Origin of the sequence: Nostoc sp. PA-18-2419 (genome assembly GCF_005869855.1) — a bacterium.
GTDB lineage: Bacteria > Cyanobacteriota > Cyanobacteriia > Cyanobacteriales > Nostocaceae > Nostoc.
Genome location: NZ_SZNH01000014.1, coordinates 57,672 through 162,248 on the forward strand (window position 1 = coordinate 57,672; position 104,577 = coordinate 162,248).

94 protein-coding genes and 2 pseudogenes are annotated in these 104,577 nt (G+C 40.3%); 58 read left to right on the forward strand and 38 right to left on the reverse strand.

Features of this window, described 5'->3' with window-relative positions; genetic code table 11:
* The first annotated feature begins 100 nt into the window (after positions 1 to 100).
* The 3 genes from FCR06_RS16160 (at position 101) to FCR06_RS16170 (ending at position 4,105) form a co-directional block, all read left to right on the forward strand.
* On the forward strand, positions 101 to 3,295 hold the full coding sequence (locus tag FCR06_RS16160; protein WP_138501405.1) for a phosphoenolpyruvate carboxylase: 3,195 nt from the start codon (positions 101 to 103) through the stop codon (positions 3,293 to 3,295).
* Positions 3,296 to 3,462: 167 nt separating this feature from the next.
* On the forward strand, positions 3,463 to 3,717 hold the full coding sequence (locus FCR06_RS16165; RefSeq protein WP_138501407.1) for a hypothetical protein: 255 nt from the start codon (positions 3,463 to 3,465) through the stop codon (positions 3,715 to 3,717).
* A gap of 82 nt (positions 3,718 to 3,799) precedes the next feature.
* Positions 3,800 to 4,105: a DUF4090 family protein gene (locus tag FCR06_RS16170; protein WP_138501410.1), complete on the forward strand. Its 306-nt coding sequence runs from the start codon at positions 3,800 to 3,802 to the stop codon at positions 4,103 to 4,105.
* 75 nt (positions 4,106 to 4,180) lie between these two features.
* On the opposite strand, the gene FCR06_RS16175 is transcribed toward FCR06_RS16170, so the two are convergent.
* The 4 genes from FCR06_RS16175 to FCR06_RS16190 form a co-directional block, all read right to left on the reverse strand.
* Positions 4,181 to 5,599, reverse strand: coding sequence for a DUF3370 domain-containing protein (locus FCR06_RS16175; protein ID WP_138501412.1), 1,419 nt, complete (start codon positions 5,597 to 5,599; stop codon positions 4,181 to 4,183).
* A 347-nt stretch (positions 5,600 to 5,946) separates the two neighbouring features.
* The gene (locus FCR06_RS16180) at positions 5,947 to 6,378 is read right to left on the reverse strand and encodes an NUDIX hydrolase (protein WP_138501414.1); all 432 of its coding nucleotides are present in this window, start codon (positions 6,376 to 6,378) and stop codon (positions 5,947 to 5,949) included.
* 9 nt (positions 6,379 to 6,387) lie between these two features.
* Positions 6,388 to 6,849, reverse strand: coding sequence for a DUF3531 family protein (locus FCR06_RS16185; RefSeq protein ID WP_138501416.1), 462 nt, complete (start codon positions 6,847 to 6,849; stop codon positions 6,388 to 6,390).
* A 148-nt stretch (positions 6,850 to 6,997) separates the two neighbouring features.
* A complete protein-coding gene (locus FCR06_RS16190; RefSeq protein WP_138501418.1) occupies positions 6,998 to 7,930 on the reverse strand; it encodes a Sll0314/Alr1548 family TPR repeat-containing protein in 933 nt (310 codons plus the stop codon).
* 443 nt (positions 7,931 to 8,373) lie between these two features.
* Here FCR06_RS16190 and FCR06_RS16195 point away from each other — a divergent pair, with 443 nt between their 5' ends.
* Together FCR06_RS16195 and rsmG are read left to right on the forward strand one after the other, a co-directional pair.
* The gene (locus tag FCR06_RS16195) at positions 8,374 to 9,048 is read left to right on the forward strand and encodes an ABC transporter ATP-binding protein (protein WP_138501420.1); all 675 of its coding nucleotides are present in this window, start codon (positions 8,374 to 8,376) and stop codon (positions 9,046 to 9,048) included.
* 123 nt (positions 9,049 to 9,171) lie between these two features.
* Positions 9,172 to 9,909 (forward strand): 16S rRNA (guanine(527)-N(7))-methyltransferase RsmG, encoded by a 738-nt coding sequence (rsmG, locus tag FCR06_RS16200; RefSeq protein ID WP_138501422.1) that lies wholly within the window; start codon positions 9,172 to 9,174, stop codon positions 9,907 to 9,909.
* Between the two features lie 69 nt (positions 9,910 to 9,978).
* Here rsmG and FCR06_RS16205 read toward each other — a convergent pair whose 3' ends face one another.
* Positions 9,979 to 10,764 carry a superoxide dismutase gene (locus FCR06_RS16205; RefSeq protein ID WP_138501424.1) on the reverse strand — a complete coding sequence of 262 codons (786 nt, stop codon included), beginning with the start codon at positions 10,762 to 10,764 and terminating at the stop codon, positions 9,979 to 9,981.
* Positions 10,765 to 11,105: 341 nt separating this feature from the next.
* Positions 11,106 to 12,527, reverse strand: a complete 1,422-nt coding sequence (locus FCR06_RS16210) for an NADP-dependent isocitrate dehydrogenase (protein WP_138501426.1) — start codon at positions 12,525 to 12,527, stop codon at positions 11,106 to 11,108.
* A 324-nt stretch (positions 12,528 to 12,851) separates the two neighbouring features.
* Here FCR06_RS16210 and FCR06_RS16215 point away from each other — a divergent pair, with 324 nt between their 5' ends.
* Both FCR06_RS16215 and FCR06_RS16220 read left to right on the forward strand, forming a co-directional pair.
* Positions 12,852 to 13,577 (forward strand): GUN4 domain-containing protein, encoded by a 726-nt coding sequence (locus FCR06_RS16215; RefSeq protein ID WP_138501428.1) that lies wholly within the window; start codon positions 12,852 to 12,854, stop codon positions 13,575 to 13,577.
* Between the two features lie 409 nt (positions 13,578 to 13,986).
* Entirely contained in the window at positions 13,987 to 14,943 is a 957-nt protein-coding gene (locus FCR06_RS16220) for a hypothetical protein (RefSeq protein WP_138501430.1), read from the forward strand.
* 139 nt (positions 14,944 to 15,082) lie between these two features.
* Here the strand turns inward: FCR06_RS16220 and FCR06_RS16225 are convergent, their stop codons facing one another.
* The 11 genes from FCR06_RS16225 to FCR06_RS16280 all read right to left on the reverse strand — a co-directional run bounded on the left by FCR06_RS16225 (position 15,083) and on the right by FCR06_RS16280 (position 28,921).
* Positions 15,083 to 15,730: a flagellar motor protein gene (locus FCR06_RS16225; RefSeq protein WP_138501432.1), complete on the reverse strand. Its 648-nt coding sequence runs from the start codon at positions 15,728 to 15,730 to the stop codon at positions 15,083 to 15,085.
* Between the two features lie 56 nt (positions 15,731 to 15,786).
* Positions 15,787 to 17,436: a hypothetical protein gene (locus FCR06_RS16230; protein ID WP_138501434.1), complete on the reverse strand. Its 1,650-nt coding sequence runs from the start codon at positions 17,434 to 17,436 to the stop codon at positions 15,787 to 15,789.
* 68 nt (positions 17,437 to 17,504) lie between these two features.
* The gene (locus tag FCR06_RS16235; protein WP_138501436.1) at positions 17,505 to 20,762 is read right to left on the reverse strand and encodes a tubulin-like doman-containing protein; all 3,258 of its coding nucleotides are present in this window, start codon (positions 20,760 to 20,762) and stop codon (positions 17,505 to 17,507) included.
* Between the two features lie 19 nt (positions 20,763 to 20,781).
* A complete protein-coding gene (locus FCR06_RS16240) occupies positions 20,782 to 21,921 on the reverse strand; it encodes a VWA domain-containing protein (protein ID WP_138501438.1) in 1,140 nt (379 codons plus the stop codon).
* A 1,111-nt stretch (positions 21,922 to 23,032) separates the two neighbouring features.
* Entirely contained in the window at positions 23,033 to 23,329 is a 297-nt protein-coding gene (minE, locus tag FCR06_RS16245) for a cell division topological specificity factor MinE (RefSeq protein WP_138501440.1), read from the reverse strand.
* A gap of 36 nt (positions 23,330 to 23,365) precedes the next feature.
* Positions 23,366 to 24,172, reverse strand: coding sequence for a septum site-determining protein MinD (gene minD, locus FCR06_RS16250; protein ID WP_138501442.1), 807 nt, complete (start codon positions 24,170 to 24,172; stop codon positions 23,366 to 23,368).
* A 260-nt stretch (positions 24,173 to 24,432) separates the two neighbouring features.
* A complete protein-coding gene (minC, locus tag FCR06_RS16255; RefSeq protein ID WP_138501444.1) occupies positions 24,433 to 25,482 on the reverse strand; it encodes a septum site-determining protein MinC in 1,050 nt (349 codons plus the stop codon).
* A 243-nt stretch (positions 25,483 to 25,725) separates the two neighbouring features.
* Entirely contained in the window at positions 25,726 to 27,075 is a 1,350-nt protein-coding gene (locus tag FCR06_RS16260) for a four-carbon acid sugar kinase family protein (RefSeq protein WP_138501446.1), read from the reverse strand.
* A gap of 55 nt (positions 27,076 to 27,130) precedes the next feature.
* Positions 27,131 to 27,793 (reverse strand): hypothetical protein, encoded by a 663-nt coding sequence (locus FCR06_RS16265; RefSeq protein WP_138501448.1) that lies wholly within the window; start codon positions 27,791 to 27,793, stop codon positions 27,131 to 27,133.
* Positions 27,794 to 27,833: 40 nt separating this feature from the next.
* Complete coding sequence (locus tag FCR06_RS16270) at positions 27,834 to 28,328, reverse strand: DUF29 domain-containing protein (protein ID WP_138501450.1); 495 nt, start codon at positions 28,326 to 28,328, stop codon at positions 27,834 to 27,836.
* Between the two features lie 215 nt (positions 28,329 to 28,543).
* Positions 28,544 to 28,921, reverse strand: a complete 378-nt coding sequence (locus FCR06_RS16280; RefSeq protein WP_223280167.1) for a DEAD/DEAH box helicase — start codon at positions 28,919 to 28,921, stop codon at positions 28,544 to 28,546.
* 408 nt (positions 28,922 to 29,329) lie between these two features.
* On the opposite strand from FCR06_RS16280, the gene FCR06_RS16285 reads away from it, so the two are divergent.
* Both FCR06_RS16285 and FCR06_RS16290 read left to right on the forward strand, forming a co-directional pair.
* Entirely contained in the window at positions 29,330 to 29,803 is a 474-nt protein-coding gene (locus FCR06_RS16285) for a hemerythrin domain-containing protein (RefSeq protein ID WP_138501452.1), read from the forward strand.
* Positions 29,804 to 29,994: 191 nt separating this feature from the next.
* The gene (locus FCR06_RS16290; RefSeq protein WP_138501454.1) at positions 29,995 to 31,110 is read left to right on the forward strand and encodes a Gfo/Idh/MocA family protein; all 1,116 of its coding nucleotides are present in this window, start codon (positions 29,995 to 29,997) and stop codon (positions 31,108 to 31,110) included.
* A 235-nt stretch (positions 31,111 to 31,345) separates the two neighbouring features.
* Here the strand turns inward: FCR06_RS16290 and FCR06_RS16295 are convergent, their stop codons facing one another.
* Positions 31,346 to 31,765, reverse strand: a complete 420-nt coding sequence (locus tag FCR06_RS16295) for a hypothetical protein (RefSeq protein ID WP_138501456.1) — start codon at positions 31,763 to 31,765, stop codon at positions 31,346 to 31,348.
* A 523-nt stretch (positions 31,766 to 32,288) separates the two neighbouring features.
* Positions 32,289 to 32,483 (reverse strand): hypothetical protein, encoded by a 195-nt coding sequence (locus FCR06_RS16300; protein WP_138501458.1) that lies wholly within the window; start codon positions 32,481 to 32,483, stop codon positions 32,289 to 32,291.
* Positions 32,484 to 32,594: 111 nt separating this feature from the next.
* On the opposite strand from FCR06_RS16300, the gene FCR06_RS16305 reads away from it, so the two are divergent.
* The 3 genes from FCR06_RS16305 to FCR06_RS16315 all read left to right on the forward strand — a co-directional run bounded on the left by FCR06_RS16305 (position 32,595) and on the right by FCR06_RS16315 (position 36,129).
* Positions 32,595 to 34,223 (forward strand): cyclic peptide export ABC transporter, encoded by a 1,629-nt coding sequence (locus tag FCR06_RS16305; protein ID WP_138501593.1) that lies wholly within the window; start codon positions 32,595 to 32,597, stop codon positions 34,221 to 34,223.
* Between the two features lie 146 nt (positions 34,224 to 34,369).
* Entirely contained in the window at positions 34,370 to 34,609 is a 240-nt protein-coding gene (locus FCR06_RS16310) for a DUF6737 family protein (protein ID WP_138501460.1), read from the forward strand.
* A 500-nt stretch (positions 34,610 to 35,109) separates the two neighbouring features.
* Entirely contained in the window at positions 35,110 to 36,129 is a 1,020-nt protein-coding gene (locus tag FCR06_RS16315; RefSeq protein WP_189523452.1) for a sensor domain-containing diguanylate cyclase, read from the forward strand.
* A gap of 24 nt (positions 36,130 to 36,153) precedes the next feature.
* Here FCR06_RS16315 and FCR06_RS16320 read toward each other — a convergent pair whose 3' ends face one another.
* From FCR06_RS16320 to FCR06_RS16325, 3 genes are all read right to left on the reverse strand, one after another.
* Positions 36,154 to 36,744, reverse strand: coding sequence for a thioredoxin family protein (locus FCR06_RS16320; protein ID WP_138501464.1), 591 nt, complete (start codon positions 36,742 to 36,744; stop codon positions 36,154 to 36,156).
* A 159-nt stretch (positions 36,745 to 36,903) separates the two neighbouring features.
* Positions 36,904 to 37,062: a hypothetical protein gene (locus FCR06_RS32700; protein WP_189523453.1), complete on the reverse strand. Its 159-nt coding sequence runs from the start codon at positions 37,060 to 37,062 to the stop codon at positions 36,904 to 36,906.
* Between the two features lie 77 nt (positions 37,063 to 37,139).
* Positions 37,140 to 37,709 carry a DUF3611 family protein gene (locus tag FCR06_RS16325; RefSeq protein WP_138501466.1) on the reverse strand — a complete coding sequence of 190 codons (570 nt, stop codon included), beginning with the start codon at positions 37,707 to 37,709 and terminating at the stop codon, positions 37,140 to 37,142.
* Between the two features lie 320 nt (positions 37,710 to 38,029).
* Here FCR06_RS16325 and FCR06_RS16330 point away from each other — a divergent pair, with 320 nt between their 5' ends.
* Together FCR06_RS16330 and FCR06_RS16335 are read left to right on the forward strand one after the other, a co-directional pair.
* Entirely contained in the window at positions 38,030 to 38,503 is a 474-nt protein-coding gene (locus FCR06_RS16330) for a TspO/MBR family protein (protein ID WP_138501468.1), read from the forward strand.
* Positions 38,504 to 38,592: 89 nt separating this feature from the next.
* Positions 38,593 to 39,066, forward strand: coding sequence for a TspO/MBR family protein (locus FCR06_RS16335; protein WP_138501470.1), 474 nt, complete (start codon positions 38,593 to 38,595; stop codon positions 39,064 to 39,066).
* Between the two features lie 75 nt (positions 39,067 to 39,141).
* Here the strand turns inward: FCR06_RS16335 and FCR06_RS16340 are convergent, their stop codons facing one another.
* The gene (locus FCR06_RS16340) at positions 39,142 to 39,849 is read right to left on the reverse strand and encodes a M15 family metallopeptidase (RefSeq protein ID WP_138501472.1); all 708 of its coding nucleotides are present in this window, start codon (positions 39,847 to 39,849) and stop codon (positions 39,142 to 39,144) included.
* Between the two features lie 107 nt (positions 39,850 to 39,956).
* Between FCR06_RS16340 and FCR06_RS16345 the strand changes: the two genes are divergently transcribed.
* The 5 genes from FCR06_RS16345 to FCR06_RS16365 all read left to right on the forward strand — a co-directional run bounded on the left by FCR06_RS16345 (position 39,957) and on the right by FCR06_RS16365 (position 45,361).
* A complete protein-coding gene (locus FCR06_RS16345; protein ID WP_138501474.1) occupies positions 39,957 to 41,459 on the forward strand; it encodes an aminotransferase class I/II-fold pyridoxal phosphate-dependent enzyme in 1,503 nt (500 codons plus the stop codon).
* Positions 41,460 to 41,758: 299 nt separating this feature from the next.
* Positions 41,759 to 42,745 (forward strand): choice-of-anchor A family protein, encoded by a 987-nt coding sequence (locus FCR06_RS16350; RefSeq protein ID WP_138501476.1) that lies wholly within the window; start codon positions 41,759 to 41,761, stop codon positions 42,743 to 42,745.
* A 134-nt stretch (positions 42,746 to 42,879) separates the two neighbouring features.
* A complete protein-coding gene (locus FCR06_RS16355) occupies positions 42,880 to 43,899 on the forward strand; it encodes an ATP-binding cassette domain-containing protein (protein ID WP_138501478.1) in 1,020 nt (339 codons plus the stop codon).
* A gap of 146 nt (positions 43,900 to 44,045) precedes the next feature.
* Positions 44,046 to 44,933, forward strand: a complete 888-nt coding sequence (locus tag FCR06_RS16360; RefSeq protein WP_138501479.1) for an ABC transporter permease — start codon at positions 44,046 to 44,048, stop codon at positions 44,931 to 44,933.
* 32 nt (positions 44,934 to 44,965) lie between these two features.
* Entirely contained in the window at positions 44,966 to 45,361 is a 396-nt protein-coding gene (locus FCR06_RS16365; RefSeq protein WP_138501481.1) for a hypothetical protein, read from the forward strand.
* A gap of 77 nt (positions 45,362 to 45,438) precedes the next feature.
* Here FCR06_RS16365 and FCR06_RS16370 read toward each other — a convergent pair whose 3' ends face one another.
* Positions 45,439 to 45,876 (reverse strand): peroxiredoxin, encoded by a 438-nt coding sequence (locus FCR06_RS16370; RefSeq protein WP_138501484.1) that lies wholly within the window; start codon positions 45,874 to 45,876, stop codon positions 45,439 to 45,441.
* A 192-nt stretch (positions 45,877 to 46,068) separates the two neighbouring features.
* Here FCR06_RS16370 and FCR06_RS16375 point away from each other — a divergent pair, with 192 nt between their 5' ends.
* The 3 genes from FCR06_RS16375 (at position 46,069) to FCR06_RS16385 (ending at position 48,461) form a co-directional block, all read left to right on the forward strand.
* The gene (locus tag FCR06_RS16375) at positions 46,069 to 46,473 is read left to right on the forward strand and encodes an Npun_F0494 family protein (protein WP_138501486.1); all 405 of its coding nucleotides are present in this window, start codon (positions 46,069 to 46,071) and stop codon (positions 46,471 to 46,473) included.
* Positions 46,474 to 46,664: 191 nt separating this feature from the next.
* Positions 46,665 to 48,143: a cobyric acid synthase CobQ gene (gene cobQ, locus FCR06_RS16380; RefSeq protein ID WP_138501488.1), complete on the forward strand. Its 1,479-nt coding sequence runs from the start codon at positions 46,665 to 46,667 to the stop codon at positions 48,141 to 48,143.
* 81 nt (positions 48,144 to 48,224) lie between these two features.
* Positions 48,225 to 48,461 carry a 2Fe-2S iron-sulfur cluster-binding protein gene (locus tag FCR06_RS16385; protein WP_138501490.1) on the forward strand — a complete coding sequence of 79 codons (237 nt, stop codon included), beginning with the start codon at positions 48,225 to 48,227 and terminating at the stop codon, positions 48,459 to 48,461.
* Positions 48,462 to 48,585: 124 nt separating this feature from the next.
* Here FCR06_RS16385 and FCR06_RS16390 read toward each other — a convergent pair whose 3' ends face one another.
* The gene (locus FCR06_RS16390; RefSeq protein WP_138501492.1) at positions 48,586 to 49,527 is read right to left on the reverse strand and encodes an alpha/beta hydrolase; all 942 of its coding nucleotides are present in this window, start codon (positions 49,525 to 49,527) and stop codon (positions 48,586 to 48,588) included.
* 139 nt (positions 49,528 to 49,666) lie between these two features.
* On the opposite strand from FCR06_RS16390, the gene FCR06_RS16395 reads away from it, so the two are divergent.
* The 3 genes from FCR06_RS16395 to FCR06_RS16405 all read left to right on the forward strand — a co-directional run bounded on the left by FCR06_RS16395 (position 49,667) and on the right by FCR06_RS16405 (position 53,985).
* A complete protein-coding gene (locus FCR06_RS16395; RefSeq protein ID WP_138501494.1) occupies positions 49,667 to 50,596 on the forward strand; it encodes a lysylphosphatidylglycerol synthase domain-containing protein in 930 nt (309 codons plus the stop codon).
* Positions 50,597 to 50,811: 215 nt separating this feature from the next.
* The gene (locus FCR06_RS16400) at positions 50,812 to 51,201 is read left to right on the forward strand and encodes a hypothetical protein (RefSeq protein ID WP_138501496.1); all 390 of its coding nucleotides are present in this window, start codon (positions 50,812 to 50,814) and stop codon (positions 51,199 to 51,201) included.
* Between the two features lie 75 nt (positions 51,202 to 51,276).
* A complete protein-coding gene (locus FCR06_RS16405; protein ID WP_138501498.1) occupies positions 51,277 to 53,985 on the forward strand; it encodes a tetratricopeptide repeat protein in 2,709 nt (902 codons plus the stop codon).
* Between the two features lie 490 nt (positions 53,986 to 54,475).
* On the opposite strand, the gene FCR06_RS32705 is transcribed toward FCR06_RS16405, so the two are convergent.
* Both FCR06_RS32705 and FCR06_RS16410 read right to left on the reverse strand, forming a co-directional pair.
* Entirely contained in the window at positions 54,476 to 54,625 is a 150-nt protein-coding gene (locus FCR06_RS32705) for a hypothetical protein (protein ID WP_223280163.1), read from the reverse strand.
* Positions 54,626 to 54,638: 13 nt separating this feature from the next.
* Positions 54,639 to 54,911, reverse strand: coding sequence for a type II toxin-antitoxin system HicB family antitoxin (locus tag FCR06_RS16410; RefSeq protein ID WP_189523454.1), 273 nt, complete (start codon positions 54,909 to 54,911; stop codon positions 54,639 to 54,641).
* A gap of 415 nt (positions 54,912 to 55,326) precedes the next feature.
* Here FCR06_RS16410 and FCR06_RS16415 point away from each other — a divergent pair, with 415 nt between their 5' ends.
* On the forward strand, positions 55,327 to 57,156 hold the full coding sequence (locus tag FCR06_RS16415; RefSeq protein ID WP_138501500.1) for an aspartate kinase: 1,830 nt from the start codon (positions 55,327 to 55,329) through the stop codon (positions 57,154 to 57,156).
* A gap of 506 nt (positions 57,157 to 57,662) precedes the next feature.
* Positions 57,663 to 59,729 carry a tetratricopeptide repeat protein gene (locus tag FCR06_RS16420; protein ID WP_138501502.1) on the forward strand — a complete coding sequence of 689 codons (2,067 nt, stop codon included), beginning with the start codon at positions 57,663 to 57,665 and terminating at the stop codon, positions 59,727 to 59,729.
* Between the two features lie 363 nt (positions 59,730 to 60,092).
* Here the strand turns inward: FCR06_RS16420 and acsF are convergent, their stop codons facing one another.
* The gene (acsF, locus tag FCR06_RS16425; protein ID WP_138501504.1) at positions 60,093 to 61,169 is read right to left on the reverse strand and encodes a magnesium-protoporphyrin IX monomethyl ester (oxidative) cyclase; all 1,077 of its coding nucleotides are present in this window, start codon (positions 61,167 to 61,169) and stop codon (positions 60,093 to 60,095) included.
* A gap of 585 nt (positions 61,170 to 61,754) precedes the next feature.
* Here acsF and FCR06_RS16430 point away from each other — a divergent pair.
* The 7 genes and pseudogenes from FCR06_RS16430 to FCR06_RS16460 all read left to right on the forward strand — a co-directional run bounded on the left by FCR06_RS16430 (position 61,755) and on the right by FCR06_RS16460 (position 69,866).
* Positions 61,755 to 62,471 carry a heme oxygenase (biliverdin-producing) gene (locus tag FCR06_RS16430; RefSeq protein WP_138501506.1) on the forward strand — a complete coding sequence of 239 codons (717 nt, stop codon included), beginning with the start codon at positions 61,755 to 61,757 and terminating at the stop codon, positions 62,469 to 62,471.
* Between the two features lie 87 nt (positions 62,472 to 62,558).
* Entirely contained in the window at positions 62,559 to 63,941 is a 1,383-nt protein-coding gene (gene hemN, locus FCR06_RS16435; protein ID WP_138501508.1) for an oxygen-independent coproporphyrinogen III oxidase, read from the forward strand.
* Positions 63,942 to 64,503: 562 nt separating this feature from the next.
* A pseudogene (locus FCR06_RS16440) lies at positions 64,504 to 64,707 on the forward strand (GlsB/YeaQ/YmgE family stress response membrane protein).
* A 192-nt stretch (positions 64,708 to 64,899) separates the two neighbouring features.
* Complete coding sequence (locus tag FCR06_RS16445; RefSeq protein ID WP_138501510.1) at positions 64,900 to 65,592, forward strand: manganese catalase family protein; 693 nt, start codon at positions 64,900 to 64,902, stop codon at positions 65,590 to 65,592.
* A 435-nt stretch (positions 65,593 to 66,027) separates the two neighbouring features.
* Positions 66,028 to 67,920, forward strand: a complete 1,893-nt coding sequence (locus FCR06_RS16450) for a lipoxygenase family protein (RefSeq protein WP_138501512.1) — start codon at positions 66,028 to 66,030, stop codon at positions 67,918 to 67,920.
* A gap of 18 nt (positions 67,921 to 67,938) precedes the next feature.
* On the forward strand, positions 67,939 to 69,288 hold the full coding sequence (locus tag FCR06_RS16455) for a cytochrome P450 (protein WP_138501513.1): 1,350 nt from the start codon (positions 67,939 to 67,941) through the stop codon (positions 69,286 to 69,288).
* Positions 69,285 to 69,866 (forward strand): hypothetical protein, encoded by a 582-nt coding sequence (locus FCR06_RS16460; protein WP_138501514.1) that lies wholly within the window; start codon positions 69,285 to 69,287, stop codon positions 69,864 to 69,866. Before FCR06_RS16455 ends, FCR06_RS16460 begins: the two co-directional genes overlap by 4 nt.
* 61 nt (positions 69,867 to 69,927) lie before the next feature.
* Here the strand turns inward: FCR06_RS16460 and psaK are convergent, their stop codons facing one another.
* On the reverse strand, positions 69,928 to 70,188 hold the full coding sequence (gene psaK, locus FCR06_RS16465) for a photosystem I reaction center subunit PsaK (protein ID WP_138501516.1): 261 nt from the start codon (positions 70,186 to 70,188) through the stop codon (positions 69,928 to 69,930).
* A 615-nt stretch (positions 70,189 to 70,803) separates the two neighbouring features.
* Between psaK and FCR06_RS16470 the strand changes: the two genes are divergently transcribed.
* From FCR06_RS16470 to FCR06_RS16520, 11 genes are all read left to right on the forward strand, one after another.
* The gene (locus tag FCR06_RS16470; protein ID WP_138501518.1) at positions 70,804 to 71,244 is read left to right on the forward strand and encodes a SufE family protein; all 441 of its coding nucleotides are present in this window, start codon (positions 70,804 to 70,806) and stop codon (positions 71,242 to 71,244) included.
* Between the two features lie 87 nt (positions 71,245 to 71,331).
* Positions 71,332 to 72,246: an alpha/beta fold hydrolase gene (locus tag FCR06_RS16475; RefSeq protein WP_138501519.1), complete on the forward strand. Its 915-nt coding sequence runs from the start codon at positions 71,332 to 71,334 to the stop codon at positions 72,244 to 72,246.
* Between the two features lie 248 nt (positions 72,247 to 72,494).
* Positions 72,495 to 73,466, forward strand: coding sequence for a CobW family GTP-binding protein (locus FCR06_RS16480; protein ID WP_138501521.1), 972 nt, complete (start codon positions 72,495 to 72,497; stop codon positions 73,464 to 73,466).
* A gap of 110 nt (positions 73,467 to 73,576) precedes the next feature.
* Positions 73,577 to 74,623: a WD40 repeat domain-containing protein gene (locus FCR06_RS16485; protein ID WP_138501522.1), complete on the forward strand. Its 1,047-nt coding sequence runs from the start codon at positions 73,577 to 73,579 to the stop codon at positions 74,621 to 74,623.
* A gap of 2 nt (positions 74,624 to 74,625) precedes the next feature.
* Positions 74,626 to 75,426, forward strand: a complete 801-nt coding sequence (locus FCR06_RS16490) for a DUF1838 family protein (protein WP_138501523.1) — start codon at positions 74,626 to 74,628, stop codon at positions 75,424 to 75,426.
* Positions 75,427 to 75,547: 121 nt separating this feature from the next.
* Complete coding sequence (locus tag FCR06_RS16495; protein WP_138501525.1) at positions 75,548 to 75,997, forward strand: AAA family ATPase; 450 nt, start codon at positions 75,548 to 75,550, stop codon at positions 75,995 to 75,997.
* The gene (locus FCR06_RS33585) at positions 75,987 to 76,382 is read left to right on the forward strand and encodes a tRNA(His) guanylyltransferase Thg1 family protein (protein WP_223280164.1); all 396 of its coding nucleotides are present in this window, start codon (positions 75,987 to 75,989) and stop codon (positions 76,380 to 76,382) included. Before FCR06_RS16495 ends, FCR06_RS33585 begins: the two co-directional genes overlap by 11 nt.
* Before the next feature lie 8 nt (positions 76,383 to 76,390).
* On the forward strand, positions 76,391 to 76,777 hold the full coding sequence (locus FCR06_RS33590) for a hypothetical protein (protein ID WP_223280165.1): 387 nt from the start codon (positions 76,391 to 76,393) through the stop codon (positions 76,775 to 76,777).
* Between the two features lie 283 nt (positions 76,778 to 77,060).
* Positions 77,061 to 77,300, forward strand: coding sequence for a hypothetical protein (locus FCR06_RS16505; RefSeq protein ID WP_138501527.1), 240 nt, complete (start codon positions 77,061 to 77,063; stop codon positions 77,298 to 77,300).
* Positions 77,301 to 77,426: 126 nt separating this feature from the next.
* Positions 77,427 to 78,335, forward strand: a complete 909-nt coding sequence (locus FCR06_RS16510) for a HEAT repeat domain-containing protein (protein ID WP_138501529.1) — start codon at positions 77,427 to 77,429, stop codon at positions 78,333 to 78,335.
* Positions 78,336 to 78,764: 429 nt separating this feature from the next.
* Positions 78,765 to 80,228: a serine hydrolase domain-containing protein gene (locus FCR06_RS16520; RefSeq protein ID WP_138501531.1), complete on the forward strand. Its 1,464-nt coding sequence runs from the start codon at positions 78,765 to 78,767 to the stop codon at positions 80,226 to 80,228.
* A gap of 233 nt (positions 80,229 to 80,461) precedes the next feature.
* On the opposite strand, the gene FCR06_RS16525 is transcribed toward FCR06_RS16520, so the two are convergent.
* From FCR06_RS16525 to FCR06_RS16540, 4 genes are all read right to left on the reverse strand, one after another.
* Positions 80,462 to 81,070, reverse strand: coding sequence for a HEAT repeat domain-containing protein (locus tag FCR06_RS16525; protein WP_138501533.1), 609 nt, complete (start codon positions 81,068 to 81,070; stop codon positions 80,462 to 80,464).
* A 187-nt stretch (positions 81,071 to 81,257) separates the two neighbouring features.
* On the reverse strand, positions 81,258 to 81,752 hold the full coding sequence (locus FCR06_RS16530) for a bleomycin hydrolase (protein WP_138501535.1): 495 nt from the start codon (positions 81,750 to 81,752) through the stop codon (positions 81,258 to 81,260).
* Between the two features lie 79 nt (positions 81,753 to 81,831).
* Entirely contained in the window at positions 81,832 to 82,389 is a 558-nt protein-coding gene (locus tag FCR06_RS16535) for a bleomycin hydrolase (RefSeq protein ID WP_138501537.1), read from the reverse strand.
* A 451-nt stretch (positions 82,390 to 82,840) separates the two neighbouring features.
* The gene (locus tag FCR06_RS16540) at positions 82,841 to 83,008 is read right to left on the reverse strand and encodes an NblA/ycf18 family protein (RefSeq protein WP_138501539.1); all 168 of its coding nucleotides are present in this window, start codon (positions 83,006 to 83,008) and stop codon (positions 82,841 to 82,843) included.
* 323 nt (positions 83,009 to 83,331) lie between these two features.
* Between FCR06_RS16540 and FCR06_RS16545 the strand changes: the two genes are divergently transcribed.
* From FCR06_RS16545 to FCR06_RS16555, 3 genes are all read left to right on the forward strand, one after another.
* Positions 83,332 to 83,925, forward strand: a complete 594-nt coding sequence (locus FCR06_RS16545) for a phycobiliprotein lyase (protein WP_189523456.1) — start codon at positions 83,332 to 83,334, stop codon at positions 83,923 to 83,925.
* Positions 83,926 to 84,480: a hypothetical protein gene (locus FCR06_RS16550; protein WP_138501544.1), complete on the forward strand. Its 555-nt coding sequence runs from the start codon at positions 83,926 to 83,928 to the stop codon at positions 84,478 to 84,480. It begins immediately after the preceding gene.
* A gap of 623 nt (positions 84,481 to 85,103) precedes the next feature.
* Positions 85,104 to 85,871, forward strand: coding sequence for a phycobilisome rod-core linker polypeptide (locus FCR06_RS16555; RefSeq protein WP_138501546.1), 768 nt, complete (start codon positions 85,104 to 85,106; stop codon positions 85,869 to 85,871).
* Positions 85,872 to 86,146: 275 nt separating this feature from the next.
* On the opposite strand, the gene FCR06_RS34280 is transcribed toward FCR06_RS16555, so the two are convergent.
* From FCR06_RS34280 to FCR06_RS16565, 3 genes are all read right to left on the reverse strand, one after another.
* Positions 86,147 to 86,275 (reverse strand): hypothetical protein, encoded by a 129-nt coding sequence (locus tag FCR06_RS34280; protein ID WP_262984678.1) that lies wholly within the window; start codon positions 86,273 to 86,275, stop codon positions 86,147 to 86,149.
* 100 nt (positions 86,276 to 86,375) lie between these two features.
* Entirely contained in the window at positions 86,376 to 87,317 is a 942-nt protein-coding gene (locus tag FCR06_RS16560; protein WP_138501548.1) for an RluA family pseudouridine synthase, read from the reverse strand.
* 96 nt (positions 87,318 to 87,413) lie between these two features.
* Complete coding sequence (locus FCR06_RS16565) at positions 87,414 to 87,977, reverse strand: Uma2 family endonuclease (protein ID WP_138501550.1); 564 nt, start codon at positions 87,975 to 87,977, stop codon at positions 87,414 to 87,416.
* Between the two features lie 172 nt (positions 87,978 to 88,149).
* Here FCR06_RS16565 and FCR06_RS16570 point away from each other — a divergent pair, with 172 nt between their 5' ends.
* The 3 genes from FCR06_RS16570 (at position 88,150) to FCR06_RS16580 (ending at position 91,630) form a co-directional block, all read left to right on the forward strand.
* On the forward strand, positions 88,150 to 88,413 hold the full coding sequence (locus FCR06_RS16570) for a glutaredoxin family protein (RefSeq protein WP_138501552.1): 264 nt from the start codon (positions 88,150 to 88,152) through the stop codon (positions 88,411 to 88,413).
* A 52-nt stretch (positions 88,414 to 88,465) separates the two neighbouring features.
* The gene (locus FCR06_RS16575; protein ID WP_138501554.1) at positions 88,466 to 89,959 is read left to right on the forward strand and encodes a UDP-N-acetylmuramoyl-L-alanyl-D-glutamate--2,6-diaminopimelate ligase; all 1,494 of its coding nucleotides are present in this window, start codon (positions 88,466 to 88,468) and stop codon (positions 89,957 to 89,959) included.
* Between the two features lie 210 nt (positions 89,960 to 90,169).
* Positions 90,170 to 91,630, forward strand: coding sequence for a DICT sensory domain-containing protein (locus FCR06_RS16580; RefSeq protein ID WP_138501556.1), 1,461 nt, complete (start codon positions 90,170 to 90,172; stop codon positions 91,628 to 91,630).
* Between the two features lie 375 nt (positions 91,631 to 92,005).
* Here the strand turns inward: FCR06_RS16580 and FCR06_RS16585 are convergent, their stop codons facing one another.
* Positions 92,006 to 93,472, reverse strand: coding sequence for a sensor histidine kinase (locus FCR06_RS16585; protein WP_138501558.1), 1,467 nt, complete (start codon positions 93,470 to 93,472; stop codon positions 92,006 to 92,008).
* 826 nt (positions 93,473 to 94,298) lie between these two features.
* On the opposite strand from FCR06_RS16585, the gene FCR06_RS16595 reads away from it, so the two are divergent.
* The 7 genes and pseudogenes from FCR06_RS16595 (at position 94,299) to FCR06_RS16625 (ending at position 104,206) form a co-directional block, all read left to right on the forward strand.
* Positions 94,299 to 94,676, forward strand: coding sequence for a hypothetical protein (locus FCR06_RS16595; protein ID WP_138501571.1), 378 nt, complete (start codon positions 94,299 to 94,301; stop codon positions 94,674 to 94,676).
* Between the two features lie 10 nt (positions 94,677 to 94,686).
* A complete protein-coding gene (locus FCR06_RS16600; protein WP_138501573.1) occupies positions 94,687 to 95,850 on the forward strand; it encodes a caspase domain-containing protein in 1,164 nt (387 codons plus the stop codon).
* A gap of 680 nt (positions 95,851 to 96,530) precedes the next feature.
* Positions 96,531 to 98,433: pseudogene (gene dnaK / locus FCR06_RS16605) on the forward strand (molecular chaperone DnaK).
* Positions 98,434 to 98,535: 102 nt separating this feature from the next.
* A complete protein-coding gene (locus FCR06_RS16610) occupies positions 98,536 to 99,357 on the forward strand; it encodes an SDR family oxidoreductase (RefSeq protein ID WP_138501575.1) in 822 nt (273 codons plus the stop codon).
* Positions 99,358 to 99,820: 463 nt separating this feature from the next.
* Positions 99,821 to 101,722, forward strand: a complete 1,902-nt coding sequence (dnaK, locus tag FCR06_RS16615; RefSeq protein ID WP_138501577.1) for a molecular chaperone DnaK — start codon at positions 99,821 to 99,823, stop codon at positions 101,720 to 101,722.
* 184 nt (positions 101,723 to 101,906) lie between these two features.
* Positions 101,907 to 102,539: an acetoacetate decarboxylase family protein gene (locus tag FCR06_RS16620; RefSeq protein ID WP_138501579.1), complete on the forward strand. Its 633-nt coding sequence runs from the start codon at positions 101,907 to 101,909 to the stop codon at positions 102,537 to 102,539.
* A 233-nt stretch (positions 102,540 to 102,772) separates the two neighbouring features.
* Positions 102,773 to 104,206, forward strand: coding sequence for a hypothetical protein (locus tag FCR06_RS16625; RefSeq protein WP_138501581.1), 1,434 nt, complete (start codon positions 102,773 to 102,775; stop codon positions 104,204 to 104,206).
* 103 nt (positions 104,207 to 104,309) lie between these two features.
* Here FCR06_RS16625 and FCR06_RS16630 read toward each other — a convergent pair.
* Positions 104,310 to 104,577 (reverse strand): IS1 family transposase (locus FCR06_RS16630; RefSeq protein WP_138501583.1); only part of this gene is annotated, 268 nt, incomplete at its 5' end.

Consider the following 104,577-nt stretch of genomic DNA (forward strand, 5'->3'; position numbering starts at 1 on the left):
AATATACATCGAACAATTATTTGCTCAGGAAGAACATCGTGAGCATTAAGTGCAAAACCTCCAAGTGTAAACAGTAATTGGCTTTACAATCATCGAGAATATGAGTTCCCTTTTATACTCTTCATCGCCAACTGCGAATATATACCCGGTGTCGGAATTATTTTTGCGTCATCGTCTACAGGTAGTAGAAGAATTGTGGGAGTCAGTTCTGAGGCAAGAATGCGGCCAAAACATGGTAGATTTGTTGCGGCAATTGCGGGATTTGTGTTCGCCGGAAGGACAAACAACAAATGACCAAGCTTCCTCAGCCGTTAAGTTGATCGAACAATTGAATATCAATGAAGCAATCCGGGCAGCTCGTGCTTTTGCTCTGTATTTTCAGTTGATTAACATCATAGAGCAGGAATACGAACAAAGACAGCAATTGAGTCGCTATGAAGCCCAAACAGAAGCAACAGACCCTCAAACGCCACCAAATGCTAATTATTCCTCGAATCAAAGAGAAGAGGACGCACCTGTAAGCAAGGGACTAGCAGCAGACTTGCTGGCAAAGAATTATGTCCAAAAAGCTCAAGTCCAACTAAAAGGCACTTTTGCAGCCTTATTTCCCTATTTATTCAAACTGAATGTTCCCCCCCAGCAAATTCAACGTTTAATTGCCCAGTTGGATGTCCGCTTAGTTTTCACAGCGCACCCAACAGAAATTGTGCGTCATACCATCCGCGATAAACAGCGCCAAGTAGTACAACTGTTGCAAAAACTCGATGGCTTAGAAAATAGCTCCATTAGCACAGGAGTGGGATATCCTTGGGAAGCAGCAGATGTCCGCGAACAATTACTCGAAGAAATTCGTTTATGGTGGCGCACAGACGAACTTCACCAGTTCAAACCCACGGTACTCGATGAAGTAGATTATGCTCTGCATTATTTCCAAGAAGTATTATTTGATGGTATTCCGCAACTCTATAAGCGATTCAAATACACGCTAGCGAATACTTTTCCTTGGTTAGAACCGCCGAGTAAGAATTTCTGCTCGTTTGGCTCTTGGGTGGGTTCAGATCGAGATGGTAACCCCTCAGTCACACCAGAAATTACCTGGAAGACAGCTTGCTATCAGCGCAAAATGGTGCTAGGAAGATATATCCAGTCAGTGAAACAACTGATTGAATTATTGAGCGTGTCGATGCACTGGAGTGATGTTTTGCCAGATTTACTGGAATCTCTGGAATTGGATCAGTCCCAGTTGAGTGAAGTATATGACGCCCTAGCGCTGCGTTATCGACAAGAACCATATCGGCTGAAACTGGCTTATGTCCTCAAACGATTAGAAAATACCCGCGATCGCAATTTAGCTTTATACAATCGGGAAACGCCAAAAAATCAAGACAGTCCCCTCTACCGTTCTGGAGCCGAGTTTTTAGCAGAATTGCGGTTAATTCAGCGCAACTTGACAGAAACAGGTTTAAACTGCCGAGCGCTAGAAGATTTGATTTGTCAAGTAGAAATTTTTGGCTTTAACTTGACACAGCTAGATATCCGCCAAGAATCATCGCGCCACTCGGATGCGCTCAATGAAATTTTAGAATACTTGCAAGTACTACCCCGACCTTACGACGAACTCTCAGAGCCAGAAAGAGTTACTTGGTTAACCCAAGAACTGCAAACCCGGCGGCCATTAATTCCAGCAGAATTGCCATTTTCGGAAAAAACCAATGATGTGATTGAAACCTTTCGGATCTTGCGATCGCTGCAACAAGAATTTGGCGTCAACATCTGCCAAACTTACATTATCAGCATGTGCCGCCAAGTCAGCGACGTACTGGAAGTGTTGCTCTTAGCCAAAGAAGCCAGACTTTTTGACCCCGCCATTGCTGTAGGAACTATTCAAGTTATCCCCCTATTTGAAACAGTAGAAGACTTGCAACGCTCCAGAAGCGTTATGCGAGAATTATTTGAACTTCCTTTATATCGCGCTTTGTTAGCTGGGGGCTACAACAGTGCTAAGCAACGAGTACCCAGTGCTGAGTCTACTTTGCAACACCAGTCTGCTGAAGTCAGAGAAAATACACATACAACTAGCTCCTCAACGCTAAACACTGGGCGAGAAGTCAAAGCGGCAGCTGAAGCTCTAGAGAATTTCTCCCAAGGGGAAAGACCAAAGGCAAACAGTGACTCAACACTCACTCCTAACCTCCAAGAAGTGATGCTAGGGTATTCTGACAGCAACAAAGACTCTGGTTTTTTAAGCAGCAATTGGGAAATTCATAAAGCCCAAAAATCGCTGCAACAAATAGCAGAAGGCTACGGCGTGAATTTGCGAATTTTCCACGGACGTGGTGGTTCTGTAGGCCGGGGAGGGGGCCCAGCTTACGAAGCGATTTTGGCTCAACCGGGTAACAGCATTAATGGACGGATTAAGATTACCGAACAAGGGGAAGTTTTAGCTTCCAAATACTCCTTGTTGGACTTAGCTTTGTACCACATGGAAACCATCACTACTGCTGTGATTCAAGCTAGTTTGCTGCGAACAGGGTTTGATGATATTGAACCCTGGAATGAGATTATGGAAGAACTAGCGGCGCGATCGCGTCAACATTATCGTGCCCTAATTTACGAGCAACCTGATTTTATCGACTTTTTCCATCAAGTAACCCCAATTGAAGAAATTAGCCAACTGCAAATTAGCTCTCGTCCAGCGCGGCGTCCCTCTGGCAAAAAAGACTTAAGCAGTCTACGAGCTATTCCTTGGGTATTCAGTTGGACACAAACCCGCTTCTTGCTGCCTTCTTGGTACGGCGTCGGCACCGCTTTACAGGAATTCTTGAACGCAGAACCAGAAGAACATTTAAAATTGCTGCGCTATTTTTACATCAAGTGGCCTTTCTTCAAAATGGTGATTTCTAAAGCAGAAATGACCTTGGCGAAAGTAGATATGCAAATGGCACAGCACTACGTTCAAGAATTGTCAAAACCAGAAGATCAAGAGCGCTTTGTTAAGGTTTTTGAGCAAATTGCTAGTGAGTTCTATCTAACTAGAGATTTAGTCTTAAAAATCACCAATCACAATCGGCTCTTAGATGGCGATCCGGTATTACAACGATCTGTACAGTTACGCAATGGCACAATTGTACCTTTGGGATTTATCCAAGTTTCGCTGCTCAAGCGCCTACGCCAGTCCTTAAATACTACTGCTACTTCTGGAGTAATTCACTCCCGTTATAGTAAAGGTGAATTACTGCGAGGGGCATTGTTAACTATTAATGGTATTGCTGCGGGGATGAGAAATACAGGTTGATTGGGAATGGGGCATTGGGGAACTCGGGGCCCCTACGAAGTGGGGATTAGGGGCAATGGGGAATAGGGAGATGAGGGAGCAAAAGAGTAGACTTATAAAGACTCTTGGGTGAGTATCAAAGACTCATCTCAAATGCCCCATGCCACATGCTCAATGACTAATGACTAATGACTAAAAACAGAATTTTAATTTGTACATTTTTAGCACTATCATCTGGGTTTTTTGGTGCTTATACCACTGGACAAATCACCGTTATGCTGCACAACCAGAAGTGTCAAAATCAATATTGGGGTTTAAAAGTAATATGCAATACTGGGGCGACGCTAGGAGGAATGTGGCAAGGTAGCACAACAGGACTATGGACAGGTACAGTTTTAGGGGCGTTTATTGGTGGTTTGGTGACGCGCGAAACTCAAAATTAAGTAATGGATAAATTTATTGTCAGCAGCGTTAATKTCAGCAAGGCTGGTAAAATCTACCCATAGCGAACAAGAGCAAATCATCATGACTACTGAAACTAACCCAGGGAATCAAACTACTACAGGTGCCGATGCTGTTGATGAAGCGATCGCCCAAGGAATTGATTTTGATGGTTCTCCGATTCCGCCTGCCAAATTAGAACTTTATCGCCAAGTTATGGGGCTAGAGGGCAATAGACAGCGCAGTGGTGTATCTAATACCATGCGATCGCGCATTGTCCGCATCGGTGCCAAACACATTGCCCAAGCTGAACTCGATCAGTTACTTGTAAATGCTGATTTCGCACCCTTGAAAGAAAAAGAAATTGCTTTTTATTACGCCGGCAAATAAGCAAAGTTAGAAATTAGGAGTTTATATCTCCCCCTGCTTCTGGTACTACGCTACTCGCCACTCCCCAGTGAATCCTCACTTTTCTAACGTTTTGACACTCAACACTTGGGGTGGTGTGGAATCTGGTGGATAAATTACATCTACCTGTACCATGCGCTTAGTCGAGGGCGAAAGTACAAGTTGGACTAATGGTTCTAATACCTGCCCAGTTCTGTGCCATAAATGTACGTAGCGCGTTTTTTGTTCACCTTGGTCATCAAAGTAACGTAGCCGCACTGTACCACGGAAGAAAGGAAAATCTAGGGATGGTTTACGGAAACGCAGACCAGTTTGGGATAATTTATCTTCCTTTAGAGGTGTTTCTAAGGTGACAGCTACTGTTTGATTTTGGGCAGTGTTATTGCTTAAGGATAAAGTAAGTTTATACTCTATACCATAGTTTCCGTGTGCTTCGTATGCTGTATCAGGATAACGTACCAGCATTTTGGCTGTTTGAATTTGTTCGGTACCCAATCGACCACTCCGCAGTGTGTCTAATGCATAAGAAATAGCTTTGCCACGTACAGGAATGGTCAGATTTGTTGCTGTAGGATTATCCAGTAGTTTTACTTGCCATTGGGAACCTTGAGATACACCAGCTACACGCCCATAAATCAGTCCGCCACTGGTAGCATTTGGAGGAGTTGGTGTTTTATCTCGCGGCCCAGCGAAGTTACCAGTATCTAATAAAGCTTGCCATTCTGCCAGAGTCGGTGGGCGGTCGCTACCATCAGAATTTTTTTTGGCAAACATTGCTAAACTTGCTGCATAAACTCGATCGCTACTACGCAACCGCATAAAGCTAGACCGACCATTAACTGGTTTTTCCAAATTCCGTACAGGAATGGGATGATTTAGCAACATCTGGCTTTGTCCTGGAGGAATTATTAGTTTGGCGGGAAAATCGGCTTGTCGAATGCCTCTGAGTACATCGCCAGCAGCGCGATCGCCCGGTCCTGAATAAGCCTTACCATCGTTATTTTCAACGTAAGGAGCTAGGGTAACAAAGGGCGCATCTTGCATTAAATAACTTGCCGCTTGCAATACATCTACTGTTACGGGTTTTTTCCCAGGGTTATGCACAATTACACCCAGGTATAGCGTTTGTAAATCCTTGGGAGTGTGGGTGTAGTGATGGGCGAATAAGTCAAAGCGTCCTTGGAAAGGGAAATTAAGATGCGCGGCGGGAACTTTTTTACCGTTTGGGGGAAAGGTAGAAAGTAAAATACCCTCAGTTTTAATCCATTCTGGGCTATTGCTGTTAAAGACAGGTATTGTATCTAACTTGCCTGGTAAAGCCAGAACTTTGCCTGGTTGGACGATTTCTTGGGGCGTTGGCTGAGGTGAAGTTTGAGCGATCGCGGAATCATCGTTACGATTTGTGCTTCTAAAGGTTTGAGTTACAGCTAATCCTAATAAAAGTATCAATATAGGTAATGGTAATTTAGTTAGCATAAATTTGATTTTAAAATTAGCTGTGATATTAAAGATAATCAGTTATTGCTACAAGTTCCTTCAAGAGGATTTCTGAAAGGCCTGGGCTTAATAGCATTTTTTTACCATTTTTTTAAATATCTGTAAACAGATATTTTGTTCAGTATTAATACTGCTATATATTATATATTTAAGACTTTATAAATACACGTAGAACATATTATTTATACTGTAAGCTAATGCACCAAAACCTTCCAGTCATGTATTACAGAACCCATAACACTAAGAATGATATTAATTACAGGAATCAATTAAATTTTGTATTCTAAATAGAGAAGTTTTTGATTGATAATACTATAATAAAATGTTTACAAATGCTCAAAAAATACTTCTGGAACTAATCTTAATTCTCCTGATTTAAACCGAGAAATATCTATCCACAGTGCCCTATGTTTATGTTTTTCTGACTCAAAAAAAACTAAACTTTCCAACTGATAAAACTTAGGTTCAGCAAAGTCACATTGATAAAGTTGAATAATCTCATGACCTTGCCTACCATTGAATATAAATAAACTTTCTATACAACCTAAATAGCGAATATTTGTTAACTCTGCCTGAATTTCCTCTTGAAACTCCCGTTGTAGCGCATCGTGGCTAGTTTCCCCAAAGTCAATGCCACCACCTAAAGCACGATAAAATGTTTCTTGCTTTACAGGATCGTAGCCTTCAGAAACAAAAATGCGTTCGCCATCTCGAATCAGTCCTAAGACTAACACTCGAATTTCGCCAGGTTTCTTCATTGTTGTAAATTAATTATCGTAATTATCGTAAATAGAGTGAGAACGACTTTCACTATCTTCAACAGGCCAATCTTCATTTTCACCGCCGATATATAAGTCTTCGATAGTGACATATTCCTCACCCAGTTGCGTGAGAGCGTTGATTAAAATATCCAGGGCGATCGCATCACTAGTTCCCAAGTCAAACCAACAACGCGCCCACTGTCCTTGATATTCAAATTCACCCATATTGTGCATCAAGGCTAGTAAGCTTTTGTCGTACCCTTGGGAATCATAATTCATATAGCTGAGTTCAAGTCCAGTTTCCTGTACCTGGAGATTTTCTGCATTAAATGCACCCAATTTACCCAGATAAAACCAGGAATCAAAAGCTTCTTCGATATACTGCTTTTCACGCTCAGAAGGAATTGTGCTGAATTTTAGCCAAATCCATACATCAAAAGGATTAAATTCACGGAATTGAATTTGCATTTTAGTCAAATATTTTAATTATTTTTACCGAAGATAAGCATATCAGAGTGGGGAGGTGTGGGACGGGCGGGAGGATGGAGAAGAAATCTTGCCCCCCTCTCTCCCCACACCTCCCACACTTCCTGCTTGCCCAATACCCAATGCCCAATTACCTTGAATTATTTAGGCTCAGAGTATTTTTACGCTCAGTCTCGATTTGTTTGACTAAATTACTTGGGAGTTGGGATTTTTTAGTCAATGCTTTGTCAAAGTTAGCGATCGCTTCCTGAATCAGCTGCTGACTTTTATCCTTTTCTCCTTGTCGTTTAAGAATTTGAGCTTTGAGATAATAAATTTCTGGATTTTCGCGTGCGCTTTTGATTGCTCGGTCAACATATTCTAGTGCTTGAGGATACCGTTTTAAATCTCTGTAGGCAAGAGCGATACCTCGATCCACGAGATATTCAGGAGCGGCATTTTCTTGTAAGCGTCCAATTGCTTGATCTGGATTGGCAAAAGGCAAATTAACCGCTAACAATAAATCCATATAACCCTTGATTAAATTCAGCTCTGGATCGTTAGCAGAAATCGCTTCAGCTTTGTCTAAATACTGATAAACTTGCCGCAGCCGACCGAAAGCCTCTGGCACCCCTTTGGCTGTACCCTGACGAATGAGAATTAGCGAGCCTTCAAAAAAATGACCAACAGCAGTATATAAATTTCCACGCAAAGGGTCGGTAGAAATCAACTTTTGGGCGCTTTCCAAAGTTTTCTGGGTGTAGGTGTCTAACTTAGCCCAATCCTTATTTCCGTATGCTAAAGATGCCTTCATAGCATAAGCTAGAGGTTCATTTGGCTCTTTGGTTAGCGCTTGAGTGAGGTAACGCTCTGCTGCTGGATAGTTACCTTGTTGGAAAATCGCTTCAAAAGCTGCTTGAGTTTGATCGCCAATTTGATGAGGTTCTTTAGTGCGAAAGGGATCGCCAGCTAGTGAAGGATTTATCAAAAGATGAAGTGCGATCGCAGTCCCAAAAGCCAGCTGAGCAACTAAGTTGAGCTTAGCAAACACGACTAATTGAGAACTAGAAAACCTTTTAGTCATTTTAACCCTCAGAATAATTGCGGTTGAAATAGTTGTATGTGTTACTTAAAATGCAAAAAATGGTTAATTTTAAATTGTGTCTGCTTTAGGCAAAATTTTCTACCAAGATTGACTTAGGTAATTTTTTCATGTTCCCAAGCATGTTGTAGCCATTAGACCTGTTGCAAGAGGGGGAAAAGGGTAAAGGTTAAAGGGGAAGGGGACAATACAGAACTTTTCCCCTTCTCCCCACTTCGTGGGGCCCCCACCTTCCCCTTTTTCCGACTTATGCAAGAAGTCTATTGATAAGGGTAAGTCTGCCACAATGGAGAAAAGGTGGATAATTCTTGCTGCTAGATTAAGGTGTTAACGCAAGTAATGTACTAGAAATTTTTTGCTGAATTTTCCAGTTGCTCTCGGTGTAGTTAATCAGTAATTTGCTGACTTTTTGGTAATCTTAACAAATGCTCTATCTCCGAAATCTAATTTATCACCCCACAGCGTGTCCAACAGCTATTCTTAAATCGATCAACTTAGAATTAGCACCCCAGCAGCTAGGTCTGATTATTGGCCCGAGTGGTTCTGGTAAAAGTACTTTACTAGAAATTTTATCCGGACTAGCCGAACCCACCTCTGGCGGACTCTTTTGGCGCGAACAAGAACTGATTCCTGAACAGCTACAACAATTGGCTGGATTGGTGTTTCAGTTTCCAGAGCGGCATTTTTGCGGTAGTTCGATTTTAGAAGAATTGCGTTTAGGACATCCTGAATTAGGCTCAGATCGAGTCAGACACGCCTTGAGTGAAGTGGGATTAGAGCATTTATCGCTCTCCACTGCCCCCCATGCTTTGAGTGGTGGTCAGCAGCGGCGTTTAGCTTTAGCAGTGCAATTAATTCGCCAGCCAAATCTACTGTTATTGGATGAACCGACAGCTGGGTTAGATTGGTCGATGCGGCGGCAGGTGATAAATTTATTAGCAAAACTCAAACAAGATTGGACACTGTTGGTAGTGACACATGATGCTGGAGATTTGTTAGCGATCGCAGACTGTTGTTGGACACTCAACCACGGTGAACTAAAATCAGTTGACTCAAAGACACTTGAAGTGAAAGTTAAAGAGCCTCTGCCAGCAGTATAAGTTGGGGAGTGGAGGAGGCACAGGGGCAGGGAGCAGGGGGCAGGGAAGAATATCTTCCCCTCTGCTCCCTTGCTTGTTCCAATGCCCTACGCTCAACGAGCAATAACTAATAATTAATAACTAATGATCAACTTATTGCCGGAAATGGCAGAAATTTGGCAGCAAACCGTTAATTGGCAACCAAGTGTCCAACAACAGGCGCAATTCCAGAGACTTTATGAATTAATCCTAGAAGGTAACCGTCAATTAAATTTAACTCGCATTACTGACCCCCAAGAGTTTTGGGAAAAACATCTTTGGGATTCATTGCGGGGAATTGCGCCCCACGGGCAATTTATTTCGTCTTTCCAAGAAGGTGCATCAGCGATCGATATTGGTACAGGTGCGGGTTTTCCAGGTATTCCACTGACAATTACTGCACCTAATTGCCCAATAACTTTGATGGATTCAACTCGTAAAAAAATTAATTTTATTGAAAAAGTCTTAACTGAACTTGCTTTAATAAATGCCAAAACTCTTGTTGGTAGGGCTGAAGAAATTGGTCAGCAAACCGAACACCGACAAGCTTATGATATTGCCTTAATCCGTGCTGTAGGGACAGCCTCCGTTTGTGCAGAATATACTCTACCACTGGTTAAACAGGGAGGTTTAGCAATAATTTATCGTGGTAATTGGACAGAGGATGAGACAACAGCTTTGGAAAATGCTGTTAAGCAATTGGGTGGCGTTATTGAATTAATCGAAAAATTCATCACTCCTATAACTAAGAGTATCCGCCATTGTATATATTTGCGTAAGGTAACGACTACACCAGTTCAGTTTCCCCGAACTACAGGTGTACCTGCTCAAAAGCCTCTTTGAAAAAGTGGTGCGCTAGACTTTGGCCTAACGCACTTTAGTTAAGATTTACTTTTTCTCGAGCGTTGCTATTTAAGCAAATTTAAATTTTTTCGCGTCTGCAAACCGCTTGTTAATCTCATCCCAGTTAACCACGTTCCACCAAGCCTCTAAATAATCGGCACGACGGTTTTGATAGTTAAGATAATATGCGTGTTCCCATACATCATTACCCAGGATGGGGTACTTGCCTTCGCTAAGGGGACTATCTTGATTAGCTGTAGACGCTACTTCCAGCTTGCCATCTTTGTTACGCACTAACCAAACCCAACCACTACCAAAACGACCAGCGCCAGCTTCGTTGAACTGTTTTTTGAAAGCCGCAAAACTACCAAAACTTTGATTAATAGCCGAAGCTATATCTCCTGTTGGTTCTCCACCACCTTTCGACTTCATAATTTTCCAGAACATCGAATGGTTCACATGACCACCACCGTTATTGCGTACTGTTTTGCGAATGTCTTCTGGTATTGTGTCAAGTTTTTGTAACAGTTCTTCAACACTTTTGCTTTTGAGTTCTGGGTGTTTTTCTAATGCCGTATTCAGATTTTTCACATAAGTTGCGTGATGTTTATCGTGATGAAATTGCATTGTTTTGGCATCAATGTGTGGTTCTAGGGCTTCGTAAGCGTAAGGTAAAGGTGGTAGTTGGATAGCCCCAGTAGTGTTTGATGTTGTGTTTGATGTTGTGTTTGGTGTTGTGTCGGGAGTTGGAACATTTCTCTGGACAGAATTTTCTGCTGATGCACAAGCATCCAAAGTCAAAGCACCCGCACCTGCTGCGAGTAAAAACAAGAAATAGCGTCGATTAACAGTCATATAAGTTTTTGCAGCGAATCTATGTCAATTAATTGGTCGTTCTCATTTTCTTAGATTCTGGTTGCAAAAAATTAGGGAATTGGGAGTAGGTAGAGACGCGACGCCAGTCGCTACAACGGGGGAACCCCTGCAAGGCGCTGGCTCATTAATCGCGTCTGTGAGAAGTAGGGAGATGCGGGAGTGTGGGGAGAGATGAGGAGATTGGGAAGTGTGGGGAGTGTGGGAGGAAAAAAAATTTATACTTCTGGCTTTTGGCCTCTTCCCTCTGGTCTCATACCTTCTTTTCCTCCCACACCTCCTTTTCTTCCCACACTTCCTGTTTGCCCCATACCCATTACTAATTAACCAAAATGTTGAATTATTGCTTCGGCAAATTCAGAACATTTTAATGGTTCAACTGGTGGTTCTAGCAACCGTGCTAAATCATAAGTGACTTGACTGTTGGCGATCGCATCTCCTAAACCTTTCTTGATTAGGTCTGCGGCTTCTTGCCAACCGAGATATTCCAGCATCATCACTCCAGACAAAATCACTGAACCCGGATTAATCTTATCTAACCCGGCGTGTTTGGGTGCTGTGCCGTGGGTAGCTTCAAATATGGCACTGCTATCGCCAATGTTGGCCCCTGGTCCCATTCCCAATCCACCAACGATTGCCGCAGCAGCATCAGATAAGTAATCACCGTTTAAGTTCATTGTCGCCAGAATCGAATACTCATCTGGTCTGGTTTGGATTTGTTGGAAAATACTGTCAGCAATCCGGTCATTCACCAAAACTTTCTCTTTCCATTTGCCATCACCGTGGGTTGCCCAAATTGAGTTAAGAACTGTTTCAACTTCCTTGACAATTTGCGCTTTTTTCTCTTCAGTGAGAGAGTCAAACCCCGGATCGATTTGCCGGGCATTTTCTTCTAAGGAAATATTGGGATTTTTTTCCTTGTTACTTAAAATCCAAGATTCCCGTTCAGTGACAGTTTCTTCGCGAAACTCGGTGGTTGCTAGTTCATAACCCCAATCGCGGAAAGCGCCTTCGGTGTATTTCATAATGTTGCCCTTATGCACCAAAGTGACTTGTTGCTTGTGTTTGGGCAATTGCAAGGCGTGTTTAATGGCGCGTCTAACTAAGCGCTGGGAACCGATTTTGCTGATGGGTTTAATACCGATGCCAGAATCGAGGGGAATTCGTTTTTTCCCGTGTTCTGAGGTGGCGGGAATAAGTTCCTCATTGAGAATTTTAATTAAGCGATCGCCGATTTCGCTACCTTGTCGCCACTCAATACCCAAATAAATATCTTCTGTATTCTCTCGATAAACAATTACATCCAGCTTTTCTGGATTTTTGTGAGGTGAGGGCGTACCTGCATAGTAGCGGCAAGGGCGCACGCAGGCATACAAGTCAAAAATTTGTCGGAGTGCCACATTTAAAGAACGAATCCCACCACCAACGGGGGTAGTTAAAGGCCCTTTAATAGCTACACCATATTCTTCAATTGCTGTGAGAGTGTCCTGAGGTAAATACTGATAAGTACCGTATAAATCACAAGCTTCATCTCCAGCGTAAACCTTAAACCAACTAATTTGACGCTGACCTTTGTATGCTTTGGCTACAGCAGCATCTAGCACCTTTTGGGTAGCAGGCCAGATATCTATACCCGTACCATCGCCCCGAATAAAAGGGATAATTGGATTGTCAGGTACAATCGGTTCACCATTTTTGAAGGTGATTTTTGATCCAGTTGTGGGGGGGGTAATCTTCTCGTACATACTTTAAACACTCCTAAGAAAGATAGGCCGTTGGAATTGGCGATTGGCGCACAGGGACAGAGGCATAGAAAAGAAAGACTTACTGCAACTTTCCCCAGTCTCTAGTCCCCAGTCTCTAGTCCCCAATCCCCAATCCCATGAAGCGCAGATGTTCCCCCTATTTTCCTTGTACATTAATTTGGCGATTAAGTGTGGGATTAGGTGAAGCGATCGCAATTTTGTACGATCAAAAATAGTAAACTACTTTTCGCTATCAGTGCTTCACTTTAAAGAATGCTTGATAGCTGACTGCTTTTTCACCCTTTTGCTAATACGAGTAATGGCATGACAGACCCAATGATTTTATCAGGCCCTGCTACTGACATCGACTCCCTCCGACAACCATTAATCGCTGGGTCTCTTCAAGTCCAACAACAAATCATCTCACAGTTAGCTCAATTGGGTAATGAGGGATTAGATGTGTTGATGGAATTTTTACACAAACGCCGTGACAACCCAGCAACTTGGGTTGATGGCAAAGCCTACCAAGTCCTCTACAAGTCTGATGCACCTCAAGCCAAAGAATTTCTGCTCTCGTGGTTTCCTGAGGGAATTGTACCTCTAAAATCAGAGTGCAGGATTAATTACAATCCTTTGCAACAGCTACTCGCCCTCCAAGATTTTCAAGCTGCTGATCGTATGACCATTGGAAAAATGTGTGAACTATCAGGGCCAACGGCTGTACAACGCAAATGGTTGTATTTTACTKAAGTAGAAAATTCCCCAGCTGTTGACTTACAAACTATTAACAATCTATGGTTAGTCCACTCTGAAGGCAAATTTGGCTTTTCAGTGCAACGAGAAATTTGGTTGAGTTTGGGCAAAAACTGGGAGAATTTCTGGCCGAAGATTGGCTGGAAACAAAGTAATAATTGGACTCGCTACCCCCATGAATTTACTTGGGATTTGAGCGCGCCTAGAGGTCACTTACCTCTGTCTAATCAACTGCGGGGAGTGCGGGTTTTTGCTTCTTTACTATCTCATCCTGCTTGGTCAAAGAATCCAGAATGATTTTGAGCCTACGTACAGATAAGATGACAATCAGTCCTAACAAGCAGGAATTCTACGTCATTATTGAACCAGATAAGATGGCTACTATGTTGGAAAAGTCCTTTACATAAGGGATTGACAAATAAAAAAATATCCTACTGTTCGCAGTCAACAGTCAGCAACTTCAAACGGAATAATTCATTTGTTTGAGTTCCCTAGACTGCTATTTTGTCTCTCCCTGACAGGGGTGTAGACATCCAAAAATATAATACATTTTGTTACAGAGCTAAATTAGACTAACTAATGGTGATAGAGTCTCCTTGCCAAACTCAAAAGGAGGCTTTATTTTGTGATTTTATTTGGCAACTCATGTTTTTACTCGTAAAATCGAAGACAAGGTAAAGGTCAGTAGAAAAGAGTCCCTAAATTAATGAATCCGTCAATAACTCAAGGTGCAAGAGCTATCACTCAATCCCAGATGATAGACCGAATAAACGATATCGCTTGGCAAGCTCATCAAGGTAGCGTTGCAGCGATTATTCAGCTTTTGAACGAAAAGCTGGCTAAATCAGGCGTTAGAACCAGAGCCATTTTTTCTGGTGGTGTCTTACAACTTTTATGTGAAGCGGCTAAGATTGAGCAACTCGAGCAATCTCCCCTAGTAGAACAAATCCACCAAATTCTGGAGTCGATTGCACCGCGTAATATCCGCCGAGTCAATATCAACAGTAGAATAGTTCGAGAACAGCAGTTACTTTGGTTAAAGGAAATATCTAGCGATCGCGAGAATCAATTGCTGTGGTCACAAGAAATTACATTAGTTCAACCTAATGTAATAAAGCAACTAATTAATGATTTATCACAAGCCCAAGCTGAACTAGGAAAACCAAGTTTTCCTAAAACTCCGGTTTCTCGTTCTTTAGTACTAGTTAACAAAGAAAAACACAAAAATAAACATCAAACAAAGATATTAGCAGTGGCTAGTCTCTGCTCATTGCTACTGCTTAGTTGGGTTGTATATGCCAAATTAGGTAATAAAATTCAAGACCTTATACAACTAGACACTTCTAAAGCTTTAAAAACAGAAAGTACTAAAGAAAGCAAAATCAAAACACCACTTATTACTCCTAACAATAGTCTTTCTAACTCATCTAATGACCCATTCGGAACAGCAGTGCGAATTGCTAACCAAGCTTCTGCATCTGGAAAAGTAGCCACAACTTCGACCCAGTGGTTAGAAATAGCTGCTAGATGGCAACAGGCTTCAGATTTAATGAGTACAGTGCAACCAAAGCACAGCCGTTATCAAGAAGCTAAGATTCGGACTCAACTATATAAAAAATATAGTGAAGCAGCACAAAAAGAAGCGTATAAGAGTAAAACTTAGGACGATTTTGTCTAAAATCCTAGCGTTGATAAATACTTTAGTTCAGAAAATAAGTAGAAATCAAGCAAATTATTGCCAAATTTAATTATTTATTTTATAGCAGTATTCTCAATATTAAATTTGGAATTATGACTCCTTTTCATTTTACTTCGCGCACTTCACCCAGGCGTGTAAAACGAATTTCAATGCGTCGCCGATTAGGTTCCGAGTGACGCTTTGGTTGGGGAACGGGAGCAAATTCGCCACTTGGTAATATTAATTGTGCTGCTGAATATGCACGAAATCTAATTCCTGGCATCTTATTTTGTTGTTGGATTTTTATTAATTCTTTTACGACTGCTAGAGAACGCATCAATCCTAAATCAGCGTTAGAACCAGGCTTAAGTGTACTAACTGAACCTTTTTGACTAGCTGCTACTTCTAAATTATTGTCTAAATTGCTATTGATAATGCCAATAGGTTGTTCATCAGTATGTCCGATAATTTCAACTGTATTAATATTGTAAGTCTTTGTGGTATTTTCGATATCAGGTACGAGTTTATTTCTGATATAATCCAGCATTGTTGGTGGAATTACTGCACTACCTGGATCGAATCGAGAATTCTCATCTTTAATAAGTAAAATTGGTGGCGTTCCTGGATTAGTTATTTGTGATATTGTATATTTGGTGCTAGCTAGTAACAATAATAGCAGTAATATCATGAAGGCATTAGACATTAGATCTGTAAAAGCAGGCCAAATATTTAAGTCTTCATTGTAGTCACTATGCCGCGATCGACGAACCATAATTTAATATTTTTATTTTAAATTTATTTTTATCAGTCATTAAATATAATCCGTATTTAAAATTTTTCTACTTGTTTTTCCATTCTCTGTCTCAGTTTGGAAATTTCATCTTTAATATAATTAACATCTTTATTAAATTGTTGAACATTACTAATTAACATTTCTATCCCTTGTTTATTTATTTCAGTTTGCTGAATAATTCCTTTAATAATCATAGCGCTAACATTTTTATATTCGCTATTAAAATTTTCGTTATTATTTTGAATAATGTCGAGAAAATCTGATTTAGACATATCAAACTTCACATTGAACTGATTAGCAAATTCCTCAAAACTGGTGATGAAAGTTTGAACTTGTTGGTTGTTAGAACCGATTCGCTGTGATAAATTTAAAATTAGGCGATCGCCTAAAGCTTCAATTGCCAAATTAGTTTGTTCTGGATAGTTTTTTACGAGTTCTAGCAACTGTGCAAAAGTCTCAGCTTTATTAGTAATTCCTTGTTCTAATTTCTCAAGTTTGTTAATTGCTCTGGAAAAACTATTAGCTCCCTGTTTGAGTTGAGGAATAATCTCACCAAGGGAGTTTTGATTATTTTTATGTAACTCTAAAACTTGATTTGAAGTTTGATTACTATTTTTAATATCTACAGCTAAAGTCGTTAATTCTTGACTACAACGCTGAACTTCTAATATTGCCGATTCAATAAATTTAGTTGTCTTGCCTAAACTTATAGCAGATTGTGAAAATCTTTCTTGCATCGTAGTCAAATCGGCTGTTGCTGCCGATAATTTTTGCGGAAATTGACTTTGAGCAAAAATTTCAGCAGACTGTTTAAATACATCAGATTTTTTATTCAATTCAGTGATAGCACGTTCAAATTCATCAGCAGCGCCAGATATAGTACCAGCAGCTTCATAAAATTTCTCATAAACTTGCTTAGCTAACTGAGTAGCTTCTTCATTTCCTTTAGCAATTTGTTTTGCTACACTTCCTATTGATTTCTCAACTGCATCTCGTACTGTATCACCAAATCGAGTTAAAAACTCATGCTGTTGGGATACCATTCTATTAACAATTTTATCGAGGCGAGTATCACCCTGTACTTGAGGATGATAAATGTTATCTAGATAATCTTCAAGAGAACTAATAAGTCTGTATTTTGCAAAACTAGTATTTTTTAACCAATTAAATAATGTTAATGTAGTACTAAAAAAAAGTCCCGTTAAGCTTGTAGTAAAAGCAATACTCATGCCTTCCAATGGTTTTTTTAATTCAGCAATTAAACTATTAACATTGGCACTATTAGTTTGATTGATTGTTTGACTGAGTGCTGATAAATTAATTGTAATACCTAAAAAAGTACCAAGTAAGCCAAAGGCTAGAAGTAAATTGGGTAGAATCCGACAAAAGTAATCTATTTGTTCGCAGGTAAATCCCCAAACTTTTTCTTGGCTATAAACTTGGTCTATTAATGCGGCTGTATTAACCTGGTCTAAGTTGCTACTAGCTTCTTTAAATCTTTGTTCTAATTTTTCTACTATTTTTGGTTGTTGTCCAGGTGAGACTCTATCAATTAATCTTCTTACCTTTTCTTCCAAAGTTATAAGATGTTGATAAAGAGCTAAACGATAAAAAATAGTAGCTATAGATGGTGCAACTACGAATAAAAGAGTAATAAAAATTAAGAAAGGAGGTATTGGTGGCATGAAAGTAATTTTTTAATGTATCAAAATATATATAAAATAGGTTGATAAATACCAACCTAAAAAATAAACTATAAAGGGTATTGAGTAAAAATTTTTTGTTTTTCGCGCTCAAATTCTTCTTTATTCATATATCCATTATCTAAGTCTTGTTTTAATTCCTCCAATGCTAAACGTCGTTTTGTTCGATTATTATTAGAATCTACTGGAGAATCAATTATGATTTCGCCAGTAATTGCTGGTTGATTTAGTGTATTATTGCTTGGTGCGAAGCTGCTATTTTGAAAAGTTTTAAATTGTTCATTCATCTTTCTACGGAAGCGATTAATAATTCCCTCTTTAGCTGTGGGATCGATACTTGGAGAAGTTCCAATTAATGCTGGTTTATAGGGAAAATTAGGATTATCTTCTGGTAATTCATCTACCTGTTGGACAAACTGTCTTAGTTTTGGTAGATATGTACTTTCCCAAACTTGAGGTTGTCTGGTAATCATAGCAATTTCATGATCTAAAAGCTGTCGTAAGGCTTCAGTCATATCTTGGTGGTTAGCAAGTTCCTCTAAAGCTTGATTCCACTCTAAACTTAAAGCAGCAGTATTATAACTATCGCGTAATTGGTCATAATATTGGAATTCTAACTGTTTACTCTCATGATTATTTTTTAATAATTCCAATGCTAGACAAGGATAAAAAATATCTTCCAATTCTTCCATCTTTTTAGCATCTGGTGGGATAATATCAGGAAAAGAAACGTTGTAGTCGTTATGTAGAAAAGAAGAAGTAGAATACTGTTCGCGTAGATAAGGGTTTCTCATTCTCTCTAAACCACTAATTAGTCTGAGAGGAAACCCAGCATACTCATTAACGATTAAAATTTCATCTTCAGCTTGCGTTGCTTTTAATACACTGGGTTCGACTCCGATATCTTGTGTAAGTAAAGCTTTAAACTGTCGTACTTCTGAATCATCTGTATCTTTAAAACCGACTAATTTACTACTTTTAGCAGGGTCTTCACGAAAATAGGGGTCGGTTAAATGCAAACGCAAGAGGGGTTCAGCTTCTTGCATCACTTGTGCTAAACGAGTTGAACGCACTGCTAAAGAGTAGTTTTGCATAAAGCGTTTAATTACAGAATTGACAATATTAATACTTCGAGAAGCAAATAATTTATCAACTTTGAGAGCAATTTCTTTTTGCAACTGGTTTAAACTTGTGCGTTCTTTGTCTATAAAACTTACTAGAGATTGTCCTCTACCAGTTTGTTCTGTAATTGTGGAACTAACTAACACAAACTGCCGACGTAAATCATCTACAGGTAAGATAGTTTGATAACAGCTATCAATATCCTCACTATCAAATATTGCTTCACCGCTCATTTCATCAAAATTCAATTGTCTCAAGTCTCTATCTTGCTTTTCGTAGAAACTTTGTAAATCTTCTAACAAGCTATTAAATGCAGCAACTTGAGTTGTTCTTTCTTGAACACGTTTTTGCAGGTGATTAACAATTTTTAGTGCCTCTTGAACAACTGTGACATCAAAGTTATGCTGAATAATTTTGCACGCTTCTTGTACTGATTTTTTGGCTTCATCTTGGAACTGGCTATTTTTAGTATTCAATAGAGGAATACCTGGTTTTTGTTCAATCTCCTCGATTATTTGTTCAGTATCTCGCCATTTTCTTTCTAAATCTTCTAAAATTTTCATTCCTCCATTATCAGTGATTTTTTCTTGTAGATTTAGTTGATAATTATGCAATTCATGTTGCAAAGCATCTAGCCAGTCACGACTACTTTTAATAGAGAAATTAGAATCTGTTGGTGTGAGTAACTGACCAAGATAATCATCAATATCAGTTTTTAGTTCTTTAGTAATATTTGGAGAAATTTGTAGTAGTCTTGTCAGCCAAATTCCCCTAGTACTTTCAGTTTCGCCAGGCTGAACTTTGCGAAATTGTTCTCTAAATTCTCTTGGCAATTGTCCACGAATATCATTGCGGTTCTCACGCTTTTGACATTCGGAAATTTGCCGTTCTAATTTATTTCTCCAAGCGCTGATAGTATTACGGAAACTCTTATTATTTTCTTGAACTGATTCTGCAAGTTTAGTAGTAAAGTTATCTTTATTTTCTGGGTCGTTGTGCCAATGATGTTGAATAAGAAATTGTTCAATTAGTTTTAGGGGATCTGGACTTTGACCTTTGCCGTTTAACCAAAATTTAATCAGTTCCAAACTAATACGGTTTAAAGCAATTTGTACAATAGTATCGCGGGGAAAATAAATAGCCGCTAATCCAAATGTTAAATAACGTTGACTATTAGGACGCGGGTGTTTATCCCACTGAATCATGTGTTGAAGAAAATTGTCTCTACTACCTTTAATTGCTGGTGCTAATTCACTAGAAAAATCGAGAGCAATTTTATGAGCAATGACATTACATAGCTTTCCTTGGACGAGAATTGAATATTCCCCTCCGGTTTGACTAGATACTAAATAGGTGTAGTCAAATGGTGGACGCTGCTCTTGAATAAAAGTTAAATTTGCAATATCATAAAAAGCTTCAAATTTTGTACCTGGTGTACTGTAATAATTTAATTCTTTGAGAGCAGCATAAGTATTGGCGCTCATACTAGGAGCATTGCCATATAATTCTGGGCTAATAATTAAATAGCTAAAAATTTTCGCACTTTGGTTGCCATAAAGATGCCTGAGACTATAAGCAATATCCAAAAACATGCCGCTACCAGTACCGCCACAAAGAGAACCGACAACAAAAATGCTCAGTCCAGGTTCGACTCTTAAACCCGTTTTTAGTAATGAAGAATCATGTCCTCTAGTCCGTCTTTCTGCGCTTTCAATTGCTGTTTTAATCTTTTGGTAATTGTGGAAAAAAGCTAGTCTACCTACAGGTCGAATACCTTTTGCACCTTCTTCAACTGCTTTAATATTTCGCAATAATTGTGGGGGAAACCATCTACCAATATGGTCATATGGTCCATGACGAGTATATTCTGAACGTCGCTCCAATCCTTGGATAAACATACTAACTTCGTTGGAGGACATTGTAGCACTGACTTTTTCTGCTTCTTTGAAGCTGAGGTCTACGCCGTGATAAGTACTTCCTGTACGAATACCAGTTACTTGGGTCGCGGCTTTATCTGTGTCAATGTGGATAAAACTTACAATTGGCAGGTTGCTTAAATCTCCATAGCGGTCAACTATTAATCGTCGAATTCTCATTAAAACATCGCGTCCAGTACCGCCTAAGCCGATACAAATTGTGCGGTTAATTCCCCGATATTGAAATTCATTTGTAGTTGCTTGACTCATAATATGCACTTAATAATTACTATTTTTTTAATTTAATAATGATTTCGTAGTCGCGCTTGCGATGTGGACAATTGAGACGGAATTTGGATTTATCAATGAGAGTACGTGAAGTAATTTCTCGCTCGTTGTAGTAAATCGATGCCAAATTAGTTGGTACCAAATACAGTTTCTCACCTTTGCGCTCCAAATAGGCTCTAACTTCTTCACCTGGACAGTCAATAGAATCTACACAAGTAGAATCGTATTCACCAATTGCAATTCTTTTATTGTTTGGCAAGCTGCATTTTTGGTCTTCTGGTTTGGCTGTGACTTCAAAATCAACTATTAATTCCCATTTTTTTTGTAGCCGATATACTTTTAATGCAGTTAAACATAAACCGATTAGTAATAAGATGGAAATTAATCCAGGCAACCATAACTTTTTAATTAAATAAGGTGTGACTAAACAAGTTTCTTGATTCCCTGGGGCTGGCGTACAAAATTCCTGAACTGTGGGAGCAATGTCTACTACTGTAAGTTTATATTCTTTATTATTCTGCGTTTTAATTGATAGCGATCGCTTGTTAATTGGCAAATCTTTAATCCAAGCTTGTCGCTGTTGACTTTCGGGAGAATCTACCTGGCGAAAATGACTACCAGCAGGCGTTTCTATCCAAATATTAGAGCTAATTCCTGGTTCCGTAAATAAGGGTGCATCACTAATCCAAACTACTGATTGTGGCTTAATATTTTGATTCGTTTGTAGGCGATTTTGATTAATCTGAGCAAGACCTTGATAAATAGTCAATTCGGCTTGCTGAATATCTGTACCATATAATTTCCGATCTGGTGAAGGTATTTTTGCTAAGATTTTGTCAATATTTTCTTGATTTTTACTACTAAAATATATGGCTGTGCCTAACGGATTCACATCCGATTTAACTTCATTTAAAACTATATCCTGAGCAAAAGGAACAACGTATACAGTATCTCCAGGTTTCAAACTATCTGTAATAATCTGACGTAAGCGGATGCGACCTTCATCATTCAATCCCACACTTTCTGTCAAATCAATGGCCAAGACAACATCTCGTCCGCCACCCAAAACGGCAACTAAATCTAAGCCGATTTTTTGTGTAGAAGTAACTGTTTGTCCAGGAGTAATTTTTGTTGTAGTCACAAATAATACAATTTAATTAAATAATGTATCAGACTTCTTGCATAGATACCTAGTAAATGTAATTTATAATTTCATCTCCACATGAAAATGGCAATGAGATAAACTCCATCCATATACTTATGGACTTGCAAATAATAGGCTTTGTCTTTTGCCTTACTCTGACAGACAGAGTTTAGTACATAGTGACTTTTGCTTGAAGTCTATTATCACATATTGTATACATTAGAACTGGTGACCGAAAATTTATAGTATTGTAAAAAATACTGTTAGGCACGCGGCAATAGTATCTTCTCGGATATCGGAACTGCACTTTCAACACGTATGCGTACCAATGCGATCGCTAATTCGAGACTTTGTAACTAAAAGTAAATTAACCTTCTTCAATTACTTTAGACACAGTAAGTTGAAAAACCAGAAAGTTTGCATGTGTTTTGGCTGATGAGGAGATGGGAGAAGAATTAAGTAGTTAAGCAACAATCCAACCAGGTGCAACTTTGATATTGAACAGCTTAAAAATAGAAATCCTCGGATTGGCATTAGAAAAATTAAACAAATGAACTCATTCATCATCTGAATTAGCCATTGAAAAACAAGTTGTCAATGCCGATTGTTAAATAATTGCGACGAAGGTTTAACTAAGCAATCATAAATTTATGATTGGAGCATTATGCCTAAATTATTCAGTCGATGATTCTAGCGACCAATTTGATTCGATTAAGAATGTTGACACAACAACAAGTCTTGAGTTAGCGAATCATCTTCAAGATTTTTGATTTATTCAGTCTATATAAGACACTCTCAACTATCTCCCACAAACGTTCGTCATAGCAGTCAGTGAAGGCAAAATCTACCCATCCTAACTGATTTGAAAATTGATTGAGGAGACTAATGAATAAACAATACAGCCGATTAAAGCGTAATGCTCAAAACTAAGGCGATCGCACTTTATTTGCTAAAATATAGCAATTCTAATTTTATTGGGGAAATTCTTGCTCAGACTTTGCCCAAGCTTTTAAAGTCTTTGGCTTCCCTCAAAATCTCAAATTTGAAGGGTTTATCATAATTGTGATTAATTTGACTAGTTTATAAAACTTCAACACTAGGATTAAGATTATAAAGGCTTATCACCTCTTTCCCATTCAGGTATGGCACCTTTAACCCTGCGGATGGGTAAATTAGCAATTAAAGCTGTAGTTCGTTGGTTGCTTTCTAAAGAGAACTCCAAGCCTTCTGTCTCAACTTCGACATAGCGACAGACGACATCTAGGATTTCTTGCCGCATTTTTTCCAACGTTTGAGGGTCAACATCAGCGCGATCGTGAGCAATCACCAATTGCAGGCGACGTTTCACTTGAGTTCGACTGCTATCAGCACCACGAGAAAAAAGTTTTTCTAGAAGTTCAATCATTACGAATAGGTCTGGGGCGGAGACTGGAAAATTAGGTTAAACAATCTTTGTCCACAACAACCTTCTAAGACGCGCGAAGATGCTGTCTTGGGACGAGTCGATATCAAGAAATTCGACACTTTCCCCTTCCAATCTACGAGCAATGTTCTCAAAGGCTGTGGCAGCTAAAGAGGGAGTTTCCCCTAATACCAAAGGTTCGCCGCGATTGGTAGATACAATAACACGCTCGTCGTCAGGGATTACCCCGATCAAGGGGATGGCGAGAAGTTCCTGAACATCTTGCACTGACATCATATCATTTGCCTGCACCATTGCGGGTCTGATACGGTTAATTATTAAATGAACACGCTTAATTCCTTGTGCTTCTAGTAACCCAACTACTCGGTCAGCATCACGAACTGAGGAAATTTCTGGTGTGCTGACAACTAGCGCTTCTTTGGCTGGGCCGATCGCATTTTTAAATCCATTTTCAATCCCCGCAGGGCTATCAATAATTACATATTGATACTTTTGCGCTAGTGCATTCACTAATAACTTCATCTGTTCTGGTGTGACTGCATCTTTGGAGCGATTTTGGGCTGCTGGCAAGAGTACAAGATTGGGTTGTCGCTTATCTTTGACTAAGGCTTGTTCTAAACGACACTCTCTGGCTAAGACTTCCACCGCAGTATAGACAATGCGGTTTTCCAGCCCTAGCAGCAAATCCAAATTTCTTAAACCAAAATCCGCATCAACCAAGGCAACTTGACGCCCTATTTTGGCTAAAGCCATGCCCAGATTTGCTGAAACTGTGGTTTTACCCACTCCTCCTTTACCGGAGGTAATCACAATAATGCGAGTCATGATAGAAATGCGGTCAATGAGGGTTCAGGAAATATAAAACAGTAAATTGCAGTATAAAGCTATGAAGTATCTTATCAAGTATGAAGAAATATCTGATTCTCTGTGACCAGAGTCAGGTATGAGTATTTTTTTATAGCGTTTTTTGGTTATCTACAATACACTTTGCTACGGCAAAGGTCTAGGGATTAGAGTAGTGTATTCTATCTACATGAAAATCGCTATACTTTATTCTGCATATCCTTCATCCTTTAAGTAAATATTCAGGGTTGCTGATTGTTCTTGCTCACTTGATTTCTAGAAAAATCAGTAGCCCTAGCGATGCGAATTCCTTGGGGCGTAATATGTGCCACCTCTGGATAAAACTGCATCGGTAATTTTTCTGGTGCCCTAGCTACAGCATCTGCGATCCGCAATTGGGTTGGTTCCATTTGCAAGGCCATAATCAGACACGAAACATTTCCTCCGGCCCCAGCATGAGCGATACCACGTAGACGACCCCAGATGATAATATCTCCATCTGCAACCACAATACCACCTGGATTCAAATCTCCCAAGAGAATTACTGTGCCAGGATGACGAATTTCTACTCCAGAGCGTACAGTCATTTCCAAATAAAGGGCATCTGCCTGGGGTATGGCAGTAGCTTTTGGCTCTGTATTCAGGGAAGTTACGGGTTGTAGTTGCTCTACTGAATAACCCGATGTGACAGCAGCGATCGCAGTTTGTCGGCGACTAGTCGAGACGGATATTAATCGCAGTTCAACTTCACTTAAAGCTTCGGCGAGTTCTTGGAGTTGTCTGGCATCTACTAGGCGGTCTTGTGCCATTAGATGCACGGGTGTATTCGATATGCGGAAGCGATCGCTAGCATTCAAACGCTGTCTGATTTGTTGCCAAATATTAGACCAACTGACTTCGGAGGCAGGTACTTGAGATTCTGAGGGTAAAATTAATAACAACTGTCCTCCCTGACTTTTCAGCTGAACTTGAATATTCTGATTTAGCCGATGTCCTGGTAATGGTGAGTCACTGCTATTTAAATCAGTCAGGATAGAATTTAGGGATGGCTCTACATCGGGTTCAGTAGGAATTGACTCTACATCAGGTTCAGCAGGAATTGACTCTACATCGACATTAGCATTTGATTTTAAATACAGCAGCACAGAATTTAACTCAGCATCCGGCAGGATAGAATCTGACTCTAGATCGGAAGTAGGATTGACCTCTACCTGAGCATGAATAGAGTTTGTTTCTGCATCAGGAAGTGCAGAATTTGACTTGAGATTGGTAAATGCGGAATCAGAAGTCATGCAATACTAGCCAAAAGACAAGGAACATTCTGAATAATTACTAATATTAGATCAGTTGCAAAATGTAACAACATGCTTATAAAACTTTGGATTTGATATTTTTGATTGTCTACTCCTAGTTGAAAGCAAGCTAGCAAGGGCGTCTGGTAGATAAAGTTCGATGAAATCAGCTTTTGGATGCTTTATCTGTCGCAATCATTCTTCTAATTACTATTAAACAAAAAAGCCTTAAGTAGTTCAAAATTATTGTGATCTTGACTCCGCACTTAAATCTGTTTTAGTCAACCGTTGATAAATTGTTCCCAAAGCATCAGCATCACCGACATTACCCGGAAACAGCACCACAGGCAAATCAGGAAACTGGGGATGGTCAGATGGCGTCAGTACCATTGAACAACCAGCTAAAATTTGACCGAGTAAGCGGGCTGAATTTAAAGCTAGTCCAGTACTCAAGACATCGTTTGAGGTAATGCCACCTTTACTAATTAAGAATCCGATATCAGATGGCAAACCGCCCACAATATCCATTAATAAGCCTGAAACTTTTGTCCCGAACTCCAATCTTGTCTTTACATCCTTAAAACTTAGTTCTTCACGACTGGTGTAAACCACTGGTGTTTTACCAGCTTCGTGTACCACCCGCGTACTTTCCTGAATTTCGCTTAAGAGTGCACCAGATTCATTAGTCTGCTCATCAAGTAATCGGGCTACATTAACTTCAATTCCTACAGTTCCCTCTATTTGCAATAGCGCCTCTAACTGCTGAGTAGTTTTTTTCACATGGGAACCAACAATCACCGCACCAGGTTTACCTTGACGCACATATTGTGCCATGTTTTCGGCGGCGATTGGTTGGGTAGGTAAAGCGGCTAAAGCCGTTAAAATACTCGCGGCACTGCGAAACAAAAAGCGTTTGCCTTGACTTGCTGCTGTTAATATGTCTTGTGCAAAGCGGTTAAGGTCGGCTTGAGTTTCAGCATCGACAACAGCACACTGATTATTAGTCAGTTTCAGCAAGCGTTCCAGACTACCAGCGCGAATATCAGCTAGAAGAAACCTTTCCACAGCTTCGGACTGAATTTCTCCTTGAGTCTTTTGTTGGACGTACTTGGGTAAGTAACTGTGATCGTAGCTGAAGACTGAATCACGAGCAAACTCGGTTTCATGGACTGGGGTAGATACACCATCGATTATCAAATAATGCACGCTTTCAAGGGTGATGCGTCCGCCCTCAAAAAATGCAGGTACGAGAAAATGAGCATCAAACGGGCCGAGTTCTTGAGCGATCGCATCTGTTTCAATGGGATAATGTCCCCGCAAAGTAGAATCAGAACGACTGACAATCAAAAAATCGTTAATTCCTTCAGCCTGCAAAGCAATTTTCAGATTTTGGCAAACTTCTGTGGTGACAGATGCAGCTGACTCTGGCGTTAGCGCCCTAGTATTAGTCAGCACAAAGAAAATTGGTGAATCATCTTGCAACCCACTGCGTAAAGTGTCCACATCCCAGTGCATTAGCAGCAAGCAACTGTGGACTGTTTGAGAACCTGTAGGATCGTCATCTAGGACAATTATTTTGGGTTTGTTGCTCATTTAAGTCAACCGGGCAATTGTTTTTTAGAAATTCATCAGCACAGGAAAACTCCACTTAGCCTTTGTGCAGTTTTCTGATTTCTGCTTGCACATCGATCGCAATCTGCAATGATTGATTTAAAAGTTGGGCGTATTCTCCTGCTTGACTACTTACTTGTAAGGCTTGGAGACGGGCTAAATTATTCACAAATAACTCTTGGTTATTCGCAAGCAAATTTTTATTATCTCGCAAAATTCGTTCCGTTTTCAGAGCGCGGACTAAATCTTCTCGAATCAGTTGCAGGGCGGCGGTGACTCGCTCTCGGTCATGGATACTGCTTTCTACGTTCCCTGATGCTGCTAACTGGTCATTGATATCTATGGCGCTAATCAGGTGATGATATTTATCAATTTCATCTAAAAGTATTGTCAGTCCTTCAGGAAAAGTCAACTGTCGCCAGAGGGTTCGCCCAACTAATATCGGAATTGGCACTAGAATTAGTAAAAGAATACCAAATTTTATCGAAGATCCAATTGTTGGCAGAATAATAAACGCATAAATAAAGCCAACAATGATTGGTGTTAGCGCTAAGGTCACCACCATTTCATTGAGCAAAAATCCTATTCGCTTGTTGCTATCTCGCAAAATAGAAGGTCGGAAAACGTCTTCTGGGTCGAACCCAGTCAAGCGTCTCAGTTCCCCCTTGCTAATTTCCAAACCTATTAAGTCCGGCTGCACGGCTGCATACTCCTATGGAAACCCAAGTTGCGTATTCATTTTAATCGGGTTTACCGTGATGATTGTGGTTATATTCAGGAAACCAGTTTTCATCTAAAATTTGTTCTAAAGAGCCAATGGGTATTAGAGGAAATATGTCAATAGTTAGTTGAGAGCGATCGCTTGCTTCTTTTCTCGCATCTTGATAACATTCATCAAATATTTCTAAAATGTCAGGTTTTAAGCTAGGATTATCTTTCAAAGCTTTTTTAATCTCTCTACGAAAAGTTCTAATTTCTCCTTTCCAATGTCCTTGATTACGTTCGCGTTCCTGATCCCAACACTTGAGTTTTAATAAATGTTCAAGAAGCTTAATTAATAAATTTTCAATTGTTCGCTTCTCCCTTCTACCCATAGTTTCTAATTCTTCTAACAAATTGTCTAAATCAACAGCAGAAAACTGTTTAGCGCGAAGTTGATTTATAGTTGTTCTCAACCACAGGTAATAATCTTGGTTATATAAAGTTTGAGATGTTGATTCTATTTGTTCCACCATAGATTTGTTAAGCTCCTATTATTTGTATTAGACACTGTGTGTTATGTATATCAATTGTGCTTCAGGTTTTGAATACTTCTTATGACACTATCATAATAAAGAAAGTTGAGTTGCTGGTTTATTGACAACATAAGCGACTGGTCTATTAATTTTTTTCACCTTACCTTCATTCACAGATCTTTTTAACCAATCCTGCATTTGAGATTGTCTAACATCTAAATAAAATGGGCTTCGTCAACAACAAATAAACCTATACGTTGAGATACTGGTAAAAGAATTTTTTCTCTAAATTCTTCATTACCTAGTCTTTCGGGAGAAATAAGCAGAATATCTACTTCTTTTGCTATTAACTGTCTTGCTACTAATTGCCATTCAACTGTATTAGTAGAATTAATTGTTTTAGCTTTTACCCCAATATGTTGGGCTGCTGCAATTTGGTTTCGCATCAAAGCTAGTAGTGGCGAAATTAAAAGAGTAAAACCAGCACCTCGATTTTGTAGCAAGCGAGTTGCTAAAAAATAAACTAGACTTTTTCCCCACCCTGTGCGTTGAACCACGAGTAAACGCGATCGCTCCTGGAGTAACTCTTCAATAGCTTCCCATTATCCGGGGCGAAAGTCAGCTGTGGAGTTATCGAGTGCTTGACGCAGATGCAATAATCCCTGGTTGTAGAGGTCAGTTGCCATATATACTAAGTATCTTGTTGTCATTTCTGTTGTCACATCAAAGACAATCAGTATTAGTTATATTCAGGACGCACACCACTTGTTTGTGAGCCTGCGCCAAATTTTCATGCTGCTAACGCTACATACATATCATCCCTCATGCTGAGGTTATGAATTTCAGTCACGCTGCAATACTATAAATATTCCTTAGGTTTAAACTAAAGCTTACTAAAAGAATGAGGTTTTAATTTCCAAAATTATTGAGAATATACGAGATATCATGCATTCAACTTCAAATTCTCAACCCTAGAAATCGATTATTACTGAGGGGACAAAATGGCTAAAACCAAAGCAACAGACATTCTCTCATTAATTGAAGCAGAGCATCGCCAAGTTGAGCAGCTTTTTGTGAAAGCTGAAAAAGCTAAGGGAAGCAAATTGTACGAATACTTCAGTCAAATCTATAAAATATTGAGTTTACATAGCAGAACTGAAGAATTAATCTTCTACCCAGCTTTAGAAGAATACGAAGAGACAGAACAATATGTAGAAGAAGCTGAAGAAGAACACGAAGAAATTTCATTCATTTTAGAAGAGATTAAGGTACTAAGACCTAATAACCCTGAATTTTCTGAAAAAATGAATGAATTAAAGGAAGTAGCTCAGTATCATTTAGAACAAGAAGAAGGTGAAATTTTTACTGCTGTCCGTGAATGTATGGATGAGCAAGAGCTAACTGAACTTGGTGAAGAATATCAAAAAGCTAAAGCTGAATTAAAACCAGAGGTTGAAGCTGCATTATCTTTTTAAGACAGCTACATTAAATAGCTCCAACATATCACAATTTTAAGCAAAAACTTCCTATTTTTGGAGCTTTAAACCTAACACATAACACCTTTTACGTTAACTTTAATTTCCAAGTTTTTGCGTGACTAACTAGTTCAAAATTGCATGTAAATAGTGCATTTAAAATACCAAGAGTTGACTAAGAGGTTATGAGCATGACTACTACAAATGGTAAGCAAAAAATTCGTTACGCCGTTGTTGGTTTAGGTTGGTTTGCCCAGGAAGCTGCATTACCTTCTTTTGCTGATAGTGAAAATTCAGAATTAGTTGCACTGGTTTCTGATGACCCCACTAAAAGAGAAGAATTGAGCAAAAAGTACGGTTTAAAGCGGACTTATTCGTATGATGAGTATGAAGAGTGTCTGACAAGTGGTGAGATTGACGCAGTTTATATTGCGTTACCCAATCACTTACATTGTGAATACACGGTACGGGCTGCTAATCAGGCAATTCACGTGTTATGTGAAAAGCCAATGGCAATCACAGAACAAGAGTGTGAGGCAATGATTAAAGCAGCTAATGATAACAATGTAAAACTGATGATTGCCTACCGCTTACATTTAGAAGAAGCAAATTTACAAGCAGTAGAAATTGTCCGCTTAAAGCAAATTGGTGAATCACGTATTTTCAACTCAGTTTTTACTCAGCAAGTAGAAGAGGGCAATATTCGTTTACGAGATGTAACTGGTGGTGGAACGCTTGATGATGTTGGCATTTACTGTATTAATGCCGCACGTTATTTATTTCAAGATGAACCAATCGAAGTATTTGCTGTGGCTGCTAATAAGGGAGAACAACGCTTCAGCGAAGTCGAAGAAATGACCAGTGTCATCTTGCGCTTTCCCAATGAGCGATTGGCAACCTTTACCTGTAGCTTTGGAGCAGCAAGTGTTTCAACTTATCAAATTATCGGTACTAAGGGAGATTTGCGGGTAGATCCTGCCTATGCTTGGGAAGGAGAACTCAAGCATTATCTGACCATCAATGGTGAAACCCAAGAACGTACTTTTGAGCCTCACGATCAACTAGCAGCTGAATTTACTTACTTTTCCAAGTGTATTCTTGAAGATAAAGACCCAGAACCATCTGGAATTGAAGGATTAATCGATGTTACTATTATTCGAGCGCTTGACGAGTCAATTAAGATTGGTCAACCTGTAAAGATAGAAACTCGCGATCGCCATCAACGTCCCACTTCAGCTCAAACTATTAACCGTCCTCCTATTGAGGATAATCCAGACTTAATTCACGCTACTGCACCTGAAGGTTAATCTTGAAGCATCCATTGTGGGATTTTATCTCACCTGTCAATAACTTAAGACCCGACAATCCCAAAAAGATTTTCGGGTCTAGTGCTTGTTTTAAGATACAAGGTTGGGTTGAAAAACGAAATCTAATATTTCAGGCTTTGCGAGAAATCCCGGTAAAGCTCAACCCGACCTAAGACTGCTAAGCTTTCATACTTAGGGACTGATAAATAAATATCCCACTGTTCACACTCAACACTCAACTATTAAATACTTCTAAAATCTGTCGGCAAATCTGTTTGAGCTTATCTCCGATTTCACCAGAAGGCAAAGATGCGCCAACAAAACTCCAATTTTCTACCGTAGAGAGTCGCCACGCCTCACCACGATGATCAAATCCAGCTACCTCCACACCGATCGCTCGGCGTGAATTATTGATGGGATCTTGATAAAATCGGATTTGAATCAACACACTGCGACTTTGCCAAGATTTGCTTATACCAGGAAAGTGAAAGCCAATATCTATAGAATCGGGATCGACTAACTCCCTAGTTTCCGGGTCATTCTTCCAGGGTTTGAGGTCAGATTTGGCATCAGGAAACTCAAATTTAAACAAATTAACTACTGTAGCAATCTTGCTGGCGAGTTGAAGGTTAGTTGCCTGTTCAGATGCGTTCACTAAAAGACACTCCTATATTGCGTCGGCTGGGGAAATGTGAAGACAGGAAAACCGCCAGAAGGCTTATAATATTGGTGTTTCAGCTTATCAAGACATTTTAAATTTAGCAACTTTAAATTAGGCTTTCCTAACAATAATGAACTTAGGAGTCAAGAGCAACTAGTGCCGTCTTAGGGAGCCAGTCACTTTTCGGAGTTACCTCTTCAGGCGAACTGGCGTATCTCCCCAAATAAACTAACTAAAAAGATTCTAAAAATCGCTTCTTTTTGGAACTTGGTAATATATATTAAGTAATTATACTTAAAAATTTTCAAAGTAGATGAAACTCTGCTTTTTAGAGAATCCCCAGTGAGTTAATACTCGTCGTCGCGGAGGATGAAGCCAAATTCTTGATTGAGGAATCCGGCAAGCTGCTTGATTAAGCATCGAAGATGGTTAAATTTATGCTCGACGAGGTTATCCGTCGCGTAATGCCTATATTCAAAAAATAATTTCTTTTCATTATATTCAGTCAGATGAATATCTAGTTTTTTTCATTGATGTATAACCTATCAGCAAAGTTATCTTTAAGAGAATAAACAGCTATTAAAAGATTGGCTTGTACATTGCTGATTCTGGCATTAATATTAACCTCTATTTGTGCTAACCGATAGATACCAGTAACCAGCATAAATACTAAACAGACAACAGTGAAAATATTATTAGTATCAACTTTCATGATGTAGTAAATCTTCTGTTTGCTCAATTGTGTAAAATAATTCATCTAACCTGATGTTATTAACCCTTCATACAAATGAAGTATTTTAAAATCTTGAAACTTTCAGTTACCCTGAATTTGACTTACTTTCTTTTACGTTCTGCTTGGGTTATGGTAACGATCGCGATCGTCACTGGATTCCTGAGTGGCGGTAGTAGTGCTGGCTTGATTGCTTTGATTAGTCGTGCTGCTAGTAGCAGTAGTGCTGAGCGCTTCACATCGATAGCTTGGGCTTTTGCGGGACTGGCAATAGTTGCACTGATTACTAGCATTATTTCCCAAGTGATGCTGATTCGCCTTTCTCAGAATGCAGTTTTGCAGTTACGGATGCGTTTGAGTAAGCAAATTCTTGCTTCTGAGTTGAGTCATTTGGAACGTTTGGGAAACCCTCGACTATTGGCAACTCTAACAGAGGATATTCAAGCAGTTGCTAATGCTGTTTATCAGATGCCTTTTTTGTTTATTAATTTAGCGATCGTTTTCGGTTGTATATCGTATATTACCTGGCTTTCTTGGTTGGTACTGCTGATGGTTTGTGCTATTTCCATAGTAGCGATCGCCAGTTGTCAGTGGCTATTAACTAGAGGAGCGAAGTTGCTAGCCTTAGCTCGTGAGGATGAAGATCGGCTGTTTAAGCATTTTCGCACGATTACCGAAGGAGTCAAGGAACTCAAGCTTAATTATCAGCGGCGTCAAGTTTTTTTAGAAGAAAAACTGCAAGCAACTGCTAGCGAATTTCGTCATCATAATGTTAACGGTCTAACTCTTTTTGCGACAACTTCTAGCTGGGGTCAACTCGTATTCTTTTTTGCGATCGGTTTTGTCTTGTTTGCGCTGCCTAATTTACTTGCTATTGATTCGCAAACCCTCTCTGGCTACATTTTAACTTTTACTTACTTGGTGTTGCCAATGGATAACATCATCAGTAAACTTCCTTTATTAAGCAAAGCCAACATTGCCCTGCAAAAAATAGATTCACTGGGTTTATCTTTAGCTAATAGTTCTGAAGTATCGACTGTGCCAACTGCCATTAAATCTTCATGGCACAGCTTAAACTTTAAAAATTTGACTCATACTTACTACACCAATCAAGAAGACAACAGCTTTATTTTTGGCCCCATAGACCTAATATTGTATCCTCAAGAATTAGTCTTCATTGTCGGTGGCAATGGTAGTGGTAAATCTACCTTAGCTAAACTAATTACTGGACTTTATATCCCAGAAAAAGGAGAAATTTGGTTTGATAACGAGTTAATTAGCGAACAAAATCGAGAATGGTATCGCCAGCATTTTTCCGTTGTGTTCTCTGATTTCTATTTATTCGACGAGCTTTTGGGATTAAAAAATTTCAAATTAGATACTCAAGCTGCAAAATATCTCAAACAACTGCAATTAGACCATAAAGTAAAAGTTGAAAATGGACAACTTTCTACCATTGCTCTTTCTCAAGGACAACGTAAGCGCCTAGCTCTACTTACAGCATACTTGGAAGATAGACCAATTTATCTATTCGATGAGTGGGCAGCCGATCAAGATCCAATATTTAAAGGAATATTTTATACTCAACTATTACCAGAACTGCGATCGCGCGGTAAAACAGTCTTGGTGATTAGTCACGATGATCGCTATTTTCATTTAGCAGACCGAATTATCAAACTTGATTATGGACAAATAGAATATAACGAACAAGTAAAAAGTTGAAATTTAAAATGTAAAATAAATTAAGTATAAAATGGTTGCAAGTCATTTAAATTTATTTATGTGCAGCACTATTTTTAGATTTAATTTGAAACTTTTTAAGTTTCAACTTGTTTCAGCTACATTTGTTTATTGATCAAATAAAAGTAATGTCTCAGCAAAAGCCCTTAAATCCGTGGAACTACAAACCTTGGTGGTGTCAACCCTGGTCTATACTGCTCACAGGTGTAATCCTGATTGGTGGTAGCTGGTTATTATTTAAAACTATTTGGTTAACAATTCTTGTCTCTATCCCTATAGTCACCTGGATGGTATTTTTTGTGTTAATCTGGCCGCAACTAATTATTCGCAGTGGGATTTTGGAGTCCTATAAGAATTCTGAATTTTGAATTTTTAACTGAAATAAGTTGGCATTGCAGATAAAGCAGGATGATTTAGCAAATGATAAAATCTCTTCTCCTACTCCCTCTATGTGCCTAAATTCATCCCCCTGTTTGTTATGCAGGTGATTTGCCAGATATGATATTAAAGGTAGGCAGTATAAAAAATATCAATTTTTGACGAAGCACTTTCATCATTTAATAAGTTTTGATAATTTTTAGCTTATTTTGATCGTTTTCACCCTGGCTTTGGGCACAAGACCTTGTAAGCATTTACATATTCAGGGAATTTGCACACTGAAAGTCAGAGTTAAATGAACAACAGAGCAAGCCGAAGGCATGAAGAAGATAATGCAATACAATATCTCTGTACAAGATTCAACCGACTGTTGATTGCCGTTGCAGAGATGTTTCGAGCGTATAGGTTTGACACTCGAGAGAAAATCCTGCGGTTATTGCAAAATTTTCAGCCGAGCAAACTTTTTTGCCTAAAGTTCAGACTCTCATCTGTGAAAAGACAACTTGTTGCTCTACCTGAAAATGAAGCAGAAAGGCTCAAAGCATTGGAAGATTACAGTATTGTCGATACCCTACCTGAACAAGGTTTTGATGATCTGACTGCTCTAGCTGCTTACATTTGTAAGACTCCCATTGCTTTAATTAGTTTAATTGATGCTGATCGTCAATGGTTTAAATCGAAAATAGGATTAAAAGCTAAGGAAATACCTAGAGATTGGGCTTTTTGCTCCTATACTATTTTGCAACCACAGGAGATATTGGTAGTTACTAACGCCATCAAAGACGAGCGTTTTGTTAACAATCCTTTAGTTACAAATAATCCTAAGATTCGTTTTTATGCTGGTGCGTCGCTAGTTACACCCAACGGTTTTGCCATAGGGACATTGTGTGTCATCGATACGATTCCTCGTCAGCTGAGTTCCCAGCAGTTAGATGCACTGTACCGCCTAAGTCGTCAGACCATTGCCCAGATGGAACTCATCCAGCAAATTCGTAACCGCAAACAAGCGGAAATCGAGGGAAGGCAGTTATCACTAACCGATGAATTAACAGGTTTACATAATCGGCGTGGTTTCTTCCTACTGGCTGAACAGCAACTAAAAATTGCTCACCGGATGAAACTGTTGTGCTGGGTGATCTTCATTGATTTAGATGGTCTAAAACAGATTAACGATACCCTTGGTCACGACATCGGAGATGCCTTAATTATTAATGCTGGTCGATTACTCAAGCAAAGTTTTCGTAACTCAGATATTGTTGCTCGCTTGGGTGGAGATGAATTTATTGTTTTTATCTCCAGCTACTTCAAAGATGCAGATGGCATACAAGAACATTTGCAAGCAAATATTACCAACTTCAATCAACAGCAAAACTGTAGTTATCTACTTTCCATGAGTATGGGAATACAGCGTTACTCATCAGAAAGCAATATGTCATTAGAACAACTGGTTGCCAGATCTGACGAGTTAATGTACGCTCACAAACGTCTCAAGCGCCAATCTATTAATTAAATTCAGTAAGCCCATTTGTTTTTGCTAATTTACTACTTGACTCCCATGACTGCGGGGGTCATCTTGAGTAGCCGTTGGAGCTACTGGGGCTGAAAATTTGGAAACTTGCCCACTAGATTGACCATAGGGAAGAGGTGAGCCAGTAACTAAAGCCTCTAAGTTGTTAGCCAGAATTGTCCGGGGTTGATCGCCGATCGCTTGGGCGATAGTTTCTCCACCTGGCTTCAAAAACACAAAATGTGGAATCCCATCCACGCGATATTTCAACATTTCTGGTAGCCACTTGGTATTATCCACATTTAGCATCACAAAATTCAGCTTGTCAGCATATTGTGTTTCCAGTTGGGCAATATCTGGCGCCATTTTTTGGCAGACAGTACACCAATCAGCATAAAACTCCACTAAAGATGGTTTACCGTTGGTCATTGCTACTTCTAAGGGTGTGGAGCTATCACTTAACTTGGGTAGTGAAACTGAAGTTGTTTCAGTTCGCAATCCCAAGAACAGAGCAATGGCCAAAGCGATCGCGACAATTGCAATTAAGAAGTTTCTCAAACGCTTAGCTAAGGTGGATTCAGACTTTTCGGGAGAATTAGCTGGTAAACCCGTACTCATAACACAATTATTACAACTTATTAAGTAGTCTCTTTTTCAGTTTAACTGACTCGAACCCCTTTCCAGAAAGATTACAATTATGAGTCGTGATTGAATGTTGAGCGATGACTGTTGAGTGTGAACAGTGAGATATTTTTTAGAAAGGAAGTCTTTAGTACGTCACGTCATAAATAGCGCAAAGTCTGTAGACGCTTCTGTGGTGAGGGGGTCGCGGTCTTGGCGGTTTCCGTCGATTGCGATCCCCCGAACCCGTAGGGCTTCCCGCAGGGTGCGGCGGTTCCCCCTGTAAACGCCCAAAGAGCGGCTTGCCCAAGGCATTAGAACTTTGCAAGACGAGCAATCATTTAAAATCTCTAAAAAGCCCAATCCATAATACTTTTGACTTCACGGCGGTACTAGTGTTGATGTACTCGCTCTAGCAACCATAATGAAGCGACAGTACCCACATAATGGGCAGCAATTCCTGTGATATCAGCCACAGCCACAAAAACATCCATTGGTCGAATAATCCTGTAAGGGTCAGTGATTGCTACTCCTGGAGGTTGAGATATAGATTTTGCCACTAGCACTAATACGGTTGAACCAGTACCTAAAAGAGTTAATAATATTCCTACTAAACCTACAACTATCCCTAAACGCAGAATTTTAGTTGTATCTGGCTTACTCGGATGTAAAGCTAGATTGGGATTTTCTAAAGCTTTGCCGATGCGAGTGTAACGAAAATTCCAATAGAGACTGAATAACAACACTAATATTCCGCATACAGCCCAAAATATGCCAATTCCAAGACCAGTATTCTGTTGCTGAACCAAACCACGACCAGTCAAGGCAAACAACAAAGCAAGGACAGAAACCACTCCAATTGCTAATTGTAGCCAGAAACTAATCCAGCCTGTAATCCGAATAGTATTACCAATTCCTCGAGTTTCTGATGCTATCGAACGCACTTCTGATTCAGTTTGCATCTCATTCACCATTGAGTTTAATTGCCTTATCCCCTTACTGCTCACAATATTTCTGTGGTTTGCCCCATACCCCCACCTGCAGATAGAATCGGCTCGTAATCTTGGGGAATAGATGAGGAGATGGGGGGCAGAGGTTAGAATAATAACTCCTCAGTCAACAGTTATCAGTCAACACTCCCAATGCCCATAATTAAAATCCTGCCAAACGATGAGAAGTTATCAAACTCAAGGATGATGAGTATTTAGCAATTAAATTGACAAAATAACTCTATAAAGAGTGATATTTAAGCGGTAGATAGCGCTTGTGAAGGATAAGGAGCATGATTAAATCTTGGATGGTGATTGGGGGTGTGACTTTCTTAGTTGCTCTAGCAGCTAACGTGATTACACCTAGCGATCGCCAGTGGTTCAAGCGCTTACAACGACCAAGATGGCTAACTTTTGAGGCCGCAATTCCACTTATTTGGACTGTAATATTTATTTGCGGTGCTTGGTCGGCTTACATTATCTGGGAAAAAAATCCAGGAACCACTCCAACCTGGTTAATCATGGGTTTATATCTGCTGTTAGAAATTATCACCATTGCCTATACACCCGTAATGTTTAGGCTTCGCAGCCTAAAAGTAGGCACAATTCTCGGTGGCGCAGGTTTTATTATTAGTATTTTATTGATACTTGCAGTCTTAAGTGTTTCTGGTTGGGCAGCACTGTTACTAGTTCCTTATTTGCTCTGGAGTCCCATTGGAACTTATACCACTTGGCAGATGGCTAGTCTCAACCCTCAAGATGCCTAAGATTAGCACCAGCGAATGATTTAACATATCCTCTAAATTGTCAAACTTGCAGTGTATCACTTGACAAAATACACAAGCAAGAGTGCAATATGATTCCATCTTGGATAATAATTGGGGCTGTAAGTTTTTTGGTTGCCCTTGGGAGTTTCTTCATTACACCGGGTGATGTTAAATGGTTCGCAAAGTTAAGTCGTCCTCGATGGCTAGTTTTTGAGCCGCTGATTCCATTCATCTGGACTGTGATTTTTATTTGTGGTGCAGTTTCAGCTAATATTGTCTGGCAAAAAAATCTAGGAAGCATAATTACTTGGCTGTTGATGGTTTTGTATCTTTTGGTGGAAATTATCACCGTCGCCTACATACCTGTAATGCTGAGGTTTCGCAGTCTCAAAGCTGGGGAAATTCTCGGTGTCTTTGGTTTAATTTGTGCCGTTTTCCTTGGTATCTGCGTTTTGGCGATTTCTCAACTAGCAGCGCTATTACTTCTTCCTTATCTAATTTGGACTCCCATTGGGACTTACACCACAGAAGAGTTAAAGGAATTAAATCCTCAAGATGCTTGAAGAAGAATTCACCAATTCTGAGGCCTTGGCGCAGCGTCTTTGGCTTTGCTGCTGAATTCTTGTGTAATAACGCATTTAAACAAGACGCCCATAACGTGCGCTGACAGGATTGGCTGGATTAGATTGATTATTCAGCCAAGCCCACATTTGATCGCCAAAAGAAAAATGCCACCATTCTCTAGGATTGCGTTGAAACCCTGCTTTTAACATTACATCCCATAATAGCTGACGGCGAGCATGATATTTCTCTGCTTCTGGAGAATCGCTATCGGCATAAAAATTGGGATGCGATCGCCTTGACATTTCATCAATCAGCGAACCCATATTCACTATTTTCCCAGTATCATCTACTAGCGTCACATCCACCGCAGCGCCCGTACTGTGAGGAGGGGGAGTTTTTTCATCCAAACTTGGTACAGCCCAAATTTCATAAACCGCTTGCCAAATTTCTTGGCGTTGGTTTGGTGATAACTCTACCTCAGTCAGTCCCCTTTCTTGTACTGCTTGCGCGAAGCTGTAATCTACCATAAACTGCTGGACTGCGATCGGGCGATAGCCATCAAAAATTTGAATTCGCCACTTCGGATGCAATGATTCAAGATAATTTTGTGCTTGAATCAAATTTTCAATCACACTTTGACGGAGATAATAGGGAGAGCGATCGCCATAAGGCGCACCTAACTTTTCATAAGGATGGGGAGATTCCACCGCAAACAATTCTAAAGGAATCGCTAGTAGCGGTTCACCACATTCAAAAATCGGAATTTGATGATAAGGCCTCATCTTCTCTTTCTTTGCGCCTCTGTCTTGGAAAGTTCTGCTCGCCGGAAGCCTCTGCTCAGACTTTCCCCTGCGCCTCTGCGTGAGCTTTTCATAACATTGATTCAGTAATGCTCAATCAAAACAAAACACCCTTATTAGACGCCTTAAAAGCCAGTGCAACACGCCCCCATGCTCCTTTTTACACCCCAGGACACAAACAAGGCAAGGGAATTCCTCAACCCTTAGCCGATTTACTTGGCAAAGCCGTCTTTGGCGCTGATTTAACTGAATTAGCAGATTTAGATCATCTTTTTGCACCCCAAGGCGTTATTCAAGAAGCACAACAATTAGCCACTGAAGCATTTGGCGCTTCACAAACATGGTTCCTTGTCAATGGTTCTACCTGTGGAATTGAAGCGGCAATTGTCGCTACCTGTGGCACAGGCGATAAAATCATTTTGCCTCGAAATGTGCATTCTTCTGCCGTAGCTGGTTTAATTCTCTCCGGTGCTATACCCATTTTTCTCAATCCTGAATACGATCCAGTTTTAGATATTGCCCATAGCATCACACCCAATGCTGTACAATCTGCACTCCAGCAGCATCTCGATGCCAAAGCAGTTTTGACAGTATACCCTACATATTACGGCGTTTGTGGAGATTTGAGGGCGATCGCCAACATCACACATCAATATGATATCCCTCTAGTCGTAGACGAAGCACACGGCGCACACTTTGCCTTTCATCCCGAATTACCCACTTCAGCTTTAGCCGCAGGTGCAGATTTAACTGTACAATCCATCCACAAAGTACTTGGTGCGATGACACAGGCATCGATGTTGCACGTTCAAGGTAACAGGATAGATAGCGATCGCCTTAGTAAAGCTTTGCAACTCGTACAATCTACCAGTCCTAGTTATTTACTTTTAGCTTCTCTAGATGCAGCGCGTCAGCAAATGGCACTCCACGGAAAAATGCTGATGTCTCAGACTTTACAACTTGCACAGGAAGCTATAACCAAAATCAGCGAAATTCCTGGATTATCTGTCTTAGAGATTCCTAGTCAAGAGGGGTTGGAGGGATCTCCTGGCTTTGTGGCTTTAGACAAAACGCGATTAACTGTAACTGTCTCTAAGTTAGGTTTAACCGGATTTGCAGCAGATGAAATTTTGGATGACAAATTTGCCGTTACTGCTGAATTTCCCTCCCAGCAACACCTTACTTTTATCATCAGTTTGGGCAATACAGCAGCCGATATTCAGCAATTAGTTCAAGGTTTTACTATTCTTGCCAAAGAATATGGGCGAACGAATGTGAGTATTAAAAATGATATTTGCCAGAATCTTCCGACAAAACTGGATACTAATTTGTATTTGTCTCCCCGCGAAGCTTTTTTTGCTGCTAGTGAAACATTACCCTTAGCAAAGACTTGCGATCGCATTTGTGCCGAAATTGTCTGTCCCTATCCTCCGGGAATTCCCGTATTAATGCCAGGGGAACTCATCACCAAACCCGTTCTTGACTACTTGCAACAAATTCAGGCGATGGGAGGACTGATTAGCGGTTGCAATGACACTAGTCTCAAAACTTTGAAGGTGGTGAAATCACTTACTAATTTTATCAAAACTTAGAATTTAGAATCGGTAAATTTATCAAATTTTTCAACCCAACTTCATAACTTTCATAAAATCAAGTAGCTTACCAAAATTGACTTTTCGGGCATTATGACCTCTATTTTCTGACTTGAAAATTATTTTTGATAAAATTTTTATTTGTCTAGTCAATAGTAAATATGCGGTTAAGCAGATAATTTATAGGAAAATATACAGATGTAATGGCAGCTATGAAACTTTCATAAAAAAGTCTACTAAATTAATGCAATTTGTAATTTTTATTTCTAGGATGATATCGATAATTCTTAAACTAGAAGATGAAATTAAAAACTTATTATATTTGCGGACGAGTAGCAGTTCCGATTATAGTGACTTTAATACTGGGTTTCTCGGCAAAAGCAAATGCAGTTGAGTTAGGCGCTGCGTCTGATTACAATGTCTTTGTTTTGGGAGATATCTCTCAAAAATATACAGATATAGAAGGAAAACTTGCTGCTGGCGGGAATGTGAATTTCGTCGGTGGACTTGGAAGCAGACTTTCTAATAATAGCGGCAACGTAGTAGTAGCCGGACAAAACTTAACTCTGAGCAACGGTCAAGTCTACCACGGAAATGCTGTCTATGGAGCCACCGCCAATGTCTCCAATAATGTGGGTTTTCCTCAAGGAACTCTTAGTAAAGCTAATCCCATCGACTTTAAAGCAGCAGGAGAAGAATTGCGATCGCTATCGCAATATTTTGCAACCTTAACTCCTACTGGTAAGACAACAGTTCAATCTTGGGGTGCTATTAACCTGAGTGGCAGTGGTACTGCTTTGAATGTTTTTAATCTTGCAGGCTCAGATGTCTCCAAGACAAACTATTTTGAAATCAAGGGAGACCCAAATTCGACTATCCTTGTCAATATTAGCGGTAAGGATGTGTCGCTACAAAACTTTGGTTTCAACATTCTTGGCACAGATAAACAAAAAGTGATTTACAACTTCTATGAAGCTACTAACCTAACTGCCAGTGGTATTGGTATCCAAGGTAGTATTCTTGCTCCTTTAGCTAATTTCAACTTCAATAACGGTCAAGTTAACGGTAACGTAGTAGTAGCTTCCCTAACAGGAAATGGTGAGTCTCACAACTATCTGTTTAATGGCGATCTGCCAAGTCTGCCGACTAAGTACTACACAAACAACACTAAACCTCCCACTCAGACTCAGGTTCCAGAGCCTGCAAATGTTCCAGGTTTAGGATTAATTGCTGTAGTATTTGGTGTATTTCGCCACAAACGCAAGTCTTTAACTTCCCTAAAATAGTCAGAAATTTTTGGCAGCTTAGCGCATGAAGCGAACTTGTTTAGAGATTTTCGCTCATGCGCTATTTCCTTGTCCCTACCTTCTACAATAAGGATAGACTTTGTTGAGATTTGTATAGTTGGGGAAAAGCTGTCATGGCTCCCGCCGTTTTAATTCAAAATCTGCAAAAATCCTACGGCACGGTAGTTGCCGTCAAGGATGTTTCCTTTCAGGTAGAGTCAGGAGAAATCTTTGGTTTACTTGGCCCCAACGGTGCTGGTAAAACTACTACCTTGCGTGCCTTGTGTACACTCACCACACCGGATGCTGGCAAAATCGAAGTATCTGGCATCTCTGTATTAGATAATCCCAGAGTGGCAAGACAACGACTAGGCTATGTAGCTCAGGAAGTCGCTATAGATAAAGTGTTGACTGGACGAGAATTACTGCAATTGCAAGCAGCACTTTATCACCTCCCAAGCGCAGTAGCCAAACAGCGTATTGAGACAGTATTGGATTTACTCGGTTTACAAGAATACGCCAATAAAAAAACCGGAACTTACTCTGGCGGTTTACGCAAGCGCTTAGATTTAGCCGCGGGCTTACTCCATGCACCGGATGTTTTAGTCTTGGATGAGCCAACTGTCGGACTTGACATAGAGAGCCGTTTTGTGGTGTGGGAATTCTTAAGAAAATTACGCACCTCTGGGACAACGGTAGTAATCACCAGCCATTATTTAGAAGAGATTGACGCCCTAGCCGATCGCGTGGCAATTATTGATCGCGGCGTTGTAATTGCTGTTGGCACACCTTCACAATTGAAAGACCGATTAGGGGGCGATCGCATCACTTTACGAATTCAAGAATTTTCCCCAATTGAAGAAGCGGAAAAAGCCAAAAACCTCTTGCAAACTTTGCCGTTTGTGCAAGAAGTTATTGTTAACAGCGCTCAAGGTAATTCTCTCAATTTGGTAGTCACACCCCAAAATGACGTTCTGATTAATATCCAGCAAACGCTAAATACTGCTGGCTTGCCCATATTTGGCATCGCCCAATCTCGCCCCAGTCTTGATGATGTTTACCTCGCCGCTACAGGACGCACATTGATGGATGCAGAACTAGCAGCCATTGCTACTCGCGATCCCAAAGCCGAGAAAAAGCAGAATATGAGATAGGGAGATGGGGAAGGTGGGGCCCCCTCTGGGGATAAGGAGGTAATGGGGAGGTGGGGAGAATAATTCTGAAATCTTAACTCTTAACTGTTAACTCCTCACTCCCCATAGCCTAATGCAAAATTCAAAATCCAAAATTCATAATTCTCATGAGTGTTACCCCTAAATCTGATATCAATTGGCAAACAATAGCATCACCCCAAGTTGTTGCTAATGCTGCTCCTAATTTTTTTGCTGAATTGGTACAAGAGACGCTGGCTTTAACTCGTCGCTTGTTTATTCAGTTGCAACGGCGTCCCTCGACATTAGTTGCTGGAATTATTCAGCCGGTGATGTGGTTAGTGCTGTTTGGCGCTTTATTCCAAAATGCGCCCAAGGGCTTGTTTGGTAGTACGACAAATTACGGACAATTTTTGGCTGCTGGCGTAATTGTATTTACAGCTTTTGCTGGAGCGCTGAATGCTGGTTTACCTGTAATGTTTGACCGTGAGTTCGGTTTTTTAAATCGTTTACTGGTAGCACCTTTAGCATCACGATTTTCCATTGTCTTTGCTTCGGCAATCTTCATTATCAGTCAAAGTTTACTCCAAGCAGCTGTAATTGTAGGAGCAGCAGCGTTTTTAGGTGCCGGACTACCTGATGCAGCTGGTTTAGGTGCGATCGCTTTAATTGTTTTTCTTTTAGCCTTGGGTGTGACAGCTATTTCTCTGGGCTTAGCTTTTGCCTTACCCGGTCACATTGAACTGATTGCAGTAATTTTTGTCACTAACCTACCATTATTATTTGCTAGTACTGCTTTGGCTCCTCTATCTTTCATGCCTGGGTGGTTGCAGGTTGTGGCTACCTTGAATCCTCTTAGTTATGCGATCGAACCGATTCGCTATCTCTATCTCCACAGTAGTTGGGCTTTGGATAGTGTAGTTATGCAAGCTCCTTGGGGCGATGTTACCTTTGGCGGAGCATTGTTGGTGTTGTTTGGCTTTGCCCTTGTTGCCTTAGTTAGCATTCAGCCCCAACTGCGTCGGACTCTTGCTTAAGATAAAATAGAGCCATTTAAGGGTCAAAATCTATGAAAAAAACATTTTTACAAATTCCTAGACTCTTTGTAGCTACAGTCGCAGGAATTAGTTTCGCTTCCTTGCTGCTGGCTCAACCTAGTTCGGCTCAGATAGCCAGCCCAACCGATCCTTTTCCCAGTACTAGTACAACAGACCAAAATACCGATCCCTTCTCCCGCTCAAATTCAGATAATTTCAACATGTTTGATCTCATTCACCGAGCGAATTTTGGGACTCTCAACTGGAATCCTGACCAACAAAACCAACAATTAGACTCAGCAGCAGCAGCTTTTAAAGCAAGGCAACAAAAACTAATTCAAGGTCAACAACAAACAACCCCTGGTTTGCCAACGGTTACATCACCCTCAGTTACCCAACCATTGGTTATACCACCATCAGGTAACTGAATTCAAATAAATAACCCCAATCCTTAAAGGAATTGGGGTTAGACTTGTCAAAAATCCGTTAATTATCGGGCAAAAAACTACAACCCAAGTGCAGCTAAAATATCTTCAGCATGAGTGCTGGTATTTACAGCAGCATCAACATGGGAAATTTTACCGTCAGGCCCAATTACGTAGGTGACGCGCTTGGCATAGCCGCCACCATCCACATCAAAAGATTTGATCAGAGATTTGTCGCTGTCAGCCAGTAAAGGAAAATTCAAATTATATTTTTGGGTAAATGCCTGATGAGAGACTTCATCATCTGCACTGACTCCCAATATGACGACATCTTTACCTTGATATTTAGATTGAGCGTCCCGGAAACTACAGGCTTGTTTAGTGCAGCCAGGAGTATCATCTTTGGGGTAAAAATACAAAACAACTGTCTTGCCAGCAAAATCAGATAAAGAGACCGTGTTGCCGTTTGTATCTTTGGCGGTAAATGCAGGTGCATCCGTACCAACTGCTAGAGGCATAATTAACCTTTCCTGTTTCAGATTGTTGATGCACTTGAAATTTTACATTAATTTATAATCATTAAATATATTTACTAAAAAATAACATAAATATACTTTCGGTAACCAAATTTTGCTTAGATGAGGTAAGTGGTACAAAAAATATATTATTGAATTAATTTTTATTAAAAGAAAAATTTCTACCTATACACAATGGCTTCTGTTGATTCCCAAAACCCAAAAACTTTTGTTTATCCTCCTAACACAATAGAAAGAGCCGATCGCTCGCTAATATGTTCCCCTTTTAATCCATCTTTATTTGAAGCCATGCGACACCAGAGTGTATCATTGAGTGCGATCGCCTTAGAAAATGGATTTAAGCAGGGTTATACTCAACGCCCTTTATCAGAATTAGCATCTGACGACGCTTTGGGTTGGCTGATTCAAGTGGGCGTATTGCGACGAGAAGTTGATGGTCAGGGAATTACAGATAGTTTTCGCCTCACTCCCTTAGGACGCCAGTTGATAGAACAATATCAGGGAAAAAATTGGCGTACTCCTTCATGGCGCGATCGTTTATACAATGGGCTGATTCGTTGGTTGCGGTTACCTTTTTAGAAGGGAAAACTAAAGAGTTAGGATTAACGAGTCAAAGGGAACAATAATATACGGAAACATCATATTCATTCATGAAGTCTTTACAATGTGGTGAGGCATTGGGCATTGGGAGTGCTTCCTTTGTCTGTGTGCCCCCTCATCCCCCATGCCCGTAAAATTTTACCCTTTATATTAAAAATCTGATAGTAACTATGAAATCAATTATGGTGGTGGGGACAACATCCCACGCAGGGAAATCACTTTTAACTACAGCTATTTGTCGAATTTTATCTCGGCGCGGCTGGCGAGTGGCTCCCTTTAAAGGTCAAAATATGGCTTTAAATGCTTATGTCACTGCCAATGGTGGAGAAATTGGCTACGCCCAAGCAGTACAAGCCTGGGCTGCGGGAGTCGTACCTTGGGTAGAAATGAACCCGATTTTACTCAAACCCCAAGGAGATATGACTTCGCAAGTAATTATTAAAGGTAGACCTGTGGGCAAAGTAAGTGCCGCAGATTACTACGAGCAATATTTTGAACTGGGGTGGCGGACAATTGAAGAATCGCTACAGCATTTAGGAACAGAATTTGACTTGTTGGTTTGTGAAGGTGCTGGTAGTCCAGCAGAGATTAACCTCAAACACCGCGACTTAACAAATATGCGGGTAGCAAAATATTTGAATGCGCCAACTATACTAGTAGTTGATATTGACCGAGGTGGAGCTTTTGCTCATATAGTAGGCACTCTAGAGTTATTAGATGCGGATGAACGCGCTTTAATTAAAGGTGTCGTAATTAACAAATTTCGAGGACAGCGATCGCTCCTAGAACCAGGAATAAAATGGTTAGAAGAACGCATAGGTATTCCTGTTGTTGGTGTTATACCCTACTTACAAGAAGTATTTCCGGCGGAAGATTCCCTCGATTTGCTAGAACGTCAATCAACCAAAGTTCACAGTGACCTTAACATTGCTGTTATCCGCTTACCTAGAATTGCTAACTTCACTGACTTTGATCCTCTAGAATCAGAAAGCACAGTCTCAGTAAAATATCTTAGCCCAAAGCAAGATTTAGGACATCCTGATGCGGTAATTATTCCAGGAACAAAGACCACAATTCCTGATTTACTACTGTTGCAAAAAAGCGGTATGGCAGAAGCTATTCAACATTACGCTGCCTCTGGGGGAACAGTTTTAGGCATCTGCGGTGGGTATCAAATGCTTGGACAAATCATAGCCGACCCAGAAGGGATAGAGGGACAAGCTGGCAGATATCAAGGGTTAAATCTCTTACCAATTAGAACTGTAATTACAGGACAGAAAATTGCCCGTCAGCGCCAAGTTAGCTCAAATTATCCTCAGATGGGCTTGCCAGTCAACGGCTTTGAAATCCACCAAGGCCGATCGCGTATTGAACAGCAAGGAATAGACGCCCAATCCTACCATGCGTTATTTGACGATGTTAACTTAGGGTTAGTGGATAGTTGTCAATCAGTTTGGGGTACTTACCTTCACGGGATTTTTGATAACGGCCCTTGGCGACGGGCTTGGTTAAATCGCCTCCGTCAACAACGGGGTTTAAAATCTTTGCCCACTGGTGTTGCTAACTACCGGGAACAGCGAGAGCAGATTTTAGATTCCCTAGCCATTGAAGTTGAAAGCCATTTAGATCTAACTCCGTTTTTGTCTTAAGCTAAAATGCGTTGAAATGTCATTGGTCATTTGCTTTAGACAAATGACAAATGACAACACTAAATCAAAAGCGTAAGATTGATGATTGTTCGTGTCCGATTTCTACCAGATGATGTCACAGTAGACGCCGAAGTAGGAGAAGCCCTTTTGGATGTAGCAGACCGGGCTGGAGTATTTATTCCCACTGGTTGTCTGATGGGATCTTGTTACGCTTGCAGCGTGGAATTAGAAAATGGAGACAATATCCGTGCTTGTATCACGGTGATACCAGCACGCGAGGAATTAACAATTAATTTGTTTAGTGACCCAACTTGGTAGTTTGTTAACCCTCTAATACCAACTCTCCATGAAGATGCACCTAATATTTTTGCTCAGCTTCCCTGAGTGATTTTGTGTTTTTTAGCCTAAAATCCAGATGGTAGGAGCAATAAAAATTTTTTACCTATTGTTTACGTCCTATTTTTATCTCTGACAATCTGAATTGTTCACCGACAAATGTCAAAGAATCAGCTAAATGTTCCCGCCAATATTTCCAAGTATGACTGCCTGGAAACTCACGGAATGAATGGTAAATTTTTAGTTTGTCTAGTACTTGAGAAAATTTTTCGGCTTCCTTGATTTCTTCTGTATCTGATTTACCAGAATCTAGATAGATTCTCAACTTTTTTTGGGCTTGTAGAGGAATAGTTTTAATATAAAATAATGGGCTATTTGTGGGGCCACTTTTATCTTCAAAATAACCACTATGACTAAATAAAATTGAGAAATTATTCAGATTGTGTAATCCTACATTAACTGCACCCCAACCACCAGAAGATAAACCACCTATCGCCCAAAAATCTGGGTTTTGTAGTGTACGATAACGGCTTTGTATAACTTTTACTAATTCATTGCCTACGGCTGTGGAGACTTTACCGTTAGGTCCATCGATATATTCAGGATCTCGATAGGGACTAGAGCCGCGTTTGTCGTTGCCATCTGGTGTAATAATTATGCTAGGTGGCAACTTCCCTGTAGTATAAAGTTCTTGGAGAGTTTTGACAGCTTGTCCTTTATTTTCAGCAAACCAAGCAGTGGGATCGCCATGGCCTCCGTGGAGAAGAAAGATTACAGGATAGCTTCGTTTTGGGTTTTGCTGATAACCAGGGGGTAAAGAAACGCCGTAGGTACGACTTCCACCCATGACTTGACTGTTGTAAGTTTCAATTTTATAGCTGAGGGGAGTTGCCAAGTTGCTAGCATTCGGCTGGGATTGAACAAGGGAAGGCGTTGTTTGTAAGTTTTGCTGTAGCAGTGGTTTGGCGACGACACTTTGGGATAAATTACAGCTAAATAGAGTTAATACCGAAAGTAACAAGAACATTTTCAATTGTTTATAGTTCATCTTTAAAGTGCATTGGGCAGTTAGTGCTAGCAATCAAAAGTTTATGCAAGTAATTTGTCAATGCTGTGTCAACACGATGGAAACTGTACGACTGGTTGTAAGTTAAAAATCAAGAGTTAGAATAAGTTTCTTTAGTAGGATGCTCAAAAAGCTGCGACTTAATTTTAGTTCTTTGTTTGGCTTGCTGCTGCTGGTGCTTTCTTTATGGGCGATCGCTCACGAATTGCATGAGTATAATTATCGTGATATCCTCAACTCTTTAGCAGTAATTCCCAAGAGTCGCTTAAGCTGGGCAATTTTGCTGACAGCTTTGGGCTATCTAGTGATGATTGGGTATGATATTTTGGGTTTTAACTACATTAATCGTTCTCTGAACTGGAACAAAATTGCTTTCACTAGCTTTATTAGTTCTGCATTTAGCAATACGATAGGTTTTGCTTTACTGACTGGCAGTGCTATCCGTTATCGATTTTATGCTAATTGGGGAGTCTCAGCAGTGGCGATCGCTCAAATAATTGCTTTTGCTAATTTTACTTTTTGGTTGGGGATGTTTGCTGTTGCAGGTTTGTTATTTCTGATCAACCCCCTGGAGATTCCTACTCAATTACATTTACCTTTTGCCACTGTGCGTCCTATCGGTGTAATTTTTCTGTTATTAGTTACTGCTTATTTACTTGGAAGTATTGTTATTAAACAACCATTAATAATTCGTGGTCAAGAATTTCTATTTCCTTGTTTTAAAATATCCCTGGCTCAAATTGCAATTTCTAGTCTGGACTGGATTCTGGCGGCGGCAGTTCTTTATGCTGTGCTTCCTAAGATATCTTTGTCCTATCTGGACTTTTTGGGAATCTACTTACTAGCGATGTTTGCAGGTGTTGTTAGTAATGTTCCTGGGGGTTTGGGAGTATTTGAAACTATAATTTTGCTGTTTTTATCATCAAAAGTTTCGGCAGCGGCGGTTTTGGGTTCGCTGTTAGCTTATCGTGGTGTATATTATTTTTTACCTTTGCTAATTGCGGCAGGTTTGCTGGGAATCTATGAAATTAAATTTAGAGTCAGGGATTAGGTTTTTTAACGCATAGGCGCTTCTCTACAAGACGCTACGCGAACGCCTTCCCGCAGGGTAGGGAGGCAGAAGTAAGCGCAAAGGGACGCAGAGGTTTTGTTGGGAGTCGTTCCTTGATTTTTTGATAATTTATTTTGTTAGTTGTTCTTCATCACTTGTTTAGAGGCTGTTAGACTGAGAACCATAAGTAAAATTTCGTATATTTTGGCGAATTTATGGAGCCAGTATCACTGACAGCAGCTGCGATCGCCACCTTGGTCATCACTAAAGCCTTTGAAAAAACTGGTGAAACCATCGGCGAAAAGGCTTGGCAGGAAGGTGAAAAGTTATTATTACTCTTGAAGCGCAAACAACCCAATACAGCCAATGCAATAGAACTGGCTCAAACACAACCTTTAGATTATGGTCAAGCGCATCTGGTTGAGCAAGTAGAACAAGCGGCAAACAAAGACCCGGAAATTGCTCAAGCTGTCGAGACGGTGGCGGATGCTGTAAAATCTCAACCCGCTATTATCCAGAATTTTACAAACACAGTTGATAAAAATTATGGCGGGAATGTCGGGAATGTTTCTCATGACAACCGAACCCAAACTTTTAACTTCTGACTACAGCCGCCCGAAGGGGAACGGGTAAGGTCAAATCTTTCTACTGAAATACCGCAAAATTTGCCCCYGAGTGGGGTGGTGGAATTTGTTGGACGTGAAAAAGAATTGCAAAATCTCCACCAACTTTTGCAAGATAATAAACAAGTAGCTATTGCAGCTATTGCTGGGATGGGTGGAGTTGGGAAAACAGAACTCGCCCTGCAATATGCCATCAACAAGCGCGAAATATATAACGGCGGGCTTTGCTGGTTGCTGGCAAAAACTGGGGATGTRGGCATTCAAGTTGTGCAGTTTGCCAGAACGCAGCTTGATTTAAATCCACCAGAAGATTTTGATATACTCGCCCAAGTGCAATATTGTTGGCGGCGTTGGTGTGAGGGTGAGGTGCTGCTAGTGCTGGATGATGTCAGCGACTACGAGCAACTTAAGCCTTATCTACCGTCGTCATCTTCTCGGTTTAAAGTGTTGATGACTACACGCCAAAACTTGGGACGTATCGCACAGTTATCTTTAGATGTGCTGCAACCAGGCGTGGCGCTGGAGTTGTTGAGGTCTTTACTCAAAGAAACACCAGAGCGAATTGAGCGAGAATTAGGTTTAGCAAATCAGTTGTGTAAGTGGCTGGGATATTTACCTTTGGGTGTGGAATTAGTGGGGCGCTATCTGGCGCGGAAACAGGATTTATCTTTAGCACAAATGTTGCGGCGGTTGGAGAACAAGCGACTAGATGAGCGTTCTCTGTCTAAATGTAAGTCGGAAGCCGACATGACAGCACAACGAGGTGTGTTAGCAGCCTTTGAGTTGAGTTGGCAAGAACTAGAAGACGATGATAAGCAATTGGGCTGTTTATTGAGTTTATTTGCTGCCGCACCCATACCCTGGAAGTTGGTAGAACAGTGTTTACCAGAGGAAGATGTCGAAGATTTAGAAAAAATTAGAGACGATAGCTTGCTGAATCTGCATTTACTCCAGCGCAAAGGTGAGGGAATCTATCAATTGCATCCACTGTTGAGAGAGTTTTTTCAATATAAGCTTACAGGTTTAAAACAAGCAGAGGAATTTAAGCGAAGTTTTTGCCGTGTAATGATAGCAGTTGCTAAAGATATTCCTCACTCACCTACCCTTGAGCAAATCAACGATGTCACCCTCGCCATACCTCACTTAGCAGAAGTAGCGAACAATCTCATTCAATACGTTAGCGATGAAGATTTACTTTTGTCATTCATCGGCAACGCTCGATTTTACGAAGGTCAGGGATTGTATGACCAGGCTTTACCCTGGTATAAGCAGTGTCTAGAGGTAACTAAAAAGCGTTTGGGACAGGAACATTCACTTGTTGCCATTAGCATCAACAACCTAGCAGAACTCTACCATTCCCAAGGAAAATTCAGCGAAGCCGAAGCTCTGTCTGTGCAAGCTTTGGTACTCAGGCGATACTTACTGGGAGAAGAACATCCAGATGTAGCAATAAGCCTCAACAACCTGGCGTGTCTTTATTATTCCCAGGGAAGATATAGTGAAGCCGAACCCCTGTACCTGCAAGCTTTGACACTTAGGCTACGCCTGCTAGCGGAAGAACATCTAGATGTTGCCACTAGCCTCAATAACCTAGCCAATCTCTACTTCTCTCAAGGAAAATACGGAAAAGCCGAACCCCTGTACCTGCAAGCTTTGGCACTCAGGCGATACTTACTGGGAGAAGAACATTTAGATGTAGCACTAAGTCTCAACAACCTGGCAGCACTCTACGACTCACAAGGAAAATACAGCGAAGCCGAACCTTTGTACCTACAAGCTTTGAAACTAACACGATACCAACTGGGAGAGTCACACCCTAATGTAGCACTAAGCCTCAACAACCTGGCTACACTCTACTGTTCGCAAGGAAGATACACTGAAGCCGAACCCCTGTACCTGCAAGCTTTGGCACTCAGACGACACTTGCTTGGAGAAGAACATCCAGATGTAGCACTAAGCTTCAATAACCTGGGAAAACTTTACTGTTCGCAAGGAAGATACAGCGAAGCCGAACCTTTGTATCTACAAGTTTTGGCACTCAGGCGACACTTGCTGGGAGAAGAACATCCACATGTAGCACTAAGCTTCAACAACCTGGCTACACTCTACTACTCCCAAGGAAGATACAGCGAAGCCGAACCCCTGTACCTGCAAGCTTTGGCACTCAGGCGAAACTTACTGGGAGAAGAACATCCACATGTAGCACTAAGCCTCAACAACCTGGCTACACTCTACTACTCCCAAGGAAAATATAGCGAAGCCGAACCCTTGTACCTACAAGCTTTGGAACTAATACCAAGCCTGCTGGGAGAGCCACATCCAAGTGTTGCCACTAGCCTTAATAACTTGGCGATACTTTACAATTCCCAAAGCAGATACAGTGAAGCCGAATCCCTTTACCTACAAGCTTTAAAACAAAGGCAACACTTGTTAGGAGAGTCACATCCAGATGTTGCCAATAGCTTTTACAACCTGGGAGAACTCTACTATTCCCAAGGAAAATATAGCGAAGCCGAACCCTTTTACCTACATGCTTTGGAACAAAGGCGACACCTGCTAGGAGAATCACATCCAGATATTATCACTAGCCTCAATAGCCTGGCATGTCTCTACTATTTCCAAGGAAAATATAGCGAAGCCGAACCCCTATACCTGCAAGCTTTAGAAATTTGTGAGCGACGGTTAGGAGTGAATCATCCTCATATGGTTATTCTTCGTGAAAATCTGGCAAATCTTCGCGATCGCCTTGCCTCAAATCAAGAATAGGCAAGTTTTGTACCAAAAATACCATGATAAAACTTGAAGGAGCGATCACCTAGATGAAAATTTATATTGAACTAAGTAAAAATGCAATTTGACTTACTCAAAATGAGCTTTCACTTTCTCAAAAACAGCTTTTACTTTCTCAAACCCCAGTTTGCTTTCTCATTTTGGTGTTTTCCGTAAGCAAAATAAGCTTTTACTTACTCAAAAGCAGCTTTTACTTTCTCATTTTGGTGTTTTCCGCAAGCAAAATAAGCTTTTACTTTCTCAAACCCCAGTTTGCTTTCTCATTTTGGTGTTTTCCGCAAGCAAAAGCAGCTTTTACTTTCTCAAACCTCAGTTTGCTTACTCATTTGAGTAATTCACGCATTCATTTTGGTATATCATTGAGCCGAAAGAAAAGCGTAGGCGTAGCCCGTTGTAGACATCGCTTCTCGGCAAATCTTAAAGGCTATTCCATTCTTCTAATGTGATTTACCGTTCTAAAATCACCTCAACTTCTCGAATCATCCATCATCTGCAATTGTGGTACAGAATACTCATCATTAGAGGGAAGAGTTAGGCGATATTCACCGTAAATCATAAACTGATGTCTTGTTCCAGAATAAGCCCCCTCAAACCCAATCCGTCGTAATTTATTCACAAAATCACTACGCTTACAGGGTATCCATCGGCTCAAGAGTCGGCTCCTTGTTGAGGTCAATATTATCAATTACTGGTAGAGAATGTCCCAACTTTAACCCAAGCAAAATCCAGTCTTCCAGTGTTGAATGTAATTCATCCTCACACTCTCGCAAAGTCGATGCAAAGGCTATCACTCCTTTGCAAAGAGGAATTCTACCTGCAAATGTACCATCTTCTAACTTGTCATAAACTGCTTGGGCGATCGCTCCGTCAACATAGTCGCTCAGAATAAACCTTATTGTCATGAAATCTTGCGTTGTGCTACCAGTTTAATCTTACGTTAATAAATTGATGACTCTGACGGTTCACCTCGGTTAAATATTCTGATTTCAATCCCACGCCTTTTAAGCGTCGTTCCCCACACCCCACAAACTCTGAACAGCTTGGCATATAGCTAAAATGAGACTTGAACAGGCGATCGCACTATTCGGTAGGTAATCCTTAACATCTAACTCATCCCACTCTTAAAAGGGGATGGGATTTCACTTTGACTGTTGACGAATAAAATTAGCCATGTGTCCAAAATATTTCTGACAAAACATCAATTTGTGTCAATTGATTCTGATAAGTTAGTAAACTAAATATTTATTAATACCTTCAACGCTTCCTAACCCGGCGGGAGCATTGAGCAAAACAGACACAATTAATTGACTCAAAGTTATGGCGCTCATAGTTCAGAAATACGGTGGTACATCTGTCGGTTCAGTCGAACGCATTCAGGCTGTTGCACAGCGCGTCTACAAAACTGTCAAAGCTGGAAACTCTCTGGTTGTAGTGGTTTCGGCAATGGGCAAAACCACTGATGGACTCGTCAAACTAGCTAATGAAATTTCGCCAAATCCTAACCGCCGGGAAATGGATATGCTGCTTTCCACTGGCGAACAAGTAACCATTGCCTTACTCAGTATGGCATTGCAGGAACTCGGACAACCAGCAATTTCTATGACTGGCGCTCAAGTAGGAATTGTTACCGAAGCAGAACACAGCCGCGCTCGGATTTTACATATTGAAACTACTCGCGTAACTCGCCACCTCACAGCAGGAAAAGTAGTTGTAGTAGCTGGTTTTCAAGGCATATCAAGTGCCGGAGAAATGGAAATTACAACTTTGGGACGTGGTGGTTCTGACACTTCAGCAGTAGCACTGGCAGCAGCATTACAAGCAAGTTTCTGTGAAATTTATACAGATGTTCCAGGGATTTTAACTACAGACCCCCGCTTAGTTCCCGAAGCTCAGTTAATTGATGCTATCACTTGCAATGAAATGCTGGAACTAGCTAGCTTAGGAGCAAAAGTGTTGCATCCCCGCGCTGTGGAAATTGCTCGGAATTACGGTGTTCCCCTGGTAGTCAGGTCTAGCTGGACAGATGACCCAGGTACTTGGGTAACATCAGCTAAACCCCAAGGGCGATCGCTAATCAACTTAGAAATTGCCCGTCCAGTAGACCATGTAGAATTTGACACAGACCAAGCAAAGGTAGCTCTATTGCGCGTTCCTGACAAACCAGGTGTAGCAGCAAGTTTATTTGGGGAAATTGCCCGTCAAAAAGTAGACGTAGATTTGATTATTCAATCAATCCACGAAGGTAACAGTAATGACATTGCTTTTACCGTTACTACACCAATTTTAAAACGAGCCGAAGCAGTAGCAGCGGCGATCGCCCCAGCCCTGAGGAGTAAATCCAACCCCAAATCTGATGAAGCCGAGGTAATGGTAGAACAAAAGATTGCCAAAGTCAGCATTGCAGGCGCGGGTATGATTGGGCGTCCTGGTATAGCTGCAAAGATGTTTGCCACCTTAGCCGAAGCTGGCATCAATATACAGATGATTTCCACCAGCGAAGTCAAAGTCAGCTGCGTAGTAGATGCAGCACAATGCGATCGTGCCGTTACTGCACTGAGTACAGCATTTGAAATCGAAGCAAGGGAGCAGCAAAGTAAGCAAACACAGGAAACACACACCTCTGCCCCTCTGCCAAATTGTCCTCCCGTCCGTGGTGTTGCCCTTGACTTAAAGCAAGCGCGTCTTGCGATTCGCCAATTACCAGATCGGCCGGGAATGGCGGCGAAGTTGTTTGGATTATTAGCGCGATATAACATCAGCGTTGATATGATTATCCAATCTCAGCGTTGTCGGGTAATTGATGGTGTTCCCAGACGAGATATTGCTTTTACAGTCTCACGGATGGATGGAGAAAATGCAAAACAATTGCTCACTCAAGTAACAGCAGAATTGGGATGGGGTGAAGTTGTTTTAGATAATGCGATCGCCAAAGTGAGTATTGTCGGTGCAGGTATGGTAGGACAACCAGGTGTTGCCGCTAAAATGTTTGAAGCCTTAGCCCAACAACAAATCAATATTCAAATGATTGCTACTTCAGAAATCAAAATTAGCTGTGTCGTCGCACAAGAGCAAGGTGTTAAAGCTTTACAAGCTATTCATTCCGCCTTTGGTTTGGCTGGTAGTCAGAAATTTGTAGTCCCAGCATAAGTTAATCTCAAGTCTTCAACAGACTTGTATTTATGTCTTTGGGGACTTCCAAAAAATAAATTAACCTGAATTCAATGGCTCATATATTGTCTGCCCAATTTACTCAATCAAAAAACCTCTAAGAGGTTTTACTACGCAAAACTGTCCCTCTATGAATCCCAGAGGGACAGACCTTAATGAATGGCTGACAAAAAAGCTATAACGCAGACTGGATAAGAACTATAGCACGTAAATGTTGATGAAAATAAAGTAGTATACCAGGCTTGAAGCGCATTAAATCATGAGCTAAATCACGCCAAAATAAATCAATATCAGTATTCAACCCATAATATTTTTGTTAACAATAAAAAAATATATATTAATGGGTTCTCAGAAATTTTACATGCCAAAATAGCATTAATTTTTATGGTAATAAATTTATTTTATTTTAAAATTACCAATAATCATACGTATAATACTATCAAAGACTTACGGAAAATATAAGATTATATTTTGTATTTATATTGATGAGTAGTAAATTTCTGGATGGACGCTACCAAATAATAAAAGTTCTCAATTATCAGGAAAAAATAAAAAACTATCTAGTGGAAGATGTTAATTTTTCTGGTAGTCGATACGTAGTTAAGCAGTTACGTTCTACTAGTAACAATCCCCAAAATTTAACAATCCTACAGCATTTGTTTACCAGTAAGGTAGCAACTTTAAAAAAATTAGGCCAGGAACATAGCCAAATTCAGAAGCTAGTTGGCTATTTTGAAGAAAATGAAGAATTTTATCTAGTCCAAGAATTTATTGCCGGTAATCCTTTAACTGACGAAATTTTACCAGGACAACCTCTCAGAGAAGACCAAGTAATTAATCTTTTAACAGAAATCTTAGAAATTTTGGTATCTATACATACCTCAGGCGTGATTCATCAAAATATTAAACCAGCAAATATTATTCGCCGAGAATCAGATAAAAAGTTGGTTTTAGTTGATTTTTCTACTGTTAATGAAGCTATCAATACTGTTGATAATACTGAATATCTGCCTGTGGAACAGATGAGCGGTAACCTGAAGTACAACAGTGATATTTATGCTTTAGGTATAGTTGCGATCGCTGCACTTTTGGGTTTAACAACAAACGAAATATCTAATTTGCGAAGCCAGAAAAATCGGCTAACAGGTGAAATTATTTGGCCAAATAAAAATTTAAAAATTAATATAAAATTAGCAAAAATTATCAATAAAATGGTACGCATTGATTATCGAAAGCGTTACCAATATGCAACTGAAGTTTTAGATGATTTGAAAAATTTAACAAATCTTGAGTATCAGCAAAAGCAGCATCAAAAAAAAATATTCATAGTGATGGCAGGGATAACTGGTTGTATTACACTTGCTGTTGCTGCGTGGTTTTTCCAGTTATCAAAATTTGAAAATAATCCTCAAAAAGAATTGTATCAAGAAGGACTAAATAAATATGATGAAGGAAATTATGAAGGAGCAGTTAAAGATTTTAATCAACTGATTGAATTAGAACCGCAAAATGCTTTGGCTTACAATAAGCGAGGCGATGCTTATTATCGATTAGGAGACTATGAACAAGCACAAGCAGACTCTAGTCAAGCAATTTTGCTCAATCCTCAAGATGCTAATGCTTATTATGACCGAGGATTTGCTTTGTATGAATTAGCCAAATATAAAGAAGCGATCGCTGACTATACCCAAGCGATTAAGTTAAATTCTCAGGATGCATACGCTTATTATGGTCGGGGATTAGCACGCTTTCAGCTTAAGGATCGTAAAGGGGCACTAGGAGATTTTACTAAAGCGATCGCCATCAAACCTGAATATACGGATGCCTATTTACAACGTGGTATTCTCCGCCGTCGCCTCCAACTCAAGCAAGCAGCAATCCAAGATTTTGATGCCATAATTAAGATTAATCCTAGTGATGCCAGAGCCTATTATCAAAGGGGTCTAACTCAAGTTATTAATAAGCAAAAATATGCAGCACTGCAAGATTATTCAAATGCAATTAATATCAATCCCAAATATATAGAAGCTTATTTAACTCGTGGTGATATTTACAGTGACTTAGGAAACAAAATAGAAGCTACTGAAGATTACAATACTATTTTAAAGCTCGATCCAAAATTTATTGATGCTTACATTCACCGAGGTATTCACTACTTTTCGTTTGGAGATTATAAAGGTGCTATTGAAGATTACACTGAAGCAATAAAACTAAATCCTAATGATGCAGCAACTTATAATAATCGTGGTAACGCCTATCTCGAACTCGGAAATAAAAAAGCTGCAAATCAGGATTATTCCCAAGCGATCGCCATTGATAAAAACTATGCCTTAGCCTATTATAATCGGGGTGTAATTCGCGCCAAGCAGAAAAATAAACAGGGAGCGATCGCAGATTTTCAAAAAGCTGCAAAATTATTCCAACAGCAAGGAGAAAAAGATAGTTATCAAGATACCTATAGAGAAATTGCAATTTTGCAAAATAAGTCTGCACTAACAACAACTACTCGTCCTAAGTCTGGAAAAAGAGAAAAAAAAGGAACTAGGGACTAGTACCACAAGGGGTAATTCGTAATTGATAATTATAGGCGTAGTCATACTCTTTAGGACATATKACAAGCATGAATGCTAGGAATAATAATAGTTCTGCCTCCTGCTATATCTGTTGGCAAGGGTTTCAGACATTTAAAATAGTTGGTTTATTTCCGCTCTGCTGTACTAATACTGCTACCTTGGAAGTCAAAAGTTTACACTGAGCGAAGTCGAAGTGTCAAAAGAATTGTATTTTTGGCTTTTGCGCTATTTTGAATGGTCTGTTTATTTCCGCACCCGTTATATTAGGAATTTTGTATAGAGTGGGGTAGCACAAGTGTGCTACCTTAGCGCGTACCTCATTCAAATGAAATATGACTACAGTTAATGAACTGTTCCTCTCAATGATTCCGCATCAACGGCTTTGATTAAGTAAATCTGCAACAAATGCCCAACTATGGAAGCTATCAGAGGTAATTTTTGGCAGAACTTAACAATCTTTGGACGATTGCTATTGTTAATCTCTGCTAGCTTGAGATTAAGGTCAGAACACTGCTCTAACCGCCGGAAAAAGTCAGGGTGATTTGTATTCAAAGTCAGAGGAAATGCCCGGGCGGCGGTATTATTTGTCTCTTGAATAACTCTGGTATTATATTCTCGTGGGTCAATACCAATGGATTGATAGAATTTTGCCCGTTCAAATACTGTCAAAGTGTGAGTAGCAAACACACTCAATAAAAAGAACCGTACCCACAATCTAGCTTTCCAATTGTTCCATAGTTGGGGTTGCGATCGCAGCAGCGCTTTGAAAAAATCTCCATGTCGATTTTCATCCTGACACCAACTCTCAAACTTACGGAACAGGGGATAAATTTGGTGTTCTGGATGTTTTTGCAGATGACGATACACTAAAATATAGCGCCAATAACCAATTTTTTCGGACAAGTAAACTGCGTAAATAATCCACTCTGGTGGAAAGAAGGTATAAGTGCGATTTTTGGTTAAATAACTTAAGTCAAGGGAAAGATTAAAATCTGTCATTGACTTATTTAAAAATCCTGCGTGGCGTGCCTCATCTCGTGCCATAAAATTAAATGCTTCTGCCAGAATCGGATTACGATTTTTCAGACGGCGCGATAATTCTTTAAATAGCAAAAATCCCGAAAACTCTGAGGTACAAGAACGTTCTAAAAAGTCAATAAAAGCGAGGCGTGTTTCCCCATCAATATGATCCCAGCATTGCTTAAATTCTTCATCACGTACAAAATGATGCCGATTATAATCTGCTCGTAACTCCTCGACAATTGCTTGTAACTCCTCCTCCTGTGGCGAAATATCTAACTGCGCCGCCGCCTCAAAGTCAGTAGTGTAAAACCTGGGTGTTAATAATGTTTCTTGAACAGGCGCTTTTACGCCTGGTTTCAACAACCCAGGTTCCGGGGTTTCTAGAGACTTAACCATAGGAATCCTTTTATTATTTAATGCCTTACAAGTTATATAAGCATATATGATTATTAATAGACATCAGTTAAATTATTGAAAGCAAATTGTCAGAAATGAACAGATTGACAGCGATTGCTTGTATTCATTTTGCTTAATGAAAATCTGTTAAGCAAGAAACTTAATAAACCATTATTGGATGCAAGTTATACCTTTTCATATCGGAAGTAAGCTGTTCGACATTTAACTTGCATATTTAGGATTGTTGCTTAATTGCTCAATTCCTCTCCCCATCACCCTATCAGCAAAAACATGCAAACTTTCTGGTTTTACAGCTTAGTTAGAGATAGGAATTGTATATTCAAACTCCTAACTCCTCAAATCTAAAAAAATTTTAATAACTTAATAGTTATGCAAATATTAATAGTTAAATAATCTTATGAGAAATAAAAATAGCTGGGGTCTACATCGGCAATGGTACTTGCTGGATAGAGTGATGCAGATCCTTTCTAAATCTAGAATAACAATCTTTTAACTCTGATACTGGCAGGCATCGTGAGTGATGACTGCCTGAAAACCTTGTACTTGAACCTCAAGGAAGCAACAATGAGTAACAATCTCGCCATCAAACTGCGCTCTGGAACTCAACAAGCCCACACATCAGCGGAAAATGTGGGATTTATGAAATGTTTTCTCAAAGGAGTTGTAGATAAAGACTGCTTCGCTAAGTTCTTAAGTAACTTATATTACATATACAGCGAACTAGAAGCAGCTATAGTAAGCCATATAGACCATCCTGCGATTAGTGCAGTTTATTTTCCCGAACTGAATCGCCAAGCTGCGCTCGAAAAAGACATGATGTTTTATTATGGAGATAATTGGAGAAACAAACTCACCCCTTCATCTGCTGCTCAGACATACATTGACCGCATTCGGGAAATTTCTGCTAACGATCCGGTTTTATTGCTAGGTCATACTTACACTCGCTACATGGGCGACCTCTCTGGGGGTCAAATGCTACAAAAAGTTGCTCAATCAGCCCTAAAGCTTTCTGGCTACGAAGGCACATCCTTCTATAATTTTGAGCAAATTCCTGATAAAAAGGCATTTAAAGATAAGTATCGTCAGGTATTAAATGAACTACCTATTGATGATGCTACAGCAGAACGAATTGTTGCAGAAGCCAATAATGCCTTTGCGTTAAATTTACAGATGGCTCAAGAACTAGAAGGAAATTTAATTAAAGCACTAGGTCAAGTTCTGTTTAATAACTTAACTGGTTCCCAAAACCCAGATAGCACCGAAATCATTGCCGCTAACTAATTTTGTCATTGGTTATTTGTCATTGGGTAGTTAGTTATTTCTCCCCCATCCCCTCATCTCTTCACACATTTATTGGAAAGTAACTCAATGGTTTTTCTATTACCTGGTGTCAAATTTGATTTGGATTTGATTCAAAAATATGACACTCGCGCACCGAGATATACCAGCTACCCACCCGCTACAGAGTTAAACGAAACATTCACCCAAACTGATTTTAAAGCTGCGATCGCCGCCTCGAATCAACGCAAAACTCCTCTTTCTTTGTATTTCCACATTCCCTTTTGCCAAAGTGCTTGCTACTTCTGTGGTTGTAACACAGTAATTTCTAACAATAAGAATATTGCTAAACCTTATTTGGAGTATTTGATTCAAGACATTAAAAATACCGCAGCCTTAATCGATTCACAAAGAAAGGTACTGCAAATTCACTGGGGTGGTGGTACTCCTAACTATTTGGAACGCGACCAAGTAGAAGTTTTATGGAAAAATATCAACCGTTACTTTACTATCGATCCACAAGCAGAAATCTCAATTGAAATTAATCCTCGCTACATCGATAGAAACTATATTTTCTTTCTCAAACATCTTGGATTTAATCGGATTAGTTTTGGCATTCAAGATTTTAATCGTCAAGTTCAAGTAGCTGTGAATCGCGTCCAGCCTGAAGAAATGTTGTTTGATGTCATGAGTTGGATTAAAGAAGCGAAGTTTGAAAGCGTGAATGTAGACTTAATTTATGGTTTACCTTATCAAACCCGCCAAACATTTCGAGAGACGATAAAAAAGACTATCGAATTAGACCCTGACCGAATTGTTGTTTTTAATTTTGCCTATGTACCCTGGCTAAAACCGACACAAAAAAATATTTCTCAAGAAGCCCTACCCTCAGCTGAGGAAAAGTTAGACATTCTAAAAATGACCATTGAAGAATTGACAAATAACCAATATCTATTTATTGGAATGGATCATTTTGCTAAAATTAATGACGAACTAGCGATCGCTCAACGCAATGGCACTCTCAAGCGTAATTTCCAGGGTTATACTACCCACGCGGAAACAGAACTTTTTGGTTTTGGTGCCACATCCATCAGTATGCTAGAAGATGCCTATGCTCAAAACTACAAAGAATTAAAGGACTATTATCAGGCACTTACAGCAGGTGATTTACCTATTAGTAAAGGTATCAAGCTGACTCAAAATGACATCATCAGACGAGATGCAATCATGTCTATCATGTCTCATTTTCAACTGCATAAGCAAGACCTGGAAAACAAGTATCATATTAGTTTTGATGAATATTTCTTTGAGGAATTAGAAGCTTTGAAACCACTAGAAGCTGATGGACTAGTGAATTTATCAAAAAATTATATTCAAATCACAGACATTGGTAGATTACTAGTAAGAAATATTGCCGTCATTTTTGATAGCCATACAAGAAGTCGAGATTCAAAATTCTCTCGGGCAATTTAAAATAGCTACCAAGTTATAGCAATTTTATTTATGAATTTTTGCTTTCTTGAGACTCCTAACTTTTTAAAAAAGTTGGGAATCTAATTTTTCATCTCAATATCATATATTCAGCTTTTATATAAAAATTATGAGAATGCAAATATTATTGATTCATCTCCAAAAAGTTAGATAAAATGATTACATCTTCAGATAGATACAATACAAGATAAATTAATTAGATGAGAAATGTCCGTTAACAGCATAATTGGGAAGTAAGACAAGGTTGAGATTTTGCTTTGGTAAGAATCGTTCTTTACTTTACCTTGTACAAATCTGCTGTAGTTATTGAGTCTAAATTGAAATTGTTTTTAATTTGAGTAAAAAAAATTCTTGAGGTTAATTTTTAGAAAAATACTAACATTCATCAAATATTGATATTAACTCTTTACTCTAACTTTTGGATTCAGCATTTACCCCATGTGATAGAAAGAATTGTGAATCAAGGTTGATAGATTAGATGCAGGTCAGCTGGATGAGGTAATTATCAATTATGAGTATTATTGCTTGAGTAGTTTTAGGTCTATTGGCAGGTGCAATCGCTAAAGCTATTTATCCTGGTTATTAAGGTGGTGGAATTCTTTCCACAATGATTTTAGGTATCATTGGTGGTAGTTTATTTAGTTTACTGGAAACTGGAACACTGCAAATTACTTCCGCTGGTGCTGACTTAACAATTCTTGAGATTTTAGTAGCTGCCCTTGGCGCGCTCGTTGCCATCTACCTATAGTGACTCATCAGAAGAAGTAGTAATGTCTAATCATTGATTGCTAATTACTAATCATCGAATGACCGCTGAGTTTTATTTGTCTTCTAATTCAGGATTTGAGAAGACGTGCAATCTCAAATAGGCTCTAGGGAAAGAGATTAGAGATAACAAGTTAGCCGATCCATTTTTCAAATTTTTGGGAATTTTAGAACTATGTTCTTTCACAAAAAAGATCCTATTCACGCAGTAAATGTTAACGAAGCAAACCCTCGCTTCGCTCAATTACTTCTAGAGCAGTTTGGCGGAGCTACTGGAGAATTAAGTGCAGCATTGCAATATTGGGTTCAATCGTTCCATGTAGAAAATGCTGGAATCAAAGACATGCTCCAAGATATTGCGATCGAGGAGTTTGGGCATTTAGAAATGGTTGGTAAACTGATTGAAGCTCATACGAAGAATACCGATCAAACAGACGCATATAAGAGTACACTCTTTGCAGTTCGAGGAATAGGACCTCATTTTCTAGATAGTCAAGGAAATGCTTGGAGTGCAAATTACTTGAATGAGGGTGGAGATGTAGTACGCGATTTGAGAGCGAATATTGCAGCTGAAGCTGGCGCTCGTCAAACATATGAAGCGTTGATTAAATTAGCAACTGACGAAGGAACTAAGGAAACTTTAGTCCACCTTTTAACACGCGAAATCTCACATACCCAGATGTTTATGAAAGCTCTAGATTCACTGGGTAAGTTAACAGATCCATTCTTTGGCAATGTTAAACCAGATGAAACTGTTGCTCTTTACTACAACCTGTCAACAAACGGTAATGGTAAAGATGAGCGCGGCCCTTGGAATTCTGAGCCAACATTTAAATACATTGCTAATCCATTAGAAAGTCACTCTTAATTCCATAGGTTGCAGTCAAACCATAAGTTAATTTCCGGCAAAGATTTCTTGGCAGATTCTTGGAAACTTTGAACTAGTGCTGAGTTAGATTGCTGATGTTAATTTGAATCCGACACACGAAAGGGCGCACATTTGTGCGCCTTTATTAATTGCTATAAATATTCAGTCACACATAATGTTATAAATGTAAACTACAAAGATTAGTGGCATAGCTATCATACTAAATCAGCGAACTTAAGAGGCAAAACGCATTTCGGAGGTGTTAGCATTGCAAAAAATATAGCTGTAGTCACACCTTTGTTGTTCTACCCATCTTTTAAAATGTGGGTTACCCGTACCGTACCCCCTACCCCATTTGAACTCCTGCCTCCAGCAACAACTGCCTATTGCCTCCTGCTATAAATTAGACACCCTTTAGTTTTTCAAGGAGCTTATGTGAATAGTTCATCAAAAAATAATTTAGTAAATTCACTATTAACTGATAGCTTGGTAGAGGCTAGACAGCAATATAAATACAACTATATTCATATTCCACCAATTGCAATGCTAGATGAGCTTCCGGCTGTGGAAGAGTTCTCTACTAACTGGCTGTTTATACTGGCGCAAGAATTACGTATACTTTTTGTTAATACCTTAATTGTAAATCGGGGAAATCAAGGTTCTCCATCAGTGCGGGATGATGTCAAAAAATTTATTCTAGAAGCCTTAATCAAAGGAGCCATACCCTTCAAGCTGAGTGTTATTGTCAAACTTATACAAATAGTTCCCCAATTTTTTATTAAAAGCTTATCTAAGGATCTGAGAGAAATTGATGATTTATTGTATTCATTACTAAGAGAAAGCGGACTATCAATTTTTGAAGATGCTCTGCATCAAGTTTTGAACTTATTGTATAAAGATCAACCATTAGGTCATGTCACGAGCTTAAAAGATTACGAAAAATTACTGCCAGAAATTCCGCTACCAGCGATCGCCAGTACATATGAGCAAGATGAAGTATTCGCCTATATGCAGGTAGCAGGCTTCAATCCGTTAATGATCGAGCGAGTGAAAAGTTTAAGCGAACGCTTTCCTGTCACAGATGAAGATTATCAAGCAGTCATGGGGAGTGAAGACTGCTTAAGTGCGGCAGGTGAAGAAGGCAGACTCTATCTTGCAGATTATAAAATTTTAGAAGGTGCAATTAACGGTACTTATCCACACGAGCAAAAGTATCTTTACGCTCCCTTGGCATTGTTTGCCCTACCCAGAAGCTCCCAAGCAAACCGTCTACTACGCCCTATAGCTATTCAATGCGGTCAAACTCCAGGCCCAGACTACCCCATTGTTAGCCCTAGCTCTGGCAAATATGCTTGGTTATTTGCCAAAACAATTGTTCAGATAGCAGATGCAAACTTCCACGAAGCTGTCAGCCACTTAGGCCGAACTCACTTGTTTGTCGGCCCTTTTGTGATGGCAACCTATCGACAACTACCAATTAATCATCCTTTACGAATTTTATTACATCCCCATTTTGAGGGAACTTTAGCAATCAACGATGCTGCACAACGGGTTCTGATTGCTGCGGGCGGTGGAGTTGATAGACTACTTTCATCAAGTATTGATAACTCTAGAGTTTTAGTAGTGCGTGGACTGCAAAGCTATGGGTTTAATGACGCCATGTTACCAAAACAATTCCAACAACGTGGTGTAGACGATGTCAATTTGTTACCTGTTTATCCTTATCGGGATGATGCATTGTTAGTGTGGCAGGCTATTTATCAGTGGGTATCGGATTATCTCAAACTTTACTACTCTAATGACAATGACATTAAACAAGATATAGCACTACAAGCCTGGGCAGCTGAGGCACAAGCTGATGATGGCGGACGTGTCCTGGATTTTGGTGAGAATGGTGGAATTCAGACGTTTGACTACTTAGTTGATGCTGTTACTCTGATTATCTTTACCGCTAGTGCCCAACATGGAGCAGTCAACTTTCCCCAAAAGGACTTGATGAGTTACGCTCCAGCATTACCATTAGCTGGTTACTTGCCAGCTTCAAAACTTAAAACTCAAGTAACCGAGCAAGATTATTTAAATTTACTTCCACCTCTAGATCAAGCACAAAGGCAACTAAACCTCTTATCCTTACTGGGGTCTGTTTATTACAACAGGCTAGGTGATTACCCAAAAGGATACTTTACAAATCCACAAGTAAAACCTTTGTTACAAGCTTTCCAGGAAAATCTGCAACAGGTTGAAGATACTATCAATCAACGTAACTTGCACCGCCCGCCCTATAAGTATCTTCTACCTTCAAGAATCCCCCAAAGCATTAACATTTAACTTAACCTTTTCAAAACTATGGAACTCAAAAATAAAGTTCTCAAAAACCACGCTCGCCAGATCGAACTGTCCTACCGTCTTGCCAAAGTGGGTTATAACACAGCAATTGGCAAGCTGCTGCGCTTGCGTGCTTATTATAGCGATGCCTTAATCATGCTCAAAGCGTGGAGAGACTTTCTCTATATCCGCCGAGATAATATTGGGGACAAATTTTTTGCGGTAGACCATGCAATTATGCACACATCTCATACTCAAGTTAAGGAACTGATGCACATCCAGCCGCAAGTCCGGGGAAATGATTTAGGTATCATCAGAATTTTAGCTCCTAGTTACTTACTCAATAATCCTCTCAGTTTGGGAACAAACGGGAATGAACATACAGGTGTTCGTGCTGTATTATTGGAAGCCATACCAGATCCATCTGCACAAGTAGAAGTTTTATCGCATCTGATAAATCAATGTCTATCAAAAGCAGCCAAGCAGGGACAACTGCATATCGGTAACGATTTGCCAAAAATAATACTGGAGATTCTTCACCAAATCATTCTTCAAATATCATTAACTGAAGAAGAAGTTAACGCATCAATTAATTATAATAAAAGTTTACCTCTGGCATCTCTACCTAACTTTGTTAGTAAATATCTACTAGCATTTAAAACAGCACCAAACATTAAACATCGTAAGTCTTTGATTGAGAAATATAAACAATCTCCTAAATGGACATTCTACTGTGAAATAGGACAAAAATATCAGTTAAATGAACACCAAATAGCTAACAGTATTTTCGATATGATTCATATTGCCGGAACTGCTGGCACAAGTGCGCTGTTAGGCTCAGTCATTGGTATTTTGTGCTTAGAAAATGCTCTAAAAAATGATATAGTATCCGAAATTAATTTGCTCTGGAATGAACTAAAAACTCCTAATAAATATGCTCTTGAAGAATCCCATCTCCTGAATAAAGTAATCTTGGAAACTGCAAGACTATATCCACCTGTAAGATTTGTTAGCCAACTTACTACTAACTCCGGTGAAGTTGAAATAGGGAGACAAAAATGCCCATTCCAAGCGGGAACTCGTTTACTTGGCTCTATTTTTACAGCAAATCGAGATGTCCATAGATATGAAAATCCAGATAATTTCGATATTACGCGAGATTTTTCTGATATCTTATCTTGGAATGGTGAAGGTCATGAGCGGGTTTGTCCTGGGAGAAATTTGTCAGTTGGTTTTATTAAACTTTTCTGTTTTTATCTTTTTCAGAAATATAAATGGGATTCATTTACAGAAGTAAAATGGGATTTCTCAAACGTAACTTCCGTTACTCCCAATAACTTATCATTACAAGGATTTTCTCAACAATTATGACTAAAATAATTGAGAAAAAACAACTCGGTAATATTGCTACCTGGATGATACCCATTAAAGAAACGAACTTACCAAATGTCCYTAAAGGCGTGTTCTTTATGGATGGTAATCCAGCTCCAGATGATTGCCTCACAATGTACAACTTAGAATGGGATATTCACAAACGCACCCTAGTTCTACCTGTCTCTGATCCTTTGCAGTGGACTTTTCACAACACAATTTATGGATGGTTATTACTTCATTCAGTCCAATTAACTCGACTTAGCTACAAAATAGAGTTTGTAGATGAAAGTTTACAACATGGGCAAATTCTAGCTTTTATTTTAGGGGTGCAAGTTCCTAAATGGGTGATAGATGCTACTATACACCAAGAAGAAAATTCTCAAGACATTTGGCAACGTAAAAACCTTTGGTTTGGAGGAATTTTACGGCTTGGAGAGTATACCTTACATAGAGTTGTAGATGAAAATGGTAATTACACTCCTGCTTTTGAGTCAATGCTCGCTAAGGTTCAAAGTGAGTGTCTAGTAATTGCGAGAGGCGGAAATTGTGAACATAAAAAAGAGCCAGAGATTTAGTTATCTGGCTCAAAGCTAGAGACAAAAGAATCATCAAATAAAGGCTAAGTTGGGTAAGAATCTAAATTCTGCCTAGGTTATGCAGCCCTAAAATAGCGCCTACTCCTAAGATATGACCAAAGGCGGTAGTTGCTAATAAAGCAGGTAAACCAAAACCACCAAAGAAATTGTTTGATGGTAGTGCTGGTTCTGCATTGGGATACTTGATGGTAGATTTACCAAAGGCAATGGCAATTATGTTGGCGATAATCATAATCACTCCAACTACAGGACTCCATTGCAGGGGTGCGGTTGCAGCAGCAAGTAATGTTGAAGTAAACACCTGATTTGCTCCCGAAATTTATTAATGATTAAAAATATAATCTGAAAATTTCCGAAGCCAATTCAAGAAAAAGCCCAATTTTGCATCAATATTTAACAGTTATTCTCATTGCTTAATATAAATAACCTTTTGTTACTGCTTTTTGTCGTTAGAGTTCGATAGACGCTAAAATTCTAAATAGTACATTTGAACGACTCTAATTAATCACAATTAGCTTTCAGATTCAATAGAGTATGCAAACACTCTAACTTAGATAGAAATAATCAAAAAGGCTATAATGCATGTCCTCTAGATGACAAATATCCTTACATCAAACGACACATAGATTTTATACTTCCTCCTCACTTACGTAATAGCAGAAAGTCTACGTTAATACAACTCTAACTTTTGGGAGTTGCTGTCAAAGCCTGTTGAGAACAAAATAAAGTTTTTCTAATTACAGAGATTAAAAAACCTGACCAATACTGAATACGATCGCATTAATTGTCTACATTTGACAACTTCTAGTCAATAATAGCTATTATGGCTACGTGATACGCCAACATGAACTACAGACGCGATCGCTCTAAAGATAATTTACACTCAAGATGATAGCGATTATTTCCGGCTTCTGTTATGTCCTCAACTCTAGATTCTTTGCCACCTGCACTCGCTAAAATTGTCCAGCGCTTTCAGCGCGCTTCTGAACCAAAGCGACGCTACGAACAGCTCATCTGGTATGCTCAGAAGCTCAATGAGTTCCCAGAAGCTGATAAATTACCCGACAACAAAGTTCCTGGTTGCGTTTCTCAAGTTTATATCACAGCAACCTTGGATGATGGTAAAGTTGTGTTTCAAGGCGATTCTGATTCCCAGCTAACCAAAGGATTAGTAGGGCTTTTGGTTGAAGGATTGAATGGACTAACGCCAACTGAGATTGTGCAACTTACTCCAGATTTTATTCAAGCAACAGGTTTAAATGTTAGCCTTACACCTTCCCGTGCTAATGGATTTTACAACATTTTTAAAACCATGCAAAAAAAAGCTTTGGAATGTAAGTTAGATGTAGCTAACTAAACTTGGTCATTAGTCATTAGTCATTGGTAATTTGTTATTTGCAAACGACGAATGACAAATGACATACAACTACCAAAATTTAATCTAATGTCAACAAATTTATTATCTACCTCTACTGCTGTGGGATTTGGTGGAGTAGTTCAAGAATACCTCTGGAATTGGGAAAACCAGCAATTGCGCGTTGTTTATGAAACCCTTGGTAAAGGTTCGCCGCTATTGCTGCTACCAGCTTTTAGCAGTGTTTCGACGCGTTTGGAAATGGGCGAACTTGCTAGATTATTAGCTCCCCATTTTCAAGTTGTAGCCATAGACTGGCCTGGTTTTGGTGAATCTTCTCGCCCTAGTTTAAATTATCAACCCCAAATATATCAGCAATTTCTGGAAGATTTTGTCAAAGCTATTTTTAATACTCCAATTACTGTAATGGCGGCTGGTCATGCGGCTAGTTACGTCTTACAATTAGCTTTGAAACAGCCTGCTGCTTTTTCACGAATTGTGTTGTTAGCTCCTACTTGGCGCGGTCCTTTGCCGACAATGGGGGCAAGTCAGGAGATAGCTGGTATGGTGAGAGAATTAGTGCGATCGCCTATACTTGGTCAAGCTCTCTACAAACTCAACACTACCCCATCTTTTTTAAATTTTATGTACCGCCGTCATGTCTTCACCGACACGGCTAAACTTACACCCAGTTTCATTGAGAAAAAATGGCAGACAACCCAACAACCGGGAGCGAGATTTGCTTCTGCTGCCTTTGTAACTGGTAATCTTGATGCTGTACGCCAGCAATCCGATTTTCTCAAACTCGTACAGTCTTTAACCGTACCACTAATGGTGATAATTGGGGAATCCAGCCCTGCGAAATCACGAGAAGAAATGAACGTATTGACTGCATTACCAGGAGTAACAAGCGCCGTGATTCCTGGTTCTCTAGGACTGCATGAAGAATACCCAGCAGATGTTTTAGCAGCAGTTGAGGAATTTTTGTTCTCGCGCTCAAATTGAACAATAATTGAGAACTAAAAATATTTGCAACAAATTAATCCATTGTCGGGGCATGCAGGTGTATGCCCCGACAACGCATTTTTAGCAGAAATTTTCTCAAACAGTATTAGCTCAAGTGTCAGAATTCAGAAGCTATTATGTAATTATTTTGCCCAAACCCATAAGCCAAGTTCGCACAAAAAAAATAAAAACAATTATCATAGGCGGTAATGATTATTTATAGTGGTGAGATAAAAGGAATTTAGAGTATGGTGGCTCACGCAATCACAAATTCAGTTCCCGTTACTGTTCTTACAGGCTATTTGGGAGCAGGTAAAACAACTCTACTTAATCACATCCTTACCTACGAACACGGCAAAAAAGTTGCAGTGATTGTTAATGAATTTGGGGAAGTGGGCATTGATAATCAACTAATTATCGATGCAGATGAAGAAATATTTGAAATGAATAACGGCTGTATCTGTTGTACAGTGCGTGGTGATTTAATTCGCATCATTGGTAATTTGATGAAGCGCCGCGATAAATTTGATCATTTAGTAATTGAAACAACCGGACTAGCTGACCCTGCACCAGTGATTCAGACATTTTTTGTAGATGAAGATTTGCAAAGTCAACTTTCTTTAGATGCAGTGGTAACAGTCGTAGATGCCAAGCATATCTGGCAGCATTGGGATGCAGACGAAGCGCAAGAACAGATTGCCTTTGCTGATGTAATTTTACTTAATAAAACTGATTTAGTAGCCTTAGAAGAATTGGAAGAATTAGAAAGGCGAATTCGCTCAATGAATGCGATGGCAAAAATCTATCGTACCCGCAATTCGGAATTAGAAATGAATGCTTTATTAGGTGTAAAAGCATTTGATTTAGATCGGGCATTAGAAATAGATCCAAATTTCTTAGGTGAAGATGCCCATGAACACGATGAAAGTGTGTTTTCTGTAGCTTTAGTAGAAAAAGGTGCAGTCGATGGCGAAAAATTAAACGCTTGGCTTTCCGAGTTGCTGCGTACTCAAGGGCCAGATATTTTTCGGATGAAAGGCATATTAAATATTGCTGGCGAAGAAAATAGATTTGTGTTCCAAGGAGTGCATATGATATTTGATGGCAGACCCGATCGCCCTTGGAAACCCAGCGAAACCCCGAAAAATGAACTAGTCTTCATCGGTCGCAACCTGAATGCAGAGCAACTCAAACAAGATTTTATTGCTTGTTTAGCATAAATAGAGACTTAGGAGTTAAGAGTTATGACTTAAAATTTCATGCACTCCTAACTCTTAACTCCTGGAAAGACTTGAGTTAATCGCGTCTACTCCTAACTCCCTTCAGAAATATGAACTCCACAACCAGCACATCTAAAGAATTTGAACAATACTATTCAGGGACACTTGCAGATTATGTAACTGCGATCGCTTGGTCGCCCATCGGTGAAACTTTAGCAGCAACTTCGGCGGCTGGCGAAGTAGTACTGTGGAATGATGGTGAACTGACAACCTTACAAACTGCTAACGGTAAATCAGTAGATTGCCTTGCCTTTTCTGCCGATGGTCAATTTTTAGCCGTTGGTGGACAGGATGGACAAGTCAAAATTTGGCAGGATACTGAATTAATCGCCACCTTGGAAAATGCGCCTGCATGGGTTGACAAACTAGCTTGGAATTACACCAATAACCAGCTAGCTTTTAGTTTGGGGCGTTATGTGCAAGTGTGGAACGCAGATACTCGTGAAATTGTCGTCACACTGAATTTCGACAACTCATCTGTTTTAGGGATAGATTGGCGCAGTGATGGTCAGTATCTAGCCATTAATGGTTATAAAGGAGTCAAGATTTGGCACACTCAAAACTGGGATGACGAACCATACAATTTAGATATGACTACTGTCAGCCTAGCTATGGGTTGGTCACCCGATGGTAAATTCCTCGCTTCTGGCAACATGGATCGTAGCCTTACCGTTTTGGAATGGAACAATCCCGATCCTTGGGTAATGCAGGGTTTCCCTGGTAAAATTCGCCAATTGGCATGGTCAGAAGCTACTACAAAAGTGGGTGCGCCAATACTAGCTTCCTCTAGTGTCGAAGGTATTGTGGTCTGGGAAAAGTTAGAGGATGATACCTTAGGGTGGCAAGCACGAGTTTTAACTAATCATGTTGATGTGATTAATGCGATCGCCTTTGCACCTAAAAGCTTTCTTCTGGCTTCTGCTGGTGCTGATGGCTGGTTGTGTTTGTGGAACGAAGCCCAGCAAGTATCCCAAATTATCACAGGTGTCTTAGGCGGCTTTTCTAGCTTAGCTTGGCATCTCCAAGGTGAATTATTAGCCGCAGGTGGTGAAAAAGGCGAATTACTTATTTGGTCAAAAGTTTCCCACAGACAATAGATATGAATGATTACTTAAATGACTACGAACTTAATAATCTTGATTTTTATCGAAAAAATCATGGATTACAACTTTATTACAATTGGTCTGGAGAAATTTGGTGGCAAGAGACACCAGACAAATCAAAAGAAAAATTGTTTTCTATTGTTGGGATGAATGCAACAAAAGTATTTCTCAAACCAGATTCTGAATATGGCGAAGTCGGATATCGAATCAATAGAGAATTAGGTCTATTTTGTCACCCAGATACTCAAGAAATTCTACATTTTTGGCACTCCCCAACAGCAAATCAACCAGTACCAGTAGTACATATTGCGAATAGAATTGTCCAAGGCTCAGTTAAACCCAAAAAATTTATCATCCCCAAAGGCAAGGGATATCTCACCTCTGTGATGGAAATTCCTCTAGAATACCCGCATCCCTTAGCAGGAGATAGTAAATACTCAGATTATTGCCCTGGAGAAAAGTTTAAGGGAGTTGAATATTTTATCTCAAATGCCTGCCGACCCGATGCAACTGATGTTCCTCCTGCAAAATGGGCGAGAGATTGTCCTTGGATGCCCTGGATGAAATTAGGATATGCTCACCCAGCTAAATTGAGATTTGAAACCACAATATCCAGAGTAGATACTTTTGAGCAGCTCGAGCCTAAATTGGTCAAACTAGTGAGAGAAAAAGTCCCAATTTACGAATTCACACCCACAGAAAGTGATGAACCGAATATGACCAGTATTCAGTACTTTAAAAAATACTTTGAATCTTATTTGCAAGGCGATATTTTTCCCCTGAATGAAAATATCTGAGAGGCTATTTATCAAGTAAATTTTAAATAATGCACTGAGATTAATGATGCTTTTACTGTGGGATAACATCCTGAAAAAAGTTAGTATTCACTTGATAAATGCTCTCTCAGTGAGGCAGTAAATGGAAGCCATTATTTTTATCGGAATTCAGGGAGCAGGTAAATCTACCTTTTATTGCACTCAGTTTTTTAATACGCATATCCATCTTAATCTTGATATGCTCAAAACTCGTCATCGAGAGCAAATTCTTCTGCAAGGCTGTTTAGAGGCTAAACAGCCTTTTGTGGTGGATAATACTAACCCAACTGTGGAAGACAGAAAGCAATACATTATTCCAGCTAAAGACAAAGGTTTCCGGGTTTTAGCTTACTATTTTGACTCTAAATTGGAAGATTGTCAACAACGGAACAGTCGAAGGTCTCCCAAACTAATCGTACCTTTAGTGGGGCTATTAGCAACACAAAAAAAGCTGGTTTTACCAAGTTGGAACGAAGGATTCAATGCTATTTATTCAGTAAAAACTAATTTTAATTATTCATTTATTGTTGAGGAATGGAAACATGAAATTTGATGAACTAGATAGTAAAATGCGAGTATATGAAATAGCCGATGATTATTGTGTGCTACCTGGACTTTATACAGTTGCCAGATTGGATGGACGCAGCTTTACTCGCTTGACAAAAGAAGTGCATCAATTTGAAGCTCCTTACGATACTCGTTTTCGAGACTTGATGCTAGAAACAGTCGAGCATCTGATGAATTGCGACATAGATATTATCTATGGCTATACCCAAAGTGACGAAATTTCTTTACTTTTTGCTCAGCAAGAAAATACTTTCAACCGCAAACTTAGAAAACTTAATTCAGTATTAGCAGGTGAAGCAAGTGCTAAATTTTCTCTATTATTAGTAATATTGGCTGCTTTGACTGTCGAATTTCTCAACTACCCAATTTAGAAGGAGTTGTGAATTATTTTCGTTGGCGACATGAAGATGCCCACAGAAACGCTCTGAATGCTCATTGCTACTGGTGTCTGCGTCGCGATCGCCAAAATCCTACTCAAGCAACCAGCATGATGAAAGGATTGTCTGTTGCCGATAAAAATGAGATGTTATTCCAGCATGGAATTAATTTTAATCAACTTCCCAATTGGCAAAAACGAGGTGTGGGACTTTATTGGGAAGAATACCACAAACAGGGATTTAATCCGATTACAAACGAAACTGTGCTTGCACTGCGGCTGTGTATCCGGCGAGATTTAGACTTGCCGATGAAAGCTGAGTACAGCCAATTTATTGCAGAATTAGTCAATACCCCAAGTTACAAACTCTCACTACAAAACCGAAAGTAGGCAAAGCAAGGTTAATCTGAAAAACCTGAAGCAGCTGCAATTTTGATTCAACCTTGCGGTTAGACTCGGCTTTTGAGGTTTTCCATCAAAAAGCTTTACTAGTGGTAACCCAATCTGAGAAAATTAAAATATATCTTTTGTCAGCTATTAGTTAGTTATTTATTGACAATTGTTGAGTTATATGTACAAAAAAACTATTAGTTTTGAAAAAGTAACTAACAATAAACAACAGTCGAACACTGACAAAAAATCATCATAAATACACACTTAGGAAACAAAAGATATGGATGAAACCTCAGAATCGACAACAAATAATGATGTAACCGCCCAAGATATAGCAGAGGCAATTGCAGAACTTGAGGAATATCGAGAACGTTTAGTTAAAGAAACTACAGAAACAGCAAAACGCGCCAAGTTGATGAGGGTAAGTGTCATGGCAAAATTGGAACCTGAACTGGCCAAAATTGATGCCGCGCTTCAAGAACTGCGTAATCAGCAGGCTAGTCTCAGCGAAAGTAACTAGTACAGCACGGCAGGCAAGATACCCACCCCAGAAGAGGGATAATTTATTTTGTGGAAATCCCTTTCTTCTTAGAATTCCCTAATCCCCACTTCATGCAGGCTTCGAGTTACCTATTCCTTAATTTGCATGGTCAACTTTGAAACTCAGTCAAAAGAAAATTCAATTCAGCTATCCCACGCTGAAACTGATGCTTTACTTGCAGTAGTCAGTGAACAATTAAATTTAAATACTTTCAACCGTGATGACCAAAAAATCCTCAAGCAGATGATTGAGAGTATGGGAGATTCACGGGGCATGGTACGTTTGAGTTTTGCAGAGGCATTGGGTAAAGTTGGTAAGCCTGTAACTCCGTTGTTGATGGAAGCCGTGGCAAATCACCCAAACCCGGTTGTGCGGCGAGCTAGCACCAAAACTTTGACACTGATTGCTGACCCGATCGCAATTCCCACTTTGCTCGACGCCCTCTTAAATGATGAAGATACAGTGGTCAAAGCCTCGTCAGTGGGAGCGTTGGCAAAGATTGGTGAGGCTGCTGTCCCAGCCTTGCTGAAAATCTTAGCCTCATCAGAATATCCAGAAAGTGCCAAAGGATATGCAGTATGGGCGTTGGGATTTATTGGAGTACAGGCTAAGGAATATTTGTATCGAGAAATCAACTCTGACTCCCCAGAGGTTCGTGCGGCGGTGGTGGGAGCGATCGCTAAAATCGCTGAAGAACATAATGAGGCTGAGGCATTTCAAGTCTTAATTAATGCCCTGAGCGATCCATCCGCAATCGTGCGGTGCGAAGCAGCAGCAGCTTTAGGCAGTTTAGCTTATCAAGTAGCGATTCCCAACCTCGTTGAGTTATTGGATCATTCCGATTGTGAAACTCGCAAAGCGGCTGCTTTGGCATTGATGAAAATTGGCGATGGCGTCGCTTTAGAACCTCTACAAACTGCATTGACCCAAGAACCGGAAGCAGGAGTTCAGGCGGTGATGCAGTTGGCAATTTCTCAAATTCAGAAACAGTTAGAGGAGGATGCTTGGGAATAGAAAGACAAGAATTTACTTGTTGACCTATACCGAATATCAGTAAACCGAAAAGTTTGGCGATCGCTAAAAAATAGTAGTGTATAATACTGTTTTTTTGAAAATGTAGAAGTGCTCATAGGGTTAAATAAATGATCAGATTAGCTTATAAAAAAGCCTAGAAATCAACTAAAATCAGCCGGACGGCAAACAAACTTTGCAAGCTACCCCATAGTTGCGGTCTACTGCTTGGCATAAAAATTCAAGCATTTGTTTAAGTACAAATAGATGAGAAAAAACTTGTCTAGTACTCCTTTTTAAACGGCTGACATAATGCGGCGTTGCTGAATCCAAGCATGAATTATGCAACGCCGCTTTCAAATTAGGTAAAATCGGATTTGAATAGAATCAAAAGCAACTGACAGACCCAGAATATTAAATCAGGGTAAACCGATGCAGCAATCTATTGAGCAATGCATTAAGGGTGTCATCAATAATCTTCTGCCAGCAATAGCTCTGCAAGGAAAATTCGGTTCCCCAAAAAATTTGTATAGCAGATTAACACGTTACCAAACACCAGGTATTAGTATTGCTGTTATTAATAATTTTGAAATCGAATGGGCGCGTGGATTTGGAGTATGCGAAGCTGGAACAACTCGTGAAGTCACGCCAGACACGTTGTTTCAAGCAGCCTCAATTAGTAAACCTGTATTCGCTTTAGCAGTTATGCGTCTTGTGCAGTCGGGGCTGCTAAATCTTGATGAGGATGTTAACAATTATCTGACCTCATGGCGTGTGCCTGCGATCGCTTCTTGGCAACCTCGGATAACGCTACGTCAGTTATTGAGTCATACTGCTGGCTTGACTGTACATGGCTTTCCTGGCTACCTCAATTCAGATCCATTACCAACTACAGTTCAAATTCTCAATGGTGAGCCTCCAGCTAATACCGATAAAGTCGAGGTCAATATCATTCCTGGTTTACATTATCGATATTCGGGTGGTGGCACGACAATTGCCCAACAGCTATTAGTTGATGTATTAGGTAAACCGTTTCCAGAAATCATGCGCGAATTGGTACTCGAACCGTTGGGTATGACCAATAGTACTTACCAGCAGCCGCTCCCGAATGATTGGTTAAAAAGGGCAGCAACCAGTCATTCATTCTCTGGTGTTCCACTTGTAGGCAGGCCACACGTTTATCCTGAGATGGCGGCAGCCGGTTTGTGGACAACTCCATCAGATTTAGCCAAAGTCGGAGTCGAACTCTTGCGCGTATTGCACGGGTCACCTCCTACCATCTGGAGTAAACAGACACTAGAAGAAATGTTGCGTCCCCAACAGCCAGAGCAAACACAAGGAGCGAAGGAATCATTTGTAGGGTTAGGAAATGGATTATTTGTAGGATTGGGATTCTTCGCAGGTGGTGGAGTTGGCGATGGATTCTACTTTTTTCACAGTGGTAGAAATGAAGGATTTGTATCATTAATGCGTATTTACGCGCATATTGGAAAAGGTGCTATTGTTATGCTCAATTCACATGAAATCGATCTGATCCCAGAAGTAATGCGAGCAATCGCGCTTGAGTATAACTGGCCTGACGTGTTTGAGCAAGAAATACCAATCATCACCCTACCCCAAGTTGACCTCTACTCAGGGTTATACTTAACAAAATCTGGATTGCAGTTCAAAGTAATCAACCACCATGAAGATTTGTTCATACAATGTGGGCAGCAACCGCCATTACAGTTCTTCCCTAAATCAGAGCTAGAGTTCTTTGCTAAATCAGTGAATACAAGTATTTTCTTTGAAACGGATGACACAGGTAAAATTTCTGCAATGACGTTAAGTCAAACAGGTGTCATGAGTTTAAGACAACAAGCGGATCAACAGATTAGAGCAGAAAGACAGAAGTGAAAAAGACAATATAGATGTAACAAGCGTAGCTTAACCAATCACTACAAAATTGTTTGAGTAAAAGCACAGATCCTCAGCATTAGCTTGATGCTTTACCCACCTGCCAAACCATTACTTCGCATTCAAAAAAACGGTATCGTACACTACTATTTTTTAGCGATCGCCAAACTTTTCGGTCTACTGAAGGTAGTTACATTTAAAAGCAATCGCTGCGCCAACGCCAAGGGCGATCGCTACTTTTTGCTATATTTAATCACCTGCTCTAATCGAGGTAAGGCACTCACTGCTGACTCTTGAACATAGGAATCAACTGTTTCATCGTTAGTCAATGCTGTCAGCACTTCCACCCCTCGCGCATCACCCATTGAACCAAGTGCATTCACAATCGCCACAGCTACCGCAACATTATCTGTGGTTTTCAAAGCTTCAGTTAAAATTTCAAAGGCAGGAGAACCAATCTCACCCAGAGCCATCACAGATGCGATGTAGACAACACCATTTGGGTCATCGAGTGCGGTTTTTAATCCCTGTAAGCCCTCTTGGGGGAAGGGTATGTCTGAATGATTGGCGGCGACCTGTGCCAAGGCTTTAGCACAACTGCCTCGAATCGTGGCGTTATCACTATTAAGTAATGACTCTACCAGTGTCGGTACAGCATCTACACCAACGGCACCCAATGCCTTTACCGCCGCTCGACGATAGGTCACATCTTCATCATCCAAAATACTCATCAGTCGAGGAATGGTATTTTCATCGCGGACTTCGGCTAGCTGCCACATAGCTCGTTCCCGCAGATTCGGGTTAGGGTGTTTCAACTGTTCAAATAAAGAATCTGTTGTCATAAGAAAAAATTTCGTTCTGACTCCTGAATTCTGACGCTAAACTGTGCAGCGTCTCCAGCTTTGCTGCTAAATTCTTTTAATCACAACTGAAGGACTCTGGGTCAATCACTCAACCTAATCTAGGCAAAGCAATAGACCCAAAGTCCCTAGTTTTAGAGTGCAACCGCTCGGCTAGTCAATCTGTGTACTATGACAGGGAGTTGATTACGTAGTCGAGGAGAGCGCGGAACTCAGTCAACGCTTGAGGAGACAAGTCGCGAGGAGAGCAAGCGCGATCGCGGGTGTAGGTCATAGCGGTAACATAGGGAGCGGTAGGCAGACCCAAAGAACGATATGTTTCGCGAGCGCCTGCAATACCCCATTCATCCAATGGACCAGTACCACCAACAACTAAGCTGTAGTTAATTAGACGTAAGTAGTGCTTGATGTCGCGCAGGCACTTGTCTTTCTTAACTTGGGTTTCGCCAGCTTCACCTGGTTGGGTTAGGTAAGGATATTTTTTAAAGGCAGCGTCATAACCTTCTTTAGCCACAGCATCAAGACCAGCAGCTAACTTTTCAGCAGCTTCTAGACGAGCGTTAGAACGTTGAATACTACCTTGAACGGATTCTAGGTCGGAGGTGGTGGGGAAACGACCTGCTGCATCAGCAGATGTAACAACTGTGGTGATAACTGATTTCATTACTTTTTATACTCCAGATGGGATTTGATCGGGTTTTGATTTCACTTTGTTTGGCTAAATAGCCATTAACTATGAGTTATTAGCTCAGAGCAGAAATAACGCGATCGAAGTAGCTAGCAGCTTCAGCAGCTAGAGCAGAACAGTCGCCTGGGATAACATCCAGCTTGCGGAACTTGGTACCAGCGTTTGCTTCGGTGTTGGTATTGGTGATGTGAGCAACACTGATAGCTTTGAGGAGTTGAACAGCACGTACAGTGGAGCTAATGGGAACTCCTAAAGCTGTGTAGGTTTCTTTCAATCCGTTGATAGCACGATCGTCTAATACGGAAGAATCACCAGACAACAACGCATAGGTTACGTAGCGCAGGATGATTTCGGTATCACGCAGACAAGCGGCGTGGCGACGAGTGGGGTACAAGTTACCACCGGGTTGAAGCAAACCAGTGTTTTCACAAGCAATTCCAGCAATGGCATCAGAAACAGCACAGCTAGCGTTGCTGGCGATCGCATTTACAGCATCAAGGCGCTTGTTGCCCGCAGCAATAAAACCTTTGAGGGCTTCTAAGTCAGCACCACCAATAGCAGCACCTTTAGCATCTGCTGTAATTACAGCTCTAGAAAAAGCATCAAGAACCATGAGTTCTCCTTAATATTCACAAATGGCGGATATTATTTTTGGCGTTGTCTCGTCAGATAAACTGCGAGTAGCCAAAGTAAAACATAGGGGATCAATAGTACTCTAGTCTTTTCTATGAGAGAGAAAGTAATAATCTGTAATATTTAGTTTAGGGATTGGGGACTAGGGATTGGTGGGAAGCTTTTTTCTAATTTGCCCATCTTTTCCTTTCAAGAGTAGGTTTTATCAAATCCCGAAAATAATTGAGAATTTTCTCAATTGTTTAACGTCATTTGGTTATTTCTTGCTGTTTAAGCATCATCTCAAACAGCAACAAATAACTAAATACAAAATACCTACCTTTGTAAGCCACATTCTCAATGCCTCATTTCTCAATCCCCATATCCAAAAAAATTAAGACCTACGCAGTGCTTGCATAAGTCTTAAGGAAAAATCTTATTTTTTTAGTCGCTCAAGCTTGTTTGAGCAGATGTTTGACCAAATTATCTTTCACCATCATCTGCCGTAAAACTTCTAATAAAAATTCTTGAGCTTCTTGTTGACTCAAATTCTTTACCTGGTCTTTTAAGTTTTGTAAACGAAATTGTTGCTCTAAGGTTAGTTCGATGGGGAAGTCCATGATTCACTCCTCTACTTGACTGAATCGGAGGTATATTTTGTTACTTACACTGTAAAAGCGTATGCGTAGCTTATGGTAAACGCTGCTTTATATTAGTATAGCACTGAGATATTAAAATGTCCATCTTGTCAAGTGATAAAAAACTGACATAATAAAATTTTACAATTTGAAAAAGACATATTTGTCTGTTCCTTTTTCAGGAGTTTATTGAAGCCAAGCATTGATAGTTGTAATGTTTAGAATATTTATATACCAACGACATTAAAAAGAAAAAACAAGCAAAACATCATCTGCAGGAGTCATAACTAGGAGTCAGAAGATTGATAGACGCAATGAAATTTTTTCAGCAAAGTGCTGGGAAGTGGCGATCGCAACGTGCAACTCACCACCTAGCCTTCAAGCGCTCAGAGACGGGAGAATCTGATATAGAAGTAGAAACTCTGGCTGCCGATCATCCAGAAATCATTGAACTATGCCAGTATCATCAGATTGACCCTAGCCTCTCAGTAGGAGGGTCACGGGTGCGCTGGCTAGGCACAATGTCTTGGGATAGAGAGGATGAGGAAAATCATCAAGGGAAAACCATATTTGCGATCGTCCCTGATGCAGATAATCCAAGGCAAGGCAAATTACTTCGTGAAAGAGGTTACGCCGAAATTGTACCCGTCGTTGGTCTGTTTCATCTGGATGATGAAGATGGATTAGTGTTGACAACCGAATACGAAACAATGAGTTCCATTGAACGATTTTGGTTCATCAGCCCAAACACGCGACTGCGAAGCAGTACAGTGAAACGGTTTGGTGGCTTCAGCACTGCATCGTTTTGCACAGAAACCCGGATTGAGAATTCTTTAGAACCTTCCACCACCGAAGAGGTGACTTCTAAACAACAGTTTTATTCTGTTTTAGGCTGGTGAATGATTCTCAAGCAGACTGATGCTTTTACTCGTGGGCAAGATTATCTACATCTGGTAGGGGGATTTGCCCTAGAGCCAGGTATGGTGAATGTATTCGATAACTTACGCGATCGCATTGCCATTTGCACTTGGATCGGCGAAAACATTAACACTGTTAATGCTCAAATCAACACTTATGTGGAAGCCTGTCACCAGTGCTTTCATCCCCAACAGCGTCGCCATATCCAAATTTTTGCAGTACCCATCGCTCAGTCTTTCGGTATAGACGGTCTGTGCAACATTCTTATAAACCCAATCACCATTTTGGTAGATGTCGGTCGAGTTGCACCCAAAGACTGGTTCGGTATCGTCGTTCATGAATATGCTCATGCCCATTTAAAAGACTTTGGTCATAATCAGCAGTTTGCTAGCATTCTGTCTCATCTGTGTTTAGGACTGGGATTAGAACCACCTCGTTGGGAAGCAGGAATGGAAGCAACTTTGCGTAGCTGGCCTTACTGTCAATCAACCATAGATCCTTTGGAATTTTGGATCGGAAATGGGAATAGAAAATAGGGTATGGGGGATGGGGAAATGTGGGGATGGGGAACTAGGGGCCCCCACGAAGTGGGGAAGGTGAGGTAATGGGCAGATAAGGAGAATTCCTAACTGCTGTAGAGACGTGATTAATCGCGTCTGTACTCAACAGTCAATACTCCTAATGCCCCTATTCATTAATTAATTTTGCGAAATGTTAAAAAATATTGCTTCAGTTGAAAAAGGTGAAACAGAATCTTCTAATCTGAATTATGTGAACAAAAGCTTTTACTTAATATTTAGCTAAATCCGAAAGAACCCGAGAAGATAAGAAAATTCATCATCTGCGGTAGGGCATTTTCTGAACTGGAAAGTGAGCTTCAGCATCTCCTGAGCAATAGCTGGGTTAGCTGAAAACCCTACGCCATATTGCTTGCAGATAGTGTAGAGATGTCACTAATTATTGACTGGGAAGCCGCAGTGCCTTGCTGAGGCTAGCAGTGGGTTAAATCCAGCAGGCTAAACGCTGTTTTTCTGAATACTTAACTACTATTGGTTAAGTTTCGTAAAACTTTATCAGAATCTAAGGTTCTGATCCAACTACGTCCCTTAATATGTGATTTAAAGTTGTTAACTTTAATTAAGAACATGGAGGCTTTAGAGTGTCACTTCCTCTGTTAACATACGATCCTTCAAGTCAAAATCAGCGTGTAGCTGCATATGAAGTACCGGGTGATGAACAGCCCAGAATTTTTTCTACAGACAATCTGCTTTCTCCATCAGATTTAGGTAATCTGATTGAAGCAGCATATCGTCAAATTTTATTTCATGCGTTTGCTGCCGATCGCGAAACATTCCTAGAGTCCCAACTCCGTAATGGACAAATTACAGTACGGGACTTTATTCGTGGGTTGCTGCTTTCCAATACCTTTAGAAAAAGCTTCTACGACCTCAACAGCAACTATCGTTTTGTTGAGCAAGTAATCCAACGGGCTTTAGGACGTGACCCATACAACGAGCGAGAAAAAATCGCTTGGTCGATTGTGGTCGCTACCAAGGGTATTAAAGGCTTCATTGATGAAGTCCTCAATACTGAAGAATATCTAAGTAGCTTTGGATACTCAACAGTACCTTATCAACGGCGTCGAGTACTGCCATCTCGCGCTGAGGGTGAGTTGCCTTTCAACATCAAATCTCCGCGATACGAGGCTTACCACCGTGCCCAATTAGGCTTCCCCCAAATTATTTGGCAGGTAGAAATACGCAGATACACCCCACAAGACAAAAAGCCCAAGGCTGGCGATCCGTCTCAATTCTTGGGGATGGCACAGGAAGTCAATGCAACTGGCAATATCCCACAAAGGATCTCGTCATACAACATCGATATCGAAAAGGATGTACCTTATCGACAACTGGCAGGAATCAAGTAAGGATTTGAAGTCAGTTGCTAGTTAGTACATAGTTTTGAGCATTTTGTAGCGTGCATCAGTCCTGGGTTTGGTAGTAGTTTCATCTAGGTATAACTAGTGAAGCAGATTCTAGCCCATGTCTGATGCACGCTAATCGTTTATGGGCATGGGAAGTATGGGGAGAGCAGGAGAGCTTCAGGTGCAGAGGGGATGAATAATAACTTCTCACGCCTCGGCAGAGTGTCTTCGGCTTTGCTCAATAGTCATTAGACCTCTTGCATAAATATTTTTTTGTCTCACGCAGAGGCGCAACCGAAAGTCTGAGCGCCGGCTTCCGAGGTAGACGCTTTGCGGTGAGGGGGTCGCGGTCTTGGCGGTTTCCGTCGATTGCGATCCCCCGAACCCGTAGGGCTTGCCGCAGGCATCAGAACTTTCCAAGACACAAACGCACAGAAGAGAACGCAAAGAAGGACTTTTGCAAGAGGTCCATTAGTCATCAGTCAACACTCAGTATACCCCATACCTTTACGGTGCAATTCGTCTTTTTAGCATTTCCAAAAGTTTGGTAAATTGGCTCGGAGGAGTTGCTGTCACCTCAATCATCTCTCCAGATAAAGGATGCTGTAATTTGAGTCGCCAAGCGTGCAGTGCTTGACCAGGCAAATTTACTCCCACTGAACGGCCAGAACCATAAACGGGGTCGCCAACAATTGGATGACCGATTTTGGCGCTGTGGACACGAATTTGATGGGTGCGTCCAGTTTCTAGTTGAAAGAGGATTAATGTGTAGTTACCGAGGCGTTCTAGTATTTGCCAATGAGTGACGGCTACTCGTCCACCTGCTTCAACAGACATAATAGCCATTTTTTTGCGGTCTTGGGGATGGCGACCAATGGGCATATCAATTGTGCCAGATTTCGTTTTCGGCGCACCGTAAACCACGCCCAAGTATTCTCGCCGTGCTGTTTTTGCTTTTAGTTGTGCTTGTAGGTGATGATGGGCAAGTTCTGTTTTGGCGATCGCGATCGCTCCTGTTGTATCCTTATCCAAGCGATGCACAATTCCCGGACGCTGGACTCCCCCAATTCCTGGTAAATTGGGACAGTGTGCTAATAGGGCATTAACCAAGGTGCCATCTGGATGACCGGGTGCAGGATGGACAACTAAGCCTGCGGGTTTGTTAAGAATGAGTAACTGGTCATCTTCGTAGAGGATATCTAAGGGAATATCTTCTGCTTGCAGTTCTAAAGGTTGGGCTTGTGGGATTTCTAGAGTGATGCGATCGCCCACTTTTACATTAATCTTTTTAGATATGCAAACTTTGCCGTTAAGTTGGACGTTACCTTCTTCGATTAATTGTTGGATGCGGGAACGGGATAAATCTGGTAGTTCTTGCGAAATATAACGGTCAAGACGAACACCCGCGTCATCACTATTTTCTGAGATTTGTAAATTAAATACGGTCACAATTTCTTGAAATTACTTCTCTACGATTCTTAAAATTCTTCTTTGTTAAAACTTTATTTTTTTAGAAGTGAACTATTTTGAATTCTAAATTTTGCTTTATGGAATCCCTGCTTGTTTAAAAATTTGTTCGGCTGTAATTTGCAGTCTTTCAAGTAGGGAATCTTCTATAATATCTGCACCGCTTTTTGTTTGAGGTCGGGCATCAGGATAAAAAATAGTGACTGTTTTCGCTTTTGGATCTATAACCCAAACTCTCATAACGCCAGCATTGAGGTAATCTGTAGCTTTTGCACTCATTTCTCCAAAAGTTTGGTCGGGAGAGATAATTTCAATCGCTAAATCTGGAGGTATGGGACAAGCTTCATCCTCAATTAAATCACTGTTAAGCCGAGAGTAAGAGATATAAAGTAAGTCTGGTATGGGCACCCAGTCTCGACCCTGACGTTTTAAGGTAATTGCCCACTCGATACCAACCTCACCGCGATTTTGTGCCCATTGAGTTAGAAGTATACTTAGAGCAAGAGTCAATCGTGAATGGAATCTTTTTGGTGCCATTTTGGGTTTTAATTCACCATCAACTAATTCGTAGGTGATATCCCCTTCCCCTTCAGGCAGTGAAAGGAATTCTTCTAGTGTGATTTGAGATTTGACTTGAGTCATGGTCGTTGTCTCCCTGTACAAAATCACCGCTTGTTCTGAGTTTCAGGAAGCTTGGAGCTTCTGACTTTTTTCAAATTCAAATTAGCAATTTTATAACTAATATGCTTATTATGACTTCTAAAGACGAAATATATTGCGTCTATTTTGGCATAGATAAATTTAGTAAAAGCAAATGCGATTAATTTTATACAGTAAACCTGGCTGCCATTTATGTGAAGGTTTGCAAGAAAAGCTCGAACAAATCCAAAATCTTAGTTTTGAGTTGGAAATTCGAGATATTACAACTCGTGAAGATTGGTTCGGTGCGTATCAGTATGAGGTGCCGATACTTTTTTTAGCAAACCGCCAAGACACCGAGGAAGTGTTACCCCGTCCTTCTCCTCGTGCTAGTGTGCAACAGTTGGAGCAAATGTTGCGTAAGTATTTCGCCAATTAGAAAAAAATAATGCAGAATAAGCGCAAGAAAACTATGTGACGAGGTTCACAAGATGAAATTGCGGGAATTATTAACAGGGGTAGATAGTGTTGAGCAATTACCTAATCATCCAGCTTTGAAGGATGCAGAAGTTAAAGGTTTGAAGACAAATTCCCATGCTTGTGGAGTGGGAGATTTGTTTATTGGAATGCCCGGAACACGGGTTGATGGTGGGGAATTTTGGCCTAGTGCGATCGCATCTGGTGCTGTGGCAGCAATTATCTCTCCCCAAGCGGCAGAGAAACATCCTCCCACAGATGAAGCTGTGGTGATTAGCGCCAGTAACATCACTCAAGCTTGTGCCCAGATAGCCAGCGCTTTTTACGGTTATCCAGGGCAAAAACTCAAGCTGGTGGGTGTAACCGGTACCAATGGCAAAACTACAACCACCCACTTAATTGAATTTTTGCTCGCCAAAGCTAATCTAGCTACGGCTTTGATGGGAACTCTTTATACTCGTTGGCCTGGTTTTGAGCAAACTGCTATCCACACAACGCCCTTCGCGGTGGAACTGCAACAGCAGTTAGCTGAGGCTGTGAATGCTGGTAATGAGTTTGGGGTGATGGAAGTCAGTTCCCACGCTTTGGCACAAGGTCGAGTATTGGGTTGTCAATTTGAGGTAGGAATATTCACTAATCTTACTCAAGACCATCTCGACTACCACAGCGATATGGAAGATTACTTTGCCGCCAAAGCCTTGTTGTTTAGCCCTGATTATCTCAAGGGACAGGCGATAATTAACGCTGATGATTCCTACGGTCAGCGCATAATTGCCTCCTTGAATCCAGAGCAAGTTTGGAGTTACAGTGTCAACGACAACAGCGCTGATTTATGGATGAGTGACTTAAGTTACCAGCCGAATGGTGTGAGTGGAACTTTGCATACACCAAAAGGTGATGTAGCTTTTCGATCGCCTTTAGTCGGTCAATATAATTTAGAAAATCTTCTAGCAGCGGTAGGAGCAGTTTTACACTTAGGGTTAGATTTACAATTAGTGGCATCTGTAATACCTGAATTCCCAGGAGTTCCCGGACGGATGGAACGAGTACAAATTAGCTCTAAGCAAGATATTAGCGTGATTGTAGATTATGCTCATACCCCAGATAGCTTAGAGAATTTGCTCAAAGCCGCACGTCCATTTATACCTGGGAAGCTGATTTGTATGTTTGGTTGTGGCGGTGATCGCGATCGCACCAAGCGCCCAAAAATGGGTAAAATTGCGGCTGAATTGGCTGATCTGGCAGTGGTGACATCAGATAATCCCCGTACCGAAAACCCAGAAGGGATTTTAGAGGATATTTTGGCGGGAATTCCCCAAACAGTGCAGCCAATTGTAATTTGTGATCGAGCGATCGCTATTCGTACCGCTATTTTACAAGCACAACCAGGTGATGGGGTATTGCTTGCTGGTAAAGGTCACGAAGACTACCAAATTCTCGGTACCGAAAAAATCCATTTTGATGACCGAGAACACGCACGCGAAGCTTTACAGGCAAGACTAGGCTAATTTAGGCATAGGGTATGGGTGAGAGGATGGGGGGATAAGGGGAGATGGGGAAAAGAAGAATTACTTTCTCCCCCACCTTTCCATCTCCCTATCTCGCCATTTTTCATTTGTTAATATTTCTTTCCGTAGGGATTTTGTCAAAAATGCACACATAAAGGTGAAAATCGAAGACAGAATTGTTTGTTGCTTCATCCTTATTGTGCTTGACTCATGAATGTTTCTTTGACTAAGGATCTGTCTGTTTATCAACTGGTTATGGGTGTGCAAGCCCCTCCTAAACCATTGTCCCTCAGTCCTGCTACTCTCCTATCACTGGTGAGAGCGCAAATTGACTTACTCATAGAGCAACAAATTGCAGCTACTTTATGGGTGAAGCTACCACCAGAAAAAGTTTGGCAATTAGAATTAGCTCGTTATCAATCCTTGGTGGGTGCGTCTAGTCTGATATATACTTGCCAAATTGAGGATATTAAGAGAAGGAAAGATGAGGGAGATGGGGGAGATGAGGAAAATATGGGAGCATCCCCCTCATCTTCCTCATTACCCCATCAAATCCCCGTTTATTGGCCACCCCATAGCCAACTACGACGGGAAAACTTTCTGATGGTATTGTCTCCCCAATTTTGCAGTTTAATTTTGGCTCATCGACTACTGAAAAAACGCAAAAATCAAACATCTGAAAAAGTCAGTAGCAATAAAAATCAGCCGTTGTTAATTATCACTACTGTTGAGGGAAGAATAATTCAGCAAGTATTAAATGGTATCCAACAGGCACTAACGCCATCATCCCCAATTATATCTGCTGATTTTATTTATCCAACTGTGCCTGAACCTGCACTGATGAATCAACTGTTGGCAAAACAACTCTTGCGCCAAGATGAAATTAATCGTCAAATTGTCTCAGTACGCACTACCAAGTTGCAACAGCAAAATCAAGAGCTACAGAACAAAGAACAACAAAAAGACGAATACTTAAAAAATGTTTGTCAAGAACTGCGTATTCCTTTGACACACATGAAGACAGCACTCTCGTTGTTGAATTCCCCTAATCTCAAACCACCACAGCGACAACGTTATTTACAAATGTTAAATACCCAGTGCGATCGCCAAAATTCTTTAATTACTGGTTTATTGGATCTCGTGCAACTGGAACGTGATTTAGAAGGGACAACTTTAGAATCGGTGCGTCTTGGTGATATTGTGCCTGGAGTTGTCAGTACCTACCAACCTCTAGCCCAAGAAAAAGGAATTATGCTAGCTTACACCGTACCTACCGAACTTCCAGCTGTTTGGTGCGTTAGTGGTGGGCTGAGGCAAATTGTGATTAATCTGCTGCACAACAGTATTAAGTTTACCCCCAATGGAGGTCAAGTATGGGTACGTGCCCGTCTTCAGGGTGATTATGTCCAATTAGAATTTCGTGACACAGGTATTGGTATTCCCGAAAGCGAAATCCCTAAAATCTTTGACCGCTTTTATCGCGTGCGGACAACAGCAAGTGAAGATTATGGTGGTGCTGGGTTGGGGTTAACAATTGTTCAACAATTGCTACTACGTTGTGGCGGTTCTATTTCTGTGAAAAGTAAACTAAATGAAGGCTCCACTTTTGTATTACAATTACCCAGTGTTGGCGACCGCTTAGCAGCGAGCGCTACCGAAAATGAGTCGTAAGTTATGATTATTCCTTGAGTTAATTTTGTGGTGCTATACATTGCCCTTGTTTAAACTTAATTAAGAAATAGCATCACAAATTTTGGTATAATCTATTTTGCTTAGAAAGTTTATTAAAGGAATTAAAATTTGACGAATCGAGAGTATTTTAATTGTGAATACTTAATTTTTAATTTATTATTTTTTGATAAATAATAATTCCTTGTTAGAAGTTATTGGAAAAGCCGTGATAAGTTGGCGGACCATCATAATTTACCAATAAATATTAAAGCTCCTACTTAAGCTCTTACCTTCGGGTAGAGGATAAATTTAAAATTACTTTCATCACAAAGCCAAAAGTCTTTAACTAAAGGCAGATTGTTTGTGCCTTTACTCCTAACTTTTAACTTCTAACTTTTGCTGATTACTGCTAACTTCTAAAGGAAGAAAAATCGTTAATATTTCTCCATAATGTGGGCGCTGACGCACAATTAGTTTGCCGCCGATCGCCTGAAACAAATGTTTGGTTGCCGCCATATTCAAACTAATCGTACCTGTTTCTGGTTGGAACATCAGCAGTTGACCAAGGGCTTTGCGAATTGGCGGCGTTGCTGGTGTAGGAAATTTATTAGTATCTTTGCATAAGAATTGGGGCGATAATTGTAACTTCAGTTGATCTCCAGCTGGAATAACTTGTACTTGAATGTGGCTACCAGCGGGTAAACTGCGAGTAAAATTCTCCATCAAACCAGTGAGTACCCGGTCTAACATACTGGGATTGCTAACTACAGTTGGCAGTTGTTGGGGTAAAACAACATTCAAAGTTAAATTCCGTCGGTGTGCTGCTTGTTCCCAACGGGGAATGCTTTGTTGCAACACTTGATCTAAACACATGGGTGTGAGTTGAGTTTTTGAGGATTTTACTGAGGTAGCAGTTTCCAGTTCTGCTGCTTTAAACAGTAACTCCATACGGTCAATTTGCTCGCTACACTCACGATCAATAATTTCTAAGCGATCAATTACACTTGGGGCTAAGTCTCGCCGCTTCAACAGTAGACGCGTCATGGTGCGAATAGTTGTCAAAGGTGTACGAACTTCGTGGGCAAAGGCCTGGAGTAACTCAACATCAGGATTGTGCATTGGGCATGAGTTATTTTCTCTGTCCTCCTTGTTGCCACTCTCTAGTAAAGAGTCCCTAGTTTCTTCTGGTTGTGTTAATTCCTGAAGCAACAGCTGGCTAAACTGAACCACGATCCGGGAATCTAGCGCTACTGGTGAATACTGTTGTACTAATTCATCCAGTTGGGTAAAAAATTCTGGATCGTTGAGGATTACCCGTGCTCCTAGCGATCGCCAAGCTTGCTGTACTACTTCTGGTTCAAAAGAAAATGAAAAGGTTTTTTTACCATTATTATGTGTTGCTAAAACTAATACTAATGTAAATTTATCTGTAAAAACTAAGCAAAACTGTTCTGCTGCCAGCGGATCGGCAGGTAGTAAGGGAAGTACCGATTCACCAGCAGCGATTTCATCATCATCAGGTACGTTGGTGTAGCCCGGTACAGGCATCGCATCTGGCATCTGAAACGGCATCAGCGCTAAAGGGTTAAATGGTTTTGCACTAAAAGTAACTGTTTGTAAGCTTTGAGTCAGTTTTGGCTGACTAAATAAGGGCGCTGGTGCAGCTAAAACTAATCCTTGGGTTGTGTCACCTGAAACAGTTGCTAAAGTATTTAATAGTAACTGTTGTGTTGCTGCGAGGCTGACACGCCACTGGCGCTCTGCTTTAGCTGGTGATTCAGCCACACTTGATTGATTTTGTGCCAAGATTTCCAAAAGACTTGGCAATATCCATTGGTACACAGGTTTTCACCCCTTAATTCCAGAGCGACTAACAGCGTCTAAAGTAGACATCTCACTACTACTTAAAAGGTTATAGTTATTTGTGTACTGGTGACAGTCGTAGAACCGAACAATTTGGGTGCAATTTCCTCTGTGATTAACGCCGTAACGCATCCTACAAAATTGGTGATTTTTTAATTAGAAATCCTATGGAGAGCGATCGCTTTTTAATTGTGGTGAATTAAAGAGCGTTCGCCTTTATGAGTACCCAGAGTGCGATCGCCCTAGCATCGTAGACAACTTACAATATGAAGATGTCAGCTAAAGACCTCTATCACGATACAGTCAACAGGACTTACGCAACTGGCACACCACGAGCGCTAGTCAGTAGTACATAAGTATTTATTTACTGAGAATGTGTTTGATTGGCTTGACTCAAATTAGTAATAATAATTAATCATGTATCTTCTTGTTCAAAATTTTATAATAAAATTGATATAAGGTGCATAAAAAAGTTGGTTAGTGATGAGATTTACTAAACTTAATTATTCTCAATATTTACTAAGCAGCCAAATTAACTATACAATGACTAATTTAGCAGAACACTTATAAAGTATTAGTCATGATAAAATTAATTAATATTTAAAGAATGAAAAATTAACTCCTCGTTTACTTTGTGATAATGTCAAAGATTTAATTGCCCCTGACGAGGATGCTTATATTATATTTGATGATACAGTTTTAGATAAAAGATTTTCTGAGGAAATAGAAAAAGTTTTAGCATAAGGTTTTATACTTATATTTTAAAAAATACATATAATTTTATACTGACTTGCTCCTGACAACTATGAATACAAGTTCCAATATCAAGTTAACGATCGCCTTCAACGACCCTGACTTAGAACCTGAAGAACAAGATGAGCAGGTTCAACGGCTAATGACAGAACTCAAACAAATAGACGAGGTATATGCAGTTGGTCGTGTTCTTGATCCCAACCCACCAGAAGGTAACAAAGCATTAGGCGGGTTTCTGGTAGGTCTGTTAATGGCTGAGGTGAATGCTGCCAACGCGAAAAAGTTGATGGGATTTCTGGGCGATCGCCTCGGTGGGAAACCAATTGAACTGGCGGTGGAAGCCAACGGCAAAAAACTTACAGTAAAAGCTGACAGTCGAGAAGAGCTGGAAGCAGCCATCAAAGCAGCCCAAGATTTTATCTCAGGATAGGTAAGAAAACATGGAAAAAGTAGCTAAAGTAGCTTTGCTGATTGGGGTTAGTGAGTATGAGCCAGAGCTAAATCCATTACCTGCGGCTGTGAAAGATATTGAGGCGCTGCAACGAGTTTTGAAAGATAGGGAGATGGGAGGATTTGATGAAGTGAAAGTGCTCCCTAATCCTGACCGACAGCAAATGGAATCTGAGATTGAAACCTTGTTTTCCGGTCGAACCAAAGACGATCTGGTGTTGCTATTTTTCTCTGGGCACGGCATTAAAGATGATGCTGGTAAGCTATATTTTGCGACTCGGAACACTCGTAAGACTACTAAAGGGGAGTTGATTCGGTCAACTGCTGTACCAGCCAACTTTGTCCATGAAATCCTGAACAATAGTCGAGCCAAACGGCAGACAATTATCTTAGACTGTTGCTATAGCGGAGCGTTTGATCCGGCATTACAAACTAAAGATGATGGCTCAATTGATTTGCAGACCCAACTGGGGGCTGAGGGGCGGGTGGTGCTTACTTCTTCTAGTTCAACCCAGTATTCCTTTGAGCAGCAGGCATCAGACTTATCAATTTACACTCGATATCTAGTTGAGGGGATTGAAACCGGAGCAGGCGATCGCAATGAGGATGGGTTTATCTCGGTGCTGGAATTGCATGAGTATGCTACCAGTAAAGTGCGGGAAACTGCACCCACGATGACCCCAAAGATCATTGTTCTTAAAGATAAGGGGTTTGAAATCATTCTCTCTAAAGCACGAGTTTCTGACCCTCAGCTGAGATATCGAAAAGCCGCTTCACGTTATGCAAATGCCGGAACAATTCGACCATCTGCTCGTGCTGTTCTAAATACAGTGAGGCAGCAGTTAGGCTTGACCCCTGAAGAAGCTGCTGAAATTGAAACTGAGGTATTACGCCCTTATCGAGAGCGATTAGCGAATTTACAAAACTATCGAGAAGCTCTAATTGCAGAAGCAGAGCATGAACATCCTCTAAGTGACGATGCCTGTCAAGAAATGAATATGCTTCAAAAGCTTCTAGCGTTGAGAGATGCTGATATTTTGCCAATTAAGCAAGAAGTTGAAGCGCAGTTTGCCCAGAAGTCAGAGTCATACCAACAGAATTTAGCTCAATACAAGCAGTATTTACAGAAACAATTCAACAAGAATTTCCTTTAAACCAGCAAGCTCGTCAAAACTTAGAGAATTTGCAGAAGTCTTTAGGACTTAGAAATGAAGATATTACCGTTCTTGAACAACCCCTTCTTCACCAAGCACAAATCAGATATCAGCAAAAGCTCAGACAAATAGCGGAGCAAAAGCAACGGAAACAGGAACAAGCAGAGTATGAAAACAAACTCCGTAGCTACGAGCAAGAATTCGCAAAGGCAGTTCAGGCAGAATACCCATTAAGTCAAACTGCTTTGCAACGCTTGAAGACCTATCAGCAGCAATTAGGACTAAAAGATGAAGATGTTGAGCGCGCTGAGCAGCCAATTCGTGAACCAGCAGAGGTCAAGTACCAGCAAAAGCTCAGACAAATAGCGGAGCAAAAGCAACGGCAACAGGAACAGGCAGAGTATGAAAGCAAACTTCGTAGCTACGAGCAAGAATTCGCAAAGGCAGTTCAGGCAGAATACCCGTTAAGTCAAACTGCTTTACAACGCTTGAAGACCTATCAGCAGCAATTGAAACTAAAAAATGAAGATGTTGAGCGCGCTGAGCAGCCAATTCGTGAACCAGCAGAGGCCAAGTACCAACAAAAGCTTAGACAAATAGCGGAGCAAGAGCAATGGGAACAAAAACAGGCAGAGTATGAAAATGAACTTCGTCGTACAGAACCTAGCAACAAAGCATCAATTCCTTTCACGAAGTCTTCAAAAATAGTTGGAATTGACTTAGGTACAACGAACTCCTGCGTCGCAGTCATTGAAGGTGGTAAACCCACGGTTATTGCTAATGCAGAGGGTTTTCGGACAACACCATCGGTAGTAGCGTTCGCCAAAAATGGCGATACTTTGGTAGGGCAAATCGCCAAGCGCCAAGCGGTGATGAACCCGGAAAACACCTTCTCTTCAGTTAAGCGTTTCATTGGTCACCGCTTCGACGAAGCTACTAGTGAAGCTAGGGAAGTTTCTTATAAAGTATTGAGCAGTGGTGGTAACATCAAGCTAGATTCTCCTGGTGTTGGTAAGCAGTTTGCCCCAGAAGAAATTTCAGCTAAAGTTCTGCGTAAACTAGTTGAAGATGCTAGTAAATACCTGGGTGAAACTGTAACCCAAGCTGTAATCACAGTTCCGGCATACTTCAATAACTCCCAACGGCAAGCGACAAGAGACGCTGGTAAAATCGCAGGTATCGAAGTTCTGCGGATTATCAACGAGCCGACTGCTGCATCTGTAGCATACGGATTTTATAAAAAGAATAACGAAACTATCCTAGTATTTGACCTTGGTGGTGGTACCTTCGACGTATCTGTGTTGGAAGTAGGTGATGGCGTATTTGAAGTACTAGCTACATCCGGTGATACCCACCTTGGTGGTGACGACTTTGATAAAAAAATAGTTGACTTCTTAGCTGAAAAGTTCAAGAAAGACAAAGGCATCGACCTACGCAAAGATAAACAAGCCTTACAACGTTTGACAGAAGCCGCAGAAAAAGCCAAGATTGAGCTTTCTAGCGTTACCGAAGCGGAAATTAATCTGCCATTCATCACCGCTACCCAGGATGGGCCGAAGCACCTGGATACTACTCTCACCCGCGCTAAATTCGAAGAACTCTGCTCAGACTTAATCAACCGTTGTCGCGTTCCTCTAGAAAATGCTCTTAGAGATGCGAAGTTAAACAAGAACGATATCGATGAAGTTGTACTAATAGGTGGTTCTACCCGAATTCCTGCCGTTCAAAATTTAGTCAAGCGGTTGTTAGGTAAAGAACCTAACCAAAGCGTTAACCCTGATGAAGTGGTAGTTCTTGGTGCAGCAATCCATGCAGGGGTATCTAGTGGTGAAATTACTGGTATAGTGCTATTAGATGTAACACCACTTAGTCTAGGTGTAGAAACCTTGGGTGGTGTGATGACCAAAATTATCTCCCGCAACACCACAGTTCCAAACAAGAAATCTGAAATATTCTCCACTGCCGTGGATGGTCAAACCAACGTAGAAATTCACGTACTCCAAGGTGAGCGGGAACTTGCTAACGATAACAAGAGTTTGGGAACCTTCCGCCTTGATGGTATTCCCCCTGCACCACGCGGTGTTCCGCAAATTGAAGTGGTGTTCAACGTTGACCCCAACGGTATCCTCAACGTCACCGCCAAGGACAAAGTTACTGGTAAAGAACAGTCCATCAGCATAACTGGTGCTTCTACACTAGATAAATCTGATATTGATCGGATGGTAAGAGAAGCCGAACAAAATGCTTCTGCTGACAAGGAACGTCGTGAGAAGATTGAACGCGAGAACCAAGCTAACTCTCTGGCGTATCAAGCCGAGAAACTGTTGCAAGACTTGGGTAATAAAGTTCCTGCTGCTGACAAGAGTAAAATCGAAGGTTTGGTGAAAGAGCTGCGTAATGCTATCTCTAAAAAATACTACGAGCAGATCAAGAAGCTGATACCAGAATTGCAACAAGCACTATTCGCAGTTGGTAGCAACATCTATCAACAAGCTGGTGGCGGTTATGATGTAATTGACGCTGATTTTAGAAATTATAATAGTAGATGATGTAATTGACGCTGATTTCACCGAATCAAAGTGATATCGTTTCGGGTTTTCATCATCCCACTAAACGAACTTTAACAGAATTTACTACTGCTTAATTTTTCAGTAGATTAGCAATAGACTATCTTAATAACACTTTATGACTTCTTTAGAAGCGTCAGTTGAGGATTTAGTGCTAGTTGCTGGTGCTACTGGTGGAGTAGGGCAACTGGTAGTAGGCAAGCTGCTAGAAAAAGGTTTTAGAGTTCGTGTCCTGACACGCAATGCCGCAAAAGCTCAACAAATGTTTAATCAGCAAGTGGAAATTGTTGTTGGTGATACCCGCCAGCCCGCTACACTTCCAGCCGCAACATCAGATGTCACCCAAATTATATGTTGTACCGGAACCACAGCCTTTCCCTCTGCCAGATGGGAGTTTGAGCAACCCCCGAACTTGATTGAATGGGGAATAATTTTTCTTAATCCCCAATTTAGTCAAGCAAAAGCAAAAAATAGTCCAGCTCAAATCGATGCCCAAGGTGTTAGCAACCTTGTAGCAGCAGCACCTAAGAATTTGCAGCGATTTATTTTCGTCTCCTCCTGCGGAATTCTCCGTAAAAATCAGTTTCCTTTTAGCGTTCTCAATGCATTCGGCGTTTTGGATGCCAAACATAAGGGTGAGGAATCGATTGTTGATTCAAGATTACCCTACACTATTATCCGCCCAGGACGCCTCATTGACGGGCCTTATACTTCATATGACCTCAATACCCTCCTGAAGGCAAAAACACAGGGCAAATACGGTGTGGTGCTTGGCACAGGTGATACACTTTCAGGTGATGCTAGCCGGATTGATGTCGCAAACGCTTGTGTAGAATCTCTTTTTTACCCAAGGAGTTCCAGAAAAATTTTTGAAATAGTTAATAAGGGAGAAAGACCGCCTGTTATTGACTGGGAAACTCTTTTTACTGGGCTGGAGTGAGTGGGAAAAAGACAGGGGGTAGGGAGGCAGAGCAGAGAATTCCTAACTCAGCGCTCCCAAAGCCACGCATCCTGTTTGGCCAATGCCCAATCCCCCAAGCTTAATGACTAATGACTAATGACGTAATTTGTTACCTCTAAAGACGGCAAACACCACTCAGACATTACGGTTCACCCTAATTACTGAAAGTATTAATTCTCATACATTAGACAAAGTGAAAGCAAATTAATCCATGAATCAACTTAAAAACATTGAGTTGTTTAACCGTCATAACAGAGGTTCGGGAAACCACCCTTCATGGATCTCAATATATATATCAGCATAGTCTGGAGTTATAAGCCCAGAAAAGCCAAACTAAGGTATTAATGCTGAACTGGCTGATTTCTTGACCCTGTTGGTTCAAAATTTAGTCCTTTATATTCTCATTCATTCATTTAGTAGTTATACGGAGCCAGCACCTAAAATGGCAAAAGTAGTTGGAATTGACTTAGGTACAACGAACTCCTGCGTAGCAGTGATGGAAGGTGGTAAACCCACAGTTATTGCTAATGCAGAAGGTTTTCGGACAACACCATCAGTGGTTGCATTTGCTAAAAATGGTGATCGCTTGGTTGGTCAAATCGCCAAACGTCAAGCGGTAATGAACCCCGAAAATACGTTTTACTCTGTCAAGCGCTTTATTGGACGCCGCTTTGACGAAGTTACCAAGGAGACGACTGAAGTTTCTTATAAAGTCCTGAGTAGCGGCGGCAATGTCAAGCTAGACTCTCCAGGCGCTGGTAAGCAATTTGCTCCAGAAGAAATTTCTGCACAAGTTCTCCGCAAACTGGTTGAAGACGCTAGCAAATACTTGGGTGAAACTGTAACCCAAGCTGTAATCACTGTCCCAGCATACTTCAATGACTCCCAACGGCAAGCAACCAAAGATGCTGGGAAAATAGCAGGTATTGAAGTTCTACGGATTATCAACGAACCTACAGCCGCTTCTCTGGCATACGGCTTTGATAAAAAGAGCAACGAAACAATTCTGGTATTTGACCTTGGTGGTGGTACTTTCGACGTATCCGTGCTGGAAGTTGGCGATGGAGTTTTTGAAGTATTAGCTACATCCGGTGATACCCACCTTGGTGGTGACGACTTTGATAAAAAAATAGTTGACTTCTTAGCTGAAAAGTTCAAGAAAGACGAAGGCATCGATCTACGCAAAGATAAACAAGCTTTACAACGTTTGACTGAAGCCGCAGAGAAAGCGAAAATTGAACTTTCTAGCGTCACCCAAGCAGAAATCAACTTACCATTTATTACTGCTACTCAGGATGGGCCTAAGCACCTAGATACAACCCTGACTCGCGCTAAATTTGAAGAACTTTGCTCTGACTTAATCGACCGTTGCCGGATCCCTGTGGAAAACGCTCTCCGGGATGCCAAGTTAAGCAAGAACGATATTGATGAAGTCGTATTAGTTGGTGGTTCTACCCGCATTCCCGCAGTACAACAAATTGTCAAGCAGGTATTGGGTAAAGATCCTAACCAAAGCGTTAACCCTGATGAAGTTGTGGCAGTAGGTGCAGCAATTCAAGCTGGGGTCTTGGCTGGTGATGTTACTGGCATCTTGCTGTTAGATGTGACACCGCTATCTTTGGGTGTTGAAACATTGGGTGGCGTGATGACCAAAATTATCCCCCGCAACACCACAATTCCCACCAAGAAATCTGAAGTGTTCTCCACCGCTGTGGATGGTCAAACCAACGTAGAAATTCACGTCCTCCAAGGCGAACGCGAATTTTCTAACGATAACAAGAGTTTAGGAACCTTCCGCCTCGATGGCATTCCTCCTGCACCACGTGGTGTTCCCCAAATTGAAGTCGTGTTCGACATTGACGCCAACGGTATCCTCAATGTCACCGCTAAGGACAAAGGTACTGGTAAAGAACAGTCCATCAGCATAACCGGCGCTTCCACCCTCGATAAAACTGACGTTGACCGGATGGTGAGAGAAGCTGAACAAAACGCCTCAAGTGACAAGGAACGGCGTGAGAAGATTGAACGCAAGAACCAAGCCGATTCTTTGGCATACCAAGCTGAGAAACAGCTACAAGAATTGGGTGATAAAGTTCCTGCTGCTGACAAGACCAAAGTTGAAGGTTTGGTAAAAGAACTGCGGGAAGCGATCGCTAAAGATGACGATGAACAAATCAAGAAGCTGACCCCAGAATTGCAACAAGCATTATTTGCCGTAGGTAGCAACATCTATCAACAAGCGGGTGGCGGTGCTGCACCTGGCGCTGAACCTCAAGATGGCAGTTCCTCCACTGCTGGCACAGGTGATGATGTGATTGACGCTGATTTTACAGAAAGCAAATAATTCCCCTATTTTTTGAGGAAGATTATTTTGTCCCACCTCATATTGCCCATCCAAGCTTTGGCTTTGATGGGATTTTTTTAACTTTTGAAGTTAGGAGTTAGAAATAATATGACTAGGGACTGAGAAATAAAAAATATATCCCCTGTTCACAGTCAACAGTCATCAGTCAACTCTTAACATTCTTATGCCTTATGCTCAAGCACCTTGGATACTTCATGGCTATGGTATTCAAACTCTGCATTTGGTGAATATTGAAGAAGTGCGCCCTTTAATTCCCTCAGAGTTAGAAATTATTTCTGTATGGCCTGGTAAAACTTTTGGTAGTGCATATTTATCTAATTACAAAACAAGCCCTGTATTAGAGTACAATGAGCTAATTATTGTCCCGGCTTTGGTTCATTACCAAAGAAAAATCGGCGCTTGGATTTCGCACATTTATGTAGATAATACTGATTCTGTGGCTGGTGGTAGAGAAATTTGGGGACTACCGAAGCAACTAGCTAAGTTTACCTTGGAAGAAAAATCTACTACTGTACATCAAGGAAACCAGAAATTGTGTAGTTTTAACTATCATCGACAAAGCTGGGCATGGCCTACCCAATTAAGCGCGTCTACTTTCAGCGCTAAGAGTACTAATTTAGTGATATTCTCCGCTGAATTTAATTGTCTATTAAGTTTGATTGGTTCTCAGTTAGAAATCCCCGCTGAAAGTCCTTTTTCTGGAATAGGTTTAGGTCAGCCTTGGTTAACTGTGCGTTATCAGCAGCTAAATTTGCGAATTCATGCGCCAAAAGTCCTTGGTGAAATACACGTCTAGCGATTTCCAGATTTTTAACACTAGCAAGCTAATGTCTGAAACAAGGTACTTTTTATATATTCTAGTCATAATTGGGAATATTGACAATCTTTAGTAAAGTATTCAAAATTACTAGATAATCTAAAATTACTTGATAAATTGCTAATTAGACGAATAAAATGAGGTGATACAAATTTATTTAAGCAGGTATATTATCTGATGTTCATACTAAAGTCAATTAAGCAATTTAGAAAATGAGTAATAGTTGGATAAATGATAAATATAATTTAATAGAAAATATTATAAGATGCTATCCAGATTTACAGGATGTTTTAGAAATATATAATTTTGAGCCTTCAATTAAGCAAGAAGGTTGCCGCTTAGTTGTTGTGCAACCAAAAGTAGCGATCGCCTGTAAATTACCTAAAACTTTTGGAGAAGGTAATTGTCAAATAAATTTCAGCAACATCTTTTTAAAAGGTCTAAAAATTAGTTTAAACCATCAAGATATTTTGGGTCAATTAATGACTGGAATAAACACCCAGCCGCATTGGGGCTGTCGTCAATTTTTGAAACAGCTAGATAAAAATAATTTTGAAGTATATTTAGGAAAAACAACAGTTATTTTATCCGAGTTAGAAACATTAGATTTATGTTTGTGTATTGATACAGTTTGCCAAGAGTATAAAAAATTGATAATTAAATTTGAAAATTCTTTAGAAACATGGGATTTTGAATTTTTAAATGTTGCAAATAGTCGTGGTTTTCTACTGTTTTCTGTAGGACAAAAATTATGGAAGTTAATGCAGCAGTTTGCTGATGAGTTTGATTATACTAAAGGTAAATCAGAATGGCATTTATTTCATAATGAAGATATCTCAATTCGAGTGAGTCGAGGAATTTGCGATCATACATTTATCTCGCCCAGAATTGATAATAGTAATTTTTCGATATGGTCTCAGGATAAAATAAATATCATTTATTTTATAAATGATGTTTATTTACAATCTCTTGAAAGAGGTAAAGTAACTTCTTGGCAGCAAGACATCGGACTACGCGGAACCTGGACAGCTAAATATACTAAGCAATGGTTATTAGAAAAATATATTCCCAAAGTTATTAATTATTATCTAGATAAATTTCAATTATCTGAAGCTGAATTACTATCTGAAATAATAAATTATCAAGGCGATGCCTACGGCGGCAAGCTACGCGTACAGATAAAAGAGATTAATGAGATTAGAGATTTATTACCTTATCTTCACGATATCCAGTCATGGTTACATATATATAAAGAAAATATTGCTACTACACTGTTGCAATCATATTACCAAACATTTACGGATTTGATCCGCAATACTGATTCTTCCATAATAGGCATAGACTATATTATGAGAAATTTATTTAGGATGAAGTGGAAGAATACACAAGAAGAAATTCCTCAAGATTCCATACGCTGGAATTTTAAATATGCTCTGAATTATTTAGATGAACAAGTAGCAAGAATAAATACTATTAAATATGAAAATAGTTTGAAAGCAGATTTGATAACTAGGACATTTATCTGGATAATAGAAAACGGAAAAATTAGTTTTTCTCAAGCTCACTTAAATACTGCTAAACATGCTTTGCAACCACTTTGGGAACAGAGCCGCTTTGAAATGCGCCATGTATTTATTAATCGATAAAGCTAGATAATATCTTGTAGATTTAACACAAATCCAGGTAGAATATCTTTTCCTGACAAAGTAGTAGGATTGTTGGCGTTGCTGAATAAAGGGATGAATTAATTTATATAGGTACAATTTGATACTTCAAATAATGAAGTAATAATTTAATTGAGTGTCTCAGCATTTGTTCTGATTTGGAATAGCATAAAGTTTTTCTGTGAAGGCGTGCAAGATAATGACGTAATCGGGTATTTTCATTTTCTACTCGCGTCATATATGTTTTACTCACAATTTGATCTCCATTGGGTATAAAACTAGGGTAAACTTTCCAGCCATCGGTCACATAAAAATAGCTTTCCCACTGTTTCACAATTTCCCATAATGGCTCA

Excerpts from the sequence above, each read along its gene's own strand:
- FCR06_RS16620 (WP_138501579.1), top strand. The coding sequence starts at position 101,907 with ATGCCTTATGCTCAAGCACCTTGGATACTTCATGGCTATGGTATTCAA.
- FCR06_RS16355 (WP_138501478.1), top strand. The coding sequence starts at position 42,880 with ATGGCTCCCGCCGTTTTAATTCAAAATCTGCAAAAATCCTACGGCACG.
- minC (WP_138501444.1), bottom strand. The coding sequence starts at position 25,482 with ATGACTTCTGATTCCGCATTTACCAATCTCAAGTCAAATTCTGCACTT.
- FCR06_RS16475 (WP_138501519.1), top strand. The coding sequence starts at position 71,332 with ATGTCAACAAATTTATTATCTACCTCTACTGCTGTGGGATTTGGTGGA.
- FCR06_RS16470 (WP_138501518.1), top strand. The coding sequence starts at position 70,804 with ATGTCCTCAACTCTAGATTCTTTGCCACCTGCACTCGCTAAAATTGTC.
- rsmG (WP_138501422.1), top strand. The coding sequence starts at position 9,172 with ATGATCAACTTATTGCCGGAAATGGCAGAAATTTGGCAGCAAACCGTT.
- FCR06_RS16595 (WP_138501571.1), top strand. The coding sequence starts at position 94,299 with ATGAATACAAGTTCCAATATCAAGTTAACGATCGCCTTCAACGACCCT.
- FCR06_RS16525 (WP_138501533.1), bottom strand. The coding sequence starts at position 81,070 with ATGACAACAGATTCTTTATTTGAACAGTTGAAACACCCTAACCCGAAT.
- FCR06_RS16205 (WP_138501424.1), bottom strand. The coding sequence starts at position 10,764 with ATGACTGTTAATCGACGCTATTTCTTGTTTTTACTCGCAGCAGGTGCG.
- FCR06_RS16185 (WP_138501416.1), bottom strand. The coding sequence starts at position 6,849 with ATGCAAATTCAATTCCGTGAATTTAATCCTTTTGATGTATGGATTTGG.
- FCR06_RS16395 (WP_138501494.1), top strand. The coding sequence starts at position 49,667 with ATGCTCAAAAAGCTGCGACTTAATTTTAGTTCTTTGTTTGGCTTGCTG.
- FCR06_RS16225 (WP_138501432.1), bottom strand. The coding sequence starts at position 15,730 with ATGGTTCGTCGATCGCGGCATAGTGACTACAATGAAGACTTAAATATT.
- FCR06_RS16390 (WP_138501492.1), bottom strand. The coding sequence starts at position 49,527 with ATGAACTATAAACAATTGAAAATGTTCTTGTTACTTTCGGTATTAACT.
- hemN (WP_138501508.1), top strand. The coding sequence starts at position 62,559 with ATGGTTTTTCTATTACCTGGTGTCAAATTTGATTTGGATTTGATTCAA.
- cobQ (WP_138501488.1), top strand. The coding sequence starts at position 46,665 with ATGAAATCAATTATGGTGGTGGGGACAACATCCCACGCAGGGAAATCA.
- FCR06_RS16165 (WP_138501407.1), top strand. The coding sequence starts at position 3,463 with ATGACTAAAAACAGAATTTTAATTTGTACATTTTTAGCACTATCATCT.
- FCR06_RS16575 (WP_138501554.1), top strand. The coding sequence starts at position 88,466 with ATGAAATTGCGGGAATTATTAACAGGGGTAGATAGTGTTGAGCAATTA.
- FCR06_RS16580 (WP_138501556.1), top strand. The coding sequence starts at position 90,170 with ATGAATGTTTCTTTGACTAAGGATCTGTCTGTTTATCAACTGGTTATG.
- FCR06_RS16430 (WP_138501506.1), top strand. The coding sequence starts at position 61,755 with ATGAGTAACAATCTCGCCATCAAACTGCGCTCTGGAACTCAACAAGCC.
- FCR06_RS16235 (WP_138501436.1), bottom strand. The coding sequence starts at position 20,762 with ATGAGTCAAGCAACTACAAATGAATTTCAATATCGGGGAATTAACCGC.
- FCR06_RS32700 (WP_189523453.1), bottom strand. The coding sequence starts at position 37,062 with ATGCCTTGGGCAAGCCGCTCTTTGGGCGTTTACAGGGGGAACCGCCGC.
- FCR06_RS16385 (WP_138501490.1), top strand. The coding sequence starts at position 48,225 with ATGATTGTTCGTGTCCGATTTCTACCAGATGATGTCACAGTAGACGCC.
- FCR06_RS16330 (WP_138501468.1), top strand. The coding sequence starts at position 38,030 with ATGATTAAATCTTGGATGGTGATTGGGGGTGTGACTTTCTTAGTTGCT.
- FCR06_RS16340 (WP_138501472.1), bottom strand. The coding sequence starts at position 39,849 with ATGAGGCCTTATCATCAAATTCCGATTTTTGAATGTGGTGAACCGCTA.
- FCR06_RS16550 (WP_138501544.1), top strand. The coding sequence starts at position 83,926 with ATGATTCTCAAGCAGACTGATGCTTTTACTCGTGGGCAAGATTATCTA.
- FCR06_RS16490 (WP_138501523.1), top strand. The coding sequence starts at position 74,626 with ATGAATGATTACTTAAATGACTACGAACTTAATAATCTTGATTTTTAT.
- FCR06_RS16600 (WP_138501573.1), top strand. The coding sequence starts at position 94,687 with ATGGAAAAAGTAGCTAAAGTAGCTTTGCTGATTGGGGTTAGTGAGTAT.
- FCR06_RS16485 (WP_138501522.1), top strand. The coding sequence starts at position 73,577 with ATGAACTCCACAACCAGCACATCTAAAGAATTTGAACAATACTATTCA.
- FCR06_RS16270 (WP_138501450.1), bottom strand. The coding sequence starts at position 28,328 with ATGGTGGAACAAATAGAATCAACATCTCAAACTTTATATAACCAAGAT.
- FCR06_RS16520 (WP_138501531.1), top strand. The coding sequence starts at position 78,765 with ATGCAGCAATCTATTGAGCAATGCATTAAGGGTGTCATCAATAATCTT.
- FCR06_RS16160 (WP_138501405.1), top strand. The coding sequence starts at position 101 with ATGAGTTCCCTTTTATACTCTTCATCGCCAACTGCGAATATATACCCG.
- FCR06_RS16480 (WP_138501521.1), top strand. The coding sequence starts at position 72,495 with ATGGTGGCTCACGCAATCACAAATTCAGTTCCCGTTACTGTTCTTACA.
- FCR06_RS16375 (WP_138501486.1), top strand. The coding sequence starts at position 46,069 with ATGGCTTCTGTTGATTCCCAAAACCCAAAAACTTTTGTTTATCCTCCT.
- FCR06_RS16335 (WP_138501470.1), top strand. The coding sequence starts at position 38,593 with ATGATTCCATCTTGGATAATAATTGGGGCTGTAAGTTTTTTGGTTGCC.
- FCR06_RS16625 (WP_138501581.1), top strand. The coding sequence starts at position 102,773 with ATGAGTAATAGTTGGATAAATGATAAATATAATTTAATAGAAAATATT.
- FCR06_RS16195 (WP_138501420.1), top strand. The coding sequence starts at position 8,374 with ATGCTCTATCTCCGAAATCTAATTTATCACCCCACAGCGTGTCCAACA.
- FCR06_RS16510 (WP_138501529.1), top strand. The coding sequence starts at position 77,427 with ATGGTCAACTTTGAAACTCAGTCAAAAGAAAATTCAATTCAGCTATCC.
- FCR06_RS16170 (WP_138501410.1), top strand. The coding sequence starts at position 3,800 with ATGACTACTGAAACTAACCCAGGGAATCAAACTACTACAGGTGCCGAT.
- FCR06_RS16325 (WP_138501466.1), bottom strand. The coding sequence starts at position 37,709 with ATGCAAACTGAATCAGAAGTGCGTTCGATAGCATCAGAAACTCGAGGA.
- FCR06_RS16220 (WP_138501430.1), top strand. The coding sequence starts at position 13,987 with ATGAATCCGTCAATAACTCAAGGTGCAAGAGCTATCACTCAATCCCAG.
- FCR06_RS16530 (WP_138501535.1), bottom strand. The coding sequence starts at position 81,752 with ATGAAATCAGTTATCACCACAGTTGTTACATCTGCTGATGCAGCAGGT.
- FCR06_RS16310 (WP_138501460.1), top strand. The coding sequence starts at position 34,370 with ATGTCTCAGCAAAAGCCCTTAAATCCGTGGAACTACAAACCTTGGTGG.
- FCR06_RS16535 (WP_138501537.1), bottom strand. The coding sequence starts at position 82,389 with ATGGTTCTTGATGCTTTTTCTAGAGCTGTAATTACAGCAGATGCTAAA.
- dnaK (WP_138501577.1), top strand. The coding sequence starts at position 99,821 with ATGGCAAAAGTAGTTGGAATTGACTTAGGTACAACGAACTCCTGCGTA.
- FCR06_RS16565 (WP_138501550.1), bottom strand. The coding sequence starts at position 87,977 with ATGACTCAAGTCAAATCTCAAATCACACTAGAAGAATTCCTTTCACTG.
- FCR06_RS16365 (WP_138501481.1), top strand. The coding sequence starts at position 44,966 with ATGAAAAAAACATTTTTACAAATTCCTAGACTCTTTGTAGCTACAGTC.
- FCR06_RS33585 (WP_223280164.1), top strand. The coding sequence starts at position 75,987 with ATGAAATTTGATGAACTAGATAGTAAAATGCGAGTATATGAAATAGCC.
- FCR06_RS34280 (WP_262984678.1), bottom strand. The coding sequence starts at position 86,275 with ATGCCTGCGGCAAGCCCTACGGGTTCGGGGGATCGCAATCGACGGAAA.
- FCR06_RS16285 (WP_138501452.1), top strand. The coding sequence starts at position 29,330 with ATGGCTAAAACCAAAGCAACAGACATTCTCTCATTAATTGAAGCAGAG.
- FCR06_RS16320 (WP_138501464.1), bottom strand. The coding sequence starts at position 36,744 with ATGAGTACGGGTTTACCAGCTAATTCTCCCGAAAAGTCTGAATCCACC.
- FCR06_RS16345 (WP_138501474.1), top strand. The coding sequence starts at position 39,957 with ATGCTCAATCAAAACAAAACACCCTTATTAGACGCCTTAAAAGCCAGT.
- FCR06_RS16260 (WP_138501446.1), bottom strand. The coding sequence starts at position 27,075 with ATGAGCAACAAACCCAAAATAATTGTCCTAGATGACGATCCTACAGGT.
- minE (WP_138501440.1), bottom strand. The coding sequence starts at position 23,329 with ATGATTGAACTTCTAGAAAAACTTTTTTCTCGTGGTGCTGATAGCAGT.
- FCR06_RS16415 (WP_138501500.1), top strand. The coding sequence starts at position 55,327 with ATGGCGCTCATAGTTCAGAAATACGGTGGTACATCTGTCGGTTCAGTC.
- FCR06_RS16210 (WP_138501426.1), bottom strand. The coding sequence starts at position 12,527 with ATGTACGAGAAGATTACCCCCCCCACAACTGGATCAAAAATCACCTTC.
- acsF (WP_138501504.1), bottom strand. The coding sequence starts at position 61,169 with ATGGTTAAGTCTCTAGAAACCCCGGAACCTGGGTTGTTGAAACCAGGC.
- FCR06_RS16400 (WP_138501496.1), top strand. The coding sequence starts at position 50,812 with ATGGAGCCAGTATCACTGACAGCAGCTGCGATCGCCACCTTGGTCATC.
- FCR06_RS16175 (WP_138501412.1), bottom strand. The coding sequence starts at position 5,599 with ATGCTAACTAAATTACCATTACCTATATTGATACTTTTATTAGGATTA.
- FCR06_RS16455 (WP_138501513.1), top strand. The coding sequence starts at position 67,939 with ATGGAACTCAAAAATAAAGTTCTCAAAAACCACGCTCGCCAGATCGAA.
- FCR06_RS16300 (WP_138501458.1), bottom strand. The coding sequence starts at position 32,483 with ATGAAAGTTGATACTAATAATATTTTCACTGTTGTCTGTTTAGTATTT.
- FCR06_RS16570 (WP_138501552.1), top strand. The coding sequence starts at position 88,150 with ATGCGATTAATTTTATACAGTAAACCTGGCTGCCATTTATGTGAAGGT.
- FCR06_RS16190 (WP_138501418.1), bottom strand. The coding sequence starts at position 7,930 with ATGACTAAAAGGTTTTCTAGTTCTCAATTAGTCGTGTTTGCTAAGCTC.
- FCR06_RS16540 (WP_138501539.1), bottom strand. The coding sequence starts at position 83,008 with ATGGACTTCCCCATCGAACTAACCTTAGAGCAACAATTTCGTTTACAA.
- FCR06_RS16350 (WP_138501476.1), top strand. The coding sequence starts at position 41,759 with ATGAAATTAAAAACTTATTATATTTGCGGACGAGTAGCAGTTCCGATT.
- FCR06_RS16230 (WP_138501434.1), bottom strand. The coding sequence starts at position 17,436 with ATGCCACCAATACCTCCTTTCTTAATTTTTATTACTCTTTTATTCGTA.
- FCR06_RS16420 (WP_138501502.1), top strand. The coding sequence starts at position 57,663 with ATGAGTAGTAAATTTCTGGATGGACGCTACCAAATAATAAAAGTTCTC.
- FCR06_RS16495 (WP_138501525.1), top strand. The coding sequence starts at position 75,548 with ATGGAAGCCATTATTTTTATCGGAATTCAGGGAGCAGGTAAATCTACC.
- FCR06_RS16180 (WP_138501414.1), bottom strand. The coding sequence starts at position 6,378 with ATGAAGAAACCTGGCGAAATTCGAGTGTTAGTCTTAGGACTGATTCGA.
- FCR06_RS16505 (WP_138501527.1), top strand. The coding sequence starts at position 77,061 with ATGGATGAAACCTCAGAATCGACAACAAATAATGATGTAACCGCCCAA.
- FCR06_RS16445 (WP_138501510.1), top strand. The coding sequence starts at position 64,900 with ATGTTCTTTCACAAAAAAGATCCTATTCACGCAGTAAATGTTAACGAA.
- FCR06_RS16370 (WP_138501484.1), bottom strand. The coding sequence starts at position 45,876 with ATGCCTCTAGCAGTTGGTACGGATGCACCTGCATTTACCGCCAAAGAT.
- minD (WP_138501442.1), bottom strand. The coding sequence starts at position 24,172 with ATGACTCGCATTATTGTGATTACCTCCGGTAAAGGAGGAGTGGGTAAA.
- FCR06_RS16410 (WP_189523454.1), bottom strand. The coding sequence starts at position 54,911 with ATGACAATAAGGTTTATTCTGAGCGACTATGTTGACGGAGCGATCGCC.
- FCR06_RS16290 (WP_138501454.1), top strand. The coding sequence starts at position 29,995 with ATGACTACTACAAATGGTAAGCAAAAAATTCGTTACGCCGTTGTTGGT.
- FCR06_RS16610 (WP_138501575.1), top strand. The coding sequence starts at position 98,536 with ATGACTTCTTTAGAAGCGTCAGTTGAGGATTTAGTGCTAGTTGCTGGT.
- FCR06_RS16360 (WP_138501479.1), top strand. The coding sequence starts at position 44,046 with ATGAGTGTTACCCCTAAATCTGATATCAATTGGCAAACAATAGCATCA.